This window comes from Stenotrophomonas sp. YJH_SMC_82 (genome assembly GCF_059368875.1).
On record NZ_JCAFSE010000004.1, the window covers coordinates 114,172 to 226,737 of the forward strand.

102 protein-coding genes and 1 riboswitch (2 of these 103 cut by a window edge) are annotated in these 112,566 nt (G+C 66.7%); of the genes, 61 read left to right on the forward strand and 41 right to left on the reverse strand.

The genetic code is table 11. The features are described from left to right. Window positions 1–379, reverse strand: partial view of a hypothetical protein gene (locus AC5P53_RS15875; RefSeq protein WP_495227463.1) — the 5' portion only. 1,142 nt of this gene lie to the left of the window's left edge; the window shows 379 of its 1,521 coding nt (coding positions 1–379); the start codon lies at window positions 377–379; its stop codon lies beyond the left edge, outside the window. A gap of 165 nt (window positions 380–544) precedes the next feature. Here AC5P53_RS15875 and AC5P53_RS15880 point away from each other — a divergent pair, with 165 nt between their 5' ends. Next, a complete protein-coding gene (locus tag AC5P53_RS15880) occupies window positions 545–2,626 on the forward strand; it encodes an NHL repeat-containing protein (RefSeq protein ID WP_241887243.1) in 2,082 nt (693 codons plus the stop codon). On the opposite strand, the gene AC5P53_RS15885 is transcribed toward AC5P53_RS15880, so the two are convergent. Beyond that, window positions 2,604–3,011, reverse strand: a complete 408-nt coding sequence (locus AC5P53_RS15885; protein WP_012479004.1) for a YciI family protein — start codon at window positions 3,009–3,011, stop codon at window positions 2,604–2,606. The two genes, AC5P53_RS15880 and AC5P53_RS15885, sit on opposite strands and share 23 nt — an antisense overlap. Before the next feature lie 710 nt (window positions 3,012–3,721). Here AC5P53_RS15885 and AC5P53_RS15890 point away from each other — a divergent pair. The 13 genes from AC5P53_RS15890 (at window position 3,722) to AC5P53_RS15950 (ending at window position 16,068) form a co-directional block, all read left to right on the forward strand. After that, the gene (locus AC5P53_RS15890; RefSeq protein ID WP_014645771.1) at window positions 3,722–4,135 is read left to right on the forward strand and encodes a YciI family protein; all 414 of its coding nucleotides are present in this window, start codon (window positions 3,722–3,724) and stop codon (window positions 4,133–4,135) included. A 67-nt stretch (window positions 4,136–4,202) separates the two neighbouring features. Next, window positions 4,203–4,625 carry a VOC family protein gene (locus AC5P53_RS15895; RefSeq protein ID WP_169412373.1) on the forward strand — a complete coding sequence of 141 codons (423 nt, stop codon included), beginning with the start codon at window positions 4,203–4,205 and terminating at the stop codon, window positions 4,623–4,625. A gap of 34 nt (window positions 4,626–4,659) precedes the next feature. Further along, window positions 4,660–5,070: a VOC family protein gene (locus tag AC5P53_RS15900; RefSeq protein ID WP_014645773.1), complete on the forward strand. Its 411-nt coding sequence runs from the start codon at window positions 4,660–4,662 to the stop codon at window positions 5,068–5,070. A gap of 23 nt (window positions 5,071–5,093) precedes the next feature. Continuing rightward, complete coding sequence (locus tag AC5P53_RS15905) at window positions 5,094–5,450, forward strand: DUF1428 domain-containing protein (RefSeq protein WP_014645774.1); 357 nt, start codon at window positions 5,094–5,096, stop codon at window positions 5,448–5,450. 45 nt (window positions 5,451–5,495) lie between these two features. Further along, complete coding sequence (locus AC5P53_RS15910) at window positions 5,496–6,758, forward strand: RNA polymerase sigma factor (RefSeq protein WP_241887244.1); 1,263 nt, start codon at window positions 5,496–5,498, stop codon at window positions 6,756–6,758. A 106-nt stretch (window positions 6,759–6,864) separates the two neighbouring features. Continuing rightward, window positions 6,865–8,061, forward strand: coding sequence for a hypothetical protein (locus AC5P53_RS15915; RefSeq protein ID WP_053495494.1), 1,197 nt, complete (start codon window positions 6,865–6,867; stop codon window positions 8,059–8,061). Further along, the gene (locus AC5P53_RS15920) at window positions 8,052–9,152 is read left to right on the forward strand and encodes a hypothetical protein (RefSeq protein WP_014645777.1); all 1,101 of its coding nucleotides are present in this window, start codon (window positions 8,052–8,054) and stop codon (window positions 9,150–9,152) included. Before AC5P53_RS15915 ends, AC5P53_RS15920 begins: the two co-directional genes overlap by 10 nt. Before the next feature lie 98 nt (window positions 9,153–9,250). Then, a complete protein-coding gene (locus tag AC5P53_RS15925) occupies window positions 9,251–9,937 on the forward strand; it encodes a hypothetical protein (RefSeq protein WP_049408541.1) in 687 nt (228 codons plus the stop codon). Between the two features lie 16 nt (window positions 9,938–9,953). Next, window positions 9,954–11,603, forward strand: coding sequence for a CsgG/HfaB family protein (locus AC5P53_RS15930; protein WP_041863036.1), 1,650 nt, complete (start codon window positions 9,954–9,956; stop codon window positions 11,601–11,603). Window positions 11,604–11,846: 243 nt separating this feature from the next. Continuing rightward, window positions 11,847–13,496, forward strand: coding sequence for a M28 family metallopeptidase (locus AC5P53_RS15935; protein WP_049441368.1), 1,650 nt, complete (start codon window positions 11,847–11,849; stop codon window positions 13,494–13,496). 174 nt (window positions 13,497–13,670) lie between these two features. Continuing rightward, window positions 13,671–14,930: a sensor histidine kinase gene (locus tag AC5P53_RS15940; protein WP_046428597.1), complete on the forward strand. Its 1,260-nt coding sequence runs from the start codon at window positions 13,671–13,673 to the stop codon at window positions 14,928–14,930. Beyond that, the gene (locus AC5P53_RS15945) at window positions 14,920–15,690 is read left to right on the forward strand and encodes a LytR/AlgR family response regulator transcription factor (protein WP_049441363.1); all 771 of its coding nucleotides are present in this window, start codon (window positions 14,920–14,922) and stop codon (window positions 15,688–15,690) included. Before AC5P53_RS15940 ends, AC5P53_RS15945 begins: the two co-directional genes overlap by 11 nt. A 33-nt stretch (window positions 15,691–15,723) precedes the next feature. Beyond that, window positions 15,724–16,068, forward strand: a complete 345-nt coding sequence (locus AC5P53_RS15950) for a hypothetical protein (RefSeq protein ID WP_014645783.1) — start codon at window positions 15,724–15,726, stop codon at window positions 16,066–16,068. Between the two features lie 39 nt (window positions 16,069–16,107). On the opposite strand, the gene AC5P53_RS15955 is transcribed toward AC5P53_RS15950, so the two are convergent. Beyond that, a complete protein-coding gene (locus AC5P53_RS15955; protein ID WP_014645784.1) occupies window positions 16,108–16,722 on the reverse strand; it encodes a hypothetical protein in 615 nt (204 codons plus the stop codon). 309 nt (window positions 16,723–17,031) lie between these two features. Here AC5P53_RS15955 and AC5P53_RS15960 point away from each other — a divergent pair, with 309 nt between their 5' ends. Continuing rightward, complete coding sequence (locus AC5P53_RS15960; protein ID WP_495227464.1) at window positions 17,032–17,961, forward strand: oxygenase MpaB family protein; 930 nt, start codon at window positions 17,032–17,034, stop codon at window positions 17,959–17,961. A gap of 77 nt (window positions 17,962–18,038) precedes the next feature. Here AC5P53_RS15960 and AC5P53_RS15965 read toward each other — a convergent pair whose 3' ends face one another. Then, window positions 18,039–18,626, reverse strand: coding sequence for a TetR/AcrR family transcriptional regulator (locus AC5P53_RS15965; protein ID WP_014645786.1), 588 nt, complete (start codon window positions 18,624–18,626; stop codon window positions 18,039–18,041). 133 nt (window positions 18,627–18,759) lie between these two features. Here AC5P53_RS15965 and AC5P53_RS15970 point away from each other — a divergent pair, with 133 nt between their 5' ends. Then, entirely contained in the window at window positions 18,760–19,974 is a 1,215-nt protein-coding gene (locus AC5P53_RS15970; RefSeq protein WP_142235388.1) for an MFS transporter, read from the forward strand. After that, window positions 19,971–21,143 carry an MFS transporter gene (locus AC5P53_RS15975; protein WP_014645788.1) on the forward strand — a complete coding sequence of 391 codons (1,173 nt, stop codon included), beginning with the start codon at window positions 19,971–19,973 and terminating at the stop codon, window positions 21,141–21,143. The genes AC5P53_RS15970 and AC5P53_RS15975 overlap by 4 nt, the downstream gene beginning before the upstream one ends. Before the next feature lie 132 nt (window positions 21,144–21,275). Here AC5P53_RS15975 and AC5P53_RS15980 read toward each other — a convergent pair whose 3' ends face one another. Beyond that, complete coding sequence (locus AC5P53_RS15980; RefSeq protein ID WP_032959257.1) at window positions 21,276–23,387, reverse strand: M13 family metallopeptidase; 2,112 nt, start codon at window positions 23,385–23,387, stop codon at window positions 21,276–21,278. A 176-nt stretch (window positions 23,388–23,563) separates the two neighbouring features. On the opposite strand from AC5P53_RS15980, the gene AC5P53_RS15985 reads away from it, so the two are divergent. After that, window positions 23,564–26,623, forward strand: coding sequence for a bifunctional diguanylate cyclase/phosphodiesterase (locus AC5P53_RS15985; RefSeq protein ID WP_495227465.1), 3,060 nt, complete (start codon window positions 23,564–23,566; stop codon window positions 26,621–26,623). 108 nt (window positions 26,624–26,731) lie between these two features. On the opposite strand, the gene AC5P53_RS15990 is transcribed toward AC5P53_RS15985, so the two are convergent. Beyond that, on the reverse strand, window positions 26,732–27,613 hold the full coding sequence (locus AC5P53_RS15990) for a LysR family transcriptional regulator (RefSeq protein ID WP_069118042.1): 882 nt from the start codon (window positions 27,611–27,613) through the stop codon (window positions 26,732–26,734). 96 nt (window positions 27,614–27,709) lie between these two features. Here AC5P53_RS15990 and AC5P53_RS15995 point away from each other — a divergent pair, with 96 nt between their 5' ends. The 3 genes from AC5P53_RS15995 (at window position 27,710) to AC5P53_RS16005 (ending at window position 30,707) form a co-directional block, all read left to right on the forward strand. Next, window positions 27,710–28,120 (forward strand): DoxX family protein, encoded by a 411-nt coding sequence (locus tag AC5P53_RS15995; protein ID WP_046428617.1) that lies wholly within the window; start codon window positions 27,710–27,712, stop codon window positions 28,118–28,120. Window positions 28,121–28,151: 31 nt separating this feature from the next. After that, window positions 28,152–28,940, forward strand: a complete 789-nt coding sequence (locus tag AC5P53_RS16000; protein WP_197621163.1) for a dioxygenase family protein — start codon at window positions 28,152–28,154, stop codon at window positions 28,938–28,940. 117 nt (window positions 28,941–29,057) lie between these two features. Next, entirely contained in the window at window positions 29,058–30,707 is a 1,650-nt protein-coding gene (locus AC5P53_RS16005) for a Na+/H+ antiporter (RefSeq protein ID WP_014645794.1), read from the forward strand. 79 nt (window positions 30,708–30,786) lie between these two features. Here AC5P53_RS16005 and AC5P53_RS16010 read toward each other — a convergent pair whose 3' ends face one another. Then, window positions 30,787–31,035, reverse strand: coding sequence for a DUF3297 family protein (locus AC5P53_RS16010; RefSeq protein WP_005415112.1), 249 nt, complete (start codon window positions 31,033–31,035; stop codon window positions 30,787–30,789). Window positions 31,036–31,125: 90 nt separating this feature from the next. On the opposite strand from AC5P53_RS16010, the gene AC5P53_RS16015 reads away from it, so the two are divergent. Next, window positions 31,126–31,668 carry a DUF6630 family protein gene (locus tag AC5P53_RS16015; protein ID WP_241887246.1) on the forward strand — a complete coding sequence of 181 codons (543 nt, stop codon included), beginning with the start codon at window positions 31,126–31,128 and terminating at the stop codon, window positions 31,666–31,668. Between the two features lie 55 nt (window positions 31,669–31,723). On the opposite strand, the gene AC5P53_RS16020 is transcribed toward AC5P53_RS16015, so the two are convergent. From AC5P53_RS16020 to msrB (AC5P53_RS16040), 5 genes are all read right to left on the reverse strand, one after another. Further along, the gene (locus AC5P53_RS16020) at window positions 31,724–31,999 is read right to left on the reverse strand and encodes a DUF4031 domain-containing protein (protein ID WP_032959248.1); all 276 of its coding nucleotides are present in this window, start codon (window positions 31,997–31,999) and stop codon (window positions 31,724–31,726) included. 14 nt (window positions 32,000–32,013) lie between these two features. Then, entirely contained in the window at window positions 32,014–32,502 is a 489-nt protein-coding gene (locus tag AC5P53_RS16025; protein ID WP_046428629.1) for a hypothetical protein, read from the reverse strand. Between the two features lie 97 nt (window positions 32,503–32,599). Then, entirely contained in the window at window positions 32,600–33,550 is a 951-nt protein-coding gene (gene motB, locus AC5P53_RS16030) for a flagellar motor protein MotB (RefSeq protein ID WP_046428632.1), read from the reverse strand. A 3-nt stretch (window positions 33,551–33,553) separates the two neighbouring features. Continuing rightward, a complete protein-coding gene (motA, locus tag AC5P53_RS16035; RefSeq protein WP_014645799.1) occupies window positions 33,554–34,408 on the reverse strand; it encodes a flagellar motor stator protein MotA in 855 nt (284 codons plus the stop codon). A gap of 91 nt (window positions 34,409–34,499) precedes the next feature. After that, window positions 34,500–34,967 (reverse strand): peptide-methionine (R)-S-oxide reductase MsrB, encoded by a 468-nt coding sequence (gene msrB, locus AC5P53_RS16040; protein WP_005415117.1) that lies wholly within the window; start codon window positions 34,965–34,967, stop codon window positions 34,500–34,502. A 140-nt stretch (window positions 34,968–35,107) separates the two neighbouring features. Here msrB (AC5P53_RS16040) and AC5P53_RS16045 point away from each other — a divergent pair, with 140 nt between their 5' ends. Continuing rightward, complete coding sequence (locus tag AC5P53_RS16045) at window positions 35,108–35,482, forward strand: hypothetical protein (protein ID WP_014645801.1); 375 nt, start codon at window positions 35,108–35,110, stop codon at window positions 35,480–35,482. Between the two features lie 144 nt (window positions 35,483–35,626). After that, window positions 35,627–35,806, forward strand: coding sequence for a hypothetical protein (locus AC5P53_RS16050; RefSeq protein ID WP_014645802.1), 180 nt, complete (start codon window positions 35,627–35,629; stop codon window positions 35,804–35,806). Window positions 35,807–35,963: 157 nt separating this feature from the next. Here AC5P53_RS16050 and AC5P53_RS16055 read toward each other — a convergent pair whose 3' ends face one another. Continuing rightward, the gene (locus AC5P53_RS16055; RefSeq protein WP_004140558.1) at window positions 35,964–36,443 is read right to left on the reverse strand and encodes an Lrp/AsnC ligand binding domain-containing protein; all 480 of its coding nucleotides are present in this window, start codon (window positions 36,441–36,443) and stop codon (window positions 35,964–35,966) included. A gap of 149 nt (window positions 36,444–36,592) precedes the next feature. Here AC5P53_RS16055 and AC5P53_RS16060 point away from each other — a divergent pair, with 149 nt between their 5' ends. Together AC5P53_RS16060 and alr are read left to right on the forward strand one after the other, a co-directional pair. Beyond that, window positions 36,593–37,897: a D-amino acid dehydrogenase gene (locus AC5P53_RS16060; RefSeq protein WP_014645803.1), complete on the forward strand. Its 1,305-nt coding sequence runs from the start codon at window positions 36,593–36,595 to the stop codon at window positions 37,895–37,897. Then, the gene (gene alr / locus AC5P53_RS16065; protein WP_241887247.1) at window positions 37,876–38,943 is read left to right on the forward strand and encodes an alanine racemase; all 1,068 of its coding nucleotides are present in this window, start codon (window positions 37,876–37,878) and stop codon (window positions 38,941–38,943) included. Before AC5P53_RS16060 ends, alr begins: the two co-directional genes overlap by 22 nt. 103 nt (window positions 38,944–39,046) lie before the next feature. On the opposite strand, the gene AC5P53_RS16070 is transcribed toward alr, so the two are convergent. Continuing rightward, complete coding sequence (locus AC5P53_RS16070; RefSeq protein WP_014645805.1) at window positions 39,047–39,613, reverse strand: DUF3016 domain-containing protein; 567 nt, start codon at window positions 39,611–39,613, stop codon at window positions 39,047–39,049. 244 nt (window positions 39,614–39,857) lie between these two features. Here AC5P53_RS16070 and AC5P53_RS16075 point away from each other — a divergent pair, with 244 nt between their 5' ends. Together AC5P53_RS16075 and AC5P53_RS16080 are read left to right on the forward strand one after the other, a co-directional pair. Beyond that, on the forward strand, window positions 39,858–41,846 hold the full coding sequence (locus AC5P53_RS16075; protein ID WP_014645806.1) for a hybrid sensor histidine kinase/response regulator: 1,989 nt from the start codon (window positions 39,858–39,860) through the stop codon (window positions 41,844–41,846). A 43-nt stretch (window positions 41,847–41,889) separates the two neighbouring features. Next, window positions 41,890–42,183 carry a DUF3247 family protein gene (locus tag AC5P53_RS16080; protein ID WP_032959238.1) on the forward strand — a complete coding sequence of 98 codons (294 nt, stop codon included), beginning with the start codon at window positions 41,890–41,892 and terminating at the stop codon, window positions 42,181–42,183. A 70-nt stretch (window positions 42,184–42,253) separates the two neighbouring features. On the opposite strand, the gene AC5P53_RS16085 is transcribed toward AC5P53_RS16080, so the two are convergent. Beyond that, the gene (locus AC5P53_RS16085) at window positions 42,254–42,517 is read right to left on the reverse strand and encodes a hypothetical protein (RefSeq protein WP_005407925.1); all 264 of its coding nucleotides are present in this window, start codon (window positions 42,515–42,517) and stop codon (window positions 42,254–42,256) included. Window positions 42,518–42,675: 158 nt separating this feature from the next. On the opposite strand from AC5P53_RS16085, the gene AC5P53_RS16090 reads away from it, so the two are divergent. From AC5P53_RS16090 to AC5P53_RS16100, 3 genes are read left to right on the forward strand one after another with little or no spacing between them, the layout of a single operon-like run. After that, the gene (locus tag AC5P53_RS16090) at window positions 42,676–43,740 is read left to right on the forward strand and encodes a class I SAM-dependent methyltransferase (RefSeq protein WP_288496813.1); all 1,065 of its coding nucleotides are present in this window, start codon (window positions 42,676–42,678) and stop codon (window positions 43,738–43,740) included. Then, window positions 43,737–44,438, forward strand: coding sequence for a pseudouridine synthase (locus AC5P53_RS16095; RefSeq protein ID WP_014645809.1), 702 nt, complete (start codon window positions 43,737–43,739; stop codon window positions 44,436–44,438). Before AC5P53_RS16090 ends, AC5P53_RS16095 begins: the two co-directional genes overlap by 4 nt. Beyond that, on the forward strand, window positions 44,435–45,118 hold the full coding sequence (locus tag AC5P53_RS16100) for an HAD family hydrolase (RefSeq protein ID WP_134808472.1): 684 nt from the start codon (window positions 44,435–44,437) through the stop codon (window positions 45,116–45,118). The genes AC5P53_RS16095 and AC5P53_RS16100 overlap by 4 nt, the downstream gene beginning before the upstream one ends. Window positions 45,119–45,213: 95 nt before the next feature. Here the strand turns inward: AC5P53_RS16100 and fabB are convergent, their stop codons facing one another. Further along, window positions 45,214–46,422 (reverse strand): beta-ketoacyl-ACP synthase I, encoded by a 1,209-nt coding sequence (fabB, locus tag AC5P53_RS16105; RefSeq protein ID WP_014645811.1) that lies wholly within the window; start codon window positions 46,420–46,422, stop codon window positions 45,214–45,216. Continuing rightward, on the reverse strand, window positions 46,422–46,937 hold the full coding sequence (gene fabA, locus AC5P53_RS16110; RefSeq protein WP_014035851.1) for a 3-hydroxyacyl-[acyl-carrier-protein] dehydratase FabA: 516 nt from the start codon (window positions 46,935–46,937) through the stop codon (window positions 46,422–46,424). Before fabA ends, fabB begins: the two co-directional genes overlap by 1 nt. 191 nt (window positions 46,938–47,128) lie before the next feature. On the opposite strand from fabA, the gene dinB reads away from it, so the two are divergent. Beyond that, window positions 47,129–48,223, forward strand: coding sequence for a DNA polymerase IV (gene dinB, locus AC5P53_RS16115; protein ID WP_134808473.1), 1,095 nt, complete (start codon window positions 47,129–47,131; stop codon window positions 48,221–48,223). A gap of 250 nt (window positions 48,224–48,473) precedes the next feature. On the opposite strand, the gene AC5P53_RS16120 is transcribed toward dinB, so the two are convergent. Continuing rightward, window positions 48,474–49,385, reverse strand: coding sequence for an MBL fold metallo-hydrolase (locus AC5P53_RS16120; protein WP_134808474.1), 912 nt, complete (start codon window positions 49,383–49,385; stop codon window positions 48,474–48,476). Window positions 49,386–49,476: 91 nt separating this feature from the next. Then, complete coding sequence (locus tag AC5P53_RS16125; RefSeq protein ID WP_032959230.1) at window positions 49,477–50,115, reverse strand: NAD(P)-dependent oxidoreductase; 639 nt, start codon at window positions 50,113–50,115, stop codon at window positions 49,477–49,479. A 108-nt stretch (window positions 50,116–50,223) separates the two neighbouring features. Between AC5P53_RS16125 and AC5P53_RS16130 the strand changes: the two genes are divergently transcribed. The 3 genes from AC5P53_RS16130 (at window position 50,224) to gph (ending at window position 52,674) form a co-directional block, all read left to right on the forward strand. Then, window positions 50,224–51,153, forward strand: a complete 930-nt coding sequence (locus AC5P53_RS16130; protein ID WP_014645815.1) for a LysR family transcriptional regulator — start codon at window positions 50,224–50,226, stop codon at window positions 51,151–51,153. Continuing rightward, window positions 51,150–51,941 carry a class I SAM-dependent methyltransferase gene (locus AC5P53_RS16135; protein ID WP_014645816.1) on the forward strand — a complete coding sequence of 264 codons (792 nt, stop codon included), beginning with the start codon at window positions 51,150–51,152 and terminating at the stop codon, window positions 51,939–51,941. The genes AC5P53_RS16130 and AC5P53_RS16135 overlap by 4 nt, the downstream gene beginning before the upstream one ends. A gap of 64 nt (window positions 51,942–52,005) precedes the next feature. Next, window positions 52,006–52,674, forward strand: coding sequence for a phosphoglycolate phosphatase (gene gph / locus AC5P53_RS16140; protein ID WP_126411685.1), 669 nt, complete (start codon window positions 52,006–52,008; stop codon window positions 52,672–52,674). 93 nt (window positions 52,675–52,767) lie between these two features. On the opposite strand, the gene btuB is transcribed toward gph, so the two are convergent. Further along, complete coding sequence (gene btuB / locus AC5P53_RS16145) at window positions 52,768–54,609, reverse strand: TonB-dependent vitamin B12 receptor (RefSeq protein WP_046428665.1); 1,842 nt, start codon at window positions 54,607–54,609, stop codon at window positions 52,768–52,770. Between the two features lie 115 nt (window positions 54,610–54,724). Next, window positions 54,725–54,947: riboswitch (cobalamin riboswitch) on the reverse strand. Between the two features lie 142 nt (window positions 54,948–55,089). Between btuB and AC5P53_RS16150 the strand changes: the two genes are divergently transcribed. After that, a complete protein-coding gene (locus tag AC5P53_RS16150) occupies window positions 55,090–55,668 on the forward strand; it encodes a histidine phosphatase family protein (protein WP_049408270.1) in 579 nt (192 codons plus the stop codon). 91 nt (window positions 55,669–55,759) lie between these two features. On the opposite strand, the gene AC5P53_RS16155 is transcribed toward AC5P53_RS16150, so the two are convergent. Continuing rightward, window positions 55,760–56,122 carry a TfoX/Sxy family protein gene (locus AC5P53_RS16155; RefSeq protein ID WP_014645820.1) on the reverse strand — a complete coding sequence of 121 codons (363 nt, stop codon included), beginning with the start codon at window positions 56,120–56,122 and terminating at the stop codon, window positions 55,760–55,762. Next, window positions 56,119–56,601 carry a GAF domain-containing protein gene (locus AC5P53_RS16160; RefSeq protein WP_014645821.1) on the reverse strand — a complete coding sequence of 161 codons (483 nt, stop codon included), beginning with the start codon at window positions 56,599–56,601 and terminating at the stop codon, window positions 56,119–56,121. Before AC5P53_RS16160 ends, AC5P53_RS16155 begins: the two co-directional genes overlap by 4 nt. Window positions 56,602–56,669: 68 nt before the next feature. On the opposite strand from AC5P53_RS16160, the gene bioD reads away from it, so the two are divergent. Then, complete coding sequence (bioD, locus tag AC5P53_RS16165; protein ID WP_041864050.1) at window positions 56,670–57,353, forward strand: dethiobiotin synthase; 684 nt, start codon at window positions 56,670–56,672, stop codon at window positions 57,351–57,353. A gap of 75 nt (window positions 57,354–57,428) precedes the next feature. Here bioD and AC5P53_RS16170 read toward each other — a convergent pair whose 3' ends face one another. The 4 genes from AC5P53_RS16170 to msrB (AC5P53_RS16185) all read right to left on the reverse strand — a co-directional run bounded on the left by AC5P53_RS16170 (window position 57,429) and on the right by msrB (AC5P53_RS16185) (window position 62,216). Next, window positions 57,429–58,877, reverse strand: coding sequence for an aminotransferase-like domain-containing protein (locus AC5P53_RS16170; protein ID WP_014645822.1), 1,449 nt, complete (start codon window positions 58,875–58,877; stop codon window positions 57,429–57,431). Between the two features lie 242 nt (window positions 58,878–59,119). Continuing rightward, window positions 59,120–59,857: a peptide-methionine (S)-S-oxide reductase MsrA gene (gene msrA / locus AC5P53_RS16175; RefSeq protein ID WP_111205401.1), complete on the reverse strand. Its 738-nt coding sequence runs from the start codon at window positions 59,855–59,857 to the stop codon at window positions 59,120–59,122. Between the two features lie 14 nt (window positions 59,858–59,871). Beyond that, the gene (locus tag AC5P53_RS16180) at window positions 59,872–61,641 is read right to left on the reverse strand and encodes a cytochrome c biogenesis protein DipZ (RefSeq protein WP_134808476.1); all 1,770 of its coding nucleotides are present in this window, start codon (window positions 61,639–61,641) and stop codon (window positions 59,872–59,874) included. A gap of 2 nt (window positions 61,642–61,643) precedes the next feature. Next, the gene (gene msrB, locus AC5P53_RS16185; RefSeq protein WP_288496815.1) at window positions 61,644–62,216 is read right to left on the reverse strand and encodes a peptide-methionine (R)-S-oxide reductase MsrB; all 573 of its coding nucleotides are present in this window, start codon (window positions 62,214–62,216) and stop codon (window positions 61,644–61,646) included. Window positions 62,217–62,360: 144 nt separating this feature from the next. On the opposite strand from msrB (AC5P53_RS16185), the gene AC5P53_RS16190 reads away from it, so the two are divergent. Together AC5P53_RS16190 and AC5P53_RS16195 are read left to right on the forward strand one after the other, a co-directional pair. Then, entirely contained in the window at window positions 62,361–63,080 is a 720-nt protein-coding gene (locus AC5P53_RS16190) for a response regulator transcription factor (RefSeq protein ID WP_014645826.1), read from the forward strand. Further along, the gene (locus tag AC5P53_RS16195; RefSeq protein WP_032959213.1) at window positions 63,077–64,546 is read left to right on the forward strand and encodes a sensor histidine kinase; all 1,470 of its coding nucleotides are present in this window, start codon (window positions 63,077–63,079) and stop codon (window positions 64,544–64,546) included. The genes AC5P53_RS16190 and AC5P53_RS16195 overlap by 4 nt, the downstream gene beginning before the upstream one ends. Here the strand turns inward: AC5P53_RS16195 and AC5P53_RS16200 are convergent. Both AC5P53_RS16200 and AC5P53_RS16205 read right to left on the reverse strand, forming a co-directional pair. Further along, window positions 64,543–65,889: an ATP-binding protein gene (locus AC5P53_RS16200; protein ID WP_134808478.1), complete on the reverse strand. Its 1,347-nt coding sequence runs from the start codon at window positions 65,887–65,889 to the stop codon at window positions 64,543–64,545. The genes AC5P53_RS16195 and AC5P53_RS16200 overlap by 4 nt on opposite strands. Further along, entirely contained in the window at window positions 65,886–66,575 is a 690-nt protein-coding gene (locus AC5P53_RS16205; protein ID WP_014645829.1) for a winged helix-turn-helix domain-containing protein, read from the reverse strand. Before AC5P53_RS16205 ends, AC5P53_RS16200 begins: the two co-directional genes overlap by 4 nt. 349 nt (window positions 66,576–66,924) lie before the next feature. On the opposite strand from AC5P53_RS16205, the gene asnB reads away from it, so the two are divergent. Continuing rightward, window positions 66,925–68,826 carry an asparagine synthase (glutamine-hydrolyzing) gene (asnB, locus tag AC5P53_RS16210; protein ID WP_495227466.1) on the forward strand — a complete coding sequence of 634 codons (1,902 nt, stop codon included), beginning with the start codon at window positions 66,925–66,927 and terminating at the stop codon, window positions 68,824–68,826. Between the two features lie 692 nt (window positions 68,827–69,518). On the opposite strand, the gene AC5P53_RS16215 is transcribed toward asnB, so the two are convergent. Both AC5P53_RS16215 and queD read right to left on the reverse strand, forming a co-directional pair. After that, window positions 69,519–69,866: a phasin family protein gene (locus AC5P53_RS16215; protein ID WP_014035870.1), complete on the reverse strand. Its 348-nt coding sequence runs from the start codon at window positions 69,864–69,866 to the stop codon at window positions 69,519–69,521. A 117-nt stretch (window positions 69,867–69,983) separates the two neighbouring features. After that, a complete protein-coding gene (gene queD / locus AC5P53_RS16220; RefSeq protein WP_014645831.1) occupies window positions 69,984–70,346 on the reverse strand; it encodes a 6-carboxytetrahydropterin synthase QueD in 363 nt (120 codons plus the stop codon). A 192-nt stretch (window positions 70,347–70,538) separates the two neighbouring features. Between queD and AC5P53_RS16225 the strand changes: the two genes are divergently transcribed. Next, complete coding sequence (locus AC5P53_RS16225; RefSeq protein WP_495227467.1) at window positions 70,539–73,178, forward strand: TonB-dependent receptor; 2,640 nt, start codon at window positions 70,539–70,541, stop codon at window positions 73,176–73,178. Between the two features lie 74 nt (window positions 73,179–73,252). After that, window positions 73,253–75,847 (forward strand): M14 family zinc carboxypeptidase, encoded by a 2,595-nt coding sequence (locus AC5P53_RS16230; protein ID WP_288496816.1) that lies wholly within the window; start codon window positions 73,253–73,255, stop codon window positions 75,845–75,847. Between the two features lie 552 nt (window positions 75,848–76,399). Here AC5P53_RS16230 and AC5P53_RS16235 read toward each other — a convergent pair. Next, complete coding sequence (locus tag AC5P53_RS16235; protein WP_046428694.1) at window positions 76,400–77,815, reverse strand: DEAD/DEAH box helicase; 1,416 nt, start codon at window positions 77,813–77,815, stop codon at window positions 76,400–76,402. A gap of 866 nt (window positions 77,816–78,681) precedes the next feature. On the opposite strand from AC5P53_RS16235, the gene AC5P53_RS16240 reads away from it, so the two are divergent. Both AC5P53_RS16240 and maiA read left to right on the forward strand, forming a co-directional pair. Next, on the forward strand, window positions 78,682–79,671 hold the full coding sequence (locus AC5P53_RS16240) for a fumarylacetoacetate hydrolase family protein (protein WP_014645836.1): 990 nt from the start codon (window positions 78,682–78,684) through the stop codon (window positions 79,669–79,671). Between the two features lie 14 nt (window positions 79,672–79,685). Next, window positions 79,686–80,354, forward strand: coding sequence for a maleylacetoacetate isomerase (gene maiA, locus AC5P53_RS16245; RefSeq protein ID WP_032957926.1), 669 nt, complete (start codon window positions 79,686–79,688; stop codon window positions 80,352–80,354). A 44-nt stretch (window positions 80,355–80,398) separates the two neighbouring features. Here the strand turns inward: maiA and AC5P53_RS16250 are convergent, their stop codons facing one another. The 3 genes from AC5P53_RS16250 to AC5P53_RS16260 form a co-directional block, all read right to left on the reverse strand. Continuing rightward, on the reverse strand, window positions 80,399–81,859 hold the full coding sequence (locus AC5P53_RS16250; RefSeq protein WP_241887255.1) for a UdgX family uracil-DNA binding protein: 1,461 nt from the start codon (window positions 81,857–81,859) through the stop codon (window positions 80,399–80,401). Continuing rightward, window positions 81,840–83,123: a putative DNA modification/repair radical SAM protein gene (locus AC5P53_RS16255; protein ID WP_049442137.1), complete on the reverse strand. Its 1,284-nt coding sequence runs from the start codon at window positions 83,121–83,123 to the stop codon at window positions 81,840–81,842. The genes AC5P53_RS16250 and AC5P53_RS16255 overlap by 20 nt, the downstream gene beginning before the upstream one ends. Window positions 83,124–83,254: 131 nt before the next feature. After that, entirely contained in the window at window positions 83,255–84,382 is a 1,128-nt protein-coding gene (locus tag AC5P53_RS16260) for a PilT/PilU family type 4a pilus ATPase (protein ID WP_014645840.1), read from the reverse strand. Between the two features lie 121 nt (window positions 84,383–84,503). On the opposite strand from AC5P53_RS16260, the gene AC5P53_RS16265 reads away from it, so the two are divergent. From AC5P53_RS16265 to AC5P53_RS16320, 12 genes are all read left to right on the forward strand, one after another. Further along, the gene (locus AC5P53_RS16265; protein ID WP_005415160.1) at window positions 84,504–84,869 is read left to right on the forward strand and encodes a DUF4398 domain-containing protein; all 366 of its coding nucleotides are present in this window, start codon (window positions 84,504–84,506) and stop codon (window positions 84,867–84,869) included. Beyond that, the gene (locus tag AC5P53_RS16270) at window positions 84,866–85,750 is read left to right on the forward strand and encodes a hypothetical protein (RefSeq protein WP_288496498.1); all 885 of its coding nucleotides are present in this window, start codon (window positions 84,866–84,868) and stop codon (window positions 85,748–85,750) included. The genes AC5P53_RS16265 and AC5P53_RS16270 overlap by 4 nt, the downstream gene beginning before the upstream one ends. A 324-nt stretch (window positions 85,751–86,074) precedes the next feature. Beyond that, window positions 86,075–86,311 carry an HP1242/YdcH family protein gene (locus tag AC5P53_RS16275; RefSeq protein ID WP_005407964.1) on the forward strand — a complete coding sequence of 79 codons (237 nt, stop codon included), beginning with the start codon at window positions 86,075–86,077 and terminating at the stop codon, window positions 86,309–86,311. Between the two features lie 300 nt (window positions 86,312–86,611). After that, window positions 86,612–87,982, forward strand: coding sequence for a pyridoxal-phosphate dependent enzyme (locus AC5P53_RS16280; RefSeq protein ID WP_014645842.1), 1,371 nt, complete (start codon window positions 86,612–86,614; stop codon window positions 87,980–87,982). A gap of 123 nt (window positions 87,983–88,105) precedes the next feature. Next, entirely contained in the window at window positions 88,106–89,278 is a 1,173-nt protein-coding gene (locus AC5P53_RS16285; RefSeq protein WP_288496497.1) for a cystathionine gamma-synthase, read from the forward strand. A gap of 28 nt (window positions 89,279–89,306) precedes the next feature. After that, entirely contained in the window at window positions 89,307–90,089 is a 783-nt protein-coding gene (locus AC5P53_RS16290; RefSeq protein WP_053494789.1) for an ABC transporter permease, read from the forward strand. A gap of 15 nt (window positions 90,090–90,104) precedes the next feature. Further along, window positions 90,105–90,710: an acyltransferase gene (locus AC5P53_RS16295; protein ID WP_069118025.1), complete on the forward strand. Its 606-nt coding sequence runs from the start codon at window positions 90,105–90,107 to the stop codon at window positions 90,708–90,710. Beyond that, on the forward strand, window positions 90,694–91,941 hold the full coding sequence (locus tag AC5P53_RS16300; RefSeq protein WP_053494791.1) for a glycosyltransferase: 1,248 nt from the start codon (window positions 90,694–90,696) through the stop codon (window positions 91,939–91,941). The genes AC5P53_RS16295 and AC5P53_RS16300 overlap by 17 nt, the downstream gene beginning before the upstream one ends. Then, window positions 91,941–93,233 carry an ABC transporter ATP-binding protein gene (locus tag AC5P53_RS16305; RefSeq protein WP_053494792.1) on the forward strand — a complete coding sequence of 431 codons (1,293 nt, stop codon included), beginning with the start codon at window positions 91,941–91,943 and terminating at the stop codon, window positions 93,231–93,233. Before AC5P53_RS16300 ends, AC5P53_RS16305 begins: the two co-directional genes overlap by 1 nt. Beyond that, window positions 93,233–96,787 (forward strand): polysaccharide pyruvyl transferase family protein, encoded by a 3,555-nt coding sequence (locus AC5P53_RS16310; protein ID WP_495227468.1) that lies wholly within the window; start codon window positions 93,233–93,235, stop codon window positions 96,785–96,787. Before AC5P53_RS16305 ends, AC5P53_RS16310 begins: the two co-directional genes overlap by 1 nt. Then, window positions 96,784–98,049, forward strand: coding sequence for a glycosyltransferase (locus AC5P53_RS16315; RefSeq protein WP_126411698.1), 1,266 nt, complete (start codon window positions 96,784–96,786; stop codon window positions 98,047–98,049). The genes AC5P53_RS16310 and AC5P53_RS16315 overlap by 4 nt, the downstream gene beginning before the upstream one ends. A gap of 366 nt (window positions 98,050–98,415) precedes the next feature. Beyond that, window positions 98,416–99,777: a glucosyltransferase domain-containing protein gene (locus tag AC5P53_RS16320; RefSeq protein WP_188239221.1), complete on the forward strand. Its 1,362-nt coding sequence runs from the start codon at window positions 98,416–98,418 to the stop codon at window positions 99,775–99,777. Window positions 99,778–99,970: 193 nt separating this feature from the next. Here AC5P53_RS16320 and AC5P53_RS16325 read toward each other — a convergent pair whose 3' ends face one another. The 6 genes from AC5P53_RS16325 to AC5P53_RS16350 form a co-directional block, all read right to left on the reverse strand. Beyond that, a complete protein-coding gene (locus AC5P53_RS16325) occupies window positions 99,971–100,942 on the reverse strand; it encodes an NAD-dependent epimerase/dehydratase family protein (RefSeq protein WP_069118022.1) in 972 nt (323 codons plus the stop codon). Between the two features lie 3 nt (window positions 100,943–100,945). Beyond that, window positions 100,946–101,323, reverse strand: coding sequence for an SMR family transporter (locus AC5P53_RS16330; RefSeq protein WP_053494798.1), 378 nt, complete (start codon window positions 101,321–101,323; stop codon window positions 100,946–100,948). Window positions 101,324–101,352: 29 nt separating this feature from the next. Further along, the gene (locus AC5P53_RS16335; protein WP_288496539.1) at window positions 101,353–102,759 is read right to left on the reverse strand and encodes a UbiA family prenyltransferase; all 1,407 of its coding nucleotides are present in this window, start codon (window positions 102,757–102,759) and stop codon (window positions 101,353–101,355) included. Window positions 102,760–102,865: 106 nt separating this feature from the next. Further along, window positions 102,866–105,547 (reverse strand): sulfatase-like hydrolase/transferase, encoded by a 2,682-nt coding sequence (locus AC5P53_RS16340; protein WP_288496494.1) that lies wholly within the window; start codon window positions 105,545–105,547, stop codon window positions 102,866–102,868. A gap of 146 nt (window positions 105,548–105,693) precedes the next feature. After that, window positions 105,694–106,632 (reverse strand): electron transfer flavoprotein subunit alpha/FixB family protein, encoded by a 939-nt coding sequence (locus AC5P53_RS16345; RefSeq protein ID WP_014645853.1) that lies wholly within the window; start codon window positions 106,630–106,632, stop codon window positions 105,694–105,696. Continuing rightward, complete coding sequence (locus AC5P53_RS16350; protein ID WP_014035896.1) at window positions 106,632–107,378, reverse strand: electron transfer flavoprotein subunit beta/FixA family protein; 747 nt, start codon at window positions 107,376–107,378, stop codon at window positions 106,632–106,634. The genes AC5P53_RS16345 and AC5P53_RS16350 overlap by 1 nt, the downstream gene beginning before the upstream one ends. A gap of 247 nt (window positions 107,379–107,625) precedes the next feature. Here AC5P53_RS16350 and AC5P53_RS16355 point away from each other — a divergent pair, with 247 nt between their 5' ends. The 5 genes from AC5P53_RS16355 to rfbD all read left to right on the forward strand — a co-directional run bounded on the left by AC5P53_RS16355 (window position 107,626) and on the right by rfbD (window position 112,313). Then, entirely contained in the window at window positions 107,626–108,843 is a 1,218-nt protein-coding gene (locus tag AC5P53_RS16355; protein ID WP_241887260.1) for a glycosyltransferase family protein, read from the forward strand. Window positions 108,844–108,911: 68 nt separating this feature from the next. Further along, window positions 108,912–109,967: a dTDP-glucose 4,6-dehydratase gene (gene rfbB / locus AC5P53_RS16360; RefSeq protein WP_111205543.1), complete on the forward strand. Its 1,056-nt coding sequence runs from the start codon at window positions 108,912–108,914 to the stop codon at window positions 109,965–109,967. 14 nt (window positions 109,968–109,981) lie between these two features. Next, window positions 109,982–110,869, forward strand: coding sequence for a glucose-1-phosphate thymidylyltransferase RfbA (gene rfbA, locus AC5P53_RS16365; RefSeq protein WP_053494803.1), 888 nt, complete (start codon window positions 109,982–109,984; stop codon window positions 110,867–110,869). Beyond that, window positions 110,866–111,423: a dTDP-4-dehydrorhamnose 3,5-epimerase gene (rfbC, locus tag AC5P53_RS16370; protein ID WP_053494804.1), complete on the forward strand. Its 558-nt coding sequence runs from the start codon at window positions 110,866–110,868 to the stop codon at window positions 111,421–111,423. The genes rfbA and rfbC overlap by 4 nt, the downstream gene beginning before the upstream one ends. Beyond that, complete coding sequence (gene rfbD, locus AC5P53_RS16375) at window positions 111,420–112,313, forward strand: dTDP-4-dehydrorhamnose reductase (RefSeq protein WP_111205542.1); 894 nt, start codon at window positions 111,420–111,422, stop codon at window positions 112,311–112,313. Before rfbC ends, rfbD begins: the two co-directional genes overlap by 4 nt. 103 nt (window positions 112,314–112,416) lie before the next feature. Here rfbD and AC5P53_RS16380 read toward each other — a convergent pair whose 3' ends face one another. Beyond that, window positions 112,417–112,566, reverse strand: partial view of a mannose-1-phosphate guanylyltransferase/mannose-6-phosphate isomerase gene (locus AC5P53_RS16380; protein WP_053494806.1) — the 3' portion only. Its footprint extends 1,254 nt past the window's final position; the window shows 150 of its 1,404 coding nt (coding positions 1,255–1,404); the start codon falls outside the window, past its right edge — the gene reads right to left on this strand; its stop codon occupies window positions 112,417–112,419.

A 112,566-nucleotide genomic window follows, 5' to 3' on the forward strand; every position in this document is an offset into this window, starting at 1 on the left:
CCACCGACACCTGGGTAAGCAGGATCTGTGCATCCTCCGGCAGGGCCTCCTGCGCCCGCTGCAGGTAGCGGCGGGCCAGGGCCGGCTTCTTCTGCATCAGTGCGGTCCAGCCAGCGACCTGCGAGGCGCGGCCACGATGCTCGGCATCGAAGTCGTCCAGCAGGGGATCCTCCATCAGCCGTTCCATGCTGATCAGCGCGCCCAGCGTGTTGCCGCCACGCGCCTGCTGGATGGCTTCATCCCAGCGCGTGGCATAGGCCTGGTGCATCGCATCGGCGGTGATTGACGGCTTCTGCGGCGCCACCGTGATCGAAGCAGTGGCGGATGTGCTGGCCAATGCGGCCAGCAGCAGGGCGGTGAGCGGGAGAACGCGGGGCATGGAGAATCTCCATCCGTGGGAACCGCATTGAACCTGCTGCAGCCAGCGAGGACAAGCACGACGAAGCGAATTCTGGCGTTCAGCCGCGCAATCGGCCGTGGCGGATCGCACGCGCAGCGTCTATTGTCGGTGCCTCTTCAGACAGCAGGCAGGCAGCGCAGCACGATGGCACGGTGGCAATGGATGGCGGCAGGCGTAGCGTTGGCGACGGTAGTGGCATTGGCTGCGACCTGGTGGGAGACACCGCTGCATACGCTGGCTGAACCGGCGGGTCCGGCTCCGACGCCGTTGGCGTGGACCGCGCAGATTGAACCGCTGGCCGGCGATGGCCACCCGGGTGACCGTGATGGCGCGTCCGCGCAGGCACGCTTCGCCGATCCGTACGCGTTGCTGCGCAGTGCCGATGGCAGCGTCTATTTCACCGATGCCGGCGACAACAACCGGATCCGTCGCCGCCTTCCCGATGGCCGCGTTGAAACGGTGGCCGGGCAGGGCGAGGGACGTGTCGATGGCCCTGCACTGCAGGCCAGTTTCAACACGCCTTCGGGCATTGCCGCCGACGCGCAGGGCAACCTGTATGTGGCCGACACCGGCAACCATGCGATCCGCCGCATCAGCACCGATGGCCAGGTGACCACGCTGGCCGGTGGCGAACAGGGCCACGCCGACGGCCCTGCCGCGCAGGCCCGCTTCGATGCGCCGATGGGCATCGCCGTGGATGCGCAGGGCCAGGTTTACGTGGCCGATACGTTCAACGATCGCATCCGGGTGATCGGTACGGATGGCAGCGTGCGCACCCTGGCCGGTGGTGATCGGCCGGGCCTTGCCGATGGCGTGGGCGCCGCTGCGCGCTTCGATACGCCGGTGGCGCTGGCCTTCGACGCGCAGGGCGCGTTGCTGGTGGCCGACCTGTTCAACAACGCCGTGCGCCGGGTGGGTGCCGATGGTACGGTCAGCACCGTGGTCGCCGCCGGTGGCGTGATCAATGGGCCGCTGTCGTTGGCCACCGCCCATGACGGCGTGCTGTACGTGGGTGATCTCGATGGCCGCATCGTGCAGGTGACGCCGCAGGGCCATCAGATCGCGCTGGTCGGCAATGGCCGCCTGCCGCGCCTGGCCCGCCCCAGCGGATTGGCGCTGGATGCCGATGGCAGCGTGCTGGTGGCCGACGCCGCCAGCTACCGCCTGCATCGCCTGCGCCCGCTGCCGGTGGGCGACCTGCCGGCACCGGCACTGGTCGGCCCGGCTGCCGATGCCGCGCTGCCGAAGACCGGGGGCCGTTGGCCGCTGGCACCGCAGGACGGCTGGCACGAAGTGGTCGGCACCCTGGGCGAGGTGCGCGGCAACTTCACCGGTGAGAGCCGCCACCACCTGCATGGCGGCTTCGACGTGCGCGGTGATGTGGGCCAGACCGTGCTGGCGATCGCCGAAGGCAAGATCAGCAGCCCGGTGGCCGCCTGGAACCTGGGTGAGCAGGCCGAGGGCCTGGTCGTGGATCGCCTCAAGTACATCCACATGCGGGTCGGCCGCACCCCGCGCGACGAACCCTACGATGCGCGCTGGCAGGCGCTGTACGACGAGCAGGGCAGGCTGGAGCGGATGCGCGTGCGCCGCGGCATGCGCATCCACGTCGGTGACCGCCTGGGCAGCATCAACAACCAGGCGCACGTGCACCTGGCGGTGGGTACCGGCGGCTTCGAGACCAACGCGGTGGCGCTGGGCTTCCAGGGCTACGCCGACCACTTCGCGCCGCGCATCACCGATGTGGCCCTGCTGGACGACAACGACCAGCCGATGGCCGCCGGCAGCGATGGCGTGGTGATGGTGGCGCGCCAGGGCCGCGGCGTGCAGATCGTGGTCGAGGCCTGGGACCAGGTCGACAACAACCTGCCGCGCCGCCGCCTGGGCATGTACCAGGTGGGCTACCAGATCCTCGACGCCGATGGCCGAGCGCTGCAGGGCTATGAACAGCCACGCTGGAACATCGTGTTCAACCGCATGCCGCCGCAGAAGGAAGCTGTGCGCGTGGCCTACGCACCGGACAGCGGCATCACCGTGCATGGCAGCGCGGTCACCCGTTTCCGCTACCTGGCCACCAACACCGTGCGCGACGGCCTGATGGAAACCGGGCGCTGGCAGCCGGCGGCGCTGCCGCCGGGCGAGTACATCGTGCGCGCCAGCGTGCGCGACTACAGCGGCAACGAAGGCGTCGGCCCGCGCGAGATCAGGGTACGGCTGCTGCCATAGCCGCAGCCGGGGCGCCGCAGCGTTCGCGCTCGGCGTCCATGTCTTCCAGCGGCCGCACTTCGATGCTGCCGAAGCGCGCCCACGGGAAGTCGCGGGCGATGCGCATGGCTTCGTCGCGGTCGCGGGCGACGATCAGGTTGAAGCCGGCCAGCAGTTCGCGGGTTTCGGCGAACGGGCCATCGAGAACACGGCTGTTGCCATCACGCACGCGCAGGGTCTGTGCAGTGTCGACCGGCTGCAGTTTCTGCGCGGCCAGCAGCGTGCCTTCGGCCTGCAGCTTGTCGGCGTGGGCCAGGCAGTCGCGCATCAGCGCGTTGAATTCTTCGATGGGCAGGGCCTGCAGCAGGGCAGGCTCGATATAGATCAGAAGCAGGTACTGCTGCATGGGACGGTCCTGGCGGGGGCGGGTGCCCATGATGGCGCAGGATGGCGCGTCGGCATGTTGCAGCGCAGAAGCTCGCCTTCGGCGGGGACGGCGAACGGCGGAGCCCCTCCGTGGTGGCGCTACAACGTGATGCTTGGGCTTGGCCGGGTGGGTAGGCGGGTCGGGGGACGCCGTAAACCCATCCATGGGGGCTTGGCCGCGGCATCCATGCCGCGGACACCCCCGCCCCGCCTACCCACCCGGCCCTGGACAGTTTCCTGCGGCGTCCACCCCGGAAAATCACAAACAAGAGCAAAAGCGGGTCGCTTCGCTCGCAAAGCTGAGCCCGCCAGCCAACCGCCGTTGCTGTTGCTTTTGCTGTTGCTTTTGCCTTTTCTCTTGATTTTCCCGTGGTGGGGCAGCCGCAGAGATCTGTCTGGGGCCGGGCGGGTGGGGTTGGCGGGGTATCCGCGGCATGGATGCCGCGGCTAAGCCCCCACGGATGGGTTCACGGCGTCCCCGCCAACCCCACCCGCCCGGCCCACTCCCAGAAAACCAGCTTTCAGCGACCCACCCACCCCACCACGGAGGGGCTCCGCCGTTCGCCGACCTCCGCCGAAGGCGCGCTTTCCACGGAAGAAATAATTTTCAGAGGACGTGTCGATTCCCAGCCCCCTGGTTCGTTGTACCCAATGAAGGGCACGCACCACGCGTCCCCACGGGAGACCGCAATGAAAGTGATGGTGATCGTGAAGGCCAACGCCGACTCCGAAGCCGGCCGCATGCCCAGCGAACAGGAACTGTCCGAAATGGGCGCCTTCAACGAACAACTGGTGGCCGCCGGCATCATGCTGGCCGGTGAAGGCCTGCACGCCACCCAGCGCGGCCGTCGCATTCACTTCGGCGGCGGGGCACCCCAGGTCGAGGCCGGTCCGTTCGGTCCTGCCAGCGAACAGATCGCCGGCTTCTGGCTGTGGGAGGTGCGGTCGCTGGACGAAGCGGTTGAATGGGCCAGCCGCGCGCCGTTCGGCAGTGGCGGCACGCTCGAACTGCGTCCCTTGATCTCCGCTGAAGACTTCGGTGAAGCCTTCACCCCCGAATTACAGCAGCAGGAACAGCGTCTGCGTGCACAGCTGGAAGGTTGACCCGATTCATCTCCACGCCGGGCACGACCCGGCGCTACCGCCCTGAACCACATCACGGAGTATTGCCATGAGACTGATTCCTTTCCTCGGCTTCAGCGGCCAGGCCCACGAGGCGATGGCGTTCTACGCCAAGGCACTGGGTGGCCAGGTCACTTCGGAAATGAAATACCGCGACATGCCGCCGTCCGATGGCATGCCCGGCTGCAATGAAATGCCGGCGCAGACGCTGGACCACGTCGCGCACAGCCAGCTGGAGATCGGCAACGCCATCGTGATGGCAGCCGACGGTCCCGGCGGCGGCGAGGGTGGCTCGACCACCATCAATGTCGATGTCGACAGCATCGAAGAAGCCGAACGCGTGTTCGCTGCACTGGCCGAAGGTGGCCAGGTGCAGATGCCGATCGCCGAAACGTTCTGGGCACACCGCTGGGGCATGCTGATCGACCGCTACGGTAAGCCGTGGATGGTCAACTGCATGAAGCAGCCCTGATCCCACTTTCTTTCATCCACAAGGAGCTTCACCGATGAGTGCACCGCAACCGCAGATGATCTTCGTCAACCTGCCCGTGCAGGATCTGAACGCGTCCAAGACCTTTTTCGCCGCGCTGGGCTACAGCTTCAACCCGACCTTCACCAATGACGATGCCGCCTGCATGGTGATCAGCGAGAGCATCTTCGTGATGCTGCTGACCCAGCCGTTCTTCAAGCAGTTCACCACCAAGCCAATCGCCGACGCACGCAGCCAGACCGAGGTGATCACCTGCCTGTCGGCGGACAGCCGCAAGGCGGTGGACGTGATGGTGGACAAGGCTCTGGCGGCCGGCGCCAGTGAACCGCAGCCCGCGCGCGACTACGGTTTCATGTACCAGCGTGGCTTCCAGGACCTGGATGGCCATCTCTGGGAAATCGCACACATGGACGGCGAGCCGGGCTGACGGCCGCCGCAGGGAGAACCCGCATGGCTTACGTGGACGCTTACGTGCTGCCGTGCCCGCAGGACAAGGTGGCGGCCTACCGTCGCCTTGCCCGCAAGGCCGGTGCGGTGTGGAAGGACCATGGCGCGCTGCAGTACATGGAATGCGTGGCCGACGATGTGGAGCCGGGCAAGAGCACCTCCTTCCCGCGCGCGGTCAAGGCGAAACCGGGCGAGACGGTGATCGTCGCCTTCGTGGTGTTCCGCTCGCGCGCGGCACGCGACCGCATCAACGCAAAGGTGATGGCCGACCCGCGGCTGGCGTCGCTGGGCCCGAAGGACATGCCGTTCGATACCCGGCGCATGTTCTGGGGTGGCTTCAAGCCGATTGTTGAAGCGTGAGCTGCGGCGCTTGTGCGGGCCGGGCGTGCGTGCTGTGATCGGCGCATGCTCGAGCCCGCACTGACGCAGCGTCTGGAAACCCTCTGGCGGATGGAGTCGCCAGTGCTGATTGCGCGCCTGGCGCGGCTGCTCGGTGGCGATGTCGGCCGTGCCGAGGAGCTGGCCCAGGACACCTGGCTGGCCGCGCTGGAGCGTTGGCCGGAGCAGGGTATCCCGGACAACCCCGGAGCCTGGCTGATGACCACCGCGCGCAACCGTGCCATCGATGTGCTGCGCCAGCACCAGCGGGTGACGCAGCAGCATGCGCAGTGGGGCGAGGAACTGCATCCGGCGGCACTGCCGGCGCCGGATGACAGCCAGGCACTGGAGGACGACCTGGGCGATGACCTGCTGCGGCTGATGTTCGTGGCCTGCCATCCCGTGCTGCCGGCCGATGCGCGGGTGGCACTGACCCTGCGCCTGCTCGGTGGCCTGACCACCGTCGAGATTGCACGTGCGTTCCTGCAGCCGGAGCCGACCATCGCCCAGCGCATCGTGCGCGCCAAGCGCACGCTGGCGCAGAAGCAGGTGCCCTATGAAGTGCCACGCGCGGACGCGATGCCGGAGCGCCTGGCCTCGGTGCTGGAAGCGATCTATCTGGTGTTCAACGAAGGCTACGCCGCCAGCGCCGGTGATGACTGGATGCGCCCGGCGCTGTGCGAGGAAGCGCTGCGGCTGGCCCGCATCCTGGCGCATCGGTTGCCGGTGCCGCCGGTACTGGGCCTGCTGGCGCTGATGGAACTGCAGGCCTCGCGTGCAGCGGCACGGGTGGACGCGCAGGGGGTGCCGGTGCTGCTGGACCAGCAGAACCGCGCGCGCTGGGATTGGCTGCAGATCGAACGTGGGCAGCAGGTGCTGGCGCGCGCATTGGCCATCGGTGGCGACCAGGATCCCTACGTGCTGCAGGCGCGCATCGCGGCCTGCCATGCGGCTGCGCGGCATGCTGACGCCACTGATTGGCCGCGTATTGCTGCGCTTTATACACAGCTGCTGCAGGTGCAACCTTCGCCGGTGGTGGCATTGAACCGGGTGGTGGCGATCCTGCGCAGCGACGGTGCCTTCGCCGCGTGGGCACAACTGCAGCCACTGCTGGTCGATCCGCGCCTGCGCGACTACGCGCCGCTGCAGGTGGTGCGCGGCGAGCTGCTGCAGGCACTGGGGCGTGAGCAGGACGCACGTGACGCTTTTGGCCAGGCCGCTCGGCTCAGCCAGAACCAGGCCGAGCGCGGACTACTGCGGCAACGGGCGGGCCTGCCCCCCACGGACTGAGCCGACAAAGGCAGCACTTGTCGCCGGCCGCCTGAGCGGCTATGTTTCGCGCCCAGCGGACGCATCAGCGTCCGCGATCCGTGCGTATTGACCGAGGAGCGGTTGGATGTATTCAAGGACGAAGAGCGCATCGCGCGCTTTTGCGCGCCTGCTTGCCTGTGCCCTGTGCCTGGCCGTATGGCCGATGGCCGTGCAGGCTGCGGACAAATCACAGCAGGCCTATTGGGCCGGTTTTGCCTATACCGCTGACGCCGCCGCCGTGCAGGCGACCACCCCGCATGCGCACGCGGTGCTGGAACGGCGTGGGCTGGTCCCGCTGAACCAGACGCTGGCACAGTCGCTCAAGCGCCACGCACCGGCCCACCTGGAGCTGATCGACCAGCCGGTGGCGATGCTCGACGGCACCACCAGTGCCACCGTGCTGGCCGCTGCGCTGGATCGCGAGCTGGTCTCGGTCGAACCGATCGGCGACCAGTACAAGGTGCTGGTGGAAGTGGCGCTGCAGGCGTTGTTCTTCGACTTCCGCGAGCGCCAGGTGATCGCCTCCTATCCGCTCACCCTGCAGCGCATCGACGTGCAGGACTACCGTCCGGACAACGACGATATCGACGCGATCGTCGCCGATCTGCTGTACGGCGGTGCCGATACCAGCCTGTCGCAGGTACTGGCGGCCAGCCTGGCGCAGGCCCGGTTGCCCGATGCCGCCGTGCGTCGCCTGCAGGTGGGCGGGGTGACCCTGTCCGACGCGGCACGCGCCAAGCTGCCCGATCCGAAGTGGGAAGCACCGCTGCGTGCCACGCTTGCGCACGAACTGTCCAAGACGCTGTCGTCCAACACTGGCGTTGGCCTGCTGCCGCCGGCCTCGGGCCAGGCGATCGGCGGTGCGATGGCCGCCCGCTTTGCCGACGGCAAGGTCTACCAGCTGAAGATTCCCGAACCCGACTACGTCATCCAACTGCAGGTCGATGCACTGAAGAACGGCGTGATCGAGGAAACCCCGGCGATGAAGACGATGCTGTTCGGCGCCTTCTTCACCGCCAAGGTGAGCGAGCCGTTCTCGGGCAAGGTCTATTTCGAACAGCCGCTGCGCAAGGGGGCCACCAAGGTGGTGCCGGTCACGCAGTGGCAGGTCGACCAGTGGTCGGCCAGCTACGAAACCCTGCTGGCCGGCTTCGACGCCTTCGCCGGCGCCGCCGCCAAGCGTGCCGATTCGCGCGCCTGGCTGGACGAACAGAAGCCGGGCGGCCGCCCGTTGCAGCAGCAGACCCAAGCCCTCCAGGAGTTGATCAAGTCATGTCGTTGATGCGTACCATCCTGCTCATCCTCATCGCGCTGGCGGTGGCCTCGCCGGTCGCTGCGCAGACCGCGAGTTCGCGCGGAACCGGCTCGGCCAGCTACGGCCTGCGCCTGAGCGCCGATACCCGTGCCCAGGCCCTGAACAAGGCCAAGGTCAATGCCCTGGAGGCGTACATCGCCGAAACCGGTGCGGCCAAGCTGCGCCTGTTCGAGGCGCGCCGCGCCGAGTTCATCGGCGAGATCGACCGCTACGTGCTCAGCGCCGTACAGCTGTCGGACACCGAAGACAAGAAGGCCAAGACCTACAGCGTCACCGTCCGCGCCGAGATCAACACCACCCTGCTGCAGACCAAGCTGGATGCGGGTTCGGCCGTGGCCGGCGCCACCGCTGCGCAGCGCTCGCTGCTGACCTTCCTGTTCATGGCGCGCTCGCAGGACACCGTGCAGTCGTTCCAGGACAAGGAATACCGCCGCGTCGACGCCAGCAGCAGCTACAGCGAGAACACCCGTGAAGGCGACAGCTTCCGCGGCAACTCGGTCAGCACCAACGGCAGCATCAACCAGAACGGTTCGGTGTCGGTCACCAGCGGCGGCAGCACCACCGCGCGCGCCGACAACATCACCTGGAAGGTGGCCAACGCCGCCGAAGTCAACACCGCGATGACTGGTGCCTTCAGCGCCGCCGGCTACGAGGTGGTTGAAGCCGAGTACGTGGAAGGCGAGTCGCGCGGCCTGCTCAGCATCGAGCGCATCCGCAAGGACTTCAGCACCGGCAACGACCTGGCCCCGGCCACCCTGCGCGACACCGCCAATGGCATCCGTGCGGCCAACATCCCGTACATCGCCGTCGGCACCCTCGACGTCGGCATGCGTGACCGCGATCCGGCCAGCGGCAACACCCGCGTGTTCGTCACTGTCACCGGCAAGGTGCTGGACGTGACCGGTCGTTTCCCGCGCACCGTGTCGTCGGTCGGCCCGGTGCAGTTCTCCGGTACCGGCCCGAATGAAACCGTGGCCCGTACCAATGCCCTGCAGCTGGCTGCCGAAAAGGCCGCCCAGCAGATGATCAACGAACTGAACGTCAAGGCGGTCCGCTGATCCGCCGCCCCGGTGGGTGCCGAGCTCGCTCGGCATCGCCCCTGGGTTACCGATTCCCCACGTGCCGCACGCGGCCGTTTCTCCCAAAGGACTCTCACATGATCCGCAATACCGCTCTTGCCCTGGCCATCGCGGCCGCCACCCTGTCGATGCCGGCCCATGCCGGCCTGGGCAAGCTGAAGGACCTGGCTGGTGGCTCCACCGGCTCCTCCAGCAGCACCTCCAGCGCCGCTGCCCCGGACGAAGCCGCGCAGGAAGCGCTGGTGCGTCGTTTCGTCAGCTCGCAGTCGCACTCGCTGCAGGCCCAGACCTCGTTCGCCCGTGCCTTCGGCCTGGCCGAGCAGGTGCAGCTGCTGGAAGCCGAGCGCCAGGCGCTGTCGTCGGGTTCGGTCAGCGTCGATGCGATGAAGAAGTCGGTGTCGGTCAGCGAAGCCGCCCAGGCCGCGATCGACGAGCGCCAGGCCGCGCAGCCGGAGCTGAACGCTGAATCCAAGCAGCACTACGCCGAAGGCCTGGTCTCGCTGCTGTCCTCGGCTGCCGAAGCGCAGAAGCTGGGTGGCGAAGCCAGCAACTTCACCGCCGGCATGAAGAACCTGGGCGCCACCCAGATGGCTACCGTCGGCCGCAAGCTGGCCGCTGGTGCATGGGTGGCCAAGGAATCGCCGGGCTTCATCCAGGGCCTGTACGGTTCGACCAAGTCGGCTGTGACCTTCGCCAAGAAGAGCAAGGTCAAGGTGCCGTCCAACGCCGACTCGATGCTGGGCCAGCTGGACAAGATGAACTGATCCGAGGCGAATCCCCATGCGTACGACCTCCCGTTTGATCGGCCTGGGCCTGGCTGCCGCGCTGCTTGCAGCCTGTGGCAAGCAGGACACCCCGGCCGAAGCGCCCGCACCTGCCAAGGACAAGGCAACCAGTGCACTGGCCAGCAATGCGCCAGTGGAAGCAGCGCCCCTGCGTGGCACGCCGGATTTCGGCGGCACCACCCAGGTCGCGCGCGAGGCCGACGGCATCGGCAGCACCCCGGAACTGGCGGTGCTGGCGGCGTTGCAGTCGGCGGTGGCGCAGGTCAACGGCGTACGCGTGGCCAGCCAGATGCAGAGCCTGCGTGCAGGCCTGCATGTGGATGTGGATGACGAACACGTCGGCGATATCCGCGCCGACGCGTTCACCCAGCAGATGATCGCCGGCTCGCAGGGCGCGGTGCTGGGCTATGAAATCCTGTCGCAGGACGAAGTGCGGCAGCTGGATGAAGAAACCATCGCGCGCGTGCGCGCCAGCGACGAAGGCTGGAGCTTCAAGGGTTCGGCCTCTGCCAGCGCGTCCGGCGAGGCCACGGCCAAGGGCGGCGGAGCCTCGGCCAGCGTCAAGGAGAGCTACGACGAGAAGGTCAGCGTCGATGCCAAGCGTGGCGCAAGCTCGTTCGATTCGGACGTGACCCACCGCAGCATGCGCAGCTACTGGAAGGTGCGCGTGCGTGCACAGATTGCCCAGTACCGCGCACCGGACGAGCAGGGCAAGCCGAAGATCGTGGTCGCGCTGCCGCGCACCAAGGCCGGCAGCTATGCCGTGGGCGATGGCCGCGTGAGTGCCGATGAAGTGGCCGACGCGATCCGCGCGCGCCTGTCCGACACGCTGACCCAGACCCAGCGCTTCATCGTGCTGGATCGCGAGTTCGGCGACGAACTGCAGGCCGAGATCGACCACATCAACAGCGGCAACGTGCGCCTGCAGGACACCGCACGCGTTGGGCAGCAGCTGGCGACCGACCTGATCCTGATCCCGACCATCGAACGCTTCGAGTACCCGCGCAGCGTGCGCAACCTGCGCATGTCCGACCGCCAGGTGACCTCGTACTCCGGTGGCGGCCGCATCACCCTGCGCCTGATCAACGCCACCACCGGCCAGGTGGTGATGTCCGACAGCTTCGACCACCAGCTGGCCTCGACCGGCCCGAGCACCCTGCCCCGCGTGGTCAACGGCCGCAACATGGCCGCGGCGATGATGGAATCGCTGTCGGGCCAGATCGGTACCACCATCGTCACCACGCTGTTCCCGGTGTCGGTGGTTTCTGTGGACGGTGACCAGGTGGTGCTGAGCCAGGGTGGCGAAACCCTGCAGGCCGGCCAGCGCTGGCAGGCCGTGCGCCTGGGCGAGGAACTGAAGGACCCGCAGACCGGCCGCTCACTGGGCCGCAGTGAACACCCGTGCTGCACCATCCGCATCGACCGCGTGGCCGCACAGACCTCGTACGGCACCATCGAAGACGGCGTCGACGCGATGCGCGGCGGTTTCCGCCCGGGCCAGATCGAACTGCGCCAGAAGCTGGGCAGCAAGCCGGCCGCCGCCGCAGGTGCGACTGCCTCGGCCGCTCCCGCCGCCGCCGCACGCCCGGCGGCCAAGCCGAAGCCCAAGCCCGCTGCCGCCCCGGCCGAAGACCCGAACTGGTAACACGCCCAAGCAACACACCGATGGGGTCAGAGCCCTTTTCCGGCGGGAAAAGGATCTGACCCCTTCGTGTTTCCGTGCGTGTCGACCCAGGTCGACACCCACCAACAGCAGTGGGACCCCGCCTACCCTCAGGAAACCAGCTTTTGCTGTTGCTTCGGCTGTTGCCGTTGTTTCGGCAGGTGCAGGGCGCAGCCCTGGCGAATCCCATTACACTCCAGAAGGATTTCCCTGCTGGAGAGAGCAATGAAACGAGTGGTACTGGGCGTGCTGGCCCTGTCGGTGTCGAGCGCACTGATGGCGGCCACCCCGAAATTCGATGGCGCGCGGATCTCCGCCGACGTCAAGGAACTGGCCTCCGACGCCTACGAAGGCCGCTCGCCGGCCACCGCCGGCGAAGAAAAGACCATCGCCTACCTCAGCAAGCAGTTTGCCGACGCCGGCCTGCAGCCGGGCGGCGACCTCAAGGACGGCAAGCGCCTGTGGACCCAGGCCGTGCCGCTGCGCAAGGGCGACATCGTCGGCGCACCGCAGCTGGCGCTGCACCAGGGCGGCAAGACCCTGCCGCTGGAGCAGGGCAAGCAGATCGCCGTGCGCGCCGCCATGAACGGCGCCAGCAGCGTCGACATCAGCAAGGCCCCGCTGGTGTTTCTCGGCTACGGCGTGAAGGCACCGGAGCGCAACTGGGACGACTTCAAGGGCGTGGACCTGAAGGGCAAGATCGCCGTGGTGCTGATCAACGACCCGGACTTCGAAACCGGCCAAGGTGATTTCGACGGCAAGGGCATGACCTATTACGGCCGTTGGACCTACAAGTACGAGGAAGGCGCCCGCCAGGGGGCGCTGGGCGTGCTGATCGTGCACGAGACCGCACCGGCGTCGTATGGCTGGGCCACCGTGGCCGGCTCCAACACCAACACCATGTTCGACGTGGTGCGTGACAACCCGGCAGAAAGCCACCCGCTGCTGGAAGGCTGGATCCAGCGCGACCTTGCCGTGGAGCTGTTCCGCTCGGCCGGGCAGGATTTCGAGGCACTGAAGAAGAAGGCGCAGCAGCGCGACTTCACCCCGGTGCCGCTGACCGGCGCCAGCCTGGACGCGAAGTACGCGGTGAAGACCGAAGTGATCACCTCTCACAACGTGGCCGCGCGCCTGGAAGGCAGCCGCCATCCGGACGAGACCATCATCTACAGCGCGCACTGGGACCACATCGGCGTGGGCGAGCCGGACGCGCGCGGTGACCGCATCTTCAACGGCGCGCTGGACAACGCCAGCGGCACCGCCTCGCTGGTCGAGCTGGCCCGTGGCTTCGCCAAGGAGAAGCGCCCGCAGCGCTCGCTGCTGTTCCTGGCGGTCACCGCCGAGGAAAAGGGCCTGCTGGGTTCTGAGTACTACGCCACCCATCCGCTGTATCCGCTGGAAAAGACCGTGGCCGTGATCAACATGGACGGCATGGCGCCGTTCGGCCCGTCGCGTGACTTCGGCATCTACGGTGCCGCGCGCTTCGAGCTGCTGGACCAGCTGAAGGACGTGGCCAAGGGCTGGGATATCCGCTACACGCCGGACCCGAAGCCGGAAGCGGGCCTGTTCTTCCGCTCCGACCACTTCCCGTTCGCCAAGCGTGGCGTGCCGGCGCTGTCCTGGTCGGCCGGCCAGGACTGGGTGGACGGTGGCGTGGCCGCAGGCAGGAAGGCCTCCGAGGACTACACCGCCAAGCGCTATCACCAGCAGGGCGACGAGTGGCAGCCGGACTGGGTGTTTGCCGGTGCCGCGCGCGACCTGGAAGTGCTGTACACGCTAGGCAACCAGCTGGCCAATTCCCGCGATTGGCCGAACTGGAGCAAGGACGAGGCGTTCCGCGCCGTGCGTGACGCCAGCGCCGACCAGCGCAAATAACGGCGTCCGGTAGTGCCGGCCGCTGGCCGGCATTGCCGCCCCCGGAAACGCCGGGCCGTGCCCGGCGTTTCCATAACGGCTTCCATCCCAACTTTCCCGGCCTTCGTCGCAGCCTGCTTGCTTGCCCGGCGGGCCGCCCTATGCTCGGCTCACCCCCTTCCTCAAGGCGCCGCCGTGTTCGCCAGCCTCTCTCTCCTGATCCGCCACCTGCTGGCCTGGGCTGCCGCGCTGGTTGTCGCCGGCATGGTCTGGAGCGGCATCTTCAGCGGCATGAACGATGGCCCGGGCTGGATCTTCGGGCTGCTGGCGATGTTCCTGATCATTTCCGCGCTGGGCAGTGCCATCACCCACATCCGCCGGGTCTGGCTGGTGGCCGGTCGCCTGGATGCCACCACCCTGTCCGGCCGCCAGCGCCGCCAGATCGAACTGCCGATGGACGCGGGCCACGCCTTCTCGGTGGTGGAGGCGGCGATTTCCGAACTACCGCGCGTCGAAGACGTGGAAAGCTCGGCCGGCAGCCTGCAGGTGCGCGCCTATGTGCGCCGGGTCGACCTCTGGAACGGCCGCCAGCCCTCGCGCTGGAACCTGCCGGCGCGGCTGGCCATCAAGCGCAACAGCGTGCTGGCCACGGTCACGCCGGGGCAGGGCACCAGCACCGTGACCCTGCTGTTCGAACCCGATGCCGGCTGGTGGGCCGACCTGCTGGCGCTCGACGAGGGCAGCAACTTCGAGAACGCCGAAGCAGTCACCCGTGCGATCAGCCGCCGCGTCGCCGACCAGCGCCGCGACGAACAGGCTGCGGCCGAACAGACCCAGGTGGAAAAGGAACTGTCGGTGGCACGCTTGAACCTGTTGCATGCGCAGGTGGAACCGCACTTCCTCTACAACACGCTGGCCAACGCGCAGGTACTGACCCGCACCGATCCGGCGCGTGCCGAACAGATGCTCGGCCACCTCATTCAATACCTGCGCAGCTCGTTGCCGCAGGTGGACGAATCGGTATCCACGCTGGGCGTGGAGCTGGACCGCACCCGCGCGTACCTGGAAATCCTGCGCATCCGCATGGGCGCACGCCTGGCGGTGGAAATGCAGGTACCGAACGAACTGCACGGCGTGCACCTGCCGGCGATGGCACTGCAGACGCTGGTGGAGAACGCGATCAAGCACGGCCTGGAACCCAAGCCCGGCGGTGGCACGATCTGGATACTGGCGCGCGGCTTCGATGACCACGTGACCGTGACCGTGGCCGACGATGGGCTTGGCTTCGGCCAGGGCACCAGCGGTACCGGCATCGGCCTGAAGAACCTGCGCGAGCGCCTGCGCCTGACCTGCGGCGAGCAGGCCGGCGTGGCGATCGTTGCCAACTTCCCCAGCGGCGTGGCCGCGACCATGACCCTGCCGCAGTCGCACAAGGAGCGCAGCCATGCCGCTTGAAGCCCTGATCGCCGAAGACGAAGAACTGCTGCGGCAGTCACTGGTGGAACAGCTGGGCCGGCTGTGGCCGGAGCTGAAGCTGGTGGCCGAGTGCGAGGACGGTGCCAGCGCGCTGGAGCAGCTGGCCGAGACGCGGCCGGACATCGCGTTCCTCGACATCCGCATGCCCGGCATCAGCGGCATCGAGGTCGCGCGCTCGCTGTCCGAGCTGAGCCCGCGCACCCAGGTGGTATTCGTCACCGCCTACGACCAGTACGCCATCGATGCGTTCGAGCAGGGCGCGATGGACTACCTGTTGAAGCCGGTCAGTGATGAGCGCCTGCTGGCCACCCGCGAGCGCATCCTGTCGCGGCTGCCATCGACGCGACAGGACGATGCCGTGCTGGAGCGCCTGCTGCAGCGGCTGGGCCCGTCGCAGGGCGCAGCGGAGCGCCCGCCACTGGCCTGGATCACCGCCAGCAACGGCCGCGAGACGCAGCTGATCATGCTGGAAGATGTGGCCTACTTCCGCGCCGACAACAAGTACACCACCGTGGTCACCGCTGCCGGCGAAAGCCTGCTGCGCACACCGTTACGTGAACTGCTTGAAGTGCTCGACCCGCAGCACTTCCGCCAGATCCACCGCTCCACCATCGTCAACATGAAGGCGGTGGCAGCGGTGAGCCGCGACGACACCGGGCGCGGCGTGCTGCGCCTGCGCGGGCGCACGGAGACGCTGGTGGTCAGCCAACCGTTCATGAGCCTGTTCCGCGGCATGTAGCCGCGCCGCAGTCTCCGCCGCCAGGAGCATTGCATGCGTTTTTTCCTGCTTGTCGGCCTCGCCGCATTGGCGCTTGCCGGTTGCCGGAAGTCCACTGAAACCGCGATCACCCGCACCACTGCCAATGGCGTGGACACGCTGTACAGCAAGCGCACGGTAGTGGACGGCGTGGCGCGTTTCGAGTGCATGGCCAGCCGCAGCGGCCAGTGCCATTACCTGGTGCTGGACCCGGCCTGTCGTCCTGATGCCGCCTGTGCGAAAGCGCCGATACGGTCGTTCGCGTTGGCGGCCGGCACGACCCGGGAGTTCAGGGGCCTGCCGAAGGGCTTCGCCCAGTGCGTCAGCGAGGATCGGAAAGAACAATGCCACCGTGAGTGATCACGGTGGCATTGTGGCTCCCCCCGCTTCCCTGAAGGGTCAGTAGGCAGGCTGTAGTGTCAGGTCGTGGTGGTGCTCGTTCTCGCCCACGTGGTTGAGGCGGCCGACCAGTTCGGAGTGCTGCTTCATGCGCCCGATCTCGGTCATGATGCGGATGTCCTCGTGGCGCAGCTCGCGCTTGGCGGTGACCGCCTGCTTGTAATCGAGCACTTCCGGGTAATGCTCGGCCAGGTCCAGTGCCTCGGCCACGTGCTCGACGCTGTCGGCCTTGGAGCTGATGCGTGCGCGACTGTTGAACGCCTTCATCCAGCGCTCGAAACCGGCCTGCTGATCGAACATGTTGGCCATGAACCAGATCACGAACAGGATCGACACCCACGAGCCGAACACGACTACCACGCGGGTGAACGTGATATGGAAGTCGTCGCGCCAGAGGTAGTTGGCGATCAGGCCAAGAATCAGCAGCGAGGCTGCCTGCCAGCCGACGATCGAGGCGATCAGCCATTGGCACTTGGCCTGGGCCAGCACCGCGACTTCATCGCGGATCTGCTGCTCGCTGAGATTGCGCCAATGCGCGACCTGTTTGTCGAACGGGCTGCTGTAGAGCTCGTTGTCGCGAAGCAGAATTCCCAAACCCTTGAACAAAGCAATCATGGCTGGCTCCTTGTGGAACGTGCGTCGATCAGCATTGGACGGTGTGGCGGTTCCAGTTCTAGCACTTCCAGCGAGCCGTGCAATGGGCGCAATGCCAAGCTGCGCAAGGGCTTTGCCTGAATCGGTGAATGTTGTTGCATCGCAGCATCGAGGGCGCTGCCTGCGACAGGATGTCGCAGGGTGAAATGTGCTGCGGCCGCACATGAAACCGTGGCTGAGTACGAAGACTCGCCGCCGCGGTCGTGATCGCCGAGAATCGGAGCCAACCGCGCAAGATGCGACTGTTCTTCCGTCTTTCTTGGACCTGTGATGCCGGCTCTGCTGCAGCGACTCTCCCGCCCCGTCACCGCGCCGATCCGGCGCTGGGTGCTGGAGGCCTTCCCCCGTGGCCAGAGCGGCATCGATTACGACCAGCCGCTGGGTGACCCGGGTTGGTTTGGACCCGACAGCGTGACCTGGCGCCTGCACGCCGAGTTCCCCTCGATGCTGGCCGGTGGCCTGTGCGCGCTGATGCTGCAGACCCTGCATCCGCGCGCGCTGGCCGGGGTCTACGATCACTCCAATTTCCGCCAGGACCTGGTGGGTCGCCTGCGTCGCACCACCGCGTTCGTTGCCGGTACCAGCTATGCGCCCACCGGCGAGGTGGAGGCGCTGGTGGCCAAGGTGCGCCGCATCCATGCACAGATCCGCGGCCAGACCGCACAGGGCGAACCCTACGCCGCCGACGATCCGCAACTGCTGACCTGGGTGCATGTGACCGAGGCGTTCGGGTTCCTTCAGGGCTTCCGCCGGTACGGACGGGAGGTGCCGGCACACATCGCCGACCGTTACTACGATGAGTACCGCGGCGTGGCCGAGGCACTGGGTGCGGTGGACGTGCCGCGCAGCGAAGCGGGAGTGGCGGCGTACTTCTGTGCGCGGCAGCCGGAGCTGCGCGTCGACGAGCGCTCGCGCGAGGTGCTGGAGGTGCTGTCCGGCGTGCGCCTGCCGGTACCGGTGCCGGGGCTGTCGCGCGAAGTGTTCCTGGGTGCAGGCGCGGCACTGCTGCCGGACTGGGCCGAAGGCATGCTTGAACGCAGTGGCCGTCAGCGCGCGCAGGCCGCCGCGTCGGCGAAGCTGATGCAGGGCATGGCGCCGCTGTTCCGCCGTGCGTTGCCCGATGGCCTGGCCAGCCGCGCCTGTGCGCGCATGGGCGTGCCGGTGTCGGTGCTGCGCGAGTGGCCCACCGTTCCCCGGTAGGTGCCAACCTTGGTTGGCACGCGTTGCGCGCGGTGCCGCAGGAGCCGCAGTAGATCCACACCATGCGTGGATGGGCCTTACCCCGCCGACTTCAACCCGCGCAACAGCATCTCCAGCGCCGCCGTCGCCTGCCGCAGGCGCACGTCGCCATCCTCGCCCTCGGCGATCCAGAACGCGGCCTCGGCCAGGCTGCCATAGATCAGCGACGCCAGCGCCTGCGCATTCACCGGCGCCACCACGCCCTGGGCAACCAGATGTTCGATCAGGTGCTGCATCGAATGCACGCAGTGGCGCTGCGATTCCGGTGAGGCGCCACCGAGCACCGCGCGCGCGTCGCGCAGCACGATGCGCTGGATCTCCGGTTCCAGCGCCATCTCCAGGTACGCGCGGCAACGCTGCACGAAGCCCTCCCAGGCATCGTCGGCGGCATCACTGATCGCCTGCAGGCGCTGGTCGGTCTCGGCATCGAGCTGGGCGACGACAGCCGCCAGCAGACCCTTCTTGTCGCCGAAGTGGTGGTACAGCGCGCCGCGGGTCAGCCCGGCCTGGGCGGTCAGGTCGTCCATCGAGGTGGCGGCATAGCCATGCTCGCTGAACACCCGGCGGGCGGTGGCCAGGAGGGTGGCGCGGGTTTCTTCCATCTCGGCGCGGGTGCGGCGAACCATTCAGAGCTCCTTACATACATAGTGCATGATTATTTACATACGGCGCGTATGAATGTAGGCTCTTATTCATACGCCCTGTATGTATTGTCATGGCGCCCCGTGCGCCAGGCAAGTCGCTGCCTTGGAGAACCTGATGGCCACCCCCTATCGCGACCTGTTCGCGACCCCCGGCACCGCCGGCCTCGCCCTGGCCGGGCTGCTGGCACGCCTGCCGCTGCCGATGACCGGTATCGGCATCATCACCTTGCTGTCCCAGCTGCGCGGCAGCTATGCACTGGCCGGTGCGGTGTCGGCCACCTTCGTGCTGACCTATGCGTTGCTGTCGCCGCAGGTGTCGCGCTGGGTCGACCGGCGCGGGCAGGGCAGGGTACTGCCATGGGCCACTGCGGCCAGTGCGGCCGGTCTGCTGTTGCTGCTCGCGTGCACGCTGCTGGCCGCGCCGGACTGGACGCTGTTCGTTGCGGCGATGCTGGCCGGCTGCATGCCCAGCGTGTCGGCGATGGTGCGAGCGCGCTGGACCGCGACCCATCGCGGACGACCACAGCTGCAGACCGCGTATTCGCTGGAGACCGTGTTCGACGAGGTGACCTTCATCGCCGGGCCACCGTTGTCCGTCGGATTGTCGGTGGCGGTATGGCCACAGGCTGGCGTACTGGCGGCCGCCCTGCTGCTGGTGGCCGGCGTCGCCGCACTGGTGCTGCAGCGGGGCACCGAGCCGCCGATACAGCACTACGAAGGTGCAGCATCCTCGCACTCGCTGCTGCGGCAACCGGAGATCCGCCTGCTGGCGTTGCTGATGCTGGCGATGGGCGTGATCGTCGGCACCGTCGACATCACCAGCGTGGCATTGGCCGAGCTGCGCGGACAGCCACTAGCTGCCAGCTGGGTGCTGTCGGCCTACGCGCTGGGCAGCTGCGCGGCGGGCCTGCTGTTTGGTGCCCTGAAGCTGCCGATGCCGCTGCCGCGCCTGTTGCTGGCCGGAGCAGCGGCCACCGCATTGACCACGTTGCCGCTGCTGTGGGTCGGCAGTCTGCCGGCACTGGCCGCTACGGTACTGCTGGCCGGGGTGTTCTTCGCGCCGACGATGATCGTGGCGATGTCGCTGGTTGAACAACGCGTGCCCGAAGCACGCCTGACCGAAGGCATGACGTGGCTGCTGGCCGGCCTCAACATCGGCGTGGCGCTGGGCGCGGCGCTGTCTGGACAGAGCGTCGATGCGGCGGGCGTGCGCAGTGGTTTTGTGGTTGCGCTGGCGGCAGGCGGTGGCGTGCTGCTGTTCGCCTTGCTCGTGCAACGTGCGCTGCGCCCGTCTGCCGCGTCCACATCTCCTGAAGGAATCATTCCGTGAGCGCTTCATCGCCTGCGCATGCCGCGTCTGTGCCCCGCCATCCGTGGTGGGCGGTCTCCGCCGTCGGCCTCGCCACGTTCTCGGTGGTCACCACCGAAATGCTGCCGGTCGGCCTGCTGACTCCCATCGCCGAAGATCTCGGCGCGTCCACCGGCACCGCCGGCCTGATGATCTCACTGCCCGCCCTGCTGGCGGCAGTGTTCGCCCCGCTTGCGGTGATCGCAGCCGGTGGCATCGATCGTCGCCGCATCCTGTGTGCGCTGTTGGGCCTGCTGCTGGTCGCCAACCTTGCGTCGGCGCTGGCACCTGGCATCGGCTGGCTGTTGGCCGCGCGTGTGCTGGTGGGGTTCTGCATGGGCGGCATCTGGACCATTGCCGGTGGGCTGGCAGCGCGCCTGGTACCTGCGCAGCGCATCGGTCTGGCCACCTCGATCATCTTCGGAGGCGTGGCCGCAGCTTCGGTGCTCGGCGTTCCGTTGGGCGCGCTGATCGGGGATGCATTGGGCTGGCGCAGCGCGTTCGTGGCGATGACGTTGTTCAGTGCGGCGGTGATGCTGCTGCATCTGCGGGTGGTTCCCGCGTTGCCGGTCAGCACATCGGTGCGGCCGCGGCAGTTCGTGCAGCAGCTTGGCCAGCGCAACCTGCGGCGTGGCCTGTGGCTGACCGGGCTGCTGGTGTCCGGGCACTTCATCGCCTTCACGTACGTGCGGCCGCTGCTGACGTCCGTATCGGGCGTGGATGCGTCGTGGATAGGTGCACTGCTGTTTGGGTACGGCCTGGCTGGCATCGCCGGCAACTTCATCGCCGGGCCGCTGGCTGCGCGCCATCCACGGGGCATGCTGCTGGCGATAGCCTCGGGCCTGCTGCTGACGCCTCTGCTGTTCCTGTGGGTGGGAAATACGCCCTCCGCAGGTATTGCAGTGCTGCTGCTGTGGGGTCTGGCCTATGGCGGTGTATCGGTGGGCCTGATGAGCTGGATGATGAAGGCGGTGCCGCAGGCCGTGGAGATCGCCACCGCGTTGTATGTGGCGGTATTCAACATCGGCATCGCAATGGGTGCGTGGGGTGGTGGCCGCCTGCTGGATGGCGTGGGCCTGCATGCGAATCTGTGGGCTGCGGCGGTGTTGGCTGGGAGTGCCCTGCTGATGGCTGCCATCACCCGCAGGTAGATCCACGCCATGCGTGGATTCCTACCCCGTGCCGACCAAGGTCGGCACCCACCAGAGCGGAGTATGTGCCGACGAAGGTTGGCCGCTACCCGGAAATGAAACGGGCGCCTTGCGGCGCCCGTTCCGGTTACATCACCACACCTTGACCCGCTTGTCCGGGGCCAGGTACAGCTTCTGGCCTTCCTTCACTTCGAACGCCGGGTACCAGGCGTCGATGTTGCGCACGGTCAATGCGCGGAACTGGCCCGGGGCATGCACATCGGTCAGCAGCGAATTGCGCAGCGCCTGCTCGCGGCTCTTGCTGCGCCACGCCTGGGCGAAGCCGAGGAAGAAGCGCTGGTCCGGGCTGAAGCCTTCCAGGGTCTGGCCCGGCTTGCCCTGCAGCGACAGCTGGTAGGCATCGTAGGCGGTACCCAGGCCAGCCACGTCGGCGATGTTCTCGCCCAGGGTCAGCTTGCCGTTCACGTGCACGCCGGGGAACGGCTCGTAGCTGCTGAACTGCGCGGCCAGCGCATCACCGGCGGCGTTGAACTGCTTCAGGTCCTCGGCGGTCCACCAGTTGTGCAGCTTGCCGGTCTCGTCGAACAGCGCGCCGGCGTTGTCGAAGCCGTGGCTGATCTCGTGGCCGATCACCGCACCGATCGCACCGTAATTCACCGCGTCGTCGGCAGCGCCGTCGAAGAACGGCGGCTGCAGGATCGCGGCCGGGAACACCAGGCGGTTCTCCAGCGGCACGTTCATCGCATTGATGGTCTGCGGCAGCATCGCCCACTCGCTGTGGTCGACCGGCTTGCCCAGCTTGGCGATGTTGCGCTGGTACTCGAACAGCTCGGCGCGCTGTGCATTGCCCAGCGGGTCATCACGGCGGATCTCCAGGCCGGTGTAGTCGCGCCACTTCTCCGGATAGCCCATGCCCACGGTCAGGCCCGTGACCTTGGCCTTGGCATGCGCCTTGGTCTGCGGCGACATCCACGACAGCGCGTCGATGCGCTTGGCAAAAGCGGCGATGATGTTCTTCGCCATCTCGTCCGCACGCTCCTTGGTCCTGGCGTCGAAGTGCTTTTCGACGTAGCGCTTGCCGATCGCTTCGCCGACGGCATGGTTGGCATCGTCCACCGCGCGCTTCCAGCGGTCGCTCTGCTGCGGCGTGCCGCTCAGCGCGGTGCCATGGAAGGCGAAGCGGGCATCGGCGAACTTCTTCGGCAGGTAGGCGGCGGCACGGTCCAGCGCGTGGAACGCCAGGTAGTCCTTCCAGGCGTCCAGCGGCTCGGTGGCGACCAGCCTGGACAGGCCGGCCACGGCCTTGGGCTGCCACACGATGAAGTCCTGCTGGTTGCCCAGCGCCGCCGCATCGAGGAAGGCGTTCCAGTCCAGGCCCGGCGCCTTCGCATTGAAGTCGGCCTGGGTCCAGGGGTTGGCGCCCTTGGTCACGTCGTTGGTTTCTTCCTGGGTGGCATGTGCTTGCGCGATCTTCGTTTCCAGCGCGAGGATGCGCTGCGCCTTGCCGGCCGGGTCGGCGACGCCGGCCAGCTGCAGCATCTGTGCGATGTAGGCCTGGTACTGCTTGCGCAGTTCGGCCATGCGGCCATCGCCCAGGTAGAAATCGCGGTCGGGCATGCCCAGGCCGCCCTGCACCAGGTACGGCGCGGTGCGATCCGGCTGCAGCATGTCCACCGACACCCACAGGCCGAACAGGCGGTCGGTATAGAAGTTGGTGGCGTTGAGCAGGTCGACGTCGGCGCGCAGGTCGCCGCCGAGTGCGCGGGCCAGCCCGGCCTTGTCGGCGATCGCATCGATGGCCTTCAGCTGCGGCTGCACCGGCGCCAGACCGTGCTGCTCGATGCCGGCTTCGTCCATGTAGGCGGCGTAGTAGTCGCCGATCAGCTTGTCGTCGCCGCTGGCCTGGGTGTTGCCGGCGGCCCCTTCCAGGATGGCGCGGGTGTCGGCCAGGGTCTTCTCGGCAATGACATTGAAGCTGCCGAAGCGCGAGCGGTCGGCCGGAATCTCGGTGTTCTTCACCCAGGTGCCGTTGGCGAAGCCGAAGAAGTCGTCGCCGGCGGCGATGCTGCGGTCCATGCCGCTGGCATCGAAGCCGAAACTGCCCAGCATCGGCTTGGCCGCAGCGGGGGCGGCATCGGCCGGCGCGGTGGCACCGACGGCCGGGTCGGCCGGGCGGTCACAGGCGGCCAGGGACAGGCTGGCAACAATGGCCAGCGCCAGGGTGGGACGGCGCAGCTTGGACATGGACTTCTCTTGCAGCGGAAAACCCCAAGTCTAATCCGCTCCGGCGCCACTGGCCGCCCCCCTGCGGGGCCCGCCCTGTGCAGGATCTGGCTGAACGTGCGGATGCGATCTTCACGCCGTCACCGGGGTGGTGCATGCTGGACCCTCGAGCCCTGCGCGGACACGGGGAGGTGGCCATGCAGGATGGGGTCAGGCGTCAAGAATGGCGTCCGCCGGCCGTTGAGGTCGGGGACGTGGAGGATTCGTTCGCGCATGAAGCCAGCCGACTGCACAAGGAACATCAACCGATGCCCGCGCTGAAACGGGCGTTGGCCCGGCCGCTGCGCGCCATCACCTGGGGCGGTGTGCTGCTGGGCGTACTGCTGGTGACCGGTCTGGCCCTCATGCTGGTCAACGACCACCACCGCCGCCTGGAAGCGGCGCAGCGGCAGAGCCGCGCGCTGGCGGTGGGCAGCGAGCGCCTGCTGGCGCTGGAGCTGCGCAACCTGGAGCGGGCCATGACCGGTATCGCCGCCGCCGCCGAACTGTTCCGCAGCGTGCCGGCACAGGCGCCGGCCTTGCTGGATGCCTCCATCGGCGGCGTGCTGCGCCGGCACGCCGAACTGCACAGCATCGTGGTGCTCGACAGCTATGGCCGCGCATTGACGGCCGGCAAGGGCGACCTGCAGTTGCCGTTGTGGACCGATCCGCAACGGCGCGGCTCGGGCAGCGCGCTGTACATCGGCCCACCACAGCGCGCCAGCGACGGGGGCTGGGTGGTCCCGCTGGCGCTGCCGATGGCCGATGGGCGCTGGCTGCTGGCACGGCTGCGCTGTGGCGAACTGCAGCGCATCGTCGGCGGCCTGGATGTCGGTCCCAACGGATTGGTCTCGATCAGCGATGCCCAGGGCTACATGCTGGCCCGCGTACCCGATCCGCATGGCACGGTGGGCCGCCGCTATGACCTGCCGCGCCGGGACCTGCTCGGCACGCAGGCAGTGGTCGAGCTGGGCAGCATGCCCGGCGTTGTCGACGGCGTGCCGCGCATCCTCACCATCAGCACGCTCGAACGCAGCCCGCTGGCGGTGCAGGTCGGCCTGGCCGACGAAGATGTACTCGCACCGTGGTGGCCGTACCTGAAGGCGTCGGTGGCGATCGTACTGGCCTACATCGCGGTGTTGCTGGTACTGCTGTACGCCGTGCGCCGCAGCACCCGCAGCCAGCAGGCGATGGCCGAGGAACTGAAGACGGGCCACGCCGAGCTGCGCCTGGCGCACCAGGTCGGGCGTGTCTGCACCTGGTACGTGGATGAGGACGCCGCGCTGCTGCGCTGGTCGCCGCTGGCCCGCGAGATCTTTGGGGTACAGACCGACGCCTTGCCGGTCGCGGACTTCTTCGCGCGCGTGCATCGCGATGATGCCGCGCGCCTGCAGCAGGCCTTTGACCAGGCCTTCGCCGGCAGCGCTGTGCTCGACCAGGTGTTCCGCCTGGTGCTTCCCGGGGGCGAGGTGCGCTGGGTCGGCGCGCGCGGGCAGCGGGTGGAAGTGGCCGACAGCGAGCGGCGCATGATCGGTGCGCTGACCGACCTGAGCGAACGCTATCAGGCGCGCGAGCAGATGAGCGAAGTGGAACGCCGCTTCCGCCTGCTGTTCGACCGCAATCCTGCACCGTTCTGGGTGTTCGACCCGGATACGCTGCGCTTCATCGAGGTCAACGACGCTGCAGTGCGCCAGTATGGCTACAGCCGCGACGAGTTCCTGGCGATGAGCATCCTCGACATCCGCCCGCGCGAAGGCTGGGACGAAGTGCGTGGTGCCATCCAGCGGGCGCAGGTGGGCGATCCCCCCGACGCGACCGTGCGCCTGCACCGGCGCAAGGACGGCAGTGTGTTCGAGGTGCGCGCACACCTGTCCAAGCTCGACTTCGACGGACAGCCCGCGTGCCTGGTGCTGGCCGAGGATGTCAGCGAGCGGCTGGCCTACGAGCGCGACCTGGCCTACCAGGCACGGCACAACCCGGCCACCGGCCTGCTCAATGTGCGCGCCCTGACCGAACAGCTGGACGAGCAGGAGGAGGGCTACACCATTGCCTTCGTGCAGCTGCGCGGGCTGCAGCTGGTGGCCGATACGCTGGGCCGCGAGATCGGCGATGCGGTGCTGCAGTCGATGGCGACCCGGCTCGGGGGCCTGGGCGCACGCTGTGGCACGCTGGCGTTCCAGCCGGCCGAGGATTTCGTCTTCGCCATCGGTGCCGAGCACGATACCCAGCGCGTGCTGGACGACCTGCTGCAGATCGTGTCGGCGCCGATGCGCGGCAAGGACTCGCTGCACCAGTTCGAGCCGCGCATCGGCGTGGCCGTGCACATCGCTGGTGACGGGCACACGGCCGAGCAGGTGATCGGCATGGCCGCGCAGGCCGCGCATGCGGCGCGCGCCGAGGGCAACGTGGTGGTCTGGTTCGACGCGGCCGTGACCACGCGCCTGGCCGACCGCCTGCGCCTGGCCGGGCGCATCCATGCCGCCATCGACAACGAATTCCAGCTGTATTTCCAGCCGATCCGGCATGCCGGCGATGGCAGCCCGGCAGCGCTGGAGGCACTGCTGCGCTGGCCGCAGGCCGATGGCAGCTTCATCCCGCCCAACGAGTTCATCCAGCTGTGCGAGGACACCGGGTTGATCCTGGCGCTGGGCCGCTGGGTGATCCGCGCGGCGGCGAAGGCGCAGCGCCGTCTGGTCGAGGCCGGGTGGGGTGCGTTGCCGATCGCGGTCAACGTGTCGGCGGTTCAGTTCTTCAACAGCGACCTGGTGGCCGAATTCACCCGTGCCCAGCAGGATTTCGGCCTGGCCCGTGGCGCGCTGCACGTGGAGCTGACCGAGAGCAGCCTGATGCGCAAGCCGGCACAGGCGATGCAGACCATGCAGCGCCTGCACGAGCAGGGCATCCGCGTGTCGCTGGATGATTTCGGCACCGGCTATTCCAGCATGTCCTACCTGCAGCACCTGCCGCTGGACATCCTGAAGATCGACCGCAGCTTCGTCGCCGACGTGGAAACCAATCCACGCAATGCCTCGATCTGCCGCGCGCTGCTGTCGCTGGGCCACAGCATGGGCCTGACCATCATCGCTGAAGGCGTGGAGACGCCGGGGCAGCTGGACTGGCTGGCTGCGCATGGCTGTGACCAGGTGCAGGGCTACCTGTTGGGGCGGCCGGCGCCGCTGGAACAGATCATCGACGCGCTGGATGAGGTCCCCGCCTGATCGGGTTTCGTATGTGCCGGCCAGCGGCCGGCACTACCCGACCGAAGCACGACGGGGCTTCGTATGTGCCGGCCGGCGGCCGGCACTACCGGCAAGCGCCAGACTCGGCTACATCCCGGCGTCCACCAGATGGTCGATGAAACTGCGCACCTTCGGTGCCAGGTGGCTGCGGCTGGTATAGACCGCGAAGATGCCGATCGGCGAGGCCTCCCATTCCGGCAGCACGCGCACCAGGCGGCCATCGGCCAGCGCGTCTTCCAGCAGGAAGTCGGGCTGCAGGATGACGCCCATGCCGGCGATCGCCGCTTCACGCAGCACGTCGCCGTTGTTGGCGTGCAGCAGGCTGTTCACCGCTACTTTCACTTCGCCGCCCGGCCCCTGCAGCGGCCAGTGGTCACCGGCGGCCCAGTAGCTGTAGCCCAGGCACGCGTGCGCCTGCAGGTCCTGCGGGGTCTGCGGGGCGCCGCGTGCGGCCAGGTAGGCCGGCGCCGCGCACAGGCTCACCCGCGATTCGCCCAGGCGGCGGGCGATCAGGGTGGGGCCCGGCTCGCGGGTGATGCGGATGGCCACGTCGTAGCCTTCCTCGACCATGTCCACCAGGCGGTCGGACAGGGCCAGGTCCAGTTCCACCTGCGGAAAGCGTTCGCGGTAACTGGCCAGCAGTGGACCGAGGCGGGCGATGCCCCAACTGACCGGTGCATTGATGCGCAGCATGCCGGAGGGCTCCAGCGCCTGCGCGCCGATGCTGGCCTCCAGCGCGTCGAACTCGGCCAGCAGGCGCACGCATTGGGCGTAGTAGGCGGCGCCGGTGCTGGTGGGGCTGACCCGCCGCGTGGTGCGATGGAGCAGGCGGGTGGACAGGCGCTTTTCCAGTGCGGCGACCTGGCGGGTAACGCCGGCGGTGGACATGTCCAGGGCCTGGGCGGCGGCGCTGAAGCCGTTGCGCTCGACCACCGCCACGAACACGCGCATCGCCTCAAGGGTGTCCATTGTTGCGCCTTCTGAAATAAATACGGTCAATCGATCGTATTTATCGGTGCGTGAAGGCGCAATAACCTGAGCCCACTCCCTTCAAGGTGCTTTCCGATGCACGCCACGACCGCTCCTGTTTCGCCGCTGGCCCCGTATGGCGCCACCCTGCTGCGCCTGGCACTGGGCGTGCTGTTCCTGGTCCATGCGCTGACCAAGCTGCTGGTATTCACCCCGGCCGGCACGGCAGCATTCTTCGAGTCGCTGGGCCTGCCCGGCGTGCTCGGCTACCTCACCCTCGGCGTCGAGCTGGTGATCACTGTCGCGCTCCTGCTGGGCATCTATGCGCGCTGGGTGGGCCTGGTCGGCGTGCCGCTGCTGCTGGGCACCATCGTCACCGTGCACGGCGCCAACGGCTTCGGTTTCGCCAATGCCGGCGGCGGCTGGGAATACCCGGCGTTCTGGGCGCTGGCGCTGGTGGTGCTGTTCCTGGTCGGCGATGGCAAGTGGACCCTGCGTTCGCGCTGATCGCCGCCTGATCCTGCAACTGGAGAATTCCATGTCCCGCCTGCCTTCGCTGTACATCTCCCATGGTTCGCCGATGACCGCCCTGCATCCGGGCCAGGTCGGTGTGCGCCTGGCCGAGCTGGCGCGCGACCTGCCGCCGCCGCGCGCCATCGTGACGGCCTCGGCGCACTGGCTGGGCCGGCAGCCGCTGGTCGGCGCACATCCGCAGCCGCCGACGATCCACGACTTTGGTGGCTTCCCGCGCGCGCTGTTCGAACTGCAATACCCGGCGCCGGGTGATCCGGCACTGGCCGAAGAAGTGGCCGGCCGCATCGCCGCCGCAGGCCTGCCAGTGGCCATCGACCCGCAGCGTGGCCTCGACCACGGCGCGTGGGTACCGCTGCGGCTGTTGCGCCCGCAGGCCGACATCCCCGTGGTGCCGGTGTCGATCCAGCCGCTGCTCGGCCCCGAGCATCAGTTCGCGCTGGGCCGTGCGCTGGCGCCGCTGCGCGAACAGGGCGTGCTGCTGGTCGGCTCGGGCAGCATCACCCACAACCTGCACGACTGGGGCGACTACCAGGACGGCAAGGAAGCGCCATACGTGCGGCCCTTCATCGAGTGGGTGGAGCAGCGACTGGCCGCTGATGACCGCCAGGCGCTGTTCGATTACCGCCGGCAGGCCCCGTTCGCCGAGCGTGCGCACCCGACCGACGAGCACCTGCTGCCGCTGTTCTTCGCGATGGGAGCGGCCGGCGAGGGCGGTTTCGGCGCACGCCGCATCGACGCCGGCATCGATGCCGGCTTCCTGGCCATGGATCTGTACCGGTTCGACGGGGCATGAGCCGGGGCTGACGCGCGGCGGCCCCGGCCGTCGCGGTCAGGGCCGCATGTGGTAGTTTTTTCCGGGTTTCCGGCGCTGGCCCTCGTGCCTCCCCACGCGCCGCTTCCTGGAAGAAGCATGCATACCATTGAAGTCGTCCTGGCGATGCTGGTGGCCGTTGTCGCCAGCGGCTACCTGGTTCGCGTCCTCCCGTTCTCGCTGCCGTTGCCGCTGGTGCAGATCGGCCTGGGCGCGGTGATCGCCGGCGTGTTCAACCGCGGCCATGCGCTGGAGCCGGAAGTGTTCTTCCTGCTGTTCCTGCCGCCGCTGCTGTTCCTGGATGGCTGGCGCATTCCCAAGCAGGGCCTGTTCCGCGACAAGGGCGCGATCCTCGAACTGGCGTTCGGCCTGGTGGTGTTCACTGTGATCGGCGCCGGCCTGCTGATCCACTGGATGATTCCGGTGATGCCGCTGGCAGTGTGCTTCGCGCTGGCGGCCATCGTCTCGCCGACCGACCCGGTGGCGGTCGGGGCGATCGCCTCCAAGGCACCGATCCCGAAGCGCCTGATGCACATCCTGGAAGGCGAGTCGCTGCTCAACGATGCGTCCGGCCTGGTCTGCTTCCGTTTCGCGGTGGCCGCGGTGATGACCGGCTCCTTCTCGCTGGCCACGGCCTCGCTGACCTTCCTGTGGGTGGCGGTGGCCGGCCTTGCCGTGGGCGTGGCGGTCACCCTCGGCGTGTCCACCTTCCAGCGCTGGTTGTGGCGCCGCTTCGGCGAAGAGCCGGGTGCGGCGATGCTGGTCAACCTGCTGATTCCGTTCGCGGCCTACCTGCTCGCCGAAGAAATCCATGCCTCGGGCATCCTCGCTGCGGTCGCCGCCGGTATCGCGATGAGCTACGTCGAGCTGACCGGCCGTGTCTCCGGCAGCATGCGCGTGCAGCGCGCGGGCGTCTGGAACATGCTGCAGTTCAGCTTCAACGGCATCATGTTCGTGTTGCTGGGCGAGCAGCTGCCGGGCATCGTCGAGCGCGCCACCACCACCATGAACGAGTCCGGCCACCAGAGTGCATGGTGGCTGCTGGTATACGTGGTGGTGATCAACCTGGCGCTGATCCTGCTGCGCCTGCTGTGGGTATGGCTGTCGCTGCGCTGGAACCTGCTGCGCGCGCGCCGCCGTGGCCTGGAGCGGGGCGAGGCGCCGAACTGGCGCATCGTGGTGGCGACCTCGGTGGCTGGTGTGCGCGGCGCGATCACCCTGGCCGGTGTGTTGACCCTGCCGCTGTTCCTGCCCGATGGCAGTGCGTTCCCGGCGCGCGACCTGGTGATCTTTCTGGCCGCGGCGGTGATCCTGTTCTCGCTGATCGGCGCCAGCGTGGCGCTGCCGCAGCTGCTGAAGGGCCTGCAGCTGCCAGCCGATTCGGGCGAGCGCAAGGAAGAGGACCTGGCACGCAAGCTGTCCTCCAAGGCCGCGCTGGCCGGGGTCGAACGCATGCGCCAGCAGCTGGTGATGAACCAGAACACCGAGAACGTGCAGCTGTACAACGATGCTGCCTCGCGGGTGAGCCTGCTGTACCAGCGGCACTTGGAGAAAGACAACGACGGCCCCGACGTGGACCCGGAGAAGGTGCGGCGCATGGAGCTGGGCTACCGCCAGCTGCGCAGCGCGGGCCTGAATGCCGAGCGCGAGGAACTGTTCCGGTTGACCCGGCGCGGGGTGATCTCCGATGAGATCTCGCGGCGCCTGATCCGCAACCTGGACCTGCTGGAATCGCGCAAGCGCGAATGACGCGGCGGTCGTGCGCCGTCGAGCGGGGTCAGGTCCCTTTCCGCAGGAAAGGGACCTGACCCCAGGTCGGAACAGCGGGTTATTCCGGCTTCTGGTCCAGGAAATACACCTCGACCTTGCCCTTGACCTTGATGGTCATCGGGTTGCCGCGGCGGTCGCGGGCCTTGCCGGCCTGCACGCGGATCCAGCCTTCGCTGACCGAGTATTCCTCGACGTTGTCGCGCTCGACGTCGTTGAAACGCACGCCAACGCCGCGCTCCAGCGCCTGTGCATCATGGAAGGGGCTGGCCGGGTTGATCGCCAGGTGGTCGGGAGGGGTATCGCTCATCGCTTCATTCACAGTGACGGCCACCAAGGCCGGCTTCAGCGGCACAGGATAAACCGTAGAATGCGGGCCTGCCCCAGAGGACGTTCCGCCATGCCCGACAACAGCGACTATTTCGACTTCGAGGAAGACATCCACGACTTCGACGAGGAGGGCTTCGAGGCGCGGGTCTGGAACCTGCTGGTGCTGATCAACCCGGGCGACGAAGAGCTGGCCCTGCAGCAGTTCAACCGCTGGCGCGAGCACCTGTCCGAGGACGGGCAGCCGCTGGAAGCGGACAGCGACTGGCTGCCGGCCCTGTTCACGGCCATCGCCTGGCAGTCCGGTTTCGATGTGGAGCGCGATGACCTGGAATCGCTGCAGTCGGCGGTGAACGAGCTGTCGGCGCGCTTCAACCTGCAGCTGGACTGGGGCGGCGACCTGGACGACGAGGACTTCGCCGAGGGCCTGGACGGCGTGCAGCTGATGTCCACCGCCTTCGACCGTCTGCGCGAGCACAACTACACGCTGTGGAGCGTGGATGCCGGCTGCGACGGCTTCACCGGCGTGATGGCGCTGACCCGCGACGACGACGCGATGCTGGCGCTGTGCTCGCTGCTGAACGTGGAAATCCGGCTGGGCAGCGACCCGTTCTGAGCGATGGGCCGATCCGCCGGGCACGACCCGGCGGGGACGGTCTGCTGGGCGCGGCCTACGGCCGGTACTGCGCCCTGGCGTTGGCAATCACCGCTTTGACCAGGTCACGGTCGGTGTGCCGGGAAATCGCCCGCGCACCGAGCGCTATTGCCTGTGCGCGCAGCTCGGCAGTGACGTCGTAGTGAGCACCGCTGGCCTTGTTCTGGAAGGCCCGCGGGGGAATGCCGAGCTGCGCCGCCATCGCGTGCAGCTCGGCCAGGGTGTCGGCCATCAGGTGCGCCCAGCGCTGTCCGCGCCAGGGATGCACCGCGTCATCGACGTAGACCGTCACCCGCCGCGGCCGGTTCAGGCCTGCGGCTTGCTGTCGCTGTCAGCGGCCGGGGCGGCCTCGGCAGCGGCTTCTTCGGCCGCGTCGCCTTCGACGGCTTCGCCTTCTTCGCCCTCAGCGGCGTCGACGCCTTCGAATTCGGCAACCAGCTTGTCCAGGTATTCGTCAGCGGTCTGCTCGGATTCGGCAGCCAGGGTGTCCAGCAGCTTCTGCAGCAGTTCGGAGTACTCCAGGTTGACCTTGCGGCCTTCCTTTTCCTGCACGTTGGACAGGTGCTTGAGCATGGCCAGCATCGGCACCGGGTTTTCGGCGTTGCCCATGGTCTGGCCGCCGATGGCCAGCAGCCACTCACGGCCCTGCAGGCCGATGGCCGCTACCACCTGGCCGTCTTCGTTGGTCAGCACGGCATGGTTCTGCACCTGCTGCTGGGCATTCAGGCGGAGGAACGGGCGCTTGGCCTGCTGCTTCTTGCGCTTGTCGCGCTTGGCCTTGGAGTTCTGGGACATGGGGTGGGGTCACCTGGAAACGGAAAGACCGCCATTGTACCGGCCGCACACAGGCGGGGTCAGATCCCTTTCCATGGGAAAGGGATCTGACCCCGGTTCAATGTGCCACGGGCGCGGCCTCACCTTGCGCGGCCTGCACGTCCGGGTCGGCGGTCGGCGCCGACAGTCCCACCTGCGGGCCGGCACCGGCCAGGGCGGCCGCTTCGGCGGCCTGGGTCATCACCACGATGCTGATGCGGCGGTTGATCGGGTTCTGCGGGTCGGCCTTGTCGAACAGCACCGACGAAGACAGGCCGACCACGCGGGTGATCTTGCTGTCCTCCAGGCCACCGTCCACCAGCGCACGCCGTGCGGCGTTGGCACGATCGGCGCTCAGCTCCCAGTTGCCGTAGCCGCGCTCGGCCGAATAGGCGGTGATGTCGGTGTGGCCGGTCAGGCTGATCCGGTTCGGCACGTGGTTCAGGTAGTTGGCCAGCTCGTGCAGGATCTGCTGCGTATACGGCTTCAGCGTAGCGCTGCCGAGGTCGAACATCGGCCGGTTCTGCTTGTCCACGATCTGGATGCGCAGGCCTTCCGGGGTCAGGTCCAGCAGCAGCTGGTCCTTGAACGGCTCCAGTGCCTGGCTCCTGCTGATCGCTTCCTGCAGTTCCTTCATCAACGCTTCCAGCTGCTGCTTGTCGCGCTGCTGCTGGTCCACCGGCTGCGGCACCGCTTCCTTCTGGTTCTGGAAGGGATCGTTGCTGCTGCCGCGCGAGATGTCGGTGGCACCACCCAGCTTGATCATCGAGGTGCTGGCGCCGCCCGGGCCGGCCATGCCGGGCGCCGGCGTGGCGTTCTGCCCGCTCAGCGGGCTGGGGTTGCGGAAGTACTCGGAAATGGCCGCACGGTCGTTCTTGTTGGTGGTGGCCATCAGCCACAGCACCAGGAAGAACGCCATCATCGCGGTCACGAAGTCAGCATAGGCCACCTTCCACGAACCGCCATGATGGGCGGCGTGGCCGGCCTTCTTGACCCGGCGGACGATGACAGTGGGCTTGGTCTCGGCCATGGTTTACTTGACCGTCTTCAGGTGCTGCTCGAAATCGGAGAAGGCCGGGCGCACGTTCGACGGCAGCGTCTTGCGGGCGAATTCCAGCGCGATCTTCGGGTTGTAGCCGCGCAGGCAGGCCAGCAGGGCGGTCTTGACCGATTCATAGATGCGGCTGTCCTGCTCGGCGCGTGCCTCCATTGCTGCCGCCATCGGGCCGACGAAGCCGTAGCCCAGCAGGATGCCGAGGAAGGTACCGACCAGCGCGCCGGCCACGTGGCCACCGACCTCGACGATGTCACCGCCGATCGAGCCCATGGTGATGACGATGCCGAGCACCGCCGCGACGATGCCGAAACCGGGCAGTCCGTCGGCGACCTTGGTCAGCACCTGCGACGGCGCCATGGCCTCGGCGTGGTGCTTTTCCAGTTCCAGCTCCAGCAGCGGCTCCAGCTCGTGCGGCTCGATGTTGCTGCCGATCATCAGGCGCAGGCAGTCGGTGATGAAGTCGATCAGGTGGTGGTCGGCCTGCACCTTGGGGTAGTTGGCGAACAGGGCGCTCTCGGCCGGCCGCTCGACATGGTCTTCCAGGGCCATGAAGCCTTCGCGGCGGGCCTTGTTGAGCAGTTCATAGAGCAGGCTGAGGACATCGATGTAGTCCTGCTGCTTGTAGCGCGGGCCCTTGAACACGCCGACCATGGCCTGCAGGGTCTGCTTGACCGTCTTGGCCGGGGTGCCGACCAGGAACGCACCCAGTGCGGCACCGCCGATGATGACCAGCTCGTAGGGCTGCCAGAGGGCACCCAGGCGGCCGTGGGCACCGAGGTAGCCCCCGATCACGCTGATGATGACGACCAGGAATCCAACGATGATGAGCATGGGGCGACGCAAGGAGAGGGGATATCTCCTTGTCGGCCCGTCACCCGGTTTTCTGAAGAGGGAATTCTGTGAAATCGGTCAGCGGGGTGTTTCAGCCCGCCACACCGCTTTCCGCGCCGCCACGCTGCAACGGGTCGGGCCAGGGCTCGCCATTGCCGGTGAACGAAAGTGAGACGGAGTTCAGGCAGTGGCGCTCGTAGGTGGGCGGCGGACCATCCGGGAACACGTGGCCGAGGTGGCTGCCGCAGCGCGCGCAGGTGATCTCGGTGCGCACCATGCCATGGCTGGTATCGCGGATCTCGCGCACGTGCGCCGGGTCGAACGGGGCGAAGAAGCTGGGCCAGCCGGTGCCGGAATCGAACTTGGTGCTGGAGCGGAACAGCGGCAGCGCGCACAGCCGGCAGCAGTAGACGCCCTCGCGCTTGTTGTCCAGGAACACGCCGCAGAACGGCGCTTCGGTACCGTGCTGCAGCAGCACGCGGCGCTCTTCGCTGCTGAGGCCGGCGATCAGCGCCTCGGTCTGGGTGGCAGTGGGGGGCGTCAGGTCGAAGGCAGTCATGCCGGCTCTCCGTGGGGTCGATGGCCTGGGGATGCCGGAAAACGTGGGGGTGCCGGCGCGCGCTTGCAAGTGTGACGGCCGTTCATGGGCGGCACACAGGCGCAGGCGCAAGGTAAATGCGATCCACGCCGGAGCGTGCCATGAAACCGACCCTTCCCCTGCTGCTGATGGCCCTGTTGCCCACGTTGGCGCTGGCCCAGGTGCCTGCTGCCGACCCGACGGTCACCCGCAGCGCGACCACCGTGGCTCCGGCGCCGGTGGTACCGCCGCCGCAGGCCGCACGCCCGCAGCCGCAGGTGCTGCCGTCGCCGCAGCCGGCGCAGCCGATCAGGTCCACGGGTCCTGCCCGGATTGCGCCCACCCCGGCGCCGAGGCCGGCCGACAAGGTCTATGACCGCAATGGCCGCATCGTGCCTGGCGTGCGCCCGGCTGGCCCGAACCGGGTGTTCGATTCGCGTACCGGCCGCTATTACGACAGCGTGCCGGCCGGCGATGGGCAGCAGATCAAGCGCTGACCTCGGATGCCAGGCAAGGGTGGCAGCTTCCACACACTGCACGGCCTGAACGCACGAAAACAACATCCTGCCGATCACTGCTTTTTCGCCTGCGATTAACCGTGCCGGGACCACCGTGGCCCTGCGCCGGCATCCCGCCGCCGCATGTCCTTTGTCCACTGGATCGCGATCATGAAAAACCAGCAGAACCGTCATCCCGGCAAGGAACCGCAGGGCCGCAACCCGCAGCATCAGCAGCAACAGCAACAGATGGAACCGCAGCAGCCGCACAAGGGTGGCAAGCAGCAGGAACAGCGCTCGCAGAAGCATCCGCAGCAGCGCTGACTGTCGACATGACCGGGGTCAGAGTCCGCTGCGCGGGCTCTGACCCCTCGCAATCCCTGGCCGGGGTCGGATCCCGCAACGCGGGCTCTGACCCCTCGCAATCCCTGACCGGGGCCGGATCCCGCAACGCGGGCTCTGACCCCAACCTGCGACCGCCTCAATCCGGAATCGGCAGGCTCAGCGTTTCCTTCACTTCTTCCATCACGATGTAGCTTTTGGATTCACGCACATGCGGCAGTGTCAGCAAGGTGCTGCCGAGTAGCTTGCGGTAGGAGGCCATCTCACTGATCCGCGCCTTCAGCAGGTAATCGAAGTCGCCCGAGACCAGATGGCACTCGAGCACATTGGGCAGCTTCAGGGCGGCGCGCCGGAACTCTTCGAAGATGTCACCGGACTTGTAGGCCAGGCTGATCTCCACGAACACCAGCAGGCTGGCCTTCACCGCCGCCGGGTCCAGGTGGGCGTGGTAGCCGGTGATCACCGCTTCGCGCTCGAGCCGGCGCACGCGCTCGGTGCACGGGGTGGTCGACAGGCCGACCCGCTCACCCAGTTCGGTGAAGGAAATACGGCCCTCCGCCTGCAGGATGCGCAGGATCTTGCGGTCGATCTTGTCCAGTTCGCGGGTACGGGTGGCCATGGCCGTCAACCTTGGGGAATGAATTGCAGGAGAACATCCTGCCGGTTGATTTCAAATCAGGCAAATCAACTGGGATTGGCTGTCTATACTTCCCCAATTATGGTCCCGGCACGCTCCAGTGCAGGGAATGATCGGGTTGGAGAAGTCCCATGCGAGTCCTAGTCCTCGGCAGCGGCGTGATCGGCACCACCAGTGCCTGGTACCTGCGACAGGCCGGGTTTGAAGTCACGGTCATCGACCGCCAACCCGGCCCGGCGCTGGAGACCAGCTTCGCCAATGCTGGCCAGCTGTCGTTCGGCTACACCTCGCCGTGGGCAGCCCCGGGCGTGCCGAAGAAGGCCATCGGCTGGCTGTTCGAGAAGCACGCGCCGCTGGCGATCAAGCCGGGCATGGACCTGGCCCAGTACCGCTGGCTGTGGCAGATGCTGCGCAACTGCACCCACGAGCGCTACGCGATCAACAAGGCGCGCATGGTACGCATGTCCGAGTACAGCCGCGACTGCCTGAACGAGCTGCGCGCGCAGATCGGCATCGAGTTCGAAGGCCGCGACCTGGGCACCACGCAGCTGTTCCGCACCCAGCAGCAGCTGGATGCCTCTGCGCAGGACATCGAGATCCTGGCCCAGTACGGCGTGCCGTACGAGGTGCTGGACCGCGCCGGCATCATCCAGGCCGAACCGGCCCTGGCGCATGTCGATGGCCTGGTCGGCGCGCTGCGCCTGCCGCGTGACCAGACCGGCGACTGCCAGCTGTTCACCCGCCGCCTGGCGCAGATGTGCGTGGATGCCGGTGTCGAGTTCCGCTTCGACCAGGACATCACCGGCCTGGAGTTCGAGGGCGACCGCATCACCGGCGTGCGCATCGACGGCAAGCGGGAAACCGCCGACCGCTTCGTGGTCGCGCTGGGCAGCTATTCGCCGGCGCTGGTCGCACCGCTGGGCATGCACCTGCCGGTGTACCCGCTGAAGGGCTATTCGTTGACCCTGCCGATCACCGACCCGGCGATGGCGCCGACCTCGACCATCCTCGACGAGAGCTACAAGGTGGCGGTCACCCGCTTCGACGACCGCATCCGCGTCGGTGGCATGGCCGAAGTGGCCGGTTTCGACCTGTCGCTGTCGCAGCGTCGTCGCGAGACCCTGGAGCTGGTGGTCAGCGACCTCTACCCGAAGGGCGGCGACCTGTCGCGCGCACAGTTCTGGACAGGCCTGCGCCCGGCCACGCCGGACGGCACGCCGGTGATCGGCGCCACGCCGTTCCGCAACCTGTACCTCAACACCGGCCACGGCACCCTGGGCTGGACCATGGCCTGCGGCTCGGGCCGTTACCTGGCCGACCTGATGAGCGCGCGCCAGCCGCAGATCAGCACCGAAGGCCTGGATATTTTCCGCTACGGCCAGTACGGTCACGCCCCGCAACATGAGAACCGCACATGCGTCCTGCCCGCGCGCTGATCGATCTGGGCGCCCTGCGCAGCAATTACCGGCTTGCCCGTGAACTGGGCGGTGGCAAGGCCCTGGCGATCATCAAGGCCGATGCCTATGGCCATGGCGCGATGCGCTGTGCACAGGCGCTGGAAGGCGAGGCTGATGGTTTCGGCGTGGCCACCATCGAAGAGGCGCTGGAACTGCGCCAGGCCGGGATCCGTGCGCCGATCCTGCTGCTGGAAGGCATCTTCGAACCCAGTGACATGGCGCTGGTGGCCGAGCACGATTTCTGGTTCGCGGTGGGCTCGCCGTGGCAGCTGGAAGCGCTGGTCGCATTCGACAGCCCGCGCCCGCTGACCGTGTGGCTGAAGCTGGACAGCGGCATGCATCGCCTCGGCCTGGACGTGGACAGCTTCCGCGCCGCGCATGCACGCCTGTCGGCGCTGCCGCAGGTCGAGCGCATCGTGCTGATGACCCACCTGGCGCGTGCCGACGAGCTGGACAGCGAACGCACCCATGAACAGGCGGCGACCTTCGCGCGCGCCATCGACGGCCTGGACGGCGAGACCAGCGTGTGCAATTCGCCGGCACTGCTGGGCTGGCCGGATGTACGCAGCGACTGGGTGCGCCCGGGCCTGATGCTGTACGGCGCCAATCCGCTGCCGGACAACACCGCGCTGACCGAGCGCCTGCGCCCGGTGATGACGATGCAGTCGAAGGTGATTGCCGAGCGATGGATCGAGGCCGGTGAGCCGGTGGGCTATGGCGCACGCTTCGTGGCCAAGGCGCGCACCCGCGTGGGCGTGGTCGCGCTTGGCTATGCCGACGGTTATCCGCAGTTCGCCCCCAACGGCACGCCGGTACTGATCGATGGCCAGCCCGGCGTACTGATCGGGCGCGTGTCGATGGACATGCTGACGGTGGACCTGACCGCGCATGCGCAGGCCGGCATCGGCAGTGTGGTGGAACTGTGGGGTTCTGCGCCGACGCTGTCGGAACTGGCGCCGCGCTGCGGCGTGAGTGCCTACCAGCTGCCGTGCGCGGTCAAGCGCGTGGCGAAAGTCTACGTGTAGAGCCGAGCCCGCGCTCGGCTCTGGTAGAAGCCTACCCTGGTCGGCACCGTGCAATGCGTGTCGACCAAGGTCGACACCTGCCGGCAGGTAGAGCTGCCCGGAATCATCGTGCAGCAGTAGCCCGCGTGCTCAGCTCGCGCTTCACCCAGTCGTCGATCAGGCGCTTCTCGTAGCGCAGCGGATCGCTGTCGCTCTTCAGCCCCAGGTTGTGCAGGTAGCCGGTGTCGCTGAGCTTGGCTTCGCCCTCATCGACGATGCGACCACTGGCGTCCTTCAGCGTGTACTGCAGGGTGATCCGCGGCGGATAGATGTCCCGCATGATCCGGATGTCGCTGCCGCGCGGGCCGTGCCAGGGCTCGTAGTCGCCGGCGCGCTTGATGTCGACCAGGGTCACGTCCAGGGTCTGCCCGGGCTGCAGCGGTTTGGCCGCCGTGGTCTGCACGTAGCTGGCCAGCTGCTGCACCCAGTTGCCGCGTTCGGCCTCGAAGCGGTTGGTGCTCTGGCGGATTTCGGTGAATCCGGCTGGATCGTCCCACTTCACGCTGACCGGGCCATTGGCCTGCAGCGCGCGGGGCGCATCCGGATCGGTGACGGCGCGCGGCGCGGCGTTCGCGCTGCCCGCCATGAGGGCGCCTGCCAGCAGCAGGGCAGTGGCCAACGAGCGGTTCATGACGGTCTCCTGCGTCCCATCGACGGGGACGATGCGATTTATAGATCGAGTGTGATCCCGCTTTCCAGCCACCGCAACGGCCGATTGCGACACCGACAAGAGCGGTTGCCGCCAATTCATCGTCGTCAACCATGACTGACGGCGCTTGACGCTGTGAATACGCGCTTTGGAAGATGCTGTGCTTCCAATCCGGCCCGTCCAGACGCCCTTGTCCACACTGCCGCCCCTCGTGGAGCGCCCACCGATGATGGTGCAGGCGCCCGAACCCGACCTGCATCATGGCGTGCTTGAGCGCATCAACGCTGGTTTCTGCGTGATCCAGGTGCTGTTCGAGGGCGATCGTGCGGTCGACTATCGTTTCCTCGAGGTCAACGATGCCTTCGAGCGCCACACCGGGCTGAAGGATGCGCGTGGACAGCGCATGACCGAGCTGGAACCCAACCATGAGCAGGACTGGTTCCGTATCTACGGCGAGGTCGCACGCAGCGGCCGTCCTGCCCAGTTCGAGATGGAAGCGCGTGCGCTGGGTCGTTCGTTCGCGGTCGACGCGGTGCGCGTGGGCCGGCCAGGCGAGGACAAGGTCGGCATCCTGTTCTTCGACATCACCGCACGCAAGCAGATGGAAGTGGAGCTGGGCGAGAGCGAAGCGCGCTTCAGCGCGCTGGCCGACGGCCTGCCGATGCCGGTGTGGGTGCTCGATGAGCGCGGCCATGCCCGTTTCGTCAACAGCGCCTTCAGCGAGTTCTTCGGTGGCGACGAGACGCGTGTGCCGGAAGATGTCTGGCGCGGCCTGGTGCATCCGGACGATGCGTCGGTATTCGAATACGAACTGCAGGAAGCGCTGAAGGCGCAGCGTTCGATGCACGCGCTGGTGCGTGCGCGGCGCGCCGATGGCCAGTGGCGTTGGCTGGAGATGAACGCACGCCCGCGTTTCTCGCGGATGGGCCGCTTCATCGGCCTGGCCGGCAGCAGCCCGGACGTGACCGAACGCCGCGAGATCGAACTGGCCCGCGAGGAACTGCTGCAGTCCGAGCGCGCCGCGCGCAGCGCTGCGGAGAACATGGCGCGGCTGAAGGACGAGTTCCTGGCCACGCTGTCGCATGAACTGCGTACGCCGCTGACCACCATCCTCGGGTGGAGTGAGCTGCTGCTGCAGCGTGTGGACAACACCAGCCCTCTGTACAAGGGCCTGAACGTGATCGCCAACAGCGCCGGCGCGCAGAAGCGGCTGATCTCGGACATGCTGGACCTCAGCAGCATGCTGCTGGGCAAGGTGCAGCTGGAGGTGGAAGTGCTGGACCTGCGCACGGTGCTGGGCGAGGCCATCGGCGCGCAGGAACTGGTGGCCGAAGGCAAGGCACTGGACGTGCACCTGCAGCTGCCCGAACAGCCGAGCCTGGTGCTGGGCGATGCGACGCGCCTGCAGCAGGTGTTCTGGAACCTGCTCTCGAACGCGATCAAGTTCACCCCGGCTGAAGGCCGCATCGACCTGCAGCTGCGGGCCGACGGCAACCACTGGGAGATCACCGTGCGCGACACCGGTGATGGCATCGCACCCGAATTCCTCAATCACCTGTTCAGCCGCTTCCGCCAGGCCGATGGCACCACCACCCGACGCCATGGTGGACTGGGACTGGGCCTGGCGATCGTGCAGCAGCTGGTCGAACTGCATGGCGGCACGGTCGCCGCGGCCAGCGAGGGGCACGGCCATGGCGCTACGTTCACCGTGCGCCTGCCGCAGCACCTTCCCGATGCCGAGCGGCGCCCGCTGCGCGAAGTGATCAGCGGGCCGATCCTGGAACCGGTGATCGTCGAGCCGTATCCGCTGCGCGGCATGCACGTGCTGGCGGTGGAAGACCAGCCGGAAGTGCTGGAGTACCTGCGGCGCATGCTGGAAGAGCAGGGCGCCAGCGTGTCGGCGGCCAGTTCGGCCGGTGAGGCGCTGGCGTTGCTGGCCGACACCGGCCATCTGCAGTACCACGTGATGCTGACCGACATCGGCATGCCGGGCATGGATGGTTATGGCCTGGTGCGCACGCTGCGCGAGGACATGGGCGTGGATGCCACGACCCTGCCCGCGGTCGCCGTCACCGCGCTGGCGCGTGCCGATGACCGCCGCCGTGCGCTGGCGTCGGGTTTCCAGGAACACGTGGCCAAGCCGTACTCGGTGGCGCAGCTGGTGGCTGCGGTACGCAAGGTGCAGGTACCCCGCGCCGACAGCGCGCTGCACTGAGCATTCACGGCCGATCGGCGACCCTGCATGCAGGAGGTCGCCGATGTCCCGCATAGCTCCCCGTATCCATACCGATCCGGCGCAGATCGCGCGCCTGGAAGCCCTGCTGCCGCAGCTGGAAGGCGAAACGCAGGTGGAACTGATTCTGCACGATGGCCGCCGCCTGCTCGGCACGGTGGCCGTGAGGCCAACCGTGCAGCAGTACCGCAACGTCGCTGGTGATGAAGGCAGCAACGGCCAGTTGCGCCTGGATGACTACGACACGCCGGTGCAGCAGCACCATGTGTGGCTGGACGAGATTGCCAGCATCAACCGCCTGCCACCCAAGGCGCCTTGATCGGATGTAGAGCCGAGCCCACGCTCGGCTGCGCCGTCGCCCGAGCGTGGGCTCGGGCGCTACCGGTGTGTCAATGCTCGAACAGGGTCGGCGTCGCCTCGAATCGGCGTGCGTACGCCCGCTCCTCTGCAACCCTCGCCACCTCGTCATCGGCCAGGTCCGGTGCGCCATATACCGCATAGGCCACGCTGCCATCGGCGCCATGGCCGACCTGGTGCAGCCGGTAACGCGAGTGCCCGCCGCCGGTGTCCTCGGGGTAGTGCACGGGCGGATGGCTGCCTTCCAGGTCCATTTCACTGTTGTCGACGACGCCACCGACGAACAAGGCTCGCATGCAGGTTCTCCTGGGTTTCCGGGGGGAGCCTCTACCCTGAACGTTTCAATGTTTCTGGCAGATCAAGGCCCCGTTCGGGTTTCGCAAAGCGGCCTGCCGGGGCCGGCCCGGCCAAGCCGGTACAATGGACGGCCCTCACGCTTGAAGTACCCGCGCCGATGGCCTCCAGCGACGACGCCCCCCTGCAGACCCTGCTCCTGCCGTTCTCTCAAGGCGCCCTGCGCTGGCCAGAGGGCCCGGTGGCTTTCCTGCGTGCCCGCGATGGCTGGCCGCTGCGCGAAGCGGCCGGCAACCGCGAGCTGCACTGCGAACAGAGCTTTGCCCCGTTCGCGCAGCCGCTGCAGCAGGCCGCCGGCTGGACCGTCAGCGGCCAGCTGGACGATGTGGCCGGCAAGGGCCGTTACCCGCTGGTGCTGGTGCTGCCACCGCGCCAGCGTGAAGAAGCCCGTGCGCTGTTCGCCCGCGCGTTGGCGCTGGTCGCCGAGGGCGGCCACATCGTTGCCTGCCAGGCCAACAACGAAGGCGCGCGCTCCGGTGAAGGCGACCTCAAGCAGCTGGCCGGCCTCGGCGGCTGCCTGACCAAGAACCACTGCCGCGTGTACTGGACCGCCCCGCTGCAGGGCCAGCACGACGCCGACCTGGCCAAGCGCTGGTCGGCGCTGGATGCGGTGCGCCCGATCATGGGCGGACGCTTCCTCAGCCGCCCGGGCGTGTTCGCCTGGGACCGCATCGATCCGGCATCGGCGCTGCTGGCCGAGCACCTGCCGGCCGACCTGGCCGGCCGCGCCGCCGACCTTGGCGCAGGCTACGGCTATCTCTCGCGCGAGCTGCTGGAACGCTGCCCGAAGATCACCGCGCTGGACCTGTACGAGGCCGAGCAGCGTGCGCTGGCCCTGGCCGAACTGAACCTGGCGCCGCCGCCGCGCGCGCTGCCGCTGCGCTTCCTGTGGCGCGACGTCACCGCCGGCATCGAGCCGGGCTACGACGTCATCATCAGCAACCCGCCGTTCCACACGCCGTCGCGTGCCGACCGCCCGGACATCGGCCAGCGCTTCATCGCCGTGGCCGCGCAGGCGCTGCGCCCGGGCGGGCGCCTGTACGTGGTGGCCAACCGCCATCTGCCGTACGAGCACACCCTCAACGACAGCTTCGGTGCGGTGCGCGTGGTCGCCGAGCGCGACGGTTTCAAGCTGGTTGAAGCAGTGAAGGGGAAGGGCAAGTGAAGCTGGTCAAGCTCATCGCCAACCTGGGCTATGGCAGCCGCAAGCAGGTGCAGTGGATGTTCCGCGAAGGCCGCGTCACCGACGCCGACGGTGAGGTGCTGTACGCCGATGACCAGGTGCCGCACGAGGCGATCCGCGTCGATGGCGAGCCGCTGGACCCGCCGGTGGGGCTGTCGATCGCGCTGCACAAGCCCGCCGGCTACACCTGTTCGACCAAGGACACCGGCCGCCTGATCTACGACCTGCTGCCGCCGCGCTTCCGCGACCGTGATCCGGTGCTGTCCACGGTGGGCCGCCTCGACCGCGAGACCAGTGGCCTGCTGCTGCTGACCGACGATGGCGGCCTGCTGCACCGGATCATCTCGCCGAAGTCGAAGCTGCCGAAGGTCTACGAAGTCGAGTTGAGCGAGGACCTGCGCGGCGACGAAGTGGCGTTGTTCGCCAGCGGTACGCTGATGCTGGAGTCCGAGAAGACGCCCCTGCTGCCGGCTGAACTCGAAGTGCTGGAGGCGCGTCGCGCACGCCTGGTGCTGCATGAAGGCCGCTACCATCAGGTACGCCGCATGTTCGCCGCCACCGGCAACCACGTGCAGGCCCTGCACCGCAGCCGCGTCGGCGGGCTGGACCTGCAGGGGCTGGACGAAGGGCAATGGCGGCAGCTCACTTCCACCGACCTGGATACGTTGTTCGCTCCATGACCCCCTTCGCTGCGCTGCCGTTCCTGCCCGACGCCGTCATCTTCGACATGGACGGTTTGATGATCGACAGCGAGCGGGTCTCGCTGGCCTGCTGGAGCGAGGCCGCCGACGAATTCGGGCTGGGCCTGGAGGAAGCGGTATTCCTGCGCATGGTCGGCCTCGGCGACCACGATACGCATGTGTTGCTGCGCGCGCAGGGCATCGAGGACAGCCTGATCGACGCGGTGGCGGCACGTTGCCATGAGCTGTACGAAGCACGCACGCAGACCGGGCTGCCGCTGCGGCCGGGCATCCTGGAGCTGCTGGAGCTGCTGAAGGCGCACGCGGTACCGCGTGCGGTGGCGACCACCACGCGGCAGCCGCGCGCCAACCGCAAGTTGGCGGCCGCAGGCCTGCTGCCGTACTTCGATGCCGTGATCACCAGTGGTGATGTGGCGCGGCCGAAGCCGGCGCCGGATATCTACCTGCTGGCCGCGCAGCGGCTGGGCCAGGCGCCCGAACGTTGCCTGGCGCTGGAAGATTCACCGGCCGGCACGCGGGCCGCACTGGCCGCCGGCATGACCGTGATCCAGGTGCCGGACTTGGTGCATCCGGATGAAGAGCTGCGCGCACTGGGCCACCGCATCGTCGGCTCGCTGGTGGACGCGCACGCCCTGCTGCTGCCGCTGCTGCCGAAGTAGCGGTGGGTGCCGACCTTGGTTGGCACTGAGCCGGGCATGGGCTCGGCTCCACATCTTCTGGTGGGTGCCGACCGTTGGTCGGCACACCTGTTCAATCACACCCGCCCGAACACCAGCGCAGCGTTGGTGCCACCGAAGCCGAAGCTGTTGGACATCACCGTGTCCAGCTTCTGCTCGCGGCTCTCGCGCAGGATCGGGAAGCTCTCCACCTTCGGGTCCAGCTCGCCGATGTTGGCCGAACCGGCGACGAAGCCATCGCGCATCATCAGCAGGCAGTAGATCGCCTCGTGCACGCTGGCCGCGCCCAGCGAATGGCCGGACAGCGCCTTGGTCGAGGACAGCGGTGGTACCGCATCGCCGAACACTTCACGGATCGCGTTGAGCTCGGTGACATCGCCCAGCGGGGTCGAGGTGCCGTGGGTGTTGAGGTAGTCCAACGGGCGATCGACGCCCTGCAGTGCCATCTTCATGCAGCGCACCGCGCCCTCGCCGGACGGCGCGACCATGTCGGCGCCATCGGAGGTCACGCCGTAGCCGATCAGCTCGGCATGGATGTGCGCGCCACGCGCAACGGCGTGGTCGTAGTCCTCCAGCACCAGCATGCCGCCGCCACCGGCGATGACGAAGCCGTCGCGGTCCTTGTCGTACGGACGCGAGGCGCTGGCCGGGGTTTCGTTGAAGCTGGTCGACAGCGCGCCCATCGCATCGAACATCACGCTCATCGACCAGTGCAGGTCTTCACCGCCACCGGCGAACATGATGTCCTGCGCACCGTGGCGGATCATGTCCGCGGCAGCGCCGATGCAGTGCGCCGAGGTCGCGCAGGCGGCCGACAGCGAGTAGCTGACGCCCTTGATCTGGTAGGCCGTGGCCAGGCAGGCCGAGACCGTCGAGCACATTGTGCGCGGCACCATGTACGGGCCGACCTTGCGCACGCCACGTTCGCGCAGCAGGTCGACCGCGCCGATCTGCCATTCGCTGGAGCCGCCGCCGGAACCGGCGATCAGGCCGGTGCGCAGGTTGCTGACCTGCTCGGGGCTGAGCCCGGCATCGGCGATGGCATCGCGCATGGACAGGTAAGCGAAGGCCGCCGCGTCGCTCATGAAGCGCTTCTGCTTGCGGTCGATCAGCGCCTCCAGATCGAGGTCGACGCGACCGCCGACCTGGCTGCGCAGGCCTGCTTCGGCATGGTCGGCCAAGGCGGTGATGCCCGAGCGCCCTTCGCGCAGCGCGGCCGAAACGGTATCCAGATCATTGCCGAGGCAGGACGTGATGCCCATGCCGGTGATGACGACGCGACGCATCAGAAGCTCCCGGTTTCAGTGAACAGGCCGACGCGCAGGTCGCGCGCGCTGTAGATTTCGCGGTCATCCACGTACATGCGGGCGTCCGACTGGGCCATCACCAGCTTGCGGTTGATGACACGGCTGATGTCGATCTCGTAGCGCACGAGCTTGGCGTCCGGCAGTACCTGGCCGGTGAACTTCACCTCGCCGCAGCCGAGTGCGCGGCCCTTGCCGGGGGCACCCAGCCAGGTCAGGAAGAAGCCGGTCAGCTGCCACATGGCGTCCAGGCCCAGGCAGCCGGGCATGACCGGGTCGCCGATGAAGTGGCAGCCGAAGAACCACAGGTCCGGGCGGATATCCAGCTCGGCGCGTACCATGCCCTTGCCGTGCGGTCCGCCGTCCTCGTGGATGTCGGTGATGCGGTCGAACATCAGCATCGGATCGTTGGGCAAACGGCCGGCGGCGGTGCCGAACAGTTCACCGCGTGCGCTGGCCAGCAGCTGTTCGCGGTTGAACGCGTGGAGACGGGTCATGAAGCACAATCCTGGAAGCGGGGAAACAGGGAAACAAGCGTTCGAGGATGCCCGTGGAAACTGCGCCGATCAAACATTTCAACCGTACGCAACCGTAGTGTTTTCAATGGAATACGCGCATCCTGTTGATGTGCAACGACCATACTTCGGCGTGTGGCCCGTTCGACACGCCCCCGCCCTTTCCGCCTGACATGACCCGACTGCGCAAGATCATCCACGTCGACATGGACGCGTTCTACGCGTCGGTGGAGCAGCGCGACGATCCGTCACTGCGCGGCAAGCCGGTGGTTGTGGCATGGCGCGGCGCGCGCTCGGTGGTGTGTGCGGCGTCCTACGAGGCACGCGTGTTCGGCGTGCGTTCGGCGATGCCGGCGCTGCGCGCCGAACGCCTGTGTCCGGACGCGATCTTCGTGCCGCCGGACTTTGCACGTTACAAGGCGGTGTCACGCCAGGTACGCGAGATATTCCTGCGCCACACCGACCTGGTCGAGCCGTTGTCGCTGGACGAGGCCTACCTGGACGTGACCGAGCCGAAGAGCGGCATCGAACTGGCCACCGATATCGCCCGCACCATCCGTGCGCAGATCCGCGAGGAGACGAGCCTGACCGCTTCAGCCGGGATCGCGCCGAACAAGTTCCTGGCCAAGATCGCTTCGGACTGGCGCAAGCCCGATGGCCAGTTCGTGATTCCACCGCAGCGGGTGGACGCGTTCCTGCTGCCGCTGCCGGTGAACCGGGTACCCGGCGTCGGCAAGGTGATGGAAGGCAAACTTGCCGCGCGTGGCATCGTCACCTGCGGCGACCTGCGGCAGTGGTCCCTGGTCGACCTGGAAGAGGCGTTCGGCAGTTTCGGCCGCAGCCTGTACAACCGTGCACGCGGCATCGACGAGCGGGCGGTGGAACCGGACCAGCAGGTACAGTCGATCTCCTCGGAGGACACCTTTGCCGAGGACCTGCTGCTGGAAGACCTGGGCGAGGCGATCGTGCAACTGGCGGAGAAGACCTGGAATGCCACGCGCAAGACCGAACGCGTCGGCCACACCGTGGTGCTGAAGCTGAAGACCGCGCAGTTCCGCATCCTCACCCGCAGTTTCACCCCGGAGCGCCCGCCGGAATCGATGGAAGAACTGCGCGACATCGCACTGGCCCTGCGCGCCCGCGTCGACCTGCCGGCGGAGACGCGTTACCGCCTGGTCGGCGTCGGGCTGGGTGGGTTCCGCGAAAAGGAGGCCGTGGTGCAGGGGGAATTGTTCGAGCACGGACCGAGCGATTCCACATCCCTCTGATCGGCAAAGGCGGGGTCAGAGCCCATTGCGCAGCAACGGGATCCGACCCCAGCAGATTGCCGAGATCTGTCGAAGGCGGGGTGGGTCCGATGGCAGGGGTGTGAGCGGCATGGATGCCGCGACCAAGCCCCCATGGACGGGTTCACGGCGTCCCCTGCCATCGGGCCCACCCCGCCAACCCACAGATATCCAGCTGTTGCCGTTGCATTGAGCAGGTGCAGGGCGCAGCCCTGCAAAACAACCCTTTACCTTAAGGCCACTGCATCTCGCCCTTGGCCACCTTCGCACTCAGCTCCAGCGATGCCACGCCATCCAGCTTCGGGTAGCGCGACTGCATTGCTTTCACCAGCGCCGCACTGTCCCTGGCCTTTGCCGTCTCGGCATCGAACGCGCGGATGTAGTCCGCGGTGAAGCGCAACGCACTGGCATCCAGCGCCGCACCCGGCGCGTAATGCCCCGGCACCACCACCTTCGGCTTCAGTGCCTGCAACCGCTGCAGGGTCTGCAGCCAGTCGGTGTGCGACTTCGGCGTCTGCGTATCGGCCATCCACACGTGCTCGCCGGCGACCACCGGAATGCCACCGACGATCGCGCGCAGCGACGGTACCCACAGCACCGTGCGGTCCGGGGTCGGGCCATCCAGGCCGATCAGCGGCAGGCGCTGGCCTTCCAGCTGCAGTGCATCGCCATCCAGCACCTGCGGCAGCACGATGCGCGCGGGCACGTCGGCACCCATCTTCGGTCCCCAGTAGGCCAGCTTGCCGGCCTGGGTCTGCTGGATGTGGGCGACGGTCTGCGCGGTGGCGACGATGCGTGCCTGCGGGAAGGCGTCCTGCAGGGTGGCCAGGCCGAAGTAGTAGTCCGGATCGCCGTGGCTGATGTAGATCGTGGTCAGCTGCTTGCCGCTGGCGCGGATCAGCTCGACCAGCTTGCGCGCATCGCTGGCACCAAACTGCGCATTGACCAGGATCCCGTCGTGGCGGCCTTCGATCAGCACCGAGGACACCGAGAACATTGCCTGCGGGCCGGGATGGAAGGTCTGCAGGTGCAGCTGGGATTTCGTCGCCGCCGCCGGCGCCGTGGTGGCCGGTGCGGCCAGCAGCGGCGCACTGGTGAAGCTGGCGGCCAGGGCGAGGGGAAGCAGCAGGGCAGCGGTACGCATGGGAATTCCTTGTGTAGAGCCGGGCCAATGCCCGGCTGCATGTTCGCGTAGAGCCGAGCGCGGGCTTGGCTCTACATGGGACGTGCGTGGATCAATACGCTGCGGTGATGATCTGCTTCGGATACGCGTGCGCTTCCAGTTCGGCGACGAACGCCGCGCCATAGTCGGCGTAGCTGATGCGGCTGTGGCCGCTGGTATCGGCCAGGAACGCCTTGGGCTGCACGCGGTACTGGCCGCGCTCTTCACCCGGGCCGATTTCGGCGGCCGGCGAGAAGAAGGTCCAGTCCAGGTCGTCCACTGCCTGCAGGCGGTTGAACGCCTCGCGGTGGGCCAGCGCGTACGGCTTGTAGGCCTCCGGGAAGGTGGGGGTGTCGACCAGCTGCACGCCGGGTGCGACTTCCAGGCTGCCGGCACCGCCAACCACCACCAGGCGCGGCACGCCGGCCTTGCGCGCGGCAGCCGCCAGCTGCGCGGCGACCTCGCCGACGCGGCCGATGTCATCGCCCGGGCGCGGGCCGTAGGCACTGGCGAGCACGTCGTGGCCGGCGATGGCGGCAACCAGCGCGTCCTGGTCATCCAGCGAGGCGATCACCGGATGGGCACCGGCCAGCTCGGCCGGGAGGTCCTGCGCGCTGCGCACGATGACAGTGAGTTCGTGGCCGCGGGCCAGCGCGTGGCGGGCGATCTGGCGGCCGATGTTGCCGGTGGAACCAACGAGGGCGATCTTCATGGCAGGACTCCGTGGGGCGCTGTGGGGTGGGAATGGCGCCACTCTAGGCCGCTGCAGTCGCTCGAAAAACAGCGTATAACGCGCTTGTTTGTTGCATGGATCGAGCATATGGACCGATTGACCGCCATGACCGTGTTCGTCGAGGTGGCCGAGCGCGGCAGCCTGACCGCGGCGGCAGAGGTGCTGGACATGTCGCGGGCGATGGTCAGCCGCTACCTGGCTGAGGTCGAGGGCTGGCTGGGCGCACGCCTGCTGCACCGGACCACGCGCCGGGTCAGTCTGACCGGGCCCGGCGAGGCGGCACTGGCGCGCTTCCGGCAGATGCTGGCGATCGGCGAGGAACTGCAGGGCGAGCTGGCCAGCGATGATCCCGAGCCGCATGGCACGCTGCGGGTGACTGCCAGCGTGTCGTTCGGGCAGAGCCACCTGGCGCGGGCGGTGGCCGGCTTTGTTGCGCGCCATCCGGCGGCACGCATCGAGCTGCTGCTGGTCGACCGCACGGTCAACCTGGTGGAGGAGCGGGTGGACCTGGCCGTGCGCATCGCGCGCCAGATCGATCCCAGCCTGATCGCGCGGCGGCTGGCCACCTGCCGCTCGGTGCTGTGCGCGACGCCGTCCTACCTGCAGGCACGCGGCACGCCGACTGCTCCCGAGCATCTGGCCGCGCACAACTGCCTGACCCACCACTACGTCGGCAAGAGCCTGTGGCAGCTGCACCGGGACGGCCGTTCGCTGTCGGTGGCGGTGGGCGGCAACATCAGCGCCAACGAGGCCTCGCTGCTGCTGGAGGCGGTGCGGGCCGGTGCCGGTATCGCCATGCTGCCGACCTACCAGGTGGCGCCGCTGCTGCGTACCGGCGAGCTGATCGAACTGCTGCCCGAATTCAGCCTGGACGAACTCGGCATTCATGCCGTGTACGCGTCACGGCGACAGCAGCCCGCTATCATGCGGCGATTCCTGGACTACCTGGCCGAGTGTTTCGCCAGCCCGGCCTTCCAGGATCTGGATTGGCGCCCACCGGGCAAGGAGAACACATGAACCATGGACAGGCCTTGATCGACCACAACCGTGCTGCCTGGGACCGCCAGGCCAGCGAAGTGCGCGAATGGTCGCGCCCGGTGGAAAGTTCAACCATTGCCGCCGCGCGCGAAGGCCGCTGGCAGGTGCATCTGACCCCACGCGCGCTGCCATTGGACTGGCTGGGCGATGTGCGTGGCCGCCGCATCCTGTGCCTGGCCTCGGGCGGGGGCCAGCAGGCACCGGTGCTGGCCGCTGCGGGCGCCGACGTCACCGTGTTCGATCTCTCCGACGGGCAGCTGGAACAGGACCGCAGCGTGGCGGCGCGCGATGGCCTGCAGCTGCGCACGGTGCAGGGCGACATGCGCGACCTGCACGTATTCGCCAACGACAGCTTCGACGTGGTGTTCCATCCGATCTCCAACCTGTACGTACCCGACGTGCGCCCGGTGTGGACCGAATGCCGCCGCGTGCTGGCGCGCGACGGCATGTTGATGGCCAGCTTCTACAACCCGGTGCTGTTCGTCGGCGCGCGCGATCCGCAGCTCGATGCGCAGGGCCTGATCCGGCCGCAGTACGCCATTCCCTATTCGGACCTGGAAGACCTGCCCGCCGCAGAACGTGAGGCGAAACTCGGCCGCGGCGATGCGCTGACCTTTGGCCACAGCCTGACCGAACTGATCGGCGGGCAGCTGGATGCGGGGTTCGTCATCGATCGCTTCATGGAAGACTGGCAGCCGCAGCCGCGCTTCCTGATCGACCGCTACCTGCCCACGTTCCTGGCCACCCGCGCACGCCGGATCGGTTGAGGCGGATCGGCGCAGAAACCAGCGGCGTACAATGGGCGGCCCCACGTCGTGCAGGTGCCGTCCCTTGTCGTATCCCTATCCGCTGGTCGTGTTCGACCTAGATGGCACGCTGGTCGACAGCGCAGCTGATATCGCCGAAGCACTGAACCGCACGCTGGAAGACATCGGCATGGCACGCGTGCCGGAAGCCACGGTTCTGGGCTGGATCGGCGACGGTGTGCGCCGCCTGGTCGAGCAGGCCGTGCATGCCGCGGGTCGCGAGGTCGACCTGGCCGAAGTGATGCCGGTGTTCATGGTGCACTACCGTGAGTGCCTGCTGCGCAGCCCGCGCCTGTTCGATGGCGTGGCCGAAGCGCTGATGCAGCTGCGTGCACGCGCTGTTCCGCTGGCGATCTGCACCAACAAGCCCGAAGCGCTGGTGCCGCCACTGCTGCAGCACCTGGGCATTGGTGATGCGTTCGCGCTGGTACTGGGCGGCGATTCGCTGCCGCAGCGCAAGCCCAGCGGTGAGCCGCTGCGGCACATCGCTGCGCATTTCGGGCTGGCGGTGGATGCCTGCCTGATGGTGGGTGATTCGTTGACCGACTACCGCGCCGCCGAAGAGGCGGGCATGCCGATCGCACTGGTGCGTTACGGTTATCCGCGTGGCCTGGACCTGGCCACCGCACAGGCGGTGGCGGTGATTGACGACCTGCGTGAGTTGCCGGGGTTGGCCGCGGGCGTTCGGGTGTAGAGCCGAGCCCACGCTCGGCTGCTTCATTGCGTGAGCCGAGCATGGGCTCGGCTCTACAGTAGATCGGCGCCGGGCGATGCCCGGCGCGCGCCTTCATTTCGGCTGGTAACGCACGCTCAGCTGGTACTCGCGGCCGGGCTGGTTGAACCACGCCACCGTCTCGTAGCGGCGGTCGAACACGTTGGCGGCACGTGCCAGCAGCGACCACGCCGGCGTCAGCGCGTACTCGGCGCGCAGGTCCAGCGTGCCGTAGCCACCGACCTTCACCGCGTTGGCGGCATCGTCATAGCGCTTGCCTGCACCCTGCACGGTCAGGCCGGCGCGGAAATCGCCGAAGCGGCGGTCGACGTCCAGGCGCGCGGTCTGCTGTGCACGGCGCGGCAGCCAGTTGTCGAACTGGGTGCTGCCATGGGTGCGGTTGCGCGGGTCGGTGTAGCTCAGCTGCGCGTTGAGGTCGAAGCCGGCCAGCAGCACGCCACCGGTCAGTTCGGCGCCACGGATGCGCGCCTTCTCCACCTGCTGCATTTTCATCGTGGACGCATCGTAGGTGATCAGGTCATCGATGCGGGTCTCGTACACGTCCAGGCCCCAATGCCAGCCCTGGCCCTGCTGCGAAACACCGAGGTTGGCGCTCTTGGACTTCTCCGGCTTCAACGTCGGCACGCCGCTCCACGGGTCGTACAGGTCGCTGAAGGTCGGTGCCTTGAAGGCGGTGCCGTAGCTGGCATTGACGCGCAGGCCGTGGTCCAGCTGCATTGCCCAGCCGAGACTGCCGGTGGCGTGGTTGCCGAACTGCTGGTTGTCGTCGTTGCGTGCGCTGGCCTGCAGCTGATGGCGGCCGAAGCGGCCCTGGTACTGCACGAACACGCCGGTGTTGCGACGGCTGTCGACGAGGTAGCCCGCGCTGCTGCCGTCCAGGTTGTCTTCGCTCCAGTCCACGCCGGTGCTCAGCAGCTGGCTTCCGGTCAAGGTGAAGTCACCCTGCAGCGAGGCGCTGTCGCGGTGGGTCTGCGCGCTGCCGCGTGCGCCGAAGTCGCCGAAGTTGTCCGATTCGTTGTCGCTGCGGCCGACGTTGGCGGTGAACGCCAGGCGCCCGGACGGGGTGTAGCGCACCTTGCCGGCCAGCACCTGCTGGCGGGTTTCCGAGTAGTTGTAATAGCCGTCGTAGTGGTTCTTGCCGTCGGCGCGCAGCGCACTGCCTTCCACATTCCACTGGTCGTTGAAGGTGTAGCCGCCACGCAGGCTCTTGGACAGGTTGCGGTAGCCGTCGCGGTCGGGTTCGTCGGCGAAGCAGCCGGTGAACAGCGTCGCCGAGCCACGGCAGGCATCGACGCCATCGGAATGCTGGTAGGCGATGTCGGCGCCGAACCAGCCGCGTTCGGTGCCACCTCCGATGCCGCCGCTGGCTTCGCGCAGGCCGTTGCTGCCACCACCGAGCTGGAAGTGCGGAGCAAAATCGCCCTGGTTGCGGCGGGTGAAGATCTGGATCACGCCACCGATGGCGTCGGCGCCGTACAGGCTGGACTGCGGGCCGCGCACGATTTCCACGCGTTCGATCTGCGCCAGCGGCAGGTCCTGATACATGGCCAGGCCGAGGTCGGCACTGTTGATGCGCACGCCATCGACCAGCACCACGGTGTGGCCCGAGTTGGTGCCGCGCAGGAACAGCGAGCTCTGCTTGCCGAGCCCGCCGGCATTGGTCAGGTTGATGCCGGCGCGGCCGCGCAGCAGTTCCTGCAACGAGGTGGCCTGACTGGATTCGATCTGCGCGCGGTCGATCACCTGGGCTGGTGCGATGCTGTCCTGCAGGGCGATCGGGGTGCGGGTGGCGGTGACCAGGATCTGGTCGAGCGCGGTGGTGTCATCGGCGGCCTGGGCCAGCGCGGGCAGGGCGGCCAGCACGGCCAGGGACAGCATTCGGGACTGCAGCTTCATGGGGGACTCCAGGTGCCACGCACGCCCGCGTGGCGAAGGGGAGGAGCCGCGAAGGCAGGCATGCGCCGACGCCGCAGCGCAGGCTGCGGTCATCCAGCGCCATGCCCACCGCACCGCGACCTGAGGCTTCCGGGCCGGTCTCCGGGCTTGCCGCCGGGTGGCGCGAGGCCACCGTCCAGGCGCCTTCCCATGCCTGCGGCACAGTGGCGTTGTTGCCTGGAACTGACGTGCTTACCGTTGCGGGGGCAGCGCCGGCCTGGCGTGGATTCACGCGTCACCGGCTTCCCGTTTCAACCTGCCGGCCGTGGCCGCAGGTCACCTGGAAGTGCGCGCAGTCTACGGCATCGCAGGCGGCCCGTAGCGTCGAGCGTACCCGACTGCCTTTGCTGTGCCCTTAGAATGGTCCCTCGATCCCGTGGTGCCGTTGCCGATGTCCGCCCGTTTTCCGCTGTTCCCGCGTTGCCTGTACAGGACGCACGCATGATCCTCGACCTGGTCCGCCATGCCGGCAACGGTCGCGATGAGTTCCTCGATGGCCGCAGCGATCCACCGCAGCTGGCCCGCCTGCCGCAGGAACTGGTCGACGCCTACGCTGCGCAGCCCTGGGAACGGGTGATCAGTTCGCCGCGGCTGCGCTCGCTGCACACGGCGATGGCCCTGGCCACCCCGCGCGGGCTGGACGTGGAAGCGGAGGAGGAATGGGAAGAGCTGGATTTCGGCGATTGGGACGGGCAGTCGCTGTTCGACCTGCCGGAGGATGCACTGGCGGCCTTCCATGCCGATCCGCATGCATTCCCACCGCCCAACGGTGAAAGCTGGGGCCACTTCGAGCGGCGTATCGCGCGCGCGCTGGATCGACTGCTCGATGATGACGACCCGGTGCCAACGCTGGTGGTCAGCCATGGCGGCCCGCTGCGCATGGTGCTGTCGCAGGTCTGCGGCCTGCCGATGTCGCTGTGCTGGGCACTGCGCATCGACCACGGCACGCGCCTGCGGGTACGGCTGGAACGTGGCGAAGCCGGGCTGGCAGGCGAGCTGCTGGAACTGCAGCAGCCGTAACCCATCGGTAGTGCCGGCCGCTGGCCGGCAGTCTCAGGAATGTTGAAAAGACCACGCAGTTGCCGGCCAGCGGCCGGCACTACCGGTGCGGTCAATCCTCGTCCGCATCCTCGGTCACGCTGTCTTCCGCGTCATCGTCGGCATCGAAGCGCTGCTCATGCACCGGACCCGACGCCGGGCCGGCCGCCTTCAGCGGATGCGCGGCGATGCGTGCTTCGTAATCCTGCACCAGCGCCTCACGCTGCGGCTCGCTCAGTTCCTGCCAGTGGCAGTCCAGCAGCGCGCCTTCCAGCGAGTACAGCAGGTTCAGGCTGGGCTTGAAGCCGGCGCGCTTGACCTTGACGAAGGCGCCGACTGCGCCGGTCGCAACCAGGTCCTCGCGGCTGCGCAGGCCGACCTGGCGCAGCCACGCTGCACTCTTGGGGCCGATGTTGCGCAGCTTCGGTGCGCTCATCCCAGCGCCTCGACGAACACGCGGGCGATGGCTTCCAGGCCGGCCTGGTCATCGGCATCGAAGCGGCCGATCTTCGGGCTGTCGATGTCGAACACGCCGATCAGTTCATCGCCGCGCAGCAGCGGCACCACCAGTTCCGAACGCGAGGCCGAATCGCAGGCGATATGGCCGGGGAAGGCATCGACGTCGTCCACGCGCTGGGTCACGCGCTGGCTGGCGGCGGCACCGCACACGCCCTTGTCCAGCGGGATGCGCACGCAGGCCGGCAGGCCCTGGAACGGGCCGACCACCAGCTCCGTGCCGTCGTACAGGTAGAAACCCACCCAGTTCAGGTCGGGCAGGGCGTGGTAGACCAGTGCGGAGAGGTTGGCCGCGTTGGCGATGCGGTCGGACTCGGCGTAGACCAGGCCACGGGCCTGTTCCAGCAGCTGGGCGTATTGTTCCGGCTTGCTGCCGGTAAGCGAGGCATTGGCGAACATGCCCGCAGTCTAGCAAGCGCGCCGGGCCGGCGATAATGCACGCTCTGTTGCCCTGTTGGAGCCCATCGATGCCGTTGCCCGCTACGCTGCCGCCCGCCCTGTTCATTACCGGCACCGATACGGAGATCGGCAAGACCGCGGCCAGCACCGCGCTGCTGCAGGCGCTGCGCCGGCGCGGCCTGCGCGCGGTGGGCATGAAACCGGTGGCCAGCGGCAGCGAAGACCTGGGGCAGGGCCTGCGCAACGAAGACGCGCTGGCGCTGCAGGCGGCCAGCTGGCCGGTGCCGGACTATGCCGATCTGAACCCGTATGCGCTGCGGCAGCCGCTGGCACCGGAGCTGGCCGCTGCCGAGGACGGCGTGCGGGTGGAACTGGCGCCGATCGTGGCTGCGTTCGCGCGACTGCGCGCACAGGCCGACATCGTGGTGGTGGAAGGCGTCGGTGGGTGGCTGGCGCCGGTCTCGGCCACGCTGGACCAGCTGGACCTGGTGCGAGCACTGCAGTTGCCGGTGCTGCTGGTGGTGGGCATGCGGCTGGGCTGCGTCAACCATGCGCGGCTGACTGCGCAGTCGCTGCAGGCCAGCGGCGTGCAGTGCCTGGGCTGGATCGGCAACCACATCGACCCGGCGATGCAGCGCCAGGATGAGAACATCGCCACGTTGCAGCAGCGCCTGCCGATGCCGTGCTGGGGACGGCTGCCGCATCTGCCGGGTGCGGATGGCGAAGCGCTGAGCGCGCACCTGCTCGAGTGATCCTGGGTAGTGCCGACCGCTGGCCGGCAACCGCATCCACCCGGTGATCCCGATGTTGCCGGCCAGCGGCCGGCACTACCGTGCTGCGGCCGCCAGCTCCCGTGCGATCGCGCCCAGTCGTTCCACCGCGCCGATGAAGCGCGCATCCAGGGTCTGGCAGCACGACAGCCGCAGGCAGTGGCGGTATCGCGCGCCACGTGAATAGACCTGGCCGGGCATGAACACGATGTCCTCCTGCAGCGCTCGCTCGAACAGCTCGCGCGTATCCACGCCCGGCAGTTCCAGCCACAGCAGGAATCCGCCCTGCGGTTCGGTGGCGCGGGTGCCGGCCGGGAAGTGCTCGGCCACCAGCTGGCGCAGCCGTCCCACCTGTTCGCGGTACAGCCGGCGCATGCGATGCAGGTGGTGCTCGTAGCTGCCCGCTTCCAGATACGCCGCGACCGCGTCACCGAGCAGCTGCGGCTCGCCGCCGGTGGACTGGAATTTCAGCAGCGCGATGCGCTCGGCGAAGCGGCCGCCATCCAGCCAGCCGATGCGGTAATCCGGCGCCAGTGTCTTGGAGAAACCTCCGACCACCATCACCCAGCCGTCGCGATCGAAGGCCTTCAGCAGGGGCGCCGGCGGTTCGCAGAACTGCAGCTCGGCGTACACCGCGTCCTCGATCAGCGGCAGCTGCCGTGCGTTGACCAGCTCGGCCAGGCGCTGCTTGGCGGCGGTCGGCATGGTGCAGCCGAGCGGGTTGTGCACGGTCGGCATCACCACCAGTGCGGCCAGCGGTGTGTGCTGCAGCAGCGCGTCCAGCGCATCCACATCCAGTCCGTGCTGCGGATGGGTGGGCAGCTCGATGGCCTGCAGGCCGAGGTTGGCCAGCAACGGATACAGGTTGAAGTAGGACGGTGCCTCGATGCCGACCGCATCACCGGGCTGGGTGACCGCGCGCAGCGCCAGCTGCAGGCCCTCCATCGCACCATGGGTCAGCAGCAGGCGTTCGCTGTGGGTGTGCAGCCCCATGCGCGGGCCACGCCGCACGATCTGCGCCAGCAGCCGTGGCGAGCCGTTGGGGCGCGCGTAGGTCTCCACCGTCTGCTGGCCGTGGCGCAGCACCTGTGCGGTATGCCGGGCCAGCTGCGCGCCCGGATAGAACTGGCGCCCGCGCGGACCGGCAAAGGCCAGGTCGATCACACCGGGGCGGCGCTGTGCTTCCAGCACGCGGGCCATCAGCACCTGCTGCAGTGGTGCGGTGGGTGCGGACGGGGTATCACGCAGCGAACGCTCTGGCACCGACAAGCGCGGCGCCACCTCGAAGCCGGCTTTGGGCCGCGGAATGACCAGGCCGGCGTCCTCCAGCTGGCGATAGGCGGCAATCACCGTGTTCAGGCTGAGCCTGCGCTGCAGGGCCATCTGCCGCAGCGAAGGCAGGCGGCTGCCAACCGGAAGGCGTCCGCCGTGGATGGCCTCGGCCAGCTCGTCGGACAGCCGTTGGTAGCGGGGTGGGATCATCGCGCTCTGGTCATCTGTATCCATCGAATTTCCCACCATCTGGTGCTGTACCCATGATGATGGCGAGCCTAGCATGTCGTTGTCGGCCGGGCCTGATCGGGGCACGGCCGATACTTCCCAAACGCACGGCTGGATGGCCGTGCGTCTTTTTCTGTGTGTAGAGCCGAGCCCATGCTCGGCTGCACTTCCGCCAACAGCAGCCGAGCGTGGGCTCGGCTCTACAGAGAGCACCGCCGAGCGTCGGTCAGCCCAAGGGGGAATGCCGGCTACCGCATCGGCACCAGCACCGCCTCGCGCCGGTACAGCGCCGGGAACTGCCTGCCCAGCGCGGCCAGCTTCGGTGCGTCGTAGTAGCGGATGTAGGCCGCCTGCGGGTAGTTGGTCATGTAGTTCTGGTGGTAGCTCTCGGCCGGGTAGAAGCGCTGGCCGCTGACCAGCTGGGTGACGATCGGCGCGCGGTAGCTGCCGGCCTGGCCGAGCTGGGCGATGTAGGCGCGGCTGGCAGCCTGCTGGCGTGCGTCGTCACTGAAGATCGCCGAGCGGTATTGGCTGCCGTGGTCCGGCCCCTGCCGATTGAGCTGGGTCGGGTCGTGCACCACCGAGAAGAACACCTGCATCAGCTGCCCGTAGCTGACCTGGCGCGGGTCGTAGTCGATCTTCACTGCTTCGGCATGCCCGGTCTGGCCACCGCTGACGCGCTCATAACGCGCATTGGCCGCACTGCCACCGATGTAGCCGGACACGGCATTGCTCACGCCCTTGACGTGCTGGAACACGCCCTGCACGCCCCAGAAGCATCCACCGGCGAACACCACGCTGGCGTGGGGGGCGTCATCGCGGAACGCCGCATCGCCGGTGGGGGCCGGCAGTGCCTGGATCTGCGCGCTGGCTTCGATCGGCGCCGCAATCGCGCCGTGGTCAACCAGCAGCACACCGGCGATCAAGGCCGTGGCCACCAGGCCGGCCACACCGGCGGCGATGCCCTGTTCAAAGGAGAGTTTCATCATGTCCTCCCGGTTCAACCGAAGGTGAAGGCATAGGCCTGCACGCCCGCATCGAGGAACTCGATCTCGAAGCGATGCGGGCCAACTGCGCCGCGCTGGCGGATCAGCTGGTACAGGCGGTGCTCGTCGACGACGCCACTGCCATCGGCACCAACATCACTGCCGGCATCGGTGGCGGGCAGCGCTTTGCCGTCCAGCCAGACGCGGAAGCGCACCGGCCTGCCGTCCTCGCTCGGTGCCAGCACCAGGTGCAGGTCGCGCGCATGGAACTGGAAGGCGATGCGGCCGCCGGCCTGCTGCAGCTGTGCGGCCTCATCGGTGACGGTCCAGCGCCCGGACAGCCCCCACTGGTTCAACGCCAGGGTGGCCGGCAGCGTGTAGTCGAACGCGGCGTCGCTGCGCTGCCCGCCGGGCGAGGCGAACTGCTCGGCGCGGGCGTGGCCCAGGTAGGTTTCCGGCGAACGCAGGTTGCCCATGTCGGCCTGCACGGCCACGCCCTTCAGGCCGGCGGCAGCGGGATCGGCCGGCGGCGGCAGATTGGTCTGCCCGGCTTCGGTCAGCAGGCGACGGATCATCTGTTCCGAGCGCGCATAGTTGCCCTCGCCGAACTGGTGGCCGCGGATGTTGCCCTGCGCGTCGACGAAGTACTGCGCCGGCCAGTAGCGGTTGTTGAAGGCGCGCCAGATCGTGTACTGGTTGTCGAGCGCCACCGGGTACTCGACCTTCAGCTGCTGCACCGCTTTCATCACGTTGCGTGGGTCACGCTCGAAGGCGAACTCCGGCGTGTGCACGCCGACCACCACCAGGCCGTGGTCGCGGTAGCGTCGCTCCCATTCGTGCACGAACGGCATCGCGCGCAGGCAGTTGATGCAGGAATAGGTCCAGAAATCGACCAGAACCACCTTGCCGCGCAGCTGCTGTGCACTCAGGGGCGGGCTGTTGAGCCAGCCAGTGGCACCGTCCAGCGCGGGCAGCGTGCCTTCCACCGGCAGCGCTGCATCGGCACCGGCATTGGCGCCGGCCATCATCATCATCGGCGGTGCCGCCGGCTGCGCGCCGGGCACTGCATCCAGCAGGCGTTGCTCGATACGCGCGGTGCTGACCGTGGACAAGCGGGTCAGCAGGCCGGTATCCCAGCCGAGGCCGATCGCCACGACGGCCAGCAGCGCGGCCACACCCAGCACCTTGCGAAGTACATCGCCGAGGCCGAGCCGCGCCTGCATCGCGCGGAACACCCGGCCGCCGATCCACACCGCCAGCGCCAATGCGGTGATCGCACCCAGTGCGTAGGCCAGCAGCAGCGCAGTGGTACCGACGCTGGCGCCATGCAGGGCGGCGCCGGTCAGCACCAGACCGAGGATCGGCCCGGCACACGGTGCCCACAGCAGGCCAGTGGCGATGCCGATCAGCAGCGAGGTCCACGCGCCGCCGTGCCCCGCGGCATCCGCCGCATCGGCGCGCGCACTCAGGCGGGCACCCACGCGCTGGAACGGCGCCAGCAGGTGGTCGGCCAGTCGTGGCCAGAGCAGGGCGACCGCGAACAACGCCATCAGCAGCAGGGCGACCCAGCGTCCGACCTGGTTGGCCTGTGCCACCCATTGGCTGCCCACCGCGGCCAGGCTGGCGACCACGGTGAAGGTGAGCGCCATGCCCAGCAGCAGCGGCAGCGTGCTGCGCAGGAACGGGCGATCGGCACGCGCGAACACGAACGGCAGCACCGGCAGGATGCAGGGACTGAGCAGGGTCAGCGCGCCCCCCAGATAGGCAAGCAGCAACAGCAGCATCGTCAGGCTCCGGAAGCAGGGGAAGAACCGACCGGCACCCGCCAGCCGTCGGCAGTGCCATCCGTGGCGCCGGGAACGAACACCATCGCCGCACCGTTCATGCAGTAGCGCAGCCCGGTGGGGCGTGGCCCATCGTTGAACACATGGCCGAGATGGCCGCCGCAGCGGCGGCAATGCACCTCCACCCGCAGCATCCCGAAGGTGACGTCGCGGTCTTCGCCGATGGCGTTGTGCAGCGGCGCCCAGAAGCTGGGCCAGCCGGTACCGCTCTCGAACTTGGTGGACGAGGAGAACAGCGGCAGTGCGCACCCGGCGCAGGCGAAGGTGCCCTGCCGGTGTTCCTTGTTGAGCGGGCTGCTCCAGGGGCGCTCGGTGGCCTGCTGGCGCAGCACCGCGTACTGCGCCGGCGTCAGTCGCTGGCGCCACTCGGCATCGCTGTGCATGACCTCGAACTGTCGCGACGGGCGCGCTTCGGCGGCGGCCGGGGCGGCGCGGCTGCAGGCCCCCAGGCCGAACAGGCCGGCGGCGGTGGCGACACCGCCCAGGCCCAGCAGATGGCGGCGGGAGAGGGACATGGCGGACTCCGGGAAGGGGCGACGGGGCCATGCTGCGCCCGCCCGGGTCAACGAATCCTCACGCAGGATTCAATTTTTCGTGAGGTATCGGCGGCCGTCCCGCGCCACAATGCAGCCAGCCTCCCCACTGGCCCCGAGCTGCCGATGTCGACCAAACGCGTGCTGATCGTTGAAGACGATGCCCACATCGCCGACCTGCTGCGCATGCACCTGGGTGATGAGGGCTACGACGTCGCCCATGCCGCCAGCGGCGATGCCGGCCTGCGCCTGCTCGAGCAGGACGGCCCGTGGGATGCGCTGGTGCTGGACGTGATGCTGCCCGGCGTGGACGGGCTGCAGGTGTGCCAGCGCGCACGCGCGATGGCGCGGTATGTCCCGATCATCATCATCAGCGCGCGCGGCAGTGAAACGCAGCGCATCGTCGGCCTGGAACTGGGCGCGGACGATTACCTGGCAAAACCCTTTTCGATGCCGGAACTGGTGGCACGGGTACGTGCGCTGCTGCGCCGCGCCGAGGCGATGGCGCAGAGCGCGCGCATCGATGCCGGCGCGATCGAGCTGGGTGGGCTGCAGCTCGATCCGGTCGCGCGCACCGCTTCGGTGGATGGCAACACGCTGGAACTGACCCCGCGCGAGTTCGACCTGCTGCTGTTCTTCGCCCGTCATCCGGACCAGGTGTTCGCACGCATGGAACTGCTCAACCAGGTCTGGGGCTACCAGCACGATGGCTATGAGCACACGGTCAACACCCACATCAACCGCCTGCGCAGCAAGATCGAACCCGACCCGGCCAACCCACGGCGGTTGCTGACGGTGTGGGGCCGCGGTTACAAGCTGGTCGACCCGGCCGGGGCGGCGGCATGATCAAGCCGAACCTGTGGCAGAAGCTGGCGGTGGTGACCGCCGCGCTGATGCTGATGTGCTGCATGGCGCTGTTGGCACTGCAGATGCGTGCCAACACCCGCCACGAGCAGGAAGTCGTGCAGCGGCTGTCGCTGGGCCTGGCCGAACACATCGCCCAGCGCAGCGAGCTGATGGACACCAGCGGCATGCGCGATGCGGCGGTGCGCGCGCTGTTCGGCCAGCTGATGGCGGTCAACCCCAGCGTCGAGGTCTACCTGCTGGACGACCAGGGCCGCATCCTCGGTCACGATGCACCCAGTGGACATCTGGTGCGCAACCGGGTGGATGTGGCGCCGTTGCGTCGCCTGCTGGCCGGTGCACCGTTGCCGATCCTCGGCGATGACCCGCGAAGCGCCGATGGCCGCAAGGTGTTCAGCGCTGCACCATTGATCGTGCAGGGCCGGCCGGCCGGCTATGTGTACGTGGTGCTGGTCGGCGAGCACCGGCAGATGCTCGCCGACGATCTTGCCGCCGGCAGCCAGTGGAACACCACGCTGTGGTCGGTGGTGCTGGTCGGCAGCCTCGGCCTGTTGGCCGGGCTGGTCGCGTTCTACTGGGTGACGCGTCCGTTGCGGCGGCTGACCCGGCGGATCCAGGCCTTTGACATCGATGCGCCGACGCCGCTGCCGCCGCCGGAGCCGCTGCGCGCCGGTGAGCGCGACGAACTGGTGATCCTGGAACATGCGCACGCGCAGATGGCGCAGCGGCTGGGCGAGCAGTGGCAGCAGCTGCGCCAGCAGGATCTGCAGCGCCGTGAACTGGTCGCCAACATCTCGCACGACCTGCGCACGCCGTTGTCGTCGCTGCACGGCTACCTGGAAACGCTGGCGTTGAAGGACGCCACGCTGTCACCGGACGAGCGCCGCCGCTATCTCGGCATTGCGCTGGCACAGAGCGCCAAGGTCGGCCGGCTGGCGCGCGCGCTGTTCGAACTGGCGCGGCTGGAGCACGGCGAAGTGCGGCTGGAGTGGGAAGTGTTCGCGCTGCCGGAGCTGCTGCAGGACGTGCTGCAGAAGTTCGAACTGGCGGCACAGGCGCGTGGCCAGCAGCTGCACGCGGCGTTTCCGCCCGGCCTGCCGCTGGTCCGTGCGGACCTGGGCCTGGTCGAGCGGGTGCTGACCAACCTGCTCGACAACGCGCTGCGCCATGCACCCGAGGGTGGCCAGATCGAGGTGCGCCTGCGCGCGACCGCCGACAGCGTGGAGGTCTGCGTCGCCGATGATGGCCCCGGGGTAGCCCCGGCGCTGCGTACCCAGTTGTTCCAGGCACCGGCCGCGCTCGGCGCGCGGCGTGGCGACAACGGCGGATTGGGCCTGTTGATCGTGCAGCGCATCGTGCAGTTGCATGGCCGCCGCATCGAACTGCGCGACAGCGAACGGGGCGCGCTGTTCGTGTTTGCCTTGCCGCGCGCGGAAACGGCGGTCTAGCAGGCTGCCTCGGCCTCCACGACACCGCCGTTTTCCAGCGGCAGGTGCAGGCGGATGCAGGCGCCGCCCAGCGCCGAATCGGTCACCTCGACCTGGCCGCCATGCTTGTCGGCTACCACCTGCACCAGCGCCAGCCCGAGGCCGAAGCCGGGGCTGCCCGGGTCCAGCCGCACATAGGGTTGCAGCACCTGGCTGCGCAGTTCCGGTGCGATGCCGGGGCCGTCGTCCTCCACCTGCAGGCACAGCCAGCCGTCATTGACCGTGCTGGCGATGCGGATCTGCCGACGCGCGTAACGCAGCGCATTGCCGAGCAGGTTGCGCAGCGCCAGTTCCAGCATGTGCCGGTTGACGTTGACCAGGCCCACCGGCGACAACGCCTGCTGCACCGGCATCGGCAACGGTGCGAACTGGGCCACCACGCCGCGCACCAGCGCCGCCAGCTGCAGGCGCTGGCGGGTCAGCTGATGGCAGCGGCCCAGTGCGGCGTATTCGACGCCGGCATCGGTGAGGTGCTGCAGCCGATCGACGTCGGTGCGCAGCCCGCCCAGCGCATCGCGCTGCACATCGTCGAGCGCGGTGTCTTCCAGGTCGGCCAGGCCGAAACGCATCCGTGCCAACGGCGTGCGCACCTCGTGCGCGACCGCCTGGGCCAGCACGCGCTGGCTTTCCAGCAGCTGCTGCAGCTGCTCGGCCATGTGGTTGAAGGCGTTGGCCAACGGCCGCACCAGCGCGGTGCCGGCGCGCGGCGCACGCGTGTCCAGCTGGCCGTCGCGCATGCGGCGGGCCGCCTGGGCCAACTGCGAGACGTCGCGCCACAGCCGGTACACCATCACGTACATCGGCAGTGCCACCGCCACCATCAGGATCAGCAGCAGGATCGCCACACCGGATACTTCGCTGTCCTGCCAGCCTTCGTCCGGCAGCGCCTCGTCCAACGGGCCCAGCATCACGGCGTAGTCGCTGTCGCCGATCCGCTGCAGGCTGCGCATGTGCTCCAGGTCGATCTGTACGCGGCCGTTGTTGAACGGCGGGCGCTGGCTGGCCGGCAGGGCCTTCACCGCCTCGGCCAGCGGCACCATGCGCAGCGCGTAGGCGAAATCGGCGTCGAGTTCGCGCGCCAGTGCCGGCCACTGCTCGCGCGGGGTTTCGGCGAAGCGATGCTGCAGCAGCGCGTGCGTGCCGCGCATCTCGGCCTGCAGGCCGGCTTCGGTGCGGTCTTCCAGCAGGGCGTCCCAGGCCCACAGGCCCAGCACGATCAACAACAGGTGGGCGACCAGGAAACCGATGCCGTAGCGCAGGAAGTGGAAGGCGTGGCCGCGCATCGCCGACGGTGTGCGTTTCATCCCCATGCCGAGCGGCTGAACAGGTAGCCGCGGCCACGGACGGTCTTGATCCGTTCCGGCTGCTCCGGGTTGTCGCCCAGCTTGCGGCGCAGGCGCGAGATGCGGGCATCGATTGAGCGGTCCAGGCCATCGAAGGCGATGCCACGCAGGCCGCGCAGCAGCGCGTCGCGGTCCAGGATCTGGCCGGCATTGCTGGCCAGCAGGAACAGCAGGTCGAACTCGGCGGTGGTCAGCTCCAGCAGGCTGCCCTGCAGGTGCACGTTGCGGGTGGACGGGTCGATGCTCAGCTCGCCGAAGCGCAGGCTGCCGTCACGCGGTTCGACCCGGCGGTGGCGGCGCAGGTGGGCGCGCAGGCGGGCCAGCAGCACCCGCGGTTCGATGGGTTTGCCGATGTAATCGTCGGCCCCCAGTTCCAGGCCCAGCACCTGGTCGATGTTGTCGGTACGGGCGGTCAGCACGCAGATGATGCCGTCATAGTGGGGCCGGATCTGCCGACACACTTCGAAACCATCCTGGTCGGGCAGGCCCACATCGAGCAGCACCAGGGCCGGCTTCTCCGCCAGGATCCGGGCCACGGCGCGCTCGCCGCTGCGCTCGTGGGCCACCTGGTAGCCATGCCGTTGCAGGTAGTCGCTGACCATCGTTCCCAGGCGGGCATCGTCTTCGACCAGTACGATATCCAGCATTTCCAAGGCCTCCGTGGGCGCAAACGTACCGCCACGGCACGAGCGCGGCGATGCTATCCCAGCCTTCGGGCCGCCCGGGTCCCGGGGGCGGGCGCCATTCAGCCGGGGTTGCTGGCGCGCGGGCCGGGTCTCAGTCCCGGCAACAACTTGGCGGCCAGCATAGCCTGTTGCTGTTACAAAACGTTACCTTCGTGATACGGCTGGTGACGATCGCTGACAGCAAAGCGACTGACGCCGCGCGCCCCCGCGCCGAGCATGGAGTCTCCTCCGCTCCGCGTGCCGTCCCCATGTCGCCCGCCGCCCCCTGCCTGCCGAACCTGTCCCGCCGCTGCCAGTGCGGAGGCTTCCGATGAGCGGCGTGGTCGGGGCCTGGCTGCCGCCCGCCGAGGATGAGCAGCTGCTGCAGCAGCTGGCCCCGATGCTGCGCGCGCTGCAGCAGCGTGGGCGTGGCCGCATCGGCTACTGGACCGACGCCGAGGCCGGCCTCGCGCTGGGCCATTGCCGGGCGCCGACCGATACGCCGTTGCAGCCGCTGAGCTCGGACTGCGGTCGCTACGTGCTGTGCCTGGACGGCCGCCTGTACAACCGCGGCGACCTGCAGGCGCAGCTGCGCGATCTGCCCCGCAGTTGCAGCGATGCGCGGCTGCTGCTGCAGGCGATCGTCGAATGGGGCGTGCAGCGGGCGCTGTCGCGCATCGAAGGCGCCTTCGGTTTCAGCGTCTGGGACCGGGAGTCGCGCGTGCTGTGGCTGGCCCGTGATCCGGTGGGCGAGCGGCCGCTGTATTACGGCTGGTACCAGGGCCAGTTCCTGTTCGCCTCGGAGTTGAAGGCGCTGCAGGCCTTCGCCGGCTTCGCGCCGAGCATCGACCAGGATGCCCTGAGCCTGCTGCTGCGCCACGACTATGTGCCGGCGCCGCACACCATCTACCGTGGCATCCACAAACTGGTGGCGGGCGCGATGCTGCGTATCGATCTCAGCGACCATGCCGCGGGTTGCTCCAGCCAGGCCGCGCAGGGCGGCGCGCGTTACTGGTGCGCACGCGACGCGATGCAGAGTGCACTGCAGGAGCCGCTGCAGCCGGCGCCGAGCCTGGAACAGGCCACCGACCAGCTTGAAGCGGTACTGCAGAAGGCCATCGCCTCACGCATGCACTCGCCCCTGGCGTGCGGCGCGTTCCTGTCCGGCGGTACCGACTCCTCGCTGGTGACGGCGATGATGCAGGCACAATCGACCCTGCCGATCGAAGCGTGGACGGTCGGCTTCGACGATCCGGGGCATGACGAGAGCGACTGGGCGTCGCAGGTCGCGCGCCATCTGGGCGTGCAACACCACCTGCATCGCATGGACGCGCGCCAGGGCCTGGACCTGCTGCAGCGCCTGCCGCAGGTCTGGTGCGAGCCCTTCGCCGACGCCTCGCAGCTGCCGACGCTGCTGGCCAGTGAACTGCTGGGGGCGCGCAAGCCGGTGGCACTGACCGGTGACGGTGGCGATGAACTGTTCTTCGGGCATCCCAGCTATGGCCGCGCGCTGCGCAATGCGCGCCTGTGTGGTGGCCTGCCGGACTGGGTACGCGACCTGGCGCGGCGCAGCGGCAACCGCATGAACGTCGAGCGCGGCCGCCTCGGTGGTTGGCGCGCCCTGGTGGCCGAGGTGGCTGCCAATGAGGTGGAAGGTCACTACCTGCAGCGCGTGACCCGCTGGCGGCAGCCGGCGCAGGTGGTGCTGGGTGCGCGTGAGCCGGTGACGATCTTCCAGCAGCAGGACACGGCGCTGCCGGCCGAGGCGCGCATCCAGCTGCTGGATTTCCGCATGGACCTGGCCGAGGGCATCCTGGCCAAGGTTGATCGTGCGGGCATGGCGGCGGGCGTTGAAACCCGTGCGCCGCTGCTGGACATGGAGGTGGTGCGCCTGGCCTGGCGGCTGCCGCAGCACCTGAAGTACCACGATGGCGAGCACAAGCTGATCCTCAAGCACCTGCTGGCGCGCTACCTGCCGGATCCGCTGGTGTATCGCCCCAAGCGCGGCTTCGGCCCGCCGATGGCGCGCTGGCTGGCCGGTCCGTTGCGCGACTGGGCGGAGGCGCTGCTGGATCCGCAGCTGCTGCGCAATCAGGGCTGCTTCGATGTGGCGCGCGTGCGTGGTGTCTGGGAGGCGTTCCTGCGGGGCGAGCGCAAGTGGCACACGCACCTGTGGAACGTGCTGATGTTCCAGGCGTGGCACCAGCACTGGCACGGTGGTCGCGGGCGCTGAGCCGTTCCTGCATCGCGTGCGGCGGGTTCATTCTGCGTGGCGCCGGGCGGAGGCCCTTGCGTACGAATGTCCTCCGGCGCCGGCCGTTGGCCGTCACCTCCCCCTTTACTTCGTACGCAAGGGCCTCCGCCCGGCGTTCGGAGTTCGCCGGCGCCTCCTTGAAAGGCGGCCGCGAGCGCTGTGATCTCCTCGCCGGAAGCCGAGCCTCGTCGGGGCAGGCAGGGCCCATCGGTTCGCGGCGGATCAGGACGAAGACATGCGTGTGGCGGATGCATTCTGCGCGGCGCAGGGCGGAGACCCTTGCGTACGAATGTCCCCCGGCGCCGGCCGTTGGCCGTCACCTCCTCCTTTACTTCGTACGCAAGGGCCTCCGCCCTGCGTTCGGAGTTTGTCGGCGCTTCCTTGAAAGGCGGCCGCGCGTGCTGCGCTCTCCTCACCGCACGCCGAGCCTCGTCGGGGCGGGCAGGGGTCTGGGCAAAGTAAAGGAGGAGGTGACGGCCAACGGCCGGCGCCGGGGGACATTTGCCCAGACCCCTGCCCGCCCCGACGGGGCCCTTCAGTTCGCGGCGAATCCAGACAAGGAAGCGCTCTTCAATGCAGACGCCAGGCAAAAAAAGACCCGGCAGAGGGAGGGATCTGCCGGGTCCGGATTGCGTGGGGGGAGGGACCCACGCAATGAGTGTTGCGTCGCGTCAGTGGTTGTTCGCGTCCGCCGTTGATTCGTTGTAGCCCTGCACCAGCTCGGACCAAGCCTTGCTGGCCTGCAGGCCGAGACCGACCACGTCCTGCTGGGCCTGGCCCAGCCGCTGCAGGTTGTCCTGCCACAGCTGCGCGCCCTTGGAGAGCGTCCCGGCCGCATCCTCGCCGCGGGCCAGTTCACCCAGCCAGCCGCCGGTCGCAGTCAGGTTGCGCTCCATCACCTTCAGCTGCACGCCGAACATGCTTTCCGCGTTCTCCAACGCCAACCGGTTCGCGCGCGTTGCCGCGGCGGCGAGCTGGCGGGTGGCATCACTGAAGCGATCGCTGAAGGCGGCGGCCATGGGGGCGTCAGGGAGTGGCTTGATGCATTGCAGCATACGCCCTTGATGCGGCAATGCAACAAAAATAACAAAGGCGCCCAAGGCGCCTTTGAAACACCTTTCAGATCAATGGGTTGATCAGGCAGTGGGGCCGCGGTAACGGCACCCCGACGTGCAGGTTTCGTGCACGGTGATCTCGCTCAGCGCCGGCAGGCCGGGCTTGAGCTCGTTCCAGATCCACACCGCCAGGTTCTCGCTGGTCGGGTTCTCCAGGCCGGGGATGTCGTTGAGGTAGTGATGGTCCAGGCGATCGTAGATCGGCTGGAAGGCCGCCTTCACGTCACCGAAATCCATGATCCAGCCGGTCTGCGCACCCGGCTCGCCCTCGACCTTCAGTTCCACCCGGAACGAGTGGCCGTGCAGGCGCGCGCACTTGTGCCCCGGCGGTACGTTGGGGAGGCGGTGCGCCGCCTCGAGCATGAAGACTTTGAAGATTTCCATGGCGCAATTGTACGCCGCAGGTGGCCGGCCATCCTGAGCGGATGCCGGGCTCTCGTGAAGTAACTCTTTCCATCCGGATGAAGAGATGATAGTTTCTCTTATATCCGTATGAAGAGATGTTATTGGCCGGACCCGGGCCAGGCATGGACTACTGCGGAACTTCATCGCCCTTACCACCTCCCCCACATCGTCATGCCCAAGCACACCCTGCTCGTGGCGGCCCTGGCCGTCGCTCTGGCCGCGCCTTTGTCTGCCGCCGCCGAAACCTCCGCCGACGCCAGTGGCGAAGCCAGCACCCTGGCCGCCGTGCGTGTCACCGGTTCCAACATCAAGCGCACCGATACCGAGGCCTCCAACCCGGTGCAGGTGATCGGCCGCCAGCAGCTGGAACAGACCGGCAAGGCCACCGTGGCAGATGTGCTGCGTTCGATCTCGGCCAACACCGGCAACGCCAGCAACGAAACCACCAACAACGGCTGGGCCTCCGGCTCGGCCGGCATCGGCCTGCGCGGCCTGTCGCAGAAGAACACGCTGGTGCTGCTCAACGGCCGCCGCCTGGCCAACTACGGCTTCCCGGCCGGTGGCCTGTCCGATACGTTCGTTGATCTCAACGCGCTGCCGCTGGTCGCGGTCGAGCGCATCGAAGTGCTCAAGGACGGCGCCTCGGCGGTGTACGGTTCCGACGCCGTGGCCGGCGTGGTCAACATCATCACCCGGCAGAACTTCGAAGGCGCCGAGATCGGCGGCAGCTTCGGCGGTGCCGACCAGGGCGGCCTGCACGAGCAGAACCTGAAGTTCGTCGGCGGCCTTGGTGATCTCGACACCGATGGCTACAACATCCTCTTCAGCCTGCAGGGTTACAACCGCGAACGTCTGGACCAGGACGAACGCAACCTGACCAGGAGCGGCATCTACACCGACAAGCCCGGTGGCCGCTGGAACGGCTGGTCGGCCAAGGGCGCGCGCTACCTGGTCAACGGCGTGTCGGTGCCGATGCTCGACGCCAACGGCAACTGCCCGGTCGGTACCACCCGCGTCGCCAGCGCGCCGATCGACGGCTTGGCCGGCGACACCTGCGGCTTCAACCAGGCCCCGTTCACCACGCTGATCCCCTCGACCAAGCGCTACCAGGCCTATGCCAACGGTACCTTCCGCCTGAACGACAACGTCGAAGCCTTCGGCGAAGTGCTGTACAGCCAGATCAAGAGTGCCGCATGGTTCGGCAGCAGCCCGTTCTTCACCCTGGAGAGCGGCCGCTTCGCATTGAATGCCAACAGTGGCCTGGCCGAACCGGTGTCGTCGCTGCTGCCGGCCAACAATCCGTACAACCCGTACGGCCGTGCGATCCCGATCGAATACACCTTCTTCGACCTCGGCGGCACGATCAAGACCAACCGTTCCACCGCCTATCGCGGCGTGTTCGGCCTGCGTGGCACCACTGCGAACTGGGACTGGGAAGTGGCTGCATTCGGCGCACGCAGCAGCGAGCGTGAGAGCGTGTCCGGCGGCTTCGCCAATCGCTGGGCGCTGGCCGATGCGCTGGCCACCGGCAGCTACAACCTGCTGAATCCGGCGGCCACGCCGCAGTCGGTACGTGATTCGATCAACATCGCCACGCTGCGCCCGGCCGAGTCCAAGCTGCAGGGCGTCGACGCGAAGATTTCCGGCAGCCTGGGCCACACCTGGGCCGGCGAGATCGGCTTCGCCGCCGGTGCCGAGTGGCGCCGCGAGAAGCTCGATTCCAACAACCCGTGGCAGATCGACGCCGGCCTGCAGGTGCGCCCGGCCATCGCCGAAGTACATGGCCAGCGCCAGGTCAGTGCCGCCTACGCCGAAGTGAACGTGCCGCTGGCCTCGACCCTGGAACTGTCCGCCGCCGCGCGTGCCGATCACTACGATGATTTCGGCGATGCGTTCTCGCCGAAGATCGGCCTGCGCTGGCAGCCGCTCGATTTCCTGCTGGTGCGTGCCTCGGCGTCGAAGGGCTTCCGTGCACCGTCGCTGTCGGAGAACTCCAACAGCACCAGCATCGCCTACGGCAGCGTGGCCGACCCGCGTGATCCGGACGTGCCGGGCTCACGCCAGAATCCGACCTTCTTCACCGTTGGCAACAACGCACTGAAGCCCGAGCGCACCAAGAGCGTGAACTTCGGCGTGGTGCTGTCGCCATGGGCCAACACCAACCTGAGCGTGGACTACTACCGCATCCAGCTGGACAACCTGGTCGGCACCAACAACACCCAGACTCTGGTCAACGACAACGTGGCCGGCGCCGTGCAGCGCGACGAGCGCGGCACGCTGCAGGCCGTCTACAACCGCTACCAGAACCTGAGCGAGCTGAAGACATCAGGCATCGACGTCGAGCTGCGCCAGCGCATCCCGACCGCTGCGCTCGGCGACTTCACCGTGTCCTCCGCCTACACCCACGTGCGCGACTACCGTCGCCCGACCGTGGTCGGCGGCCCGCTGGTCGACTACGCCGGCAGCAACCTCGGCGCGACCCTGCCCAAGGACAAGGCCACCACCACCCTGGACTGGAAATACGGCGACTTCAACGCCGCGGTGACCTGGTACTACACCAGCAGCTACCGCCAGGAGGCCAGCACCGCCGCCAAGGCCGTGCAGCAGCGCGTCGGCAGCTACAGCCAGTACGACCTGTACCTGGCCTACACCGGCATCGACAAGCTGACGGTGTACGCCAAGGTGCAGAACCTGGCCGACAAGACGCCGCCGTACGATGCCTCGTTCCCGGGCATCCGCGCGCCGTACGACTTCAGCCAGTACGACCTGCGCGGCCGCTACTTCACGCTGGGCTTCGACTACCGCTTCTGATCCACCCGCTGCGACCGGTCTCCCCAAGGGACCGGTCGCGCGACCGCCTGCCGTTGTGTTCCAGGGGAGTCACTGTGTCCTTGCATCGTCGTGCCGTTCTTCCGTTGCTGCTTGCCGCCGCCACCGCACTGTTCCAGCCGCAGCCGGTACAGGCACAGAGCACCTACTTCTTTCCGCAGGCTGCCGATGCAGCGGCGTTCGATACCGCCGTGCCCACGCCGGAGCAGTTCCTCGGCTATCCGATCGGCAGCCGTTACACCCGGCACGACCAGCTGGTGGCGTACTTCCAGGAACTGGCCCGGCGCTCGGACAGGATCAGCGTGCGCGAGATCGGCCGCAGCTATGAGGGCCGCCCGCTGTTGATCGCCACTGTCACTGCCGCAGGCAACCACGCGCGGTTGGAACAGATCCGCCAGCAGCACGCGACGCTGGCCGATCCGGCGCAGCCGCGCAGTGCGGCGGGCGACAGCCCGGTGGTGGTGTGGCTGGGATACAGCGTGCATGGCAACGAGACCTCCAGTGCCGAGGCGGCGATGCTGACGGCTTACTACCTGGTGGCCAACCGCAGCGCCGAAACCCAGCAGTGGCTGCAGCAGGCGGTGGTGCTGTTCGACCCGGCGCAGAATCCGGACGGTCGCGATCGTGCCGCCAACTGGCACAACGCGTGGGCCTCCGATCCGGCCTCGGCCGACCCGGCCGACAAGGAGCACGTCGAACCGTTCCCGCAAGGGCGCACCAACCACTACTTCACCGATCTCAACCGCGACTGGCTGGCGCTGACCCAGCAGGACTCGCGGCCGAAGGTGGAGGTGTTCCACCAGTGGTACCCGAACGTGCAGATCGACTTCCACGAAATGGGCAAGGACAGCACCTACTACTTCGAGCCCTCGCCGAAGAGCATGCACAGTCCGCTGATTCCCGCGGCGTCGTACGAATTCAACAAGACCCTGGCCAGGTACCACGCGCAGGCGCTGGATGCGCTGGGCTCGCTGTACTACACCGGCGAGAACTTCGACAACTTCTCGCCGGTATACGGCTCGACCTACCCGGACTTCCATGGTGCCGTCGGCGTGACCGTCGAACAGGCCAGCTCACGCGGCCGCGTGCAGGAATCGGTGAATGGCCTGCTGACGTTCCCGTTCACCATCCGCAACCAGGTCGCCACCGGGCTGGGCACCGTGCGCGGCGCAGTGACCGAGCGCAGCGGCCTGTTCGACCTGCAGAAGCAGTTCTTCCAGAGCGCGCTGAAGCAGGCCGCACAGCAGCCGGTGAAGAGCTTCGTGTTCGGTGATGCGCATGACCCGACACTGACCCGCCGCCTGCTGGAACTGTTGCTGCTGCATCGCGTCGAGGTGCGCGCGCTGGATCGTGCCGTCACTGTCGATGGCCAGCGCTTCGATGCCGGCAGCGCCTACGTTGTGCCGGTCCAACAGGCGCAGTTCCGCCTGGTGCATTCGATCTTTGCCGAGACGCCGCCGATCAAGGGTGATGTGTTCTACGGCAGCACCAGCTATGCAATCGCACCGGCCTACGGCGTGGCCTTCGCCGGTAGCCGCAGCCGTATCGAAGGCGGTGCACGCGTGACCGCGCTGCCGGCGGCGCAGGGTGCGGTGCTGGGCAGCCAGGCCGGATTTGCCTACGCGATCGACTGGCGCGACTACAACGCCGGGCGCGCGCTGGCTGCACTGCAGGGCAAGGGCGTGAGCGCACGTGCGGCATTCCAGCCGTTCACCACCGCGACCGCGCAGGGCGAGGTCAGCTTCGCCGCCGGCAGCCTGGTGATTCCGGTGGCCGGGCAATCGCTGCAGGGCGCAGCGCTGCTTGAGGCAGTGACGTCGGCCGCGCGCGAGGCGGGTGTGCAGGTGCACGCATTGCCCAGCGGCCGCAGCCGCGAAGGCATCGACCTCGGCAGTGACGGCGTCAAGGCGCTGCGCAAGCCCACGGTCGCGCTGGTGATGGGCGAGGGCGTGGCCGCCACCGAGATCGGTTCGGCGTGGTTCCTGCTCGACCAGCAGCTGCACCTGCCTGCCAGCAAGCTGGACCCGCAGCAGCTGGGCAAGGTGCCGCTGGACCGCTACACCACGATCGTGCTGTCCGGCGGCACCTACACCGGCATCGATGCCACGGCGGTGGCCGCACTGAAGCGCTGGGTGCAGGCCGGAGGTTCACTGGTGACCTACGGCAGCGCCTCGAAGTGGGCGATCGAACAGAAGCTGGCCGACGGCGAGAAGCTCGGTAAGGAAGAAGAGACTGCCGACGAGAGCCGCCGTGCGTTCGGCGACCAGCGCGACATCGCTGCGATCGAGCGGGTCAGCGGCAACATCCTCAGTGCCGACGTGGATACCAGCCATCCGTTGGCGTTCGGCGTGCCGCGCCGGCAACTGGCGATCAACAAGGAAAACACGGTGACGCTGCAGCCGAGTGCGAACCCGTTCTCGACGGTGGTACGCATCGACGCGCCGCCGCGGGTGAACGGTTACTTGTCCGAGCGCAACCGCACGCGGGTGGCGGGCAGCGCGTGGCTGCTGGTGTCGGCGCAGGGGCAGGGTAACGTGGTGCTGTTCGCCGATGATCCGGCGCATCGCAAGTACTGGCATGGCACGGACCGGCTGCTGATCAACGCGATCTTCTTCGGGAATCTGGTGAATCCGGCGAAAGCGCGGGGTTGAGGTGTTTGGCGCCGAGTTTCTGTTGTGCTTGGGAGGCAGGGGGCCTCAGCCAGGACACGCCGTAAACCCATCCATGGGGGCTCGATGGCGCCATCCTTGGCGCCAACGGTCCTGCGCAGCCCGCCCGGCCTCCCCAAGTCAGTTTCCAGCGGGCGCGGACGCGTCAGACCCCAAGGCGGGAGCAAGGGCAAATACAAAAGCAAAAGCAAAGCCAGGAATTGCGACTTCGGCTTTTGCCTTTGAATTTGAATTTGAACTTGAATTTGATCTTTCTTCTCCCGGCTACCCGGCGGGACAAGAAGGCGCAGGCAATGCTTGAAGCGGATGGGCATGGGGACAGCGCAGAACCGTTGGCGCCATGGATGGCGCCATCGAGCTTACATGGACGTATTTACAGCGTGTTCTGCGCTGCCCCCATGTCCATCCGCCTTCGGTACTGCTACCGCGTGCTTTGTCACCCGGTAGCCAGCAACAAAAAAGGACGGCGCGTCAGCGCCGTCCCTCGGTAAGAAGCCCCCGCGCAGCGGGAAGCGCCATCCATGTCAGCTGGGATCAGCCGGCGCGACCGCCGCCGTTGCCACCCTGGCCGCGACCACGGCCGCCACCATTGCCGCCACCGCCACGGCGCTGGCCCTGACCCGCGCCCGCACGCTGCTGGCCGTTGCCGCCGCCCTCGCGACGGCCACCACCGGCCTTCTTCGGGCCGGCATGCGCATGGCGCGGCGCATCGCCGTGCGGACGGCGTGCGTGGCTCTTGCGCGGCGCGCGCTCACCGGTATCGTGCTCGGCCTTGCCCGGCGCACTGTTGCCCCAGCGGATCGGCGTCTGCAGCTCGAAGCCCGGCACATCGCGGATGTCCATGTCGCGGCCCAGCAGGCGCACGATCGCGCGCAGCAGCTTCACTTCATCCTGCGCCACCAGCGAAATCGCCTGGCCGGTCGCGCCGTTGCGGCCGGTGCGGCCGATGCGGTGCACGTAGTCCTCGGCCACCATCGGCAGGTCGAAGTTGATCACCTTCGGCAGCTCGTTGATGTCGATGCCGCGCGCGGCGATGTCGGTGGCCACCAGCACGGTCACGCGGCCGGCCTTGAAGTCACCCAGCGCACGCAGGCGCTGGCCCTGGCTCTTGTTGCCGTGGATCGCCGCGGTCTTGATGCCCGACTTTTCCAGGAAGGTGGCCAGCTTGTCGCTGCCATGCTTGGTGCGGGCGAACACCAGGGTCTGCTCGCGGCTGTCCTGCGCCAGCAGGTGCAGCAGCAGGTCGCGCTTGCGGCCGGCGTCGACCGGATGCACGCGGTGGGTGATGGTTTCGGCCACGGTGTTCTTCGGCGTCACCTGGATCTGTTCCGGGTTGCGCATGAACTCCAGCGCCAACTGGCGGATGTTGTCCTCGAAGGTGGCCGAGAACAGCAGGGTCTGGCGGTTCTGCTTCGGCAGCTTGGCCAGGATGCGCTTGATCGACGGCAGGAAGCCCATGTCGAGCATGCGGTCGGCTTCGTCCAGGATCAGCACTTCAATGCCGGACAGGTCGACGCTGCGACGCTCAAGGTGGTCGATCAGGCGGCCCGGGCAGGCCACCAGCAGGTCCACGCCACGGCGCAGGATGTCCAGCTGGTTGCCCATGCCGACGCCGCCGTAGATGCAGGCGCTGGGGATGCGCAGGTACTTGCTGTAGCCACGCAGGCTGTCATGCACCTGGGTGGCCAGCTCGCGGGTCGGGGCCAGGATCAGCGCGCGCGGCTTGCGCGGGCCGGCACGTACCTCCTGCGAGGCGGTGCCCAGGTGCTGCAGCAGCGGCAGGCCGAACGCGGCGGTCTTGCCGGTGCCGGTCTGTGCGCCGGCCAGCAGGTCGCGACCGGCCAGCGCCAGCGGGATCGCCTGCTGCTGGATCGGGGTCGGGTTTTCGTAGCCCTGCTCGGCGAGCGCGCGCAGCAGGAAGGGCGCCAGGCCCAGCGATTCAAAAGACATTGAGTTTGCTCCAAGTACAAGAAACGCCTGTCCGAGCGGACAGACGGGGGCAGATCAAACTGATCGGCTGACTCGGAGCGTTCCCGTGAACCGCGCTGCGAGAATTGGGTGCAGCCGGCACGAAGCGCAGGCTGGAATGCGTGACGAACGGCGTCGGAGTGGGGGCGGGCGAAGAGGGCGGACCCTGGTCGCCGGCGATCCCGGAGGGAAACGGACGGCCGCTGCAGACCCTGCAAGTCTAAACGATGTTCGAGACTTCGCGCAAAAAGGCCTGTTCAGGTAGGGGCGTGTCTGCAGGGCTTGCAGCCCTGCACCCGCGGAGGCCAGAGCCACGTCAACGTCAAAAGCTGGCTTCCTGAGGGTTGGCGGGGTGGGTCCGGTTGAGGGGGGCGCCGTAAACCCATCCATGGGGGCTTGGTCGCGGCATCCATGCCGCTCACACCCCCTCAACCGGACCCACCCCGCCTTCGACAGTTTTTCGCGATCTGTCGAATCTCATTCGATTTATTTCGATATCTGACGGATTTCGACGATGAATGATGGGGATGTTCGATCCGTCATCGGGAAACTGTCGGGGGTAGGGCGGTGTGGGTGGGCAGGACCGTTGGCGCCATGGATGGCGCCATCGAGCCCCCATGGACGGGTTTACGGCGTGTCCTGCCCACCCACACCGCCCCGCCCAACCAGTAGAAAGCCAGAGCCGCTTTTGACGTTGCCGTTGCTGTTGCATTGAGCAGGTGCAGGGCTGCAAGCCCTGCCGAACCCCCCACTACGGTAGGGTGGGCCGATGCCGCGCTGCAGCTTGGCGCCGCCGCAGATTTGATTACACTTGAAACTTGTTTGCCCACGACTCCGGACACCCACCCATGAAGCTTGGTTCTTTGAAGGAAGGCGGCCGCGACGGCACCCTGATCGTCGTCTCGCGTGACCTGCGCCACGGCGTGCGCGCCACCGGCATTGCCGCCACCCTGCAGCAGGCCCTGGAGGACTGGAGCCACATCGCACCGCGCCTGAACGCCCTGTACGAATCGCTCAATGCCGGCGATGCCGATGGCGTGTTCGACCTCGATCCGCAGGCACTGGCCGCGCCGATGCCGCGCGCCTATGAGTTCGTCGATGGCAGCGCCTACCTGCCGCACGTCGAGCGCGTGCGCCGTGCCCGTGGCGCCGAGGTGCCGGAGAGCTTCTACACCGACCCGCTGATGTACCAGGCCACCAGCGCAGGCTTCTACGGCCCGCGCGATGCGGTCAAGGTGGTCAGCGAGGACTACGGCATCGACCTGGAAGCGGAGATCGTGGTGATCACCGACGACGTGCCGATGGCGGCGACCCCGGAACAGGCAGCCGGTCATATCCAGTTGGTCGGCCTGGTCAACGATGTCTCGCTGCGCAACCTGATCCCGGGCGAGCTGGCCAAGGGTTTCGGCTTCCTGCAGTCCAAGCCGCGCTCGGCGCTGTCGCCGGTGTTCGTCACCCCTGACGAGCTGGGTGCCGCGTGGCAGGACAGCAAGGTGCACCTGCCGCTGCTGACCCACATCAACGGCCAGTGGTTCGGTGCGCCGGAAGCGGGCGTGGACATGCAGTTCAATTTCGCCCAACTGGTTTCGCATGCGGCCAAGACCCGTCCGCTGGTCGCCGGCACCATCGTCGGCTCGGGCACCATCGCCAACGAGGACACCAGCAAGGGTGCGTCGTGCTTCGCCGAGCAGCGCGTGGTCGAAACCCTGCGCGACGGCAAGCCGAGCACGCCGTTCATGTCGTTCGGCGACGTGGTCCGCATCGAGATGCTCGATGCCGCCGGTAACAGCATCTTCGGTGCGATCGAGCAGCGCATCGAACAGGCGGCCAGGCCCTGAGCATGGAGGCGGCCATGGAGATCCCGGTCGACGACGGCATCGTGCTGTACACCTACTGGCGATCCAGCGCCGCCTACCGCGTGCGCATCGGTCTGGAGCTGAAGGGCCTGGCCTGGGAGGCCCGGCCGGTGCATCTGGTGCGCGACGGTGGCGAGCAGCACCGGGATGCCTATCGGGCGCTCAACCCGCAGCAGCAGGTGCCGACCCTGCTGCATGAGGGGCATGTGCTGACCCAGTCGCTGGCGATCCTCGAATACCTGGACGAGCGCTTTCCGCAGGTACCGCTGCTGCCGGCCGACGCCGCCGGCCGCGCGCGGGTGCGGGCGCTGGCCCAGCTGGTGGCCTGCGACATCCACCCGATCAACAACCTGCGGGTGATGCAGTACCTGGAGCGCGATCTGCAGGTGCCGGCCGATGCGCGCACGCAGTGGACCCTGCACTGGATCGCCGAGGGCTTCGCGGCGATGGAAGCCCTGCTGGTCAACAGCCGTGACACCGGCGCCTTCTGCCATGGTGACCGTCCCGGCCTGGCCGATATCTGCCTGCTGCCGCAGCTGTACAACGCCCACCGCTTCGGCCTGGACCTGGCACCGTACCCGACCCTGCGCCGCATCGAAGCGGCCTGCCAGGCAGTGGATGCCTTCGACCGCGCACGCCCGGAAAACCAGCCCGACGCCGCCTGAAAAAAAGGGGACGGAGGGGATTAAGTCGTATATGCACTTACGACTTAATCCCCTCCGTCCCCTTTCTGCCGCAAACGGGCCAGGTCATCGCGGAACACCCGGTAGGCTTCCTCGCGGCGCGCATCGTCGGCCTGCCGCAACACCCATGCCGGGTGCACCGTGGCGTAGCCGCGCGTGCCGTCCTCGAGGGTGTGCCAGCGTCCGCGGTCGCGTGCGAGGTCGAAACCACGACCGAATACCGAGGCTGCGGCTGTCGCGCCGAGGCATACGATCACCTGGGGCCGCACGCGTGCGATCTCACCCATCAGCCAGGGGCGGCAGGCCTGGATGTGGCGGCTTTCCGGCCGCTTGTGCAGCCGCACCTTGCCGCGCCGCTCATGGTGGAAGTGCTTCACCGCGTTGGTGAGGTACAGCTGGGCGCGATCGATTCCCAGTTCCGCCAGTGCGCGGTCCAGCACCTGGCCGGCAGGTCCTGCGAACGGCTGCCCGCGCAGATCCTCGGTGTCGCCGGGTTGTTCTCCGACCAGCATCACCTCGGCCCCTGCCGGCCCCTGCCCGAATACGGTCTGCGTGGCCTGCTCCCACAACGGGCACTGGCGGCAGGCACTGGCCTGTACGCGCAGATTGTCCAGGCTGCTGGCATCGGCTGCCGGCGTCGCAGCGTTCGCACGCGGGGGAATCCTGCGTTGCGGTGCCTGTGCCGGCCGGTCATGCATTTCCTGCACGCGGTCGGCCGCGTCGCGCACCAGGCGTGGCAGCAACTGTGCTTCAGGCAGGTGGCGCCAGTACTTTGCCGGCATCTCCTGCATCATCATCCGTGTGTTGAGCCGCGCCGGATTGAAGATGCTGGCGTAGTAGGTCTGCCACAGCGACTCGCGTGCATCCTCGGCCGGGGCATCTTCGCGCCGTGCACCGGGGCCGAAGGCAAGCGCCTGCCCATCCCAGGCGACGCTGCGCGAAGGGGTCAGGATCGCCCAGCGCATGCCGGTGAAGCGGCGCGCGAAGAACGGCGCGACCCGGTCGACGATGTGGTGCTGCGGCTCGAACCAGGCGATGAACGCATCGGGCTGGCCAGGTACCTCGCGGAAGCGCACGAATGCCTTCATCTTGTGCGTGTCACGGCGGACGGCCTGGGCGAGGGCTGTCGCGCGCAGGACATCGGCGTCGGCGGGGTTGCCCAGCACTGATCGCTCGCCATGGGCGATGCGCCACAGCAGGCGATACAGCACGGCCAGGCGCTGGGGATCGCGATGGCACAAGCAGGTGGCCGCCAGCTCCAGGAAGTCACGTGGAACGTTGGGTGCACCGGCATCGGCAAGCATCGGCGCCTGCTGCACGGCCGGCGCATCCAGCAGCGACGTGTCACTCCCTTCCAGCCAGTCCAGCTGCGGCGGGGCAACGCCGCGCAGCAACGCTTCGCGCGCAGCATCGCGCCAGGCCTGCAGCGACCACGGCGGATCCACACGCAGCGACCAACGCTGCGCGTCAGGACGCAGACGGGGCATCGAAAAGCGAACCCTGGCGCGGCGGCGGGGCCAGCTGCGCGCGCAGCGCCGCCGGATCATCCAGTGCTTTGCGCGGGTGATGGTCGGCCAGCAGCACGAACGGCAGCAGCTTGCTCATCGGTGCCTTCAGGCGCGCGATGTCGGCCACGCGCAGCCGCCCGTGGCGGCGTGCCATCAGCACGCGCTTGACGTTGCGCACGCCAAGGCCGGGCACGCGCAGCAGCATTTCCTTCGGTGCCCGGTTCAGATCGACCGGAAAGCGCTCGGGATGGCGGATCGCCCAGGCCATCTTGGGGTCGATATCCAGGTCGAGCATGCCGTCCTGGGTGGTGTCGGTAATCTCCTCCACACCGTAACCGTAGAAGCGCAGCAGCCAGTCTGCCTGGTAAAGGCGATGTTCGCGCTGCAGCGGTGGCGGCTGCAGTGGCAGCTGCCGGCTGGCGTCCGGAATCGGGCTGAACGCGGAGTAGTAGACCCGGCGCATGCGGTAGTTGCCGTACAGACTGTCGGCGCTGGCCAGGATCTGCTGGTCGTTTGCCCCGTCCGCGCCGACGATCATCTGGGTGCTCTGCCCGGCCGGTGCGAAACGGGGAGGGCGCGGGCGAACACTGCGACTGGCCGTCGGCGCCACCACTGCGGGGGCCTTGCGAGCTTCCTTGGCTTCCTCGATGCGCCAGCGCAGTTCGCCCATCGCGCCACGGATCGAATGCACCGTCTTCTCCGGTGCCAAGGCGCTCAGGCCGGCTTCGGTCGGCAGTTCCACGTTGATGGACAGGCGGTCCGCATAGCGCCCGGCACTGGCCAGCAGTTCCGGCGAGGCCTCGGGAATGGTCTTGAGGTGGATGTAGCCGGCGTAGCGGTGTTCTTCGCGCAGCTGCCGGGCCACTTCCACCATCTGCTCCATGGTGTAGTCCGCATTGCGGATGATGCCGCTGGACAGGAACAGGCCCTCGATGTAGTTGCGCTTGTAGAAGTCCAGGGTGAGCGTGACCACCTCGTCCACGCTGAAGCGCGCGCGGGCCACGTTGCTGGAGACCCGGTTCACGCAATAGGCGCAGTCGTAAATGCAGAAGTTGGTCAGCAGGATCTTCAGCAATGAAACGCAGCGGCCGTCGGGCGTGTAGCTGTGGCAGATGCCCATGCCCTCGGTACTGCCGATACCGCCACTGGCGCGCGAATCGCGTTTGCCCGAGCCGCTGGAGGCGCAGGACGCGTCGTATTTGGCGGCGTCGGCCAGAATGGCCAGCTTGCGGATGGTTTCCATTGAGGAAACCTACGGATGAGGGGTCTCATTGGATGAGACCGCCCATGAACGCTTCAGAAAAAAGGGGACGGAGGGGATTAAGTCGCAAATGCACTTACGACTTAATCCCCTCCGTCCCCTTTTCCGTGGGGTCAGAAGCCGTGGGTGATGCTGGGTGCGCCGGCCGAGAAATCGGCGTACGGGTCGTGCTCGCCGCTGCTGCCTTCGGACAAACGGAACTTCAGGGCCAGGCCATCGCGCGAGTCGGCCGCGCGCAGCGCTTCCTCCTGCTCGATGATGCCCGCCTTGGCCAGCCGGAACAGGCACTGGTCGAAGCTCTCCATGCCTTCTTCCAGCGAGCCTTCCATCGCCGCCTTGATCTCGTGCACCTGGCCGCGACGCAGCAGGTCGCGGATCATCGGCGTGTTGATCAGCACCTCGGTGGCCGGCAGGCGACGGCCCTCCTTGTTCTTCACCAGGCGCTGGCTGATCACCGCACGCAGGTTCAGCGCCAGGTTCATCAGCACGTTCTTGTGCGCGCTTTCCGGGAAGAAGTTGAGGATGCGCTCGATGGTCTGGTCGGCGTTGTTGGAGTGCAGGGTGGCCAGGCACAGGTGCCCGGTCTCGGCGAAGGCGATCGCCGCCTCCATCGTTTCCGCATCCAGGATTTCGCCGATCAGGATCACGTCCGGCGCTTCACGCATCGCGTTCTTCAGCGCGTTGTGGAAGGCGTGGGTGTCCAGGCCGACCTCGCGCTGGTTGACGATCGACATCTTGTGCTTGTGCAGGTACTCGATCGGATCCTCGATGGTGAGGATGTGACCGGTGGTGGTGCTGTTGCGGTGGTCGATCATCGACGCCAGCGAGGTGGACTTGCCGGAACCGGTGGACCCCACCACCAGCACCAGCCCGCGCGGGGTCATGATGACGTCCTTCAGCACCTGCGGCAGGTTCAGCTCCTCGATGCTAGGGATGCGGCTGCGGATGGCGCGGATGACCATCCCGACCTCGCCCCGCTGCTTGAACACGTTGACGCGGAAGCGCCCGGCGTCGGGCAGGGCGATGGCCATGTTGAGCTCGAGCTCGCGCTCGAACTGCGGCACCTGGCCCTCATCCATCAGCGAGTAGGCAATCTTTTTCACCATGCCTGGCGGCAGGCCGGTGTTGCCCAGCGGATAGAGCTTCCCCTCGATCTTGATGTAGACCGGTGCCCCGGTGGTCAGAAACATGTCCGAAGCGTTCTTTTCGGTCATCAGCTTCAGGAAGTAGCCGATATCCATTGCGAATTTTCCCCAACGAAACGGCCGACGCCCGTTGCCAGCACGGTGTCGGCTTGACGACAATGGCCGTGAACCGACAACCGGTACGGCCTCCCCAATGAAACGACTTAGCTTCGCACGAATGCGCCATGGCCTGTATGTGATGGCGTTTGCATTCGCACTGTCTGCCCCCGCCTGGGCGCAGGACGCCGCCCTGGAACTGGCGCAGGCCCGGCAGGCGGTCGACAAGGCCACCCAGGCCGACGCCGACCAGTACGCCCCGGACCTGATCGGTCTGGCCCGGCAGGGGCTGGAGCAGGCCCAGCGCGCCGCCGGCGACCGCCGCGAACGGAAGAACGCCCCGGCGATGGCCCTGCGCGCCGCCGCCGATGCCGACCTGGCACGCGTCCGCAGCGAGGAAGCCACCGTCACCGCGCAGCTGCAGCTGCGCCGCAACGAGGTCAACCAGCTGCAACGCCAGCTGTCGACCGGGGAGGACCGCCGGTGAAGCCGATGACCGCCGCAACCCTGGCCGCGCTGCTGGCGCTGCCGACCCTGGCCGTGGCCGCCGACAACCCGATGGTGGCGCAGCTGAGCCAGCGCCTGATGGCCATCCAGGCCAACCCGGATACCGCTGAGCTGGGCGCCTTCGAGCGCATGCAGGCCCAGCAGGCCATCGCGACCCTGGACAAGGCCAAGCGCCGTGACCAGGAGCTGGCCACCTACCTGGCCGAGCGCCGGGTGGAGATTGCCGAGACGGCCGTGCGCACCGCGATGGCCGCGCGCGAGGTCGACCGCCTGGAGCGCACCCGCAGCGACCTGCTGATCGAGGCCAGCCGCCGCGACGCTGCCCGCGCCCGTCAGGAAGCCGAGCAGCTGCGCATGCAGGCGCAGATGCAGGCCGAGGAGGCCGAACGCCTGCGCCAGGCCGCCGAGGCCGAAACCCTGGCCCGCCAGGACGCCGAAAACGCCCTGACCAGCGTGGCCGGCAAGCAGCAGCAGCGGCTCAGCGCTGCCCAGCAGAACGCCGCCAAGCTGGCCCGCGAGGAGGCCGAGCTGGTGTCGGGCCAGAAGCTGCCGGGTTCGAAGTTCGATGCGCGCGGTGAGGTCTTCACCTTCGGGGGCGACGCGTTCGCTGCAGGTGCGTCCAGCCTGTCTGGCGGCGCCCGCAACCAGGCCAAGGCGCTCGCCGAGTACCTGAACATCGGCAAGAAGGGCCGCCTGCGCATCGAGGCCTACGACAGTGCCAACGGCGTGGGCCAGAAGCGTGCCGAAGCGCTGCGCGACGCCCTGGTCGCGGGTGGTGTCGCCAGCAACCGGATCCAGGTCAGCGGCAAGAAGGCAGCCTCCACCCGGGCCCGTTCGGCCGAGGTCATCATCGCGCCGTAATGCATTGATATTGTTTGTTTTTCGTTGTAATGAGCATTCAGCCTGAACCCCGCCCCGGCGGGGTTCGGTCTTTTTGTCGCAGGGGTCTTGTACCCCGCCCTGAGCAGGCGTAGGGTCAATCGTCCGGGACGCAATGCCGCGGACCGGACGATGGGAGGGCCGGGCCGATGCAAGCAGGGCGCGAACCGCAGCAGATCGACGTGCGCAGGCCAGTGCCGCAGGTCGTTGCAGGCGTCCAGGTGGCCATCGACCGGCACTCCTCCATGAACAACGCCCCGTGCCTTGCGGCCGGGGCGTTCGTGTATCTGTCGAAGGAGGTCCATCATGTTTGAAGATCAGCCCCAGAGCGAGATCGACGCCCGTCGCGCGCGTGATCCGGAGTTCAGGGCACTCCATGACCAGCACCGCAAGTTGAACAAGAAGTGCATGGACGCGGAGTTGGGTGTACTCCCGATCGATGATGTCACCCTGGGTCGCATGAAGCGTGAGAAGCTGCTGGCCAAGCAACGCCTTCTGCGAATGTACGAAACACCGCTCCCAACGACGTCCCCCACGCTTTGACGCACCCCGTCGCGCCCGGAACGGCGTGACCCGGCCATCGATGGCCCCGCCGGGCGACCCCGCCCCGGCATCGCGGCACCGCCGATGAGGCGGCCGCGCCAAGGCACCACAGGCGGTGGTGCCTTGGTCTCCAGGACCACTCACCGATGCGGGCGGTACCGGTCTCCTCGTCGATCCGGGGCCGCCCGCATCCCTTTACGGGGCCGGCGGGCGGCATCTCCGCGCCGACCTGACATTCAGCGCCATCCGTCGGATAATCATCGGTCCGGCCCTGCGTGGCGCGAATCGAAAGTCCTCCGAATGCCCATCCATTCTTCCGTCCTCGAACTCATCGGCCAGACCCCGATCGTCAAGGCCCAGCGCCTGGACACCGGCGTCTGCGAGCTCTACCTGAAGCTGGAGAGCGCCAACCCGGGCGGATCGATCAAGGATCGCATCGGCCTGTCGATGATCGAGGCGGCGGAGCAGCGTGGTGACCTGAAGCCGGGCGCGACCCTGGTTGAAGGTACCGCCGGCAACACCGGCCTGGGCCTGGCGCTGGTGGCACAGCAGAAGGGCTACAAGCTGATCCTCGTCGTTCCCGACAAGATGAGCCGCGAGAAGATCTTCAACCTGAAGGCGATGGGCGCTGAAGTGCGCCTGACCCGTTCAGACGTCGCCAAGGGCCATCCGGAGTACTACCAGGACCTGGCCAAGACCATCGCCGAGCAGACCCCGGGCGCCTACTTCATCAACCAGTTCGGCAACCCGGACAACCCGGCCGCGCATGAGTTCGGCACCGGCCCGGAAATCCTCGAGCAGATGGGCGGTGACCTCGACGCCATCGTGTTCGGCTGCGGCAGCTCCGGCACCATGACCGGCCTGTCGCGCGCGTTCGCCAAGCTGTCGCCGAAGACCGAGCTGGTGCTGGCCGATCCGGTCGGCTCGATCCTGGCCGAATACATCAACGACGGCGTGCTCAACGACAAGTCGGGCAGCTGGCTGGTGGAAGGCATCGGCGAGGACTTCCTGCCCTCGATCTCCGACTTCAGCCGCGTCAAGAAGGCTTATGCGATCAGCGATGCCGAGAGCTTCCACACCGCGCGCGAACTGCTGGGCAAGGAAGGCATCCTGGGCGGTTCGTCCACCGGCACCCTGCTGGCGGCGGCGCTGAAGTACTGCAAGGAGCAGACCACGCCGAAGAGGGTGCTGGTGCTGGTCTGCGATACCGGCAACAAGTACCTGTCGAAGATGTACAACGACTACTGGATGCTGGACAACGGCTTCCTGCAGCGCCCGCAGCACGGCGACCTGCGCGACCTGATCCTGCGCCCGTACGGCCAGCGCGACACCGTGGTGATCGGCCCGAACGACCTGCTGACCACCGCCTACCAGCGCATGAAGCTGTACGACGTCTCGCAGCTGCCGGTGATGGACGGCGAGAAGCTGGTCGGCATCGTCGACGAAAGCGACGTGCTGCTGCATGTCTATGGCGACGAGGCGCGCTTCCGCGACACCGTGGCCACCGCGATGGTCAGCAAGCTGGACCGGCTGGACGTGAAGTCGCCGATCGAGGCCCTGCTGCCGGTGTTCGACCGCGGCCAGGTGGCGATCGTGATGGACGGCGACGCCTTCCTCGGCCTGATCACCCGCATCGACCTGCTGAATTATCTGCGTCGGCGCGTTCAGTAAGGCGTTTATCGCCGCAGATCGCTGCTGAATCCCGGTTTATCCGCGTCAAAGCTCGTTAAGGCCGCGCTGATAGACTCCCGCTCCTTCGACGGCGCCGGTCATCGGCGCCAATCAGGAAACGACATGTCCAACGCTTCTTCCCCGGACCGCGCGCTGGCCCTGGCCACGCTGGCCATCCACGGCGGCCAGTCGCCCGACCCCAGCACCGGCGCGGTGATGCCGCCGATCTACGCCACTTCGACCTATGCCCAGTCCAGCCCGGGCGAGCATCAGGGCTTCGAGTACTCGCGTACCCACAACCCGACCCGGTTCGCCTATGAGCGTTGCGTGGCCTCGCTGGAAGGCGGTACCCGCGGCTTTGCCTTCGCTTCGGGCATGGCGGCCAGCTCGACCGTGATCGAGCTGCTCGACGCTGGCAGCCACGTGGTGGCGATGGACGACATCTACGGCGGCAGCTTCCGCCTGTTCGAGCGCGTGCGTCGCCGCACCGCCGAGCTGGACTTCAGCTTCGTCGACCTCACCGATCTGGCGGCATTCGAAGCCTCCATCACGTCGAAGACGAAGATGGTCTGGATCGAGACCCCGACCAACCCGATGCTGAAGATCGTCGACATCGCCGCGGTCGCCGCCATCGCCAAGCGCCATGGCCTGATCGTAGTGGTCGACAACACCTTCGCCTCGCCGATGCTGCAGCGTCCGCTGGAACTGGGTGCGGACCTGGTCCTGCATTCGGCCACCAAGTATCTCAATGGCCACTCGGACATGGTCGGTGGCATGGTCGTGGTCGGCGACAACGCCGAACTGGCCGAGCAGATGGCCTTCCTGCAGAACTCGGTGGGGGGCGTGCAGGGCCCCTTCGACAGCTTCCTGGCCCTGCGCGGCCTGAAGACCCTGCCGCTGCGCATGAAGGCACACTGCGCCAACGCGCTGGCGCTGGCCCAATGGCTGGAAAAGCACCCGGCGGTGGAGAAGGTGATCTACCCGGGCCTGGCCTCGCACCCGCAGCATGAACTGGCCGGCAAGCAGATGGCCGGCTACGGCGGCATCGTCTCGATCGTGCTCAAGGGCGGGTTCGAGGCGGCCAAGCGCTTCTGCGAGAAGACCGAACTGTTCACCCTGGCCGAGTCGCTGGGCGGTGTTGAAAGCCTGGTCAACCATCCGGCGGTGATGACCCATGCCTCGATTCCGGTCGCGCGCCGCGAACAGCTGGGCATCAGCGATGCGCTGGTGCGGCTGAGCGTGGGCGTGGAGGAGCTGGGGGATCTGCAGGTGGATCTGGAGAGGGCACTTCAGTGACCGTCGGATTGTCCATGGTGTCTGACGCATGAGTGCCTCGAATCTGGCTGGTCTCATCTTCCAGCTCACCCGGCGTGAAGTCAGTGGCCGCTACAAGGGCTCAGTGCTCGGCTTGTTCTGGTCCTTCGTCAATCCGCTGTTGATGCTCAGCGTATACACGTTGTTCTTCTCGGTGATCCTGAAAGTTCGCTGGGGCGATCAGCCACAGCGTCAGGCGGATTTTGCGATCCTGTTGTTCGTCGGCCTGATCCTCCATGGATTCATCGCCGAATGCATCAACCGCGCGCCGGGATTGATCACGGGAAACGTCAACTACGTCAAGAAGGTCGTGTTCCCGATCGGCATTCTGCCGATCGTTTCCTGTTCATCGGCGCTGTTCCATTGGTTCATCAGTCTGAGCGTTCTGGCGCTTGCACTGGTGTTCGTCGGGAACGGTGTTCCGGTCACTTTTCCGTTGATTCTGGTAGTGATGGTCCCCCTGGTGCTGTATGCGCTGGGCATCAGCTGGATACTGGCGTCTGTGGGCGTTTACCTGAGGGACGTCAACCAGGTGGTGGGTGTTTTCTCGCAGATCCTGCTGTTCATTTCGCCAGTGTTCTTCCCGGTCACCAAGATTCCCGAGTACATCCGCCCGCTCTTCCTGGCCAATCCGCTTACGACGATCATCGAGCAGGCCCGTGCCGTCGCGGTGTTCGGTCAGCTGCCGGACTGGTGGCAGCTGGCGGGGCAGTTTGCTGCCGCGTCTGTGGTCTGCCTGCTGGGAATGGTCTGGTTCCGTCGCACCAAGTGTGGATTCGCTGATGTCCTTTAAGAAGGAGCTTGCACGATGAGTCGCCTGAAGCAATGGCTTCTTCGCCAGCGTTTCTTCTATGTGCTTATGGGGCTGAAGTACTACCTCGGCAACAATGTCGTTGCCCGCTTTCCGATCGAATGTGTTCGCCGGTTCTATCTGACCCGCGTGCTCAAGGTGGCGATCGGCAAGGACACGCACGTCAGCATGCGCTGGTTCGTCACCGGTTATCCGGTGCGCGCGCACGTCAGCATCGGTGACAACTGCGTGATCAACCGGGAGGTGTATCTGGATGGCCGGGTAGGCGTGGTTGTTGGAAACAACGTCAATGTTTCCTTCCAGACCTGCATCCTCAGCCTGCACCATGACCACAACGCACCGACCTTTCCCGCGATTGGCGGCGTGGTCACCATCCAGGACCATGCCTGGATCGGTGCCCGCGCCACCTTGTTGCCGGGCGTGACCATCGGCGAAGGTGCCGTGGTTGCGGCGGGTGCGGTCGTGGCACGCGACGTGGCACCGTATGAGGTGGTGGGTGGCGTACCCGCCCGAAAGATCGGTGAACGCAACCGGGATATCCAGTACCTCACCAGGTTCTCACCGTATTTTGATTCGGATATCTTCGATGAAACCGCAGGTTAAGAAACAAGTCCTCGTGTTCATGCTGGCGCCTTCGCTGCCGGCGGTGACGGGGGGCGACATCTATGCGGTGAACGCAGTTCTGCCGTTCGCCGAGGAGATCGACTACCACCTGTTCTGCTACGTCGGCGGCGACGCCGACCGACGCAAAGTCGAGCAGCATCGCGCGCTCTACGACAAAGTGTTCCGGTCGGTCCATCTCGAGCCTCGTCCGAAGATGCCGTTCGAGCTGCCCAAGGTGCAGCGAGCCCTGTCGATGGCGCGGCAGGCACTGCAGGGTCTGCCTTTCATCGATGCCAGCTACTACAGCCGCAGTGCCGTTGCGGCTGCACGTCGCATCGTCCGGGAACAGGGCATCGATGCGATCGAGGTCAACTCGACCCATCTGGCGTTCTTCCGTCGATTCTTGCCACAGGTGCCGGGCATCCTGCTGAGCCACAACATCGAAGCTGACATTTTTCCGTTCTGGATGCCGGCAGGCCTGACCGGATGGAAGCTGCGTTTCATGGAATGGGTTGCCAGCCGAAGCCGGCGAGCCGCGAAGGCTGTCGAGATCGACAATGCCTTCGGGTTCTCGGCGATGACCTTCATCTCTCGCCATGACATGTCGCGGGTTACCGACAAGGTCCCGCGCTACCTCATGCCGCTGCACTTTCCGTTGGGTACCACGCGTTTTGAAGACAAGCCGGATGATGTCTTCCACGTACTGTGGATGGGAGGCTTTGGCTGGTACCCGAATGCGGAGGCGGTGACCTGGTTTGCCGAGAAGATCCATCCGCTGCTGGCAGGCCAGTTGCAGGAGCGGAAGATTGTTCTGCACTTCTGCGGCGGCAATCCTCCGGAGGCGCTGCAGGCATTGCATGACGGGCGCAACGTTCTCGTGCATGGCTTCGTCGACGACCTGCAATCGCTGCTGGACAAAGCGCATCTGCTGATGGTGCCACTGCTGTCCGGCGGCGGCATCCGCGTCAAGATCGTCGAGGCGATGTCTGCCGGCATCCCGGTACTCAGCACCAGCAAGGGGTGCGAGGGCATCGGCGCGACCGACGGCGTGGACATCCTGGTGCGTGATGACGCAGAAGGGTTTGCCCGTACATTGCTGGAATGCGCGCAGGACCGAGCGCGACTGGCAGCTCTGTCGGCGGCAGGGCAGGATCTCATGGCGCGCGAGTATTCACAGCAGGCAAGCCTGGACGCCAAGCGAGCCGCCTATCGGCATGCGGGGGTGATGTGATGCAGGCAGCAGATACGCCGTTGACGGCTGCGCCGGTGGTTTCGGTACGTGGTGTCGGCAAGGTCTTCCGCATTTTCGACCGTCCGGCGCAGCGCCTGTTGCAGCCGGCAGCAAACCGGCTCCGGCGCCTGGTGGGCATGCAGCCGCAGCCGGCGCGCGTGTTCCATGCGTTGGACGACATCAACTTCGACATCGCGCCGGGCGAAACTGTTGGAATCATCGGCCGCAATGGCAGCGGCAAGTCGACGCTGCTGCAGATCCTGGTCGGTACGTTGCAGGCCAATACCGGCAGCGTGACCGTCAACGGGCGGGTATCGGCGCTGCTGGAACTGGGCGCTGGTTTCAACCCGGAATTCAGCGGGCGCGACAACGTCTACCTGGCAGGTGCCATCATCGGCCTGGGTTCGGCGGACATGACCCGCCTCATGCCTGAAATTGAAAAATTCGCCGATATCGGTGAATTCATCGACCAGCCTGTCAAGACCTACTCTTCTGGCATGTTCGTACGGCTCGCGTTCGCCGTGGCGATCCACGTGTCACCCGATATCCTGGTTGTGGATGAAGCGTTGGCAGTGGGCGACACCGCCTTCCAGACCAAGTGCCTTACCCGCATTCGCAAGATGCAGTCTGAAGGCGTCAGCATCATCTTGGTTACCCACTCCACCAATACCCTGCTGGAATACTGCGACCGGGGCATCTACCTGCGTCGCGGACGGGTCGTGCTGGACGGACCGTGCCGCGAGGTTGTCAAGAAGTATGCCGACGACCTGGTGGACGAAGAAGGCGGAGCCGTGATCTATGCGGACGAGGCCCTTGCCAGCTTGCAGGACGATGGCCTGCCTGCAGACGCTGCGGCATTGCCGGCAAGCGAAATCACCGGCGTGGAGATTCTCGACCTGCAGGGGCAGCCAAGGACGACGTTCGGCCATGGCGAACAAGTACTGGTGAAGGTCGCCATCCATGTACGCCGGCGTATCGAGCAGCCCTGCTATGGAATTCAGTTGAAGAGCGTGGATGACATCGCCCTGTGGGCTGGCACCACCCAGAACATGAGCCTTTCGCCGCTGCCGACGGAACCGGGCGATTATGTTTTCGACTGGCAGTTGACGTTGAATGTCACCGGCAACCGCTATGTGCTGGCACTGGGCATCGGTGACCTCGACACGGGCGAGTACCACCGTCACTCACGCGTGCCCTACGCGGGCCATGTGGATGTATTGCCTCAGCCCCATTCCGGTCATGGCTGGCTTGCTCCCGCCCCTCGCTTCACCGCACCAGTGAGAACTGCATGATGACGCACTCCAAGCCAGTATTCAGGGCCCTGGTCGTGGGTTTCTATGGGGCACCCAACGTGGGCGACGAGGTGCTGCTGGACCTGCTGGTCCGTCGCATCCGCGAACTGGGCGGCGAGCCGGTGGTTGCCAGCATCGATCCCTCGTTGACCCGCCGCATGCATGGTGTGGATGCCGTGCAGTTTGCCAATGTCGGGGACATCGCTCGTGCATTGATGCATTGCGACGTACTGGTGATGGGGGGCGGCGGCATCTTCCAGGACCATCATCCCTTCAACCTCGATGCGGTGTACCTCCCTTATGCGAACGACATTTCCGGCTATGCACGGCCGATGCTGCTCGCGCGGCAACTGGGAGTGCCGACAATCGTATGGGGGCAGGGGGTTGGGCCGCTGAGTTCAGAGGGCGCACGCACCCTGGTGCGCGAGTTGTTCCAGCATGCGGCCGCCGTATCCGTGCGGGATGAATCATCCAAGGCACTGCTGCGCCAGATCGGCGTGGATCGGGATATCCTCGTTGCCGCCGATCCGGGATGGTTGTTCCGCCGCTATCACCCATTGCCGGCGCAACAGGCCGCGCACGATGCAGGCCAGCCGCAGAACAAGGTACTGGCGGTGGTGGTGCGTGAATGGGACAAGGGGCAGTGGAAAACGTCCCTGGTGGAGGCGTTGCGCACTGCAGTTCCTGCAGGATGGCGGATCCAATGGGTGGCGTTCCAGGCCCATACCGAAGGCAGTGGCGCGACGTCCGACCTGCCCTTGATCGAATCGCTGCGCCAGCAGCTACCCGGGCGCAGCAATGATGAACTGATCGCACCGGCAACAACGGATGCGACCTGGCAGACAATCGCCAGCGCTGACGCGGTGCTGTCCATGCGCCTGCATGCCAGTATCCTTGCCCTGCTGGCCGGCAAGCCCACCGCAGGCCTTGAGTACGACGACAAGCTGTCGCATGCCCATGCGATGGCTGGAATGCCGTCGATTCTGAGGCTGTCGACCGACGATGGCCCGGAGCGCTTCGTGCAGGCGATCGAATCGCTGGTCACCGAAGCCTGGCGGCCGGATCCGCAGGTGGTGGACAGCCTGGAAGTGTCCGCCAGCGCGCACCTGCAGCTGCTCGACGGCTGCTCCTCCCTGCCGCCGGTGCCCCTTCGCTTCGACGCAACCTCCACAGACTGGTTGTCACTGTGGTTGCAACAGGCACTGGTCGAGCTTGAACAGACCCGGCAGCAGAGCCAACGCGCCCACGATCTACTGCTGTTCCGGGACCATCAGCTTGCCGTGCAGACGACGCAGAACACAAACCTGACGCAGCAACTTGTCGAGAAGCAAAAGAAGATGAATGAAGACATGGTCCGCCTGGATGCGGCTCAAGGCCAGCTGCAGGAGAATGCGCAGGCATTGCAGCAGATCAGGCAGGAAAGTGCGCAGGCACTGGAGCAGATCAAGGAGGAAAGTGCGCAGGCACTGCAGCAGGTCAAGGAGGAAAGTGCGCAGATGCTGCAGCAGATCCAGCAGCAGTTGGCAGGCAAGCAGGCCTATATTGATGACAAGGAGGTCTACATTGCGATCCTGCTGCAGCAAATCGAACAGGTGCAGGCCGAGCTGGCGCGCAGCCGTCAGGAGACCGCAGATGCGCTGAATCTCTGGCGTCGCCTGCGTAGGTTCCTGCAGTTGCTTCGCCGCGATCTGGTGCGCCTGCTGGCCGCCCCCTTCAAGTTGGCTTCGGTCTGGAGGCGGCACGGGTTGAAGGTCGCACTGCAACAGATCCCGCGACGCATGAAGACGCTGGGTGTTCCTCAGACCGCTGCCACGCAACAGATGGCGGAACCGCCACCGCCGATGGTGCGACCGGTTCGCCGCGAACGCCTGCTGGTGATCGCCAACACGTTGACCACCGACGGCTGGCCCAACCGGGCGATGCACTTCGCGAAGGCGGGCGATCGTGCCGGCTTCTTCGTGCGCATCACCGCGGTGGATGGAAGTGCCTGGCCGGACGATGGCAGCGGCCTGCCGGCGCGTCTCGCTGTCGATGCGCACGCCTGGCTGCAGGAAGTGCGTGCCGAGGGTACTCGCGTTCTGCTTGCCGATGCATCGCCGGAGGCGCTGGGCCTGGCCCGGTCGGCACGTGAACGCGGTGCCGAAGTGATCGTCGACCTCGCTGCACTCGGTGCGGATTCTCTCTCCGCGGAACTGCGCGTCCTTACTGATCGCGTTGTCACCGGAACCCCGGAGCAGAAGGTCGATGGCCTGCCGTCGCGCTTCCTGGGCGCGGCTGGAGACAATGAAATCTTCGACTCCTACCGCAGTCATGGGCTGCCGCAGGCATATGAGGACGGGCGACAACATGTCCTGTTCGTTGTCCTCGGCGGAGACGGCGACGCCTGGCTTGATGCCGCGCTGAAGTCGTCCCCCGATCTCGTTTTCCATGTCACGGGAATGAACGTGGATGGCCGCGACAGCCGCCAGGTACGTGCCCTCGATTGGTCGTGGCAGCCGCAGCAGATGGCTCCGCTGATCGCCGGCGCGCATGCGGTTGTCATCGTCGGCGGGGCCGGGGACCGCACGCGCCTTGCCGACCTGTCAATGGCGGCGCTGCTGCTGGAGAAGCCGGTGTTTGTCGATGCGCTGCCGTCATTCGCACCGTCGCCCAACCTGCATCGGGTGGATGCCGTGCAGCTTTCCGCACAGCTGGCCGGCGCCACTGCGTCGGAAGACTACGCATTCATCGCCCGCCACGCCTGGCTGGGCCATGTCGAGCAGTTGATGCAACCGGAGTATCCGCTGTCGGTAAGCGTGGTTGTGCTGATCCACAACAACCGCCGCATCATTGAGCGCTGCGTGAGCACGTTGCTGGAGCACGCCGGGGAATGGCTGCAGGAAATCGTGGTTGTCGATAACCAGTCCAGCGATGGCGGCGCCGAACTGGTTGAATCGCTGTACGCAGGGCATGCCAAGGTGAAGCTTGTGCGCAACAGTGAGAATGGATGCTCCTCGGGTCGCAACCTGGGCGTCAAGCATTCCACCGGCCGTTATATTGCGTTCTTCGACTCCGACCAGTGGTTGACCTCTCCGTCCTGCTTCAGTGAAGCCGTGAACATCCTGGCGGCCAACCCCGGTGTCGGCACCATCGGCTGGAATGCAGGATGGTTCGACGCCACGCGTGATGACCTGGGTGGACCCATCTCCGACTACCTTCCCAATCGCGGCATGAACAACGAGGCCCGCATCAAGGGATACCGCGATGACGTGGGTTTCCTGGGGACCAGCTGCATGTTCATTGCCCGTGACCTGTTCGAGCGTCTGGAAGGCTTCGATGTGTTCTACGACCCTACGTGCTTCGAAGACACGGACATCTGCTTCCAGGTGAAGAAGGCTGGTTATTCGGTGGCGTTCCGTGACCTGGCCGGTGTCCGTCACCAGCCGCACCAGACTACCGGCGCCAGCGAGGGCAGCGAGCGCTACAAGCAGCTGTTCAACCGCAACGCAGCCTACTTCCGCGACAAGTGGAAGGGGTATCCGGAGTTCTTCGTGGACCTCAAGTCCTGGCATTGAGCGAGGCAGAGACTGCAATGGGGTGGGGCAAGGTCAAGCGACGGCTGCTGGAAGCCATGCTGATGTTCGGCCCTGGGTTGTACAGTCGCTGGTCGATGTCACGGTCCACAGGAACACCCGCGGAGGTTCCGTCGACGGAACGCCCGCGGGTGCTCCTCGTGGACCATGATTTTCCCGAGATTGACCGTGATGCGGGATCGCGCGCGATCTCATGCTTCGCTGACCTGTTGGTCGATGCCGGCATGGAGGTCGTCTTCTGGTCGGCAACGATTGAGCCCTCCGCAGCTGGGAGAGCTGCCCTTGAAGGGAGAGGCATCACCCCATTGAGTCGACGGGAAACGGGGGCACTGGACGGATGGTTGGCGACGTTCGGAGGAAGTTTCATCGGGTCGGTGTCAAGCCGCCCACTGATCGCGGCCATGTATCTACCGGTCCTGCGCGCGGCGATTGCCGGTACTCATCTCTATTACGGGCACGACATCCACTATCTGCGGTTGCAGTTGATGCGTGCTACGTCCAAGGCCACCCTTGCCGATCATTGGCAGTGTCTGTTGATGAGAGTGGTGGAACAGCGGGCGTGGAGAAATGCCGACGTAGTTCTGTATCCCTCTAAAGATGAGGCTGAAACAGTGAACCGTTACCTTGCTGATCGCGGCTTGGCCGGGAACGGCGAGATGTTCCCGCTGTGGACCGTGGATGCAGGATCCATGCAGCACACGCCCGGCCCGGGCAAAAGATCGGGATTGCTGTTCGTTGGCAGCATGGCGCATGCACCAAACGCAGATGGTCTGGACTGGTTTCTGCACAAGGTGCTGCCCTTGCTTCAGCGGGGGGGACAGGCGCCGGTCCTCACCGTGGTGGGCTCCGGTATGGAGAACTACCGTGTGCCCCAGCATGCCTCTGACACGGTGCGTATTCTCGGTCGCATCGATGATGCTGCATTGGAGCGCTGTTACGCGTCTACGCGCCTGGTCATCGCGCCGTTGCGTTTCGGCGGCGGGGTCAAGGGGAAGGTGATCGAGGCAATAGGGCAGGGTGTTCCAATCATCTTGACCGGTGCGGCCGCGCAGGGCCTGGCTGGAGTCGAGGATATACTGCCGACTACCGATGACCCGTCGAAGTTTGCTGCTGCCATCCAGGCGCTGGATCAAGACGACCAGGCTTGGTCAGCCGCGTCTACCAAGGCGCGCCTGTTCCTGGCGGAACACTATGACCATCGTCAATTCGTGCAAAGGCTCAGGCACCTGCTGCTGCATTCCTGATCGGGAGTGAAGTCCTGTGATGCACGAGACTGTCCATGGGGCAATGTTCCCTATCGCTCGCTGGATCGGCTGCAGGTAGCCGCGCGGGCCTGCCCAACCATGCCGTTGGCTCACAAAGGATTGGCTTGGCCATCATCCAGTCGAGTAGCATTCCGCACGGGATACGACGTCTTCAGGGCAGTCAAAGAGCCGATTGGGCCCGTTCACGGCCATCGGTACCTCGGCCTGGATGATGCTAGGCCGGTCAAATTCAGTTGGGCGAATCTGGAGTTAGGGGAAGATATGGATTGGAGTAACTTGGCTGGGCGGGCGCGGTCGCAGCTGCACTCGATGTGCACTGATGCCCCGAGCCATGGCGGATTCAAGATGGTGGCTGCGCTTCTGTCCATGCTGCTCGTGGCATCCGCTTATAGCCAACTATCGAATCTGCATGTGTTCGGTCACGATGAAGTTCACTATAACCACTATTTCCAGCTGAAGCTGTTGCAGGATGGCCGGTGGCTGAACTACATCTTCAAGGATGTGCTTGTCAGTATTGACGCGTCGGCTTGGTTCGCCGCGTATATCGCCGCACATCTTTTGCTGGTCTATCGCATTGCGCGCCGCGCAGGCCTGTCGGTTGCACTGGCACTGATCATTTCGGCCGTCGTTTCGATCTCTCCGCCAGTCGTGGAACAAAGCATGTGGCCGGCCACTGCGTTCTCGGCAGTTGCAGTCCTGATCCTGGCCGAGGTGGTCACGCGGCGAGTGGCGATAGCACCGGTTGCGGTCTATGCGGCGCTCGGGATCCTTCTGTTCGGGACGATGCAGAGCTACTACTTCCTGGTCCCGCTCCTGTTCATCGGCGAATTCGCGTCCGAACAGCGGAGTGCTCGGGATCGATGGAGGTTGTGGTTGCAACACACGCTCAGCTGGGTGGGAGGGGCGGTACTCGGCGCTTTGGTCATGTCGATGATGCTGCTGCTGCTGGCAGGGCATTTCGGTCCGCAGGTGGATGACTGGCGATCGCCACATCCGGCCAAGGATCTTCCCTCTTTATGGCAGAACGTAAGCTACGTCATTGGATCATTCGGGAAGTGTGTAGCTTCCATTGGCAAGGCCTCGAACCTGGATGGTTGGTTGCTGTTGGCAACCGTGCTGCTGCTCGTTCCATTCGCCGTTCGCCGGAAGGGTTCAATCCAGATCCTGTTGACGCTCGCAATGGTCGCTGCGGCGTTCCACGCATTCTCTATTCCGTTGGCACCAGTAATTACCACGCGCAGCCTGATCGCGCTGGTACTTGGACTGGCGCTGTTTTTCGGCCTTCTTGGAGGCGGGAATCGTATCTCACGGGCGGTCGTATTCCTCCTCCTGCTGGCGGGCGGTATTGGATTCCAGGCACAGGCCCGTACGTTCCTCCAGACCCAGGTGGAAACGACCTCCTTCCTGTTTGAGAAGATCCACACGCTATTGCCATTGCCGGCAGACCGGTATTCAGTACTGGCGGTTTCCGGCCGCATGCCGGGTGGCAAAGAGCCAGCTGCCACTTTCAACAACGAATACTTGATGAATTCGGTGGTGGTGGCTACCGGGGCCAGGAGTTTTGTTGATTGCCGGACGCACGAGGCAGAAGTGTGCGCGATGGCGGTGGAAGGTGACGCCGTGAATGAAACCGGGCTGGGTGAAGGGCGACTGAGGCTCTTCCAGGATGCAAAGGGTGGCGCGGTCATCGTCTATAGCGATGACTGATCAGGCGCCGCCAGTGCGCCCGGCCCGACGTAGATCGCAGCGGCTCCCGTGCAAGGAGGTCATCGCCATTTCCTTGCTGGGGCAGCATCGTGGTGGTTTGCCGCGCTGATCTCTATCCCGCCTCGCCGGACTTTTCTCCGGCGAGGCCAGTGATACGGAGGCGACCCCATCCAGGTCCCTCCATGCAGATCATTCAGATCTGCTTCCGGTAATGTGCGTACGCTGCAACGAGCATGTCCTCGTCATTGCGTGTGGGATGCCAATCCAGAACTTCCTGCGTAGGTGCAATGTCGACCACGTAGTTGATGTCGGCGATCTGATACTGCTCCCGATGCAGCAGCGGTTTGCCCAGCTTTTCCAGAAGCGACAGGGTCATCTTCAACGGCTTGGCGGGTACCGGCACTACAATCGAGCGCGAGCCGATACGCTTGATCGTATTGCGCAGCAACTGGCGAACTGGTGGTGCATCGCCCGATCCCAAGCTCAGTGCGACGGCGGGGAATCCCTTCTCGACCGCAGCAAGAATTGCGCTGACGACATCCTCCACGGCGATCATCTGGTAGCGGTTCCGACCGCTGCCGATGGTTGGCACGGGAAGGCCAAGGTCCATCAGCCGGAACAGCTTGATCAGGATGCCAAAGCGTCCGGGGCCCACAATCATGCGTGGACGCAGGACGGTAATCAGGTAGCCCTCGGTTCGTGCTTGTTCGCACAGCTGTTCCGACGCCGCTTTGCTGCGTCCATACGGCCCCAACGGGTTGCGTCGGTGCGTTGGAGGTACAGGCAGCGATTCCGGCAGCCCGTACACCATGTCCGTGCTGGTATAGATCAAGCGTGGCTGGCGCAGTTTACGCATCCACTTCAGTACATTGGCTGTACCGGTAACGTTGACCTCGGCGAACCAGGCGTCCTGTTCTTTTGCCGGCACGGCGTTATGGAATTGCCTTGCCGCAAGATGGTGGACGACATCACCTTCATCCAATGGCACGCGCGACAGCGCCGCAGTATCCAGAATATCCAGCTGGTGATGGACGACCCTGCCGGAGAATTCTGCAGGCAGAGGCAGCAGGTCAACGGTCTGAACCTGCTGGCCCTGTGCAAGGAGGGTCCGGACGAGATGCGATCCGGTGAAGCCTGAGCCACCAATGACAATATGCTTGGTCACGGCTCAGCCCCCACGCGCGACGAGAACGACGCCAGCACAGATCAGCGCGATTCCAGCCAGCTTCATTACGCTGACCGGTTCACGGAAGAACAGATATGCAGCACCAACGACAATCACGTATCCCACGCTCAGGAAGGGATAAGCGAAACTCACCTGGACCTTGGAGAGGACGTACATCCAAAGCACGATGCTGATCGCATAGCACGACAGTCCGCTGAAGACCCACGGATTGAGGACAACGCGGATGGCGCCCTGTGCGAGCTCAAGCACGCCCTGGTTGGTCACCAGCGAAACATTCGGCATGCCTTTGCGAAGGAAAAGCTGCGCACTCGCATTGAGGGCTACGGAGAACAGAATGAGTGGGATGAATTTGAGATACATGCGATCAACTTTGGAATGATGAGGAGGCATTACCAGTGGCGTGTCGCCGCCATTACGATGATCAGCCCGGCGATGCCGACGCCCTGGCTGACGCGGTCGCGCGCTGCGAACACGATGGGGTCATCATGCATGTCGCCCCGGTGGGCGACAAACCAGGCACGGCTGATCCAGTACAGCAGCACAGGACAGAGCAGCCACAGCACTTGGGGCGTGGCGTACAGTCTGAGGCTGTCAGGGCTGTTGATGTAGAGGGCGAAGACCAGAACGCCGATGTAGCCCGCAGCTGTCCCGAATGACTGCACCAGCGGCAGATCGGCCACGGAATATCCGCGACCGGAGGCTTTCTGCTTTCCCTGCGTTGCAGCCGCGGTTAGTTCGGTATAGCGCTTGAGAAGGGCAAGGCTGAGGAAAATGAACATCGAGAACGCGAGCAGCCAGAATGACCGTGGCGAATCGATTGCAAAAGCGCCGCCGATGATCCGCACGGTGTAAAGCGCCGCCAACACCACGACATCGATCATCACGATGCGCTTGAGCGTGAACGAATAGGCCAGGGTCGTGATGAAGTAGATCAGCAGGACCAGTGCAAACGCAGGACTTGTCCACAGCGCCAGTGCGAAACCGGCCAGTGTCAACAAGGGGGTGGCGACCAGGCCATGAAACAGGGGCAAGGTCCCGGCCGCGAATGGTCGCTTCCGCTTCCGTGGATGCTGCCGGTCTGGCGCCAGATCCAGCAGGTCGTTCAGCAGGTAAACGCCGGATGCGCACAGGCCGAAGGCAAGGAAGGCGAGCGCCGCGTTTACTACGGCTTCTGGTTCGAACAGACGGTGCGCGGTAAGCAGTGGAACCAGTACCAGAAGGTTCTTCAGCCACTGGTACAGCCGCAGGGCCTTGATCCAGGTGCGGAGCCCTCCGGGCTGTCCAGGCAGGTGGTCGATCAACCGGGTTTGCGCGCGGGCCTGGTTTGCCAGCGATCCGGTGGCGTTGACGACGACAGCACCTGCGGCGTGCTTCCAGACCGGCAGGTCAACGCGGTGGTTGCCAAGATAGTCGAACCCCCGTTCCCCATAGCGCTCGACAAGGGCTTCAGCCTTGGCGTGCCCGGCCAGATTGCGGGCCCCATCGCTGGCGATGACCTCGTCAAAAACGCCGAGATGATCGGCGATCGGCTGGACCAACAGCCGGTCCGAGGCGGTGCACAGGACACGCGGACGCTGCGGTGTCGCGCGCAGCATGGCCACGACACGCTCATCGTATGGCAGGGTTTCAACCTGCAAGGCCACCCGGGAAGCGAGCTGGCGCTTAACATAGGCCTTGCCGCGCAGCAGCCAGAACGGTACCAGCAAAGCAAACAGCGGGTTGCGCGCCAGCAGGGCCAGCAGTGATTCGTACAGCAGGTCGCTACGCAGCAGCGTCCCGTCCAGATCGACGCACAGGGCTGCTCCCGGCGTCAACTCACCGGATCCAGCCGGTACATCATTGTGATGCGACATATGCCGCAGTTCCCCTCATCCAATAGTGCGGGGAGTATACGAGGGGGAGTTACATTGCGACAGATTCAGGTACCAGCGCGGGGGCGTGAAGGCAGCGCATCCCGGGACAGGCTGGAGCAGCCGGTTGAGTCGTCGCAGCCGGGGCCAAGTGCAGACGGTGCAGGGTAATCAGCTCGCAGTCCTCCGTAGCGCAGGTCGTTTGTCCAGGCACCAGCGTCAAGGTGAGCTGCCCGCCGGCGGCGCTGGACAGGCCTGCCAGGTCGATGGGGTATTCACGCGTCCCTGCTTCGATCTGAAGCAAGCCGAGCGGGGCGTCGTTGGCCAGCACCGTGAGCTCGCGAGGTGACTGCGCCGACAGTGAAAGGACTGCCTGCAGCCGGGCGGGCTCGGATGGCAGGCGCAGTCGTAGCGAGGCGGCCGCGCCACGAACGCTGCGCCCTTGGGGAGAGGGACCGTGCCAGCCACAGGAAATGAAACGATTGCTGGCATCGGCGCTGAAATCCACCGACGATCCCACAGGCAGTGCCTCGTAGGCAGGCAGCAGGGTATAGCCATCCAGTCGCACCGCAGCGTCTGGCGATACGCCGACACGGACTTCAGCCAGGGGCAGGTCTTCAGGGAATACATACCTGGCTTCCAGCATCGTCCCGTCACGTCCATCGGCCGTGTCCAGCAGCGCATGGCGGTCGTAGGTCTGTGCCCCGTAACTGGCAACGACGTCGGCCCAGGCACCGTTGGCGGGGTGGGCCACGCCCTGCAGGCTGAGGGTGTAGTTGCCTGCGCACAGATCCTGGTAGGCGCCATAGGCCAAGGTCCCTTCCGCACCCTGCGAGAACAGCTTTCCATCCATCGCTTCACCGACGATCGTATGGCTCGCATCGAAGTGGGTGCGGATGATGAAATCGTTGCGCAGCTGGGATGCCGGGGGCGCTTCGCGTGCAGCCTGCAGCAGTTCCGGCACCAACGCGCCGGCCTTGAGCGATTGTTGTGACACCACGCGAGCCGTTCCGTCAGCGCTCCCCCACAGGCACCACTCATCGGCGGGCTGTCGTTCGTCGAACGCAAAGCAACGATCAATGTAGAGGACCTGCTGGGAATCACCGCCGGCCAGAAGGTGGCCAGAGCGGATGCCGTTCGTGCCAAGCTGGGCAATTCGGCCGCGGTCATCGGCAGCGATGGCCAAGGGCGGAGTCAGCGTCTGCTTACCCAACTGGATGACGCCATCCACCAACTGCAGGTGATCGTCGATCCGGCCCAGCTCCCATAGCGTGCTGGAATAGGCCATGAAACCTGGCAGGTGGTCCTCGCTGGCATCTGGTTCCCGACCGGGTCGGACACTCAATGAAGTACCTGCGCCCTTCACGGAAAGCTGTGAGCGGCCAAAGCCGAGTGCCACTCCCCCTTGCAGGGCATCAAGCAGTGAGGCGCCCGTATCGAGGGTGGTCGCGGGTCGATCAACCTGCCTCGCGCGCAGGTCGCTGCCGAACATGAGAAGAAGGTTGCTGCGATCAGCATCTCGCAACAGGTCGGCAATGTCGTTGGGCAGGGCCAGATGGTCCGATGCAACAACAATGATTGTATTGCGAGCGTAGGGACTGGCGCGGATGCGGCGTACGAAATCAGCAACCAGTCGGTCCGAGCAATGGATTGCGTCGAGCATCGGCCTGCGCTGGCCAAGCCCCTCATAGGCGACATCGAGGCAGGCATGGGGGATGTGTCCGCTTGGATGATGTGTATCCAGAGTCAGGCCGACGAGGGCGAAAGGCGTGGTCTGCTGCGAGAGCGCAGCGAAGCGGTCCCAGAGCGCATCCAACAGGACATCATCGTGGACGCCCCATGGCGAGAAACGGTTGTCGCCCAGCTTCAGGCTCTTGAAATAGGAGCGATCGCGTACCGTGCCGAAGCCGTGGCTGGCGAGGAACTGTCCCTTTCCAGCGAAATCAGAAGCGGCGCCACCGATGAACTCGACGTCGTATCCGCGCTCGCGCAGGTGATCGGTCAGGCAGTACGCGCCAGGCAGGAAGCGGCCGATGCTTGCATAGCCATTGGCGTCCTGGCTGAGGGAAAGGGGGACGCCGCACAGGGAACTGACCATGCCGGCGATCGTCCACGTGCCGCCTTCGCGCGAGTCCACGTGCCGGAAATCCACGGCCTCGCTGCGCAGCTTGTTCAACTCTGGCGCAAGGCCAGGGAATCGCGACTCATCGAGATAGGTGCGCTCGAAGCTTTCGGCGTAGAGAATCACCACGTTGCGGTGATTCCCGAGCGGGGCGTCGGGACGTACGTACTGGTCCCCTTGTGCCGGTGCAAGACGTGCCTGCCGATCCTGGCGTACCAGTGTCGCGACGTCGTAGACGATCGGATTGAAAACCAGCGTCGCCAGCAGAGAAGCCGCGAACAGGGGACCGGCGGGTGCCCACCTCCGTGCCGAATGCAGGCGGGGCATGAAAGCGAGGGCCAGGCATGCCACCAGTGCTGCCGAAAGCAGGCCGATGGGCAAGCTGAAATCAGCGGCGCCTGCGCCGCGCATGCCTGCGCGCAGATGATAGATCACGGCGTAATCGATGCCGTTGCCACTGAGTGCATCAATGAAAAGCCAGATCGCCAGCAGTGCTCCGCAGAGCGCAGTGACCAGCAGCTTCCATCGCTGTCCATGTGTGCAATGTCGCGCAAGCAACGCGAGCATTCCGATCCATGCCGCAAAAAACAGGCATTTCATCGCCATCTGCATTCTCTCCCTCCGGTTGGAGCGATGGGAGGGGAAATGCTACAGAATCAAGACAGCGCAAAAGGCGTGTTGCAATATGCCGACATGTTTTGACGAGTGGCAGGGTGGGCAATGTCTGCCCACCCTGCGAGTTGCTACGCAGGTTTCGACTACAGCGCCTTTTCCAGCTCCGGCAGGATTGCAAACAGATCGCCCACCAGGCCGATATCGGCAATCTCGAAGATCGGCGAATCCGGATCCTTGTTGATCGCGACGATCGTGCCGGCATCCTTGATACCGGTCAGGTGCTGGATGGCGCCACTGATGCCGACGGCCACGTAAAGTTCCGGGGCGATGATCTTGCCGGTCTGGCCGACCTGCAGGTCGCTGGGCACGTAGCCGGCATCAACCGCAGCGCGCGAGGCACCGACGGCGGCACCGAGCTTGTCGGCCAGCTGGAAGATGACCTTGAAGTTCTCTTCCGAACCGACACCACGGCCACCGGAGACCACGCGCTTGGCGCTCTGCAGGTCCGGGCGGTCGCTGGCACCAGCGGCGAGGCCGACGAAGCGGGTGTGGGTCGGCAGGGCAGCATCGACGCTGGCCGCCTCGATGGTCGCGCTGCCGCCCTGGGCGGCTTCCGGCCACGAGGCGGCACGCACGGTGGCGACCACGATCTGGTCGGCCGGGGCTTCCACGGTGATGATCGCGTTGCCGGCGTAGATCGGGCGCTTGAAGGTGTGGCTGCCTTCAACGCTCATCAGGTCGGAAACCTGGTTGACGCCCAGCAGGGCGGCCACGCACGGCATCAGGTCCTTGCCGAAGGTGGTCGACGGGCCGAACACGTGGGTGTAACCCTTGGCCAGCTGCGCGATCTGCGGTGCCAGCACCTGGGCGATGGCCTGCGCGTTGGCAGCGTTGGCCACGGTCAGGACCTTGGCGACGCCAGCGATCTTCGCGGCCTCGGCAGCCACGGCAGCCGGATCGGCGGCCAGCACCAGCACGTCGATGCTGGCGCCGCTGATGGCGGCAGCAGCGCTGACGGTCTTGGCGGTGGCGGCGTTGAGCTTGCCGTCGTGGTGCTCGGCGATGACGAGAATCCTGCTCATTACAGCAACCCCTTCTGCTTGAGTGCGGCAACCAGTTCGGCCGCGTCCTTGACCATCACACCCTTGCTGCGCTTGGACGGCGCGGCGTACTGGGTGGTCTTGAAGGTGTCGGCGGCTTCAACGCCGAGGTCGGCCAGCTGCAGGGTCTCCAGCGGCTTGGCCTTGGCCTTCATGATGTCCGGCAGCTTGATGAAGCGCGGCTCGTTCAGGCGCAGGTCGGTGGTGACCACGGCCGGCAGATCGACTTCCAGCGTTTCCAGGCCGGCGTCGACTTCGCGGGTCACCGTGGCCTTGCCGTCGGCAATGTCCAGCTTGCTGGCGAAGGTCGCCTGCGGGCGCCCCCACAGCGTGGCCAGCATCTGGCCGGTCTGGTTGGCGTCGTCGTCGATCGCCTGCTTGCCCAGGATCACCAGGTCCGGCTGTTCCTTCTCGATCAGCTTGAGCAGGGTGCGCGCGGCGGTCAGCGGCTGGATGGCCTGGTCGGTGACCACATGGACGGCGCGGTTGGCGCCCATGGCCAGGCCGTTGCGCAGGTGCGCCTGGGCATCGGCCGGGGCGATGGTGGCGACCACGACTTCGCTGGCGATGCCCTTGTCGCGCAGGCGCAGGGCCTCTTCCAGGGCGATTTCATCGAAGGGGTTGGGGGACAGCTTGACGCCGTCGGTGACCACGCCGGAACCGTCCGGCTTGACCTGAATGCGGACGTTGTAGTCCACCACGCGCTTGTACGCGACGAGGATTTTCATCTGGTACGGGGTCCTTCAATAACGGAGAGAACGTCCGGTCCTCGCACAGCAACCGGTTCGGGGGTGGGACCCCGATTCTAACTGGCCTTTGTCGACCATGCGAATGCGTATGGTGAAACGGCGTCCTGTATCCACGTCGCCTGAATGGCTACTCTAGCGGCCGGTTCCGCTGCCCCGCCACATGCCTTCATTGACCTCGCCCCCTCCATACCGCCTGCTGCTGGCGATTGCCGTTGCTGGTGTGGCCATGCGCCTGCTGTTCGTGCAATGGATCCCCTTGCAGCCCGTTGCCGATTTCGGCCGCTATCTGGAGGTTGCCAGCAGCGTTGCCAGCGGTGGCGGCTTCCGGATTTCAGGCATTCCCTATGTGTCCCAGCCTCCGTTGTACCCCGGAGTGCTCGGCGCCTGGTTCATGCTCACCGGCGTGAACGTGGGCGCGGGCAAGATTCTCAATGTCCTGCTCTGGGCCGGCACGCTGGTTTCGTGGGTCGGTCTGGGGGTGCGCCTCCAGGTGCGCCCGGCCTGGCAGGTTGCCTCTCTGGCAGTGCTGGCATTCCATCCGGCGCTGGTCGCCTACAGCAATGTACTGGGTACCGAATCGCTGTCACTGTTCCTTGCCGTGTTCGGCATGCTTGTGGCGGTCGTGCGTTTTCCGGGCCGATGGCTGCTGCTGGGAGCCGTGCTGGCACTTACCGCGTTGAACCGGCCGCAGATGCTGCCGTTGCCGGGAGCCGTGGCACTGGCGTTGCTCCTGCGTGATGGGATGCGCATCGCCACCTGGCGGCGGATCAGCATGGTGGTGCTGGGTTTTCTGCTGGTACTGGGGCCGTGGACCCTGCGCAACGCAGTTCTTTTCGGCCAGTTTGTGCCCGTCAGTGCAAACAGCGGGTATGTGCTGATGGTCAACAACAACGATGCCAATGCGCATGGCGGGTGGATGCCCTTGAAGGATGTCCCCCTCCAGGCTGACGACAAGGCCCGGTTCACCGATGCTGGATTTCCCCAAGGGTTCTTCAGCGGAGAAAGCGAGGACTGGAAGCTCCGCCACTGGACGCCTGCGGCCGACGTGATTGGCTCAGCAATTGGCCGCCGTTGGATTTCCGAACACCCCGGCCGCTTCCTGGAGTTGGCGCTGCTGCGCGTGCGCGGATCGTTCGATGTCGGCAGCCTCCTGCATTGGCCGTTCCTGGAGAGAGGCGGTGCTCCGGTGTGGCTGGGTAGGTTGACGCTGGCACTCAACATTGCGTTGACGGCCTGGACGATGGTTGCGCTGCTGCGCATCTGCCTCCACCTGCGCCGCTGGCAGCCCGTTCATTGGCTTGCCGTGGCCACACTTGGCCTGGGAATGGTGTCGATCCTGCTGTTCGAGGGGCAGGGACGCTACCTCCTGCCACTGGTCCCAGGGGCGCTGTTCATCATTGCCGCCGCGGGCAGGCTACGCTTGCCCAGCCGGATCAACGCTTGATATCCCGTGGTCCTCCGAACCCTTCGCTGCAGACACGTCCCAACCCGTACCAATCAGGAGAACAGGTAGTGCCCACATGGCTCGTCACCGGCGGTGCCGGATTCATTGGCGGTAACTTCGTTCTCGAGGCCGTCGCACGCGGCGTCAAGGTCATCAACCTCGATGCACTGACTTACGCCGGCAACCTGAAGACCCTGGCCAGCCTGGACGGCAACCCGCAGCATGTGTTCGTGCAGGGCGATATCGGCGACAGCGCGCTGGTCGCCCGCCTGCTGACCGAGCACCAGCCCGATGCAGTGCTGAACTTCGCCGCCGAAAGCCACGTGGACCGTTCCATCGACGGCCCAGGCGCCTTCATCCAGACCAATGTGGTGGGCACCCTGGGTTTGCTTGAAGCGGTACGCGACTACTGGAAGGCGCTGCCGGCCGAACAAGGGGCGGCCTTCCGCTTCCTGCATGTGTCCACCGATGAGGTGTATGGCACCCTGGGCGAGACCGGCAGGTTCAGCGAAACCACCCCGTACGCCCCGAATTCGCCGTACTCGGCGTCGAAGGCCGCTTCGGACCACCTGGTGCGTGCGTTCCACCACACCTACGGGCTGCCGGTGCTGACCACCAACTGCTCCAACAACTACGGCCCGTATCACTTCCCCGAGAAGCTGATCCCGCTGGTGATCGCCAAGGCGCTGGCTGGCGAACCGCTGCCGGTGTACGGCGATGGCAAGCAGGTGCGCGACTGGCTGTTCGTGTCCGACCACTGCGAAGCGATCCGCACCGTGCTGGCCAAGGGCCAGGTCGGCGAGACCTACAACGTCGGCGGCAACTCGGAAAGGCAGAACATCGAAGTGGTGCAGGCGATCTGCGCACTGCTGGACCAGCGCCGTCCGCGCGAGGACGGCAAGCCGCGCAGCAGCCAGATCACCTATGTCACCGACCGTCCTGGCCATGACCGCCGCTATGCGATCGATGCTTCCAAGCTGAAGAACGAGCTGGGCTGGGAACCGGCCTACACCTTCGAGCAGGGCATCACCTTCACCGTCGACTGGTACCTGGACAACCAGGACTGGGTCAACGGCGTGCTCGACGGCAGCTACCGCCTGCAGCGCATCGGCACCACGGACTGAACCCAGGAGACACCATGACCCAGCGCAAGGGCATCATCCTCGCCGGTGGCTCCGGCACCCGCCTATATCCAATCACCAAGGGTGTCAGCAAGCAGCTGCTGCCGGTGTACGACAAGCCGATGATCTACTACCCGCTCAGCGTACTGATGCTGGCGGGCATCCGCGAAGTGCTGATCATCAACACCCCGCACGAGCAGGCGCTGTTCCAGCAGTTGCTGGGCGACGGTTCGCAGTGGGGAATGGACATCCAGTACGCGGTGCAGCCGAGTCCGGATGGCCTGGCCCAGGCCTACCTGATCGGCCGCGACTTCGTGGCTGGCAAGCCGAGCTGCCTGGTGCTGGGCGACAACATCTTCCACGGCCACGGCCTGCGCGAGGTGCTCAAGCGTGCTGACGAGCGCGTGCACGGCTCGACCGTGTTCGGGTATTGGGTCAATGACCCGGAACGGTATGGCGTGGCCGAGTTCGACCAGGGCGGCAAGGTGATCGATCTGGTGGAGAAGCCGGAAAAGCCGCGCTCCAACTATGCGGTGACCGGCCTGTACTTCTATGACGGCAAGGCCTGCGATTACGCGGCCGAATTGAAGCCGTCACCGCGTGGCGAACTGGAGATCACCGATCTCAACAAGCGTTACCTGGCCGAAGGCGACCTGCACCTGGAGGCGCTCGGCCGTGGCTATGCGTGGCTGGATACCGGTACCCACCAGTCGCTGCTGGAAGCATCCAACTTCATCGAGACGATCCAGACCCGTCAGGGCCTGCAGGTCTGCTGTCCCGAGGAAATCGCGTTCGGCAAGGGCTGGATCAACGCTGGACAATTGGAAGCGCTGGCCGCGCCGTTGATCAAGAACAGCTACGGTGAATACCTGCATAAGCTCGCCGTGCGTGGAGTCGTTCCATGAAAGTGATTGAAACCCGGTTGCCCGGCTGCGTGGTGATCGAGCCGGCGGTGTTCGGCGATGCCCGCGGTTATTTCTTCGAAACCTGGAACGCCGAGCGCTTCGCCGCGCTGGGCCTGCCGGACCGTTTCGTGCAGAGCAACGTGTCGACCTCTGCGCAGGGCGTGCTGCGCGGCCTGCATTACCAATGGCCGCGGCCGCAGGGCAAGCTGGTCAGCGTGCTGGAAGGCGAGGTCTACGACGTGGCCGTGGATATCCGCCGCGGTTCGCCGACCTTCGGCCAGTGGGAAGCGGTGGTGCTGAGCGCGGAGAACAAGAAGCAGTTCTGGATTCCAGAGGGCTTCGCGCACGGTTTCGCCGTGCTGTCCGAGCGTGCGGTGTTCAGCTACCTGTGCACCGAGGTCTACCTCAAGGACTTCGATGCCGGCGTGCGCTGGAATGACGCCGGCATTGCCGTGGACTGGCCGGTCAGCGCACCGACCCTGTCAGCCAAGGACGAGAACGCACCGTTCCTGAAGGACATTGCTGAAGATCGCCTGCCGGTCTACGTGCCATGACCGTGCTGGTGTTCGGTGGCAACGGGCAGGTGGGCCAGGAGTTGCTGCGCGCGCTGGCGCCGCTGGGGAAGGTGATTGCAACCACGCGCAGCGGCCAACTGCCCGACGGAAGTACCTGTGAAACGGCCGATTTCGGCCAGCCCGACAGCCTGCCGGCATTGCTGGACCGCGTGCAGCCGTCGCTGGTGGTCAATGCGGCCGCCTATACCGCAGTTGATCGTGCGGAGCAGGAGGTCGATGCGGCCTTCGCTGCCAATGCGCAGGCGCCGGGCGTGATCGCGCGCTGGTGTGCGGCGCATGGCGTGCCGTTCGTGCATTACTCCACCGACTACGTGTTCGACGGCCAGGGCAGCGCGCCCTACCGCGAGGACCAGCCGACAGCACCGCTGGGCATGTATGGCACCAGCAAGCGCGATGGCGAGGACGCGGTGCGTGCGGCCGGTGGCCGCCATCTGATTTTCCGCACGGCGTGGGTGTATGCATCGCACGGCGCCAACTTCCTGCGCACGATGTTGCGTGTGGGTGCAGAGCGTGACGTATTGCGTGTGGTGGCTGACCAGATCGGTACGCCGACGCCGGCGGCGCTGATCGCCGATGTCACCGCGCAGGCACTGCAGCATCCGGGCCAGCTGTCGGGTATCTGGCACCTGACCGCCAGCGGCCGGACCAGCTGGCATGGCTTTGCCGAGGCCATATTTGCCGAGGCGTTGGCCAGCGGCGTGTTGGCCAAGGTGCCGACGGTCGAGGCGATTCCCAGTTCCGAGTATCCGACCCCGGCCAGGCGCCCGGCCTGGTCGGTGCTGGACAACCGCAAGCTGCAGCAGGATTTCGGCGTCGTGCTGCCGAGCTGGCAGGATGGCCTGAAGCGGGTGATGGCGGAGCTGGCCTGACGGCCGTAGCGCCGGGCCAAGCCCGGCGACGCAGCGCTGCCGGGCCGATCAGGAACGGGTCAGAGCCCGTTGCGCAGCAACGGGATCCGACCCCGGGCAAACCTCAGCTGCGCCCGTAGGTATCCTCGAACCGCACGATGTCATCCTCGCCCAGGTAGCTGCCGGACTGCACTTCGATCAGTTCCAGCGGCAGCTTGCCCGGGTTGCGCAGGCGGTGGGTCACGCCCAGCGGAATATAGGTGCTCTGGTTCTC

Bases quoted from the DNA above. Each gene is read 5' to 3' on its own strand.
- AC5P53_RS15930 (WP_041863036.1), top strand. From the start codon at position 9,954: ATGCGTACGACCTCCCGTTTGATCGGCCTGGGCCTGGCTGCCGCGCTG.
- AC5P53_RS16000 (WP_197621163.1), top strand. From the start codon at position 28,152: ATGTCCCGCCTGCCTTCGCTGTACATCTCCCATGGTTCGCCGATGACC.
- AC5P53_RS16135 (WP_014645816.1), top strand. From the start codon at position 51,150: ATGAACCATGGACAGGCCTTGATCGACCACAACCGTGCTGCCTGGGAC.
- motA (WP_014645799.1), bottom strand. From the start codon at position 34,408: ATGCTCATCATCGTTGGATTCCTGGTCGTCATCATCAGCGTGATCGGG.
- AC5P53_RS16235 (WP_046428694.1), bottom strand. From the start codon at position 77,815: ATGTCTTTTGAATCGCTGGGCCTGGCGCCCTTCCTGCTGCGCGCGCTC.
- asnB (WP_495227466.1), top strand. From the start codon at position 66,925: ATGAGCGGCGTGGTCGGGGCCTGGCTGCCGCCCGCCGAGGATGAGCAG.
- msrB (WP_288496815.1), bottom strand. From the start codon at position 62,216: ATGTCCCTCTCCCGCCGCCATCTGCTGGGCCTGGGCGGTGTCGCCACC.
- AC5P53_RS16280 (WP_014645842.1), top strand. From the start codon at position 86,612: ATGCCCATCCATTCTTCCGTCCTCGAACTCATCGGCCAGACCCCGATC.
- dinB (WP_134808473.1), top strand. From the start codon at position 47,129: ATGACCCGACTGCGCAAGATCATCCACGTCGACATGGACGCGTTCTAC.
- AC5P53_RS16090 (WP_288496813.1), top strand. From the start codon at position 42,676: ATGGCCTCCAGCGACGACGCCCCCCTGCAGACCCTGCTCCTGCCGTTC.
- maiA (WP_032957926.1), top strand. From the start codon at position 79,686: ATGGAGATCCCGGTCGACGACGGCATCGTGCTGTACACCTACTGGCGA.
- AC5P53_RS16200 (WP_134808478.1), bottom strand. From the start codon at position 65,889: ATGAAACGCACACCGTCGGCGATGCGCGGCCACGCCTTCCACTTCCTG.
- msrB (WP_005415117.1), bottom strand. From the start codon at position 34,967: ATGACTGCCTTCGACCTGACGCCCCCCACTGCCACCCAGACCGAGGCG.
- AC5P53_RS16050 (WP_014645802.1), top strand. From the start codon at position 35,627: ATGTCCTTTGTCCACTGGATCGCGATCATGAAAAACCAGCAGAACCGT.
- AC5P53_RS16330 (WP_053494798.1), bottom strand. From the start codon at position 101,323: ATGTATCTCAAATTCATCCCACTCATTCTGTTCTCCGTAGCCCTCAAT.
- AC5P53_RS16285 (WP_288496497.1), top strand. From the start codon at position 88,106: ATGTCCAACGCTTCTTCCCCGGACCGCGCGCTGGCCCTGGCCACGCTG.
- AC5P53_RS15880 (WP_241887243.1), top strand. From the start codon at position 545: ATGGCACGGTGGCAATGGATGGCGGCAGGCGTAGCGTTGGCGACGGTA.
- AC5P53_RS16190 (WP_014645826.1), top strand. From the start codon at position 62,361: ATGTCGACCAAACGCGTGCTGATCGTTGAAGACGATGCCCACATCGCC.
- AC5P53_RS15960 (WP_495227464.1), top strand. From the start codon at position 17,032: ATGCCGGCTCTGCTGCAGCGACTCTCCCGCCCCGTCACCGCGCCGATC.
- AC5P53_RS15985 (WP_495227465.1), top strand. From the start codon at position 23,564: ATGCAGGATGGGGTCAGGCGTCAAGAATGGCGTCCGCCGGCCGTTGAG.
- AC5P53_RS16340 (WP_288496494.1), bottom strand. From the start codon at position 105,547: ATGCAGATGGCGATGAAATGCCTGTTTTTTGCGGCATGGATCGGAATG.
- AC5P53_RS15915 (WP_053495494.1), top strand. From the start codon at position 6,865: ATGTATTCAAGGACGAAGAGCGCATCGCGCGCTTTTGCGCGCCTGCTT.
- AC5P53_RS16125 (WP_032959230.1), bottom strand. From the start codon at position 50,115: ATGAAGATCGCCCTCGTTGGTTCCACCGGCAACATCGGCCGCCAGATC.
- AC5P53_RS16180 (WP_134808476.1), bottom strand. From the start codon at position 61,641: ATGCTGCTGTTGCTGCTTGCCTATCTGGGGGGCGCGCTGACCCTGCTC.
- AC5P53_RS16010 (WP_005415112.1), bottom strand. From the start codon at position 31,035: ATGAGCGATACCCCTCCCGACCACCTGGCGATCAACCCGGCCAGCCCC.
- AC5P53_RS16195 (WP_032959213.1), top strand. From the start codon at position 63,077: ATGATCAAGCCGAACCTGTGGCAGAAGCTGGCGGTGGTGACCGCCGCG.
- AC5P53_RS15905 (WP_014645774.1), top strand. From the start codon at position 5,094: ATGGCTTACGTGGACGCTTACGTGCTGCCGTGCCCGCAGGACAAGGTG.
- AC5P53_RS16005 (WP_014645794.1), top strand. From the start codon at position 29,058: ATGCATACCATTGAAGTCGTCCTGGCGATGCTGGTGGCCGTTGTCGCC.
- AC5P53_RS16215 (WP_014035870.1), bottom strand. From the start codon at position 69,866: ATGGCCGCCGCCTTCAGCGATCGCTTCAGTGATGCCACCCGCCAGCTC.
- AC5P53_RS16060 (WP_014645803.1), top strand. From the start codon at position 36,593: ATGCGAGTCCTAGTCCTCGGCAGCGGCGTGATCGGCACCACCAGTGCC.
- AC5P53_RS16255 (WP_049442137.1), bottom strand. From the start codon at position 83,123: ATGGAAACCATCCGCAAGCTGGCCATTCTGGCCGACGCCGCCAAATAC.
- AC5P53_RS15890 (WP_014645771.1), top strand. From the start codon at position 3,722: ATGAAAGTGATGGTGATCGTGAAGGCCAACGCCGACTCCGAAGCCGGC.
- AC5P53_RS16350 (WP_014035896.1), bottom strand. From the start codon at position 107,378: ATGAAAATCCTCGTCGCGTACAAGCGCGTGGTGGACTACAACGTCCGC.
- motB (WP_046428632.1), bottom strand. From the start codon at position 33,550: ATGGCCGAGACCAAGCCCACTGTCATCGTCCGCCGGGTCAAGAAGGCC.
- AC5P53_RS16355 (WP_241887260.1), top strand. From the start codon at position 107,626: ATGCGCCTGCTGTTCGTGCAATGGATCCCCTTGCAGCCCGTTGCCGAT.
- AC5P53_RS16250 (WP_241887255.1), bottom strand. From the start codon at position 81,859: ATGCCCCGTCTGCGTCCTGACGCGCAGCGTTGGTCGCTGCGTGTGGAT.
- AC5P53_RS16290 (WP_053494789.1), top strand. From the start codon at position 89,307: ATGAGTGCCTCGAATCTGGCTGGTCTCATCTTCCAGCTCACCCGGCGT.
- AC5P53_RS16120 (WP_134808474.1), bottom strand. From the start codon at position 49,385: ATGCGTACCGCTGCCCTGCTGCTTCCCCTCGCCCTGGCCGCCAGCTTC.
- AC5P53_RS16240 (WP_014645836.1), top strand. From the start codon at position 78,682: ATGAAGCTTGGTTCTTTGAAGGAAGGCGGCCGCGACGGCACCCTGATC.
- AC5P53_RS15980 (WP_032959257.1), bottom strand. From the start codon at position 23,387: ATGTCCAAGCTGCGCCGTCCCACCCTGGCGCTGGCCATTGTTGCCAGC.
- AC5P53_RS16080 (WP_032959238.1), top strand. From the start codon at position 41,890: ATGTCCCGCATAGCTCCCCGTATCCATACCGATCCGGCGCAGATCGCG.
- AC5P53_RS16075 (WP_014645806.1), top strand. From the start codon at position 39,858: ATGATGGTGCAGGCGCCCGAACCCGACCTGCATCATGGCGTGCTTGAG.
- AC5P53_RS16310 (WP_495227468.1), top strand. From the start codon at position 93,233: ATGACGCACTCCAAGCCAGTATTCAGGGCCCTGGTCGTGGGTTTCTAT.
- msrA (WP_111205401.1), bottom strand. From the start codon at position 59,857: ATGAAACTCTCCTTTGAACAGGGCATCGCCGCCGGTGTGGCCGGCCTG.
- AC5P53_RS15895 (WP_169412373.1), top strand. From the start codon at position 4,203: ATGAGACTGATTCCTTTCCTCGGCTTCAGCGGCCAGGCCCACGAGGCG.
- rfbA (WP_053494803.1), top strand. From the start codon at position 109,982: ATGACCCAGCGCAAGGGCATCATCCTCGCCGGTGGCTCCGGCACCCGC.
- alr (WP_241887247.1), top strand. From the start codon at position 37,876: ATGCGTCCTGCCCGCGCGCTGATCGATCTGGGCGCCCTGCGCAGCAAT.
- AC5P53_RS16025 (WP_046428629.1), bottom strand. From the start codon at position 32,502: ATGTCCCAGAACTCCAAGGCCAAGCGCGACAAGCGCAAGAAGCAGCAG.
- AC5P53_RS15885 (WP_012479004.1), bottom strand. From the start codon at position 3,011: ATGCAGCAGTACCTGCTTCTGATCTATATCGAGCCTGCCCTGCTGCAG.
- AC5P53_RS16055 (WP_004140558.1), bottom strand. From the start codon at position 36,443: ATGGCCACCCGTACCCGCGAACTGGACAAGATCGACCGCAAGATCCTG.
- AC5P53_RS15925 (WP_049408541.1), top strand. From the start codon at position 9,251: ATGATCCGCAATACCGCTCTTGCCCTGGCCATCGCGGCCGCCACCCTG.
- rfbD (WP_111205542.1), top strand. From the start codon at position 111,420: ATGACCGTGCTGGTGTTCGGTGGCAACGGGCAGGTGGGCCAGGAGTTG.
- AC5P53_RS16070 (WP_014645805.1), bottom strand. From the start codon at position 39,613: ATGAACCGCTCGTTGGCCACTGCCCTGCTGCTGGCAGGCGCCCTCATG.
- AC5P53_RS15920 (WP_014645777.1), top strand. From the start codon at position 8,052: ATGTCGTTGATGCGTACCATCCTGCTCATCCTCATCGCGCTGGCGGTG.
- fabA (WP_014035851.1), bottom strand. From the start codon at position 46,937: ATGACCCGTCTCCACGCGTTCAACCGCGAACAGCTGCTGGCCAGCGCA.
- AC5P53_RS16160 (WP_014645821.1), bottom strand. From the start codon at position 56,601: ATGTTCGCCAATGCCTCGCTTACCGGCAGCAAGCCGGAACAATACGCC.
- AC5P53_RS16345 (WP_014645853.1), bottom strand. From the start codon at position 106,632: ATGAGCAGGATTCTCGTCATCGCCGAGCACCACGACGGCAAGCTCAAC.
- AC5P53_RS16170 (WP_014645822.1), bottom strand. From the start codon at position 58,877: ATGGATACAGATGACCAGAGCGCGATGATCCCACCCCGCTACCAACGG.
- AC5P53_RS16100 (WP_134808472.1), top strand. From the start codon at position 44,435: ATGACCCCCTTCGCTGCGCTGCCGTTCCTGCCCGACGCCGTCATCTTC.
- AC5P53_RS15900 (WP_014645773.1), top strand. From the start codon at position 4,660: ATGAGTGCACCGCAACCGCAGATGATCTTCGTCAACCTGCCCGTGCAG.
- AC5P53_RS15965 (WP_014645786.1), bottom strand. From the start codon at position 18,626: ATGGTTCGCCGCACCCGCGCCGAGATGGAAGAAACCCGCGCCACCCTC.
- queD (WP_014645831.1), bottom strand. From the start codon at position 70,346: ATGGAAATCTTCAAAGTCTTCATGCTCGAGGCGGCGCACCGCCTCCCC.
- AC5P53_RS15995 (WP_046428617.1), top strand. From the start codon at position 27,710: ATGCACGCCACGACCGCTCCTGTTTCGCCGCTGGCCCCGTATGGCGCC.
- AC5P53_RS16265 (WP_005415160.1), top strand. From the start codon at position 84,504: ATGCGCCATGGCCTGTATGTGATGGCGTTTGCATTCGCACTGTCTGCC.
- AC5P53_RS16260 (WP_014645840.1), bottom strand. From the start codon at position 84,382: ATGGATATCGGCTACTTCCTGAAGCTGATGACCGAAAAGAACGCTTCG.
- AC5P53_RS16320 (WP_188239221.1), top strand. From the start codon at position 98,416: ATGGTGGCTGCGCTTCTGTCCATGCTGCTCGTGGCATCCGCTTATAGC.
- AC5P53_RS15910 (WP_241887244.1), top strand. From the start codon at position 5,496: ATGCTCGAGCCCGCACTGACGCAGCGTCTGGAAACCCTCTGGCGGATG.
- AC5P53_RS16150 (WP_049408270.1), top strand. From the start codon at position 55,090: ATGATCCTCGACCTGGTCCGCCATGCCGGCAACGGTCGCGATGAGTTC.
- AC5P53_RS16225 (WP_495227467.1), top strand. From the start codon at position 70,539: ATGCCCAAGCACACCCTGCTCGTGGCGGCCCTGGCCGTCGCTCTGGCC.
- AC5P53_RS16205 (WP_014645829.1), bottom strand. From the start codon at position 66,575: ATGCTGGATATCGTACTGGTCGAAGACGATGCCCGCCTGGGAACGATG.
- AC5P53_RS16015 (WP_241887246.1), top strand. From the start codon at position 31,126: ATGCCCGACAACAGCGACTATTTCGACTTCGAGGAAGACATCCACGAC.
- AC5P53_RS16300 (WP_053494791.1), top strand. From the start codon at position 90,694: ATGAAACCGCAGGTTAAGAAACAAGTCCTCGTGTTCATGCTGGCGCCT.
- AC5P53_RS16275 (WP_005407964.1), top strand. From the start codon at position 86,075: ATGTTTGAAGATCAGCCCCAGAGCGAGATCGACGCCCGTCGCGCGCGT.
- fabB (WP_014645811.1), bottom strand. From the start codon at position 46,422: ATGCGTCGCGTCGTCATCACCGGCATGGGCATCACGTCCTGCCTCGGC.
- AC5P53_RS15950 (WP_014645783.1), top strand. From the start codon at position 15,724: ATGCGTTTTTTCCTGCTTGTCGGCCTCGCCGCATTGGCGCTTGCCGGT.
- AC5P53_RS16045 (WP_014645801.1), top strand. From the start codon at position 35,108: ATGAAACCGACCCTTCCCCTGCTGCTGATGGCCCTGTTGCCCACGTTG.
- rfbC (WP_053494804.1), top strand. From the start codon at position 110,866: ATGAAAGTGATTGAAACCCGGTTGCCCGGCTGCGTGGTGATCGAGCCG.
- btuB (WP_046428665.1), bottom strand. From the start codon at position 54,609: ATGAAGCTGCAGTCCCGAATGCTGTCCCTGGCCGTGCTGGCCGCCCTG.
- AC5P53_RS16295 (WP_069118025.1), top strand. From the start codon at position 90,105: ATGAGTCGCCTGAAGCAATGGCTTCTTCGCCAGCGTTTCTTCTATGTG.
- AC5P53_RS15955 (WP_014645784.1), bottom strand. From the start codon at position 16,722: ATGATTGCTTTGTTCAAGGGTTTGGGAATTCTGCTTCGCGACAACGAG.
- AC5P53_RS16085 (WP_005407925.1), bottom strand. From the start codon at position 42,517: ATGCGAGCCTTGTTCGTCGGTGGCGTCGTCGACAACAGTGAAATGGAC.
- bioD (WP_041864050.1), top strand. From the start codon at position 56,670: ATGCCGTTGCCCGCTACGCTGCCGCCCGCCCTGTTCATTACCGGCACC.
- AC5P53_RS15970 (WP_142235388.1), top strand. From the start codon at position 18,760: ATGGCCACCCCCTATCGCGACCTGTTCGCGACCCCCGGCACCGCCGGC.
- AC5P53_RS15945 (WP_049441363.1), top strand. From the start codon at position 14,920: ATGCCGCTTGAAGCCCTGATCGCCGAAGACGAAGAACTGCTGCGGCAG.
- AC5P53_RS16130 (WP_014645815.1), top strand. From the start codon at position 50,224: ATGGACCGATTGACCGCCATGACCGTGTTCGTCGAGGTGGCCGAGCGC.
- AC5P53_RS15935 (WP_049441368.1), top strand. From the start codon at position 11,847: ATGAAACGAGTGGTACTGGGCGTGCTGGCCCTGTCGGTGTCGAGCGCA.
- AC5P53_RS16155 (WP_014645820.1), bottom strand. From the start codon at position 56,122: ATGAGCGCACCGAAGCTGCGCAACATCGGCCCCAAGAGTGCAGCGTGG.
- AC5P53_RS16305 (WP_053494792.1), top strand. From the start codon at position 91,941: ATGCAGGCAGCAGATACGCCGTTGACGGCTGCGCCGGTGGTTTCGGTA.
- AC5P53_RS15990 (WP_069118042.1), bottom strand. From the start codon at position 27,613: ATGGACACCCTTGAGGCGATGCGCGTGTTCGTGGCGGTGGTCGAGCGC.